Genomic DNA, 115,343 nt, shown 5'->3' on the forward strand with positions numbered 1-115,343 from the left:
CCCGAAGACTATAAACCAGAGGATTTAGTTGTACCAAATGTACCATTCTCATTTAGTGGAACGGTAGAAAAGAGCCACCTCCGTAAAGAGGCGGCAGAAGCACTGGAAAAGTTATTTGATTTAGCAAAGCAGGAGGGGATTCAGTTAAATGCTGTTTCGGGATTTCGTTCCTATGACTATCAACAACGACTGTATGCGAACAATGTGAAAAGAAAAGGACAAGAGCATACGGATCGCTTCTCGGCAAAACCAGGACATAGCGAACATCAAACAGGGTTAACAATGGATGTTTCTTCTAAAAGTGCGAACAATGAATTAGAGCTATCTTTTGCTAATACGAAGGAAGGAAAATGGCTGAAAGAAAACGCGCATCGTGCAGGGTTTATCATTCGTTATCCTAAGGGGAAGGAAAGTATTACAGGTTATGCATATGAACCTTGGCATATTCGCTATGTAGGAGATATTGCTGAAAATATATATGAACAAAAGCAGACTTTAGAAGAATACATGAATCTATGAAAATAGAATTGAAGAATTAAACGGGCTATCAATAGACGTGAGATTGTAAAAGGCAGGGGATATAAATTAAGGTGTTTTTTAATTTTTTTAGTGAAGAGGGAAGGTATCCCTCTTCTTTTTTCATTCCTTGTAAAATTTGAGGATGTCTTAGGGGAGTGAAAAGATGGATTGTGTAGGTGTATTAATAAAGGCTACTTTCGATGGCTTCTGGAGATGTTTTTTGAGGGAATATATTCATTGCAGCAATTGACTATATTATAGGAGCATTCACGTTGGGATATAACAGAGAATTATAGAGTAAAGTAGGATTCAAAAGCATTGTTAACAATGTGGGTGTTATAAGTTATTTTCCTATCAAAACAATTAGTTTTTGTTCAAAATTTAAGAGTGTTATTTTATTATATCTAGTAACTATTTATATTATTTAATAATTACTTGATTTACTATTAAGGTGATTATCTTACAAAATTGTAAGGTTATTTTAATTGACACTCGTATGTATAAGTAACTATACTAGTTACACAATGTTGGTGAGTATATTTAATAATCTTTATCTATAAGTGTATGTCCGAGGATTATTTTTGGAGCAATAATTCGATTTTAAATTTATTATCTGATATATATTAATATAAACAACTTAATCTATTCTTTATTCAAGGTCGTATTATTTAAAGATTAATTATAAATGATATATTTACCAAATTGTAATAATTTGATAGAGGTGTTACATTTTGAAATACAAATTAATTGCTACAGGAATTCTTGCTGGAAGTCTATTAACCTACTCATCTAATACATTTGCAAATACTCATAAGTTCCCAGATGTTCCTGCATGGGCGGACAAATCCGTTAATTATTTAGTTGATAAACAGGTATTGAATGGCTATCCAGACGGAACGTTCGGTTCAAATGACTCATTAGACAGAGCTTCGGCTACAAAAATTATGACAAAAGTTTTAGGTATACAAATTGACTCTAATGCAAAACCATCATTTACAGATTCACAAAACCACTGGGCTACTCCGTATATTGCTGCTGCTGAAAAAGCTGGTATTGTTAAAGGTGAGGGAAATGGAATCTTCAATCCATCCGGAAAAGTAACTCGTGCTGCTATGGCTACGATGCTAGTAAATGCATATAAACTACAAAGCGCAGCAAATCATAATGAGCAGGTTAAATTTGAAGATTTAAAAGGGCATTGGGGAGAAAAATATGCCAATATTTTAATCGGTTTGAAAATTTCCAATGGTACTGAGAACGGTTGGCAACCAAATAGATTTATAACACGTGCTGAAGCTGCTCAACTTACTGCAAAAACAGATATGATGCAACATCGTCCCCAAAACCCATTAGAAAGCAAAACAATCATTATTGATCCTGGACATGGTGGCGAAGATCCTGGGAAATCCACAAAGGGATTACCTGAAAGTAAGATTGTACTAGACACTTCTTTACGTCTACAACAATTACTTGAAAAGCATACACCATTTACAGTTTTATTAACTCGTCAATCTGATAATAGACCGGGGCATGATCAAAAAAGTTCTTTACAGGAACGTGTTAAATTTGCTAAGAAAAATCAGGGTGATATCTTTATAAGCGTACATGCAAATGCTTTTAATGGTAATGCAAAAGGGACAGAAACATATTACTATAAATCTTCTAAATCCGAAAAAACAAATCCTCATGTGGAAGAAAGTCGTGTTTTAGCAGAAAAAATTCAAACACGTTTAGTAGAGGCACTTCAAACACGAGACAGAGGAGTTAAACATGGAGACCTTCATGTAATAAGGGAAAATGACATGCCAGCTGTGTTGACGGAACTGGCGTTTATAGATAATGGTATTGATTACAGTAAATTATCTACGGAAGATGGCAGACAAATTGCAGCAGAAGCCATTTATGAAGGAATTTTAGATTATTATGAATGGAAAGGAAATAATGTATCTGAATATAGGCTGTAATAAGTAATTGAAAATATAGTAATTCTCGAAATGAAGAATTCTATAATTTTTTTGTATTTTTTTAAACAATAATTTTAAATTTGTATTTAAAATTATTGTTTAAATTTTTATTTTATGTTTTAATATTATTGATAATAGTTATCAATAATAGTGAGAGGAAGATTAGTGAAACATGTGTTTTTAGTTAGTGTCATAAAAGTTAATGAATTTCTATATTGTATGGCTATGAATCTATCTCTATTTTTGCGAACTAGAAATAATATATTTATATCTTTTAAATGTTTAAGAAGGAGTGGCTGTCTGTATGAAAAAAGCAAAAGAAATAGCTAAATGTGTTGCGGTAGCGTCCGTTATTATGTCTGGATCATTTAGTTTACAAGCAACATCTGCATTTGCAGATTCTAAAGGAACTGTAGAAAATCTTCAAAATGGTGGGAAGGTCTATAATAGTTTTAAAACTACTTATGACATGAAGCAGAATATCAAAAATTCGATAAAGGTTTCTTTTATTGAGGATCCTTACGCAGATAAAAAGATTGCAATTGTGACCACTGATGGTAGTAATATTGATGCTAAATATACAGTTAATAGTGGATACTATAACGCAGGCTTAAAATGGCCATCAGCTTATCATACTGAAGCAGAAATAACAAGTGGTGATAGTGCTCAGTTCCATAAAGCTGCCCCAGTTAATACAATGACTTCAGCAAAGGTCACTTCTGAGGTAGGGTATACACTTGGTGGAAGTGTTAAAGTAGGAGTAAATGATAAAGGGCCAAATGCCGATGCAAGTATCACAGGTAGCTTTGCTTGGAAAGAAAGTGTATCTTATGATCAAGTAGATTATAAAACGGTATTAGAGACTCACACAGATAAGAAATTAAATTGGAAAGTAGGATTCCAATCATTTAATTTCCCAGAGTGGGGAATTTATAATCGTGATTCATTCAATACTTTCTATGGTAATCAACTATTTATGAAATCACGTAGTTATAATGAAGGGACGAATAATTTTGTTTCAAAAGATACAGTACCAGCTTTAACAGGATATGGTTTTTCTCCAAACGTAGTAGCGGTTATTACTGCTGATAAAACAGAAACTACATCAGATTTAAAAATAACAAATCGTAGAATTTCAGATCAGTACAATATTGAGTGGGTAAGTTCAAAATGGTGGGGAACAAATAATAAAGATACATATAATGAATTCTTTACGAACCACTATAAATTAGACTGGAAAAACCATCAAGTTACTCTTGATAACCAAAAATTCCTTGAAGAACAAATGAATAGTATCAACAGCGTGAATGATAAACTTAACAAAGGAAAAGGGAAGTTATCTCTTTCAATGAATGGAAATCAACTCAAAGCTACGTCTAGCAATGCTGGTTATGGTATCAGTTATGAAGATAAGAATTGGGGTATCTTTGTAAATGGTGAAAAGGTCTATACTTTTAATGAAAAATCAACTGTAGGCAATATATCTAATGATATTAACAAATTAAACATTAAAGGACCTTATATCGAGATTAAACAGATCTAGTCAGAAAATGATGGACGATTGATGGATAATTCTCTCATCAAGCTACGAGTATACTAGTTTATCCCGCTATTTGTGGGCAGTAAGACCCCTCACCTCAAAATTCAGCGGAAGCAAAGAAGTTAGGTGGGGGCCCTGCTGCACCTAAAAGCCTGATTGGTGAGGGCTGATTAAAGTTTCATTTTATTTTAAATCTGTATAATGTAACGAAAGGACCAAAGTTTATCTATAAAATGGATAAACTTTGGTCCTTATTATGTTTTTATTCGCACACGAAATTAAGATAAAATTAGATGTTTTTTGTCTATTCTTTTACTCAATTAGAAAAGAGCGTAAAGTATTTGAAAACTATTGATGCTACGCAAGGGGATATTGTTTAAAGTAATCAGAACTTCATCGGTTGTTAAGTTACCACTTTAAATATATAATTAAATTTCATTAAAAAGATACTCTATTCAAAGTCCTTATTGGGTTTTTGAAGTGAAATATATACTATTTGAGGTGTGTGAAATGGGGAAATCTCGAGAGCAGACGATGGAAAATATCTTAAAGGCTGCTAAGAAAAAATTTGGAGAGCGTGGCTACGAAGGTACGAGCATACAAGAAATCGCAAAAGAAGCGAAAGTGAATGTTGCTATGGCCTCTTACTATTTTAATGGGAAAGAAAACCTATATTATGAGGTGTTTAAGAAATATGGTCTTGCTAATGAGCTGCCCAATTTTCTTGAGAAGAATCAATTTAAACCTATCGATGCCCTTAGAGAATATTTAACGGTTTTTACTAAACATATAAAAGAGAACCCTGAAATTGGATCATTGGCATATGAGGAGATTATTAAGGAAAGTGCACGATTAGAAAAGATTAAACCGTATTTCATAGGTAATTTTGAACAGTTAAAAGAAATATTACAGGAGGGTGAAAAGCAAGGAGTTTTTCATTTCTTCTCCATAAATCATACGATACATTGGATCACTTCTATTGTTTTATTTCCAAAGTTTAAAAAGTTTATTGATTCTTTAGGGCCAAATGAAACGAACGATACAAATCATGAATGGATGCCAGAAGACTTAGTGGACAGGATTGTTACTGCATTAACAGATAAACCTAACGTGTAAATTATTCAGTATTTATGAATTCTGTTATTACTATTTAAAGCCTAATTTCTCAATGTATTGTAGAGAAATTAGGCTTTTTTCAACACGTCATTAAGGTTTTTATAGTTCAAGGACTCAAGTTAATGATTATATTTTCAAGTATTCGTTTTGAGCTACATAGATATAGTTTTTGTTGCAACTGTTTGTTGAAATGCTTTATCATGCTCAACAATAACCATTGTGGGATTAAATTGTTGAATAAGTTCTTCAATCTGCATACGGGAATAGATATCTATAAAATTTAGTGGTTCGTCCCATATATATATATGGGCTTTTTCACATAAACTTTTAGCGATAAGCAGTTTTTTCTTTTGTCCACCAGAATAATGAGATATATCTTTCTCGAATTGAATTCGATCAAAGTCCATCTTACTTAGAATGGATTTAAATAAGGTTTCATCAATCTTGTGCTCTTCAATGAAGTCTGATAGCGACCCCTTCAAATGAGAAGTATCTTGTTGGACATAGGAAATGATGAGTCCTGTACCTAAAGTAACTAAGCCTGTATGCTGTATCGGATGTCCTAGAAGTAGTTTTAGGATACTACTTTTTCCGCTCCCATTCGTTCCATCAAGTACAATTCGGTCACCTTGTTCAACTATGAAGCTAATCGGCTCATTCACAATTTGGTCATTGTACTTAACGGACACGTCAACCAAAGTAACCAATTCATTTGATTTAAATTGCAATTGTTCCAATTTTAATGACTCAGTTTTTTCCACATTTTTTAGTAATTTTGACTTTTCCTCAATAGCTTTTTGTTGCCTTGATTCAAGGTTTTTTGCTCTTTTCATCATCTTGGCTGCTTTATGTCCTACAAACCCCTTATCCAACTTAGAGCCTGAATTCCTCGTTCCATTTTTTGAAGCTTCCACGTCATGAGACCAACTTGCTGATCGTTTGGAAGACTGTTTTAATCTCCCTATGTCTTTTTGTAGACGCTCATTTGTAGCCTTCTCGTGCTCTTGCTGTCTATCAAAATTTAACTTCCAAGAAGAATAGTTACCACTTTGAATTTCAATATTTGCTCTATTAATAGATAGGATATGGTCAACGCACCCATCTAAAAAGATTCTGTCATGTGAAATTAAAATAAATCCTTTTTTCTTTCTTAGATAATTAGAGACTATCTTTCGTGCATCTGTATCTAAGTGATTTGTTGGTTCATCAATTAATAGGAATTGACCCGCATTTAAAAACAGTGCAGCAAGCAACACCTTTGTTTGTTCCCCATTTGATAATGTTTTAAATGGTCTGTACATGACCTCAGCATCAACATTTAAATAGGATATCTCACGTAGAAATTCCCAATCTGCGGCTTGGGGACAAATTTCTTCAAGGATTTCATGAGTGAATTTGTTCCTATCTGAAACAGAGTAGGGGAAGTAATTGAATTCTACCGAAGCAAGGATTTTCCCGCTATACTCATAATTCCCTAACAATAAATTAAAGAATGTCGTTTTACCTCGTCCGTTTCTACCAATAAATCCTAGCTTCCAATCCGTATCTATTTGGAAGTTTACACTTTCAAAAATATTATCAAAGCTACCTGGGTATGAAAAAGTTAAGTCTTGGACCTTTATCATTGACATAATAATTCCTCCTTTATATATCGAAACGTTTCATATAAAGTCGGAACATCCATCCATTTTTTAATTCCTCTATATAAGTTTGATGGATATTAACGACTTATATAGAGCATTACATGTGTAACAATAGTGTCTGAAGTACTCATTTTTCTCGCTCCTTTATTTGTGAAGTACATTTAACAATTAGTAAGTTTCAACTAAGCTAAACGGGAATAAAAAAATCCCCCAATTTGTAATCGGAAGGATTAGTCTTTCGTCTATACTTAATAAGTACTTATTAATCATTTGAATCATGACAAATAAAGTATGAACTGAATTTTAAAAATGGATAGACTAACCCTATATTTTGTAGTTTGAAGTTATAAAATTCAACTTAAAATATAAATTAGTTAATCATTATTCATCCATCATTCCTTTCATAATTCTATTTTTAGAGTAACATTCTTTTTAGGGAGATGCAATATTAGCTTCAATTTCATCTAATCCTAGATCATTTATAATTCTTTGAGTAAGGAGATAAAATTTTACCTCTCTTTTTATAAACATCAAATTTTTGTTCAATAGGTCATGTCTTTTGTCCGTTAAAAAGGGAGGATATGAAATTGACATCAACCTTTGTTGTAACTATAATAGTTACAGTATATTCCGTAAACTAATTCGAATTGCTATGTTAATGATAGTATATTTTCATTCCTTTTTAAGTGTGACAGGTAGCAACTAACTATAATCCAATAGAGGATTAGATTCTATCTCATATTTAAAGGGTAGATAAGTTGTACCCGCCAAATTTACGATGCGCAAATACTTAAAAAACTACATTTTTCAGCTTATCCTTTTTGGAATCCTCGGTATTGATAATTGTAAACATCTACAAAAAGTTAGCAAGACTGTTGTATGTAGAAAGAAATCTTTTAAAAAGGTCATAATATGGATAATAGGTAACACACATTTAAATTTAGTAGGAGTTGTGCCACTATCAAGAAATTTTTTTAATAAAAGTATAGAAAAAACTCAAGAAGGTGAGTCCATTGCGTAAACATGCATATGTGCAATTTTATGTATTGATATTGGCTTTAATAGCTTATATAAGCTTTTGCTTTATATTTATATTTGTTTTTCCAAGTCTTTATTTCGTATCAGATTTTAATATCCGACTATCATCTTTAGTTGTTGAAACTACTGTATTTATCTCACTACTGTATTCTATATTATCCAGAAAAATTAAGTTAGGAGTATTCTGGGTGTGCATTATTATTGCGATAGGTTGTTTCTTGATAGGGAATTTTATATCTGCTTTTCAAGTACTTAATGTAGAATTACCAATAAAAAATTTTAATATCTCTGATGTATTTTTGTTGCTTTTCTTATTCTTCTTTCTCTTTGCGTTCTTTTATAAAATCATGATGGAATGTAATAAATGGGAGAAAGCATATTTGCTTTGTGATTTATGCATTGTTGTTACTGCTATTTTTACATTAGAGTGGTATTTATTTAATAAACCTTCTGCAAATATCTTATTCTTATCAATTGGAGATGTTTTTCTCTCATTTATTTTTCCGATTATAGATTTATTACTTCTATTACTTGGAGTTACACTAATCTTTCGACCTGCTATTTTCAATGCAAAAAGCAAATTGTATATTTTTATCCTAGTATTAACTGGATTAGCTATTACGGACTATTTGTATTTTTACTTACAAGGTGATTTGTCAGAGCGTTCAGTTATATTTTTAAGGTGTTTGTATAGAGTTTTCCTATTATTTATTGCTATTGCTGCTACAATTCCAAAGGATGCTTCTTCTAAAAGAAATTATTTTATTATTAATCCGACATTTGGAGAGAAACTTCTTGGCATATTCCCTTATCTTGCAGTTGCAGTCTTAATTGGCTTTACTTTGAAAGAGCAAACGTCTTCAGCTACATTGATTACGGGAAATTGTATTGCTTTTGTATTTGTACTGATTCGTCATACAATCGTACGAATGCAAAACAAAGATTTAACTGAAACATTAAAAGTGTTTAATAATCAATTAGAACAAACAGTATCTCAAAGAACAAGGGATTTAATAAACAAATCTAATGATTTGGTAAAAAATCAAGAAAGATTTAAGTCATTATATGAGTATCATCCGGATCCTATTTTAACGATTGATTCAACTGGTATCGTATTAAATATAAACCAGGCTGGAAGTATGTTATTAGGAAAAGACAGTGCTGTATTAATAGGGAAAGAGTGCTTCTCTATTTTTTTAGATGAAGATAAATCTGAATTGGAAGCGGCTATAAAGAAAGGGAGACGATGTAGTTCATCTTCACTACAGTTGCGTGTGAAAAATAACAATGAGAAGGACATGCTGTTTTGGTATGTCACTATAGTTCCTATTATGATAGAAGGTCAAACTTTTGGGAGTTATGTAATGGTAAAAGACATAACGAGGATGAAACAACAACAGGATGAGATAAACTACCTTGCATTCCATGATACGGTGACGGAGATTGGAAATCGTATATTCTTCCAACAAGAATTAGATAGATCCATTAAGCGTGTGCAAAAAACACAGGATAAATTTGGGCTCCTGTATATTGATTTAAACCGCTTTAAGACTATTAATGATACACTGGGCCATTCCATTGGTGACAGGGTTTTAAAAGAAGTTGCCAAACGTTTTAGGACATGTCTTTCACCGACAATTCCTCTAGCAAGAATAGGTGGTGATGAGTTTGCAATCATTGTCCATAACCAAACAGAGCAACAGCTATTGAATTTGTGTAAAACTCTATTTCTTATAACTGAAGAACCATTCGTAGTAAATCAGCATAGTTTTTACTTATCTCTTAGTATAGGAATAGCAGTGTATCCATTTGGAGGAATAAATACTACTACACTTTTACAACACGCTGATATCGCTATGTATAGCGCAAAGGAAAAAGGTAACAATGCTGTTTGTATGTATGACGAGACATTATCTCAAAAAGTAACCCGTCGATTACGATTAGAACAGGATTTACCAAATGCAATTGAAAATAATGAGTTGTTTTTATTGTATCAACCACAAATTGACAGTAAGGAAGGTAAGGTTATTGGTGCAGAGGCTTTAATACGTTGGCAACATCCAGAACTTGGGCTGATTTCTCCGTTTGAGTTTATACCTATCGCAGAAGAAACGGCGCAGATTATTTCAATTGGAAAGTGGACGTTACAGAAAGCGTGTCGACAACTGAAAGAATGGCATTCTGCGGGCTTTTCAAATCTAAAGATGGGGATAAATTTATCAGCTATAGAGTTTGAACAGAAAGATTTTGTTCAAACCATTATATATACCATAGAAGAGATAGGAGTACCTGCTAATTCGATTAATTTGGAATTAACAGAGCGAATCGCCATGGTAGATGAAAAAGAAACTTTATCAAAGTTAAAAGCATTAAAATCATTTGGTGTACATTTATCAATTGATGATTTTGGTACAGGTTATTCTTCATTAGCGTATTTACCTCTTTATCCAATTGATACTTTGAAAATTCCAAGAGAATTTGTTAATAGGATTGGAACTTCTACTGATGGAGGTGAAATTATACAGACCATTATTTCACTTGCTCATACTTTAAACATGAAAGTCATAGCAGAAGGGGTAGAAACGAAAGAACAATTAACAGTGTTACAACGTAATGCATGTTATCTAATTCAGGGCTATTACTACAGTAAACCTGTAAATGATGATGAATTTATTGTTTTTTTAAGTACAATACAAAATGAATAAATGAAAAATCAGTATATGTATGAAATAAAGTGAAAAGAGGTTCTATCCATATGGATTTGAACCTCTTTTCACTTTATTTTCAGGAGTTATGCAGCAAGGTTTCAGCCTTTGAAAGTAAAATAAGTATCTATATTTCTTGTATTTTGGGTTAATGGGATATGAGGTGAAAGTTGCTTCTTGTGAAAAAGAATTAGAGCCAGCTTGTATATTCTTAAAGCAATTTGAAAAAGGATTAGCAGTTTGTATGGAATTAGGAAATGAAGAGTATGTATATCATTTCAATATTTTACGTTCTCTTAATGAAGATGAAGCAATTAAACTCTTAGAAGAAGTGAAAAAAGTATTTCTTACTTCGAAAAGCAAGGTTTATGGGATTTCGTAGAAGAATATGCAGATCTAAAAAAGGAAGAAATTATACAATAATCACATGCTATCATTTTTAATAGCTAATTAACAAAGGGACTCCAATTATGGAGTCCCTTTGTTAATGGGGTAATGCTTTGGTTTATCTAATTATAGCAATATTTGTAAAAAGTGTAAAGGGGTCCTAGTTTGGAGGGGGAATTATTTAATCTTTTTTATTTAATAAAAGGGATAATATTTAGTTATCTGCGCTTCTTAATTATGTTTTCTATCACAATTTGAAGTGAATTTCAGTTAATCTTATTTATTTTATGGGAATTATAAGGTATACTAAAAGTAGGTGCAAAATGTACCATTTGAAAAAGAGTGAATTGCAAAAAGGAATCCGTAAAGGATTCCTTTTTTGTTTCTTTGAAAATGAAGCAATGTTCTAATTATCTCATTCATTTTTATGAATACGCTGCGATCTTATAAACTAAAAAGGCTTTTATGGAAATTTGCCATATTCCTGTAACAAAACAAAGGTATGTTATGTGTGTTAAATATAAAGAGAAAGAAGGAAAAGTTGTGAAAAAAATTTTGCCAATTGTTGCGTTATTAGGCATGATGAGTTTTGGAGTACAGGAAATGAATGTAAGAGCTGATACATACCACAAGGGCGATTCGAAAATTAGTTTTTGGGATTCGAAAAGAAAGGGTACTAATTTCATGAATAGTACGTCATTACCTGAAAACTATAAAAGTGCAAAAGAAGCTAATATTGAATATGTACGTTTAGCACCTGATAAATGGGCAAAAGATAAAGATTTTCTATTTGAGGATAAACCAGATACTTCTGGAAAGGATTTTCTGATAGGTAATGCAGATAACTATCAGGGATTAGTAAAGGAGGATTTAGAAAAATTAAAGGCGGATTTAGATGCCGCACAATCACAAGGAATGAAAGTTGTTCTTACAATGTTATCTTTACCTGGTGATCGATGGCGCCAATTTAATAATAACAAGAATGACGACAGAATATGGGAAGAAGAGAGGTATCAAGAACAAGCAAGTCAATTTTGGAAGGACCTTGCTCTGGAATTAAAAGATTATCCTGCGGTGGTGGGTTATAATATTATAAATGAACCACATCCAGAAACAGCTAAAAATAATAGATATAATGATTTTTGGACAGAAGATTACGAGAAATGGTATGCAAAAGTGAAGGGAACGACAGCGGATTTAAACAGATTGTATCAAAAAGTAATCAATTCCATTCGTGAAGTAGACCAAGAAACACCAATTATTTTAGATTCAGGTTTATATGCTACTCCATGGGCTTTTAAATATTTAAAACCAGTAAAGGATAAAAAAACGCTTTACGCATTTCATATGTATGAACCATATGAATTAACGAGTCAAGGTGAAAAGAAAAATAAAGAATATCAATATCCAGGATTAGTAAAAGTAGGAGACTTAGAGAAACCTGTAATGTGGAATAAGCAGGGATTAGAGAAATTTTTGAAGCCAATCCAACAATGGTCTAAGAAAAATCATGTATCATCTAATCGAATTATTGCAGAGGAGTTTGGAATTAACCGTACTGTTCCGGGAGCTACCCAATACATGCAAGATCTTATTTCTATCTTCAACCAAAAAGGTTGGCATAAATCATTCTATGCATTCCGTGAAGACACATGGACAGGGATGAATTATGAATTGGGAACAGGAAAAATAAAATGGGATGAAGAGGGTAAACCGGTGCCTCAAGATAATTCACTCTGGGAAGTAATAAAAAAAGATTTACAACCACATAAATAGTTTAGAATATTTGTCCTAAGGACTAAATGTAAGCATCTAATTCAAGTAGAATTAGATGCTTTTTTTCAAAAAAGGTGGAAGTTTAAACAAATATAGTTGCAATTGAATTGACCTTTAAACTGAAAAATTTTTATGAATTTTTTGTGAGATTCCAACCCTTAAATGTTGAAAATTATTTACTGATTTCTCCAATTGGATATATTTCTCCAATCGGATGGAAGTTTAGAATACAGAATCAAAACATAATAAGCTGTTATCGATGAGTTTATCGTAAAGTTGTTATTTAATGTGTCATCAAATAACATTTATATACAATAATAAATAAAGAAAAGGAGATGTTTATGAAAAAATATAGAGTAATAGATACAACTTAAATAGTATGAATAGTTTAGATTGTAAAAACATGAAGAAGAAAACAAAAAATCCTTAAGAGTACTAAGGAAAAATGAAGGAGATAATATGGGGAATAATTCAAAATATAAAACTAGAAAAATACTTGCAGCTACTGCTACAGTAACTATGCTTGCGACTGGAATGATTTCTTCATCAGATGTCTTTGCGGAGCAAAAGGAGCAGCAAAAAAATTTATCGACATCACTGCAAAGTGAAAAATCAGTTAAATCAGAAAATAGAACATTTACAGTCCCAGGAAAAGGGGATGTTGAGCTAATAAAACAACAGGAAAGAAAAAGTATGGCATTTAGTCCATATGAACCAACTGGTTTATATGCAAAACCAAATGAACAAATAACGATTAATGTAGAAGGTAATCAAGATATTCAGGTATATATTGGAACGTATTCATATGATGCTTCTTGGAGAGAAGATTCTAAGATAAAATCATTTACATTAAAACCAGGTATAAACACAATCCAATCTCCAAATGGGGGGATGATTTATTTTTATAATAAACAACAAGGTGGTACCATTCGAACAACAATTACAACAGGTGGAACGACTACGCCTTTCTTTGAACTAGGAAAGCATACGAAACAAGATTTAATTAACATGCTGGACCAATATCCAAATGCACATGCAGTGGAGTTAAAAGGAGAACGTGTATTAATTACGGCCAGTCCTGCACGTATTAAGAAATATTTGTTGGGTTCTAATACAGATCCTGTACAACTCTTAAAAAAGATGGATGAAGCTACTCGAATTCAAGACAAAGTAGCTGGATTATCTGAAGAACAAGTAGATAAACATTATGTTCATTACGTAGAAGAAAATCATTCTCCCGATTATTATATGTATGCGACTTCTTATCGAACTGCATATGTAGGAGATGCAATTCAATATGTATTAGATATTAATAAATTTATAAAAGATGGTTGGGGTCCATGGCATGAGGCAGGGCATTTGAGACAGCAATCACCTTGGAAATTTTATAATATGACAGAAGTACAAAATAATATATACAGCCTTTCTGTAGAAAAAGCATTTACATCTAATCAACCTTTTAGATTGCAACAAGAGGGTGCTTATACTAAGGCATTTCAATACTTAGAACAACCTAATAAAAATTATGACGAAGTTAGTGATGTTTTTGTTAAGCTTGTTATGCTTTGGCAACTACAGCTAGCATATGGAGAGGATTTCTATCCTAAATTGCATCAATTGTATAGAGACATGCCTTCAAGTGAACTTCCACAAACTGATGAAAATAAAAAACAATTATTTATGATTTCAGCATCAAAAGTAGCCAAACAAAATTTGATTCCTTTCTTTGAGAAGTGGGGATTACGTCCAAATAACGATACTATTCAAAAAGTAGCTGCATTAGGATATCCAATTTTAACAGCAGAGATTTGGAAGAGTACGGATTCTAATCCAATTAAACCAGATATGCCTAATGAAAATAATATTTTAGAAGGAAACCAGTTTGCATGGTCACTAAAAGGAATTAGTGATTTCGAGTTTGCAAAAGTCAATTTTAATAAGTCGACAGAAGAGATGCAAATTGATTTAAAAGCAGGCGTACCACATCATTATTTTAATGAAACATATGCGAGTATTAAAGTACAAAATGCATCAGGAAAAGTAGTATACAATAAAGATATTTATGGGAACAAACAACAAAATGCTGAATCGCAAAAAGTTCCAGTTAAAATAGGGGATTATGTTGAGCTGACACATCTAGAAGGTGTGCATAGAGCTACTTTAATAAATGTAGGTAACAGTAAACAAGAAAGTTTTGGAAAAAAAGGCATGTACGAAGTTACAAAAGAAGGCTTGAAGAAAGTAGAAAAAATGCCAGAAACAACGGTTTTAGATGGAAATCATTTTGGGTGGTCTTTAAAAGGATATAGTGATAGAGAAATCGCAAAAGTAGATTATAATAGGACAACAGAGAAAATGCAGGTGAATTTAGAAGCAGGCGTACCACATTCTTACTTTAATAATACGTATGCAAGTATTACAGTAAAGAATTCAAATGGTGGTGTTGTGTACAATAAGGAAATAGTAGGGAATAGACAACAAACTGCTGAAAGCCAAACCGTGCCCGTAAAAGTGGGAGATTACATTGAGTTTACCCATATAGAAGGGGAAGCAGTAAAGGAAAAAACACGCGCTACACTTATTAATCTTGAGAATAATAAACAAGAATATATGGGCAAAAAAAGAACCTATCAAGTTACTTCAACGGGATTAAACAAAATAGATTAACATGAAAAACATTCTAAGTATTAGTTGGATGCAAATAGTCGTTCATTATGAACGGCTATTTGGCTTTTATTTAAAGAAAGGTGAAATGAAAATACTCTCTCTTTTGTATATACTTTCATTTCCAAAAATTTCTACGTTTTTTTATCAGGGGGAAAATAATTTAAAAAATGTGCTTGAGAATTGATACATGTTTAATTGCTATAGATTTGAGAAAAAAGAAACAGAATAGTAAGGTATTTGTTGATAAATCCTCTCAAGTGTTACAAAATTTTACATATTCGGTATGATATATATGAGTTCTATGTATATTAAGGGAGGAATGGGAATGAAAAGGTTCATAACACGTGCAAGTGGTAATACAATCTCAAAAAGGTTAGTTTTAATGGTGTTGTCGATGGTTTTAATGATAGTGATGATTACACCATCGAATGATGTATCGGCAGCCAATCTATCAAAAGCAGGTTCACTAAAAGGCGTGAATTTATTTAATGGAAGTTGGACAGTTGCTATACAGGCAGCAAATTTACAATATGTTTCGGCTGAGCCTTCGGGAAATATAATAGCAAATCGTAATGCAGTTAATGAATGGGAGAAATTTGAATTAATTTCGACTGGGGAATTATATACGTACGCTTTAAAAGCTAAAAGTAATGGGAAGTATGTTTCGTTTGAGCCAAATGGTAGAGTAGTAGCAGATCGTACATCAATTGGTGCATGGGAAAAGTTTATCTTATATAATGGTGGAGACAATAGGATATATGTATTACAAGCACTAAGTAATGGTAGATATATATCAGCAAATGGTGGTAGAGAATTAACAGCTACTAGTTATGTAGCTGGAAGCTGGGAAAGATTTGTTATTGTATACTTCTAAACTTTGAAGTGTTATATATCTAAATGATAATAGCATGTTTAGTTTGTATAAATACCTAATACAATAAATTGTTAAGTATGTAATACAAGTGTATATTAACGTGTAAAAGGGCTGCAAATAATTAGCGGGCCTTTTTGCATGTTAAATAAGCACTTACTGAGGTTATAATGAAAAGAAAAAGAACCCTATAGGGTTCTTTTTCAAGGCATATTAACAGTAAGGAGAATCATGAAATGCTACTTCAAATCTTTATTAGGGGAAAGATTTTGAATAAGCTTAACATACATCTATTTTTACATAAATGTAATATATAGTAAATTGATAATGTTTATACTTACTATTACTAATATTCAATTAAGATAGTTAGCACTATTTGTATAGTGTTAATGAAGTGCATATTTAGAAAACTAATAATGGCCACAAGTTGGTTATATATGTCTAATATTATATTTTATTTACTAAAAGAGCTTATAGATATATTATTTTAAAAATTAATTAACATTTAAACAATTTTAACTGAAATTGGGTGTGTATTAACTAAAAGTAAATAAAATAAACAAAGACCCTGTAATGAATACAGGGTCAAATACAGGGTTAAGGGAACGCATAGTTTCTCAAAATCATAATAGCATATATTCTTTGTATAGCTACATGAGGATTTTGACAGAATTAAGAAAAAGACAGAAATCTGTAAGAAAGCAAATATATTGCTGGAAATTTGATTTGAAATTAAACTATAAGGCATATTGAAATAGATGGAAACTCTTGAGTACCGTGATTAAATATGAGGTTTAGATTAGAGGGATAATTGGATCTTACTGAAAAGGCAAAATGTTTTTTAGATTAAAAGAAGAAAAGGCACTTTTGGGTGCCTTTTCTTTAGGTAAACAGTTTACATATTGCTGAATTATACACTAAACCATAATTCGACTATGAAGTAAATCTTAATATAATTCTAAATAGAAAAATATGTAATATTATATTTGAGTTTTTAATTATTTTATCGAATATAGAGTAGCAATGTAAATAAAAGGGCATGCATTCGTATCTGCAGCCCTTTTTAGGAGGAATTCAAGATACCAATAGGACACGTATTGGTAAACAGGTTCAAAAATAGTATATGTGAAAAGAAAAAGTCCTATACCAAAAGTAGACAGGACCTTATTTTTTACAATTTCAAAAATGACATTCTGTCCTTTTTGAAATTAGTACAACACACACTTGGTTTGTAATAAAGTTAGAAAAAGTATACATGAAAATGGCAGACAACTATTTTGTTGCCTGCCGGTGCTAGTGGGTTGAATGAGTTAGTCAATTCAATAAATTGCTACCCCATTACCAGAAGAGTGAAGCCGCTAGTTCAAACGGCTTATACATAGTTTTCCTAATAAAGAAAAAATTATGAGTAAAGATTTTGTTTGCTCTATATGAAAAGATAAATAGATATTCATCAGACAAGGATAATTTAGCATACCTTGAATAGGGTGAAGGAACGAATTAAATAAAAGGATTTTTGTTTAGGAAGGGACTGACTCAGGAATGGGACTTTCGGACAGGGTTTGGGAGGCGATGATTGCCTTTGGCATTGCGACTAATATCGTTGCTTGTATGATGGCAGTATACATTCAAAAATATGAGCTAATGATAAATCATCTTACAAATATTTTATTTTTAATAATTATCTCTTTAACGTTTATTAAGATGAAAATTAACAGATGGGTGGCTTTAGGATTTACATTTGTTGTAATAGAGAAAGGTATTAAGGCGGGATATGACTTCTACACACATGATTATTATGGTGTCAGTTGGAGTTTAGCTATCATTGTCTATTGCATATACGAGATGAAAAAGTATCATATTGAAATAAATGAATAGTCTCAACAATAAGATGTTAGTAGGTGTAATTTTTTAAATAATAAAAAAAAGACACTACAAGAGTGTCTTTTTTTTGAAAATACTCTATAATTAACTTTGGGGAAGGTAATGTTAGAGTATTCGTTTAGCATTATCTTTATATTTGATAAACCATGAAATCGAAGGATTTTGTGGTTTATTTTTTGAACAATAGATATTACAGTATTGGCAGTGAGCTAGTGATCATTTTAAGCATTAGGAGAGAATGGATTAAAAGTCTAACATCGAATAACGGTTCCGGAATATAGTGTTGCGAAATGATCTCCCATATCCCAAACGGTACTTGCCTGTATATAGCCCTTAAAGCCTTCTGAAGAATAATACATCTCTTTTGGTATACTTTCTTTAGTTTGGAAATGTGCTTTAGAGTACTTTACATAATGGTTTTTAACAACTTTTGCATCTGGAACAATAGTGTTTTTTTGTTCCAATGTTGGCCTAGCACTAGAAGGTGATATAAATTTTACAGTGTCTTGGTAATTAGGATCTAAGGTGTCAGCTTGTACACTGTGTGACGAAACAATTGTGCTTAAACTACTTCCCGCGATTAAAGTTGCAAATACTAACTTTGAGAATTTTGTTAATCTACTCATTCTATAATCTCCTTTTTATTATTTTGTAAGGTATCTCCTTACACCTCACAGTCTATATCCACTACAAAAGGGTGTACATACATATTGATAGACAAAATTCTACAAAATACCTCATGTTTTTGGGGACGTGTATAATAATCCAATGTTTAATAACTTATCAGAAGTAAAAAAGTAAGTCTTATATAAAAGAAAAAGAATAATTTATGCAGGTAATGTATATAAAATTATTGTTTGAATATTCTAAAATGAGTTGATAAAGATGTGGGATTGTTTTTTAGAAAATAAATGATTCCAAAGATTAAATTTAGAAGTTTAATTCTCTTTGTAAGTTTATTTTTATAATACTATTCACAGGTGTAGATTATTAAGATTTAAATATAAAATGTCTAAAGATTTTTGTACAACCAAACAGTTAAAATATAAAAAAGTGAGAAAAATGATAAACATTCTTCTCACTTTCATCAATTAGGGTGGCATATACATAAATATGCGTTTGGGTAGATTTTTGAATGAAAAATCCACATGCATAGTATAACAAAAAAAATAGGGCTTTTCACATGTAATATTGCATATGAAATATAGTAAAGTTTTAAATTTTAATATTACAAACTTGTATATACGTGTTACAATGTAATTCTCTAATTTATTTTATTCAGCTATTTAGAATTTATGTTTTAGTTAATTTATTATGGTAAGGATTTCATCTGATTGGATTAGCGCTAAACTAGATTTTTATCCAAACAAATCCAATAATTATTTTTAAAATGAAGTATATGTTGTATCCAATTTATTTGGAATAATTCGTAGTCTAATAATTGCTGAATCTAGAAAAAAACATATTCGAAAGGAGGACAGATAAAACTCTGCCTGTGAAATTTAAATCGCTAAATGGTAAAGTGCGGATGATAGGATGTAATTGTGATTTCATTTCGAATGGTACCATAAATGAATATGGGAAAATATAGGATAAAATTTAAATAAACTATATAAGTAGTAAAAATGAAAAGGAGAAGTATCTAGTGTTTAATATAAAAGAAAGATTGGGACAAATAAAGCTTAAAACGAAGTTGTCTATGGCATTTATAGCAATATTAATTATACCAAGCCTTATCGTAGGAGTATCATCTTATAATAAAGCAAAAACAGATCTTAATGAAACAATTCTACAATCAGCAAAAGATAATATAAGTATTTTAGACAAGATTGTTGATGATGAATTAGAAAATAAGCATACAGATGTCACTCATTTTGCAAAGGTACTCACACAAGGGGATTATAATCCTGAACAATCGCAAAATGTACAGAGTAAATTTGATCAATATATACAGTTACATCCAGAGATAGAAACGATTTATACGGCATCCAGTAACAATCAATTTATTCATGCACCTGTTGGTAAAATACCAGAAGGGTTTAATCCGTTAGAAAGTAGTTGGTATAAGGATGCAGTAAAAGCAAATGGAGAGATTATTGTTTCATCTCCCTATAAATCAAAGTCTACAGGAAATATGGTAATTGCAATTGCAAAGCAAAATGCAGATAAAAGTGGTGTCATTGGCGTAGATTTGAATATTACAGATATCGTAAAAACATCCAAAATGATAAAAATTGGAAAGCAAGGATTTGTATCTATAGTTAGTCAAGATAAAACTATAGTTGTTCATCCATCACTAAAGCCTGGAGAGAAATTAGAGAAAACTTTAGCGGATGAATTGTACAAGACAGAAGATGGAGTAATTACTTATAGCCTCAATGGCGAAGATCGAAACATAAGCTTTAAGACAAATAAAAAAACAGGTTGGAAAATAGCTGGCGTAATGCCTACGAAAGAAATTGAAGAAGCTACTAATCCTATTTTTTATAAAACGTTCACTATAATAGGGGCTTCATTATTGTTAGGTGGAATTGTAATTCTATTCATACTCAGATCTATAATTACTCCACTAAGACAATTAGTCATTTCAGCTCAAAGAATTAGTCAAGGAGATTTAACCGAGAAAATAGATATTCGTTCAAAGGATGAACTTGGTCAATTAGGTGGTAGTTTCAATACAATGGCAGAGTCGTTACGTAATATTATTTCTCAAATTAACACATCTGCAGGACATGTAGCTGCGTCTTCTGAGGAACTAACTGCTAGTGTAGAGCAAGCAAGTGTTGCGACAGAACAAATTACAAAAGAGATGGAAGAAATCTCGAACAGTGCAGAAGTTCAAAATAATGAAGTTGAGTCTGGAGCTGAATTAATTGGTGAGGTAACACGAAATATTCAATATGTAGCTGAGAATGCATCTGAAGTATCGGCTTCATCCATATACACAAAACAAAAAGCCAATGAAGGTGAACAATTAGTAGAACAAACTGTAGCACAAATGCAGTCTATCCATCACTCTGTTTCTCAATCCGATAATGTAATAAAATTATTAGATAAGAAATCGCAACAAATTGGAAGTATATTAGAAGCGATTCAAAATATTGCGGAACAAACAAATTTATTAGCATTGAATGCAGCAATTGAAGCAGCTAGAGCAGGAGAACAGGGTCGAGGGTTTGCAATTGTTGCGGATGAAGTTAGGAAGCTAGCAGAGCAATCATCCGAATCTTCGATGGAAATTGGAAGCTTAATTAAGGAAATACAAGCAGACGTACATGAGACTGTAAAAGCTATGAATGAAGTGGGAGTAGAGGTACAGTCGGGAATTAAAGTTGCGAACGATACAAAGCAAAGTTTTTATGAGATTTCAAAATCTGCAAATGATATTGTGTCAAAAGTGCATGGTATGGTGGAACTATCTAATACAATGACTACTGATGCAATGAAAGTCGATACATCGATTGATCAAATAGCTATGGCTGTAAAAGAGAATTCTTCAAGTATGCAAACGATTGCTGGTTCATCTGAGGAACAACATGCTTCTATGGAAGAGATAAATTCTTCAGCAATACAATTAGCACAGATGGCAGAAGAACTTCAAGAGTTAATTGGTGGATTTAAGATTTAAGTTGAGATTCTAGGAGAGAATGCTAGAATCTTGTTACAGAGTGGAAATGCATAGTAAATAAGTATAATATATACTCTCTATGCGCGTATTGAACAGGCAGAAAACCCATTTAAAAACCCTCCATTTGGAGGGTTTTTAAATACATTTACATTAAATTTGTGGGGGTGCACCACCATAATCGCCAACACTATATGAAGGAGCAGGATAATGCCCATGAGTAGCAAGCTGATCTGTTTTAGAAAACTGAAAAATTCCCACCGTTAATACCCCAATAAAAGCAATGCCTGATAATAATAAGCTAATTTTTTTCATTATTTTAACACTCCTTTTGCAATTGATTTTTGTCTTGCTTGATAACAAATATGGAAATAGTCACTTACTTTTTGGTGGTTCTCTAATTGTCTACATTTTGTGGCAAATAATTCAGCGTATTCGACAACATATTCCCATAATTCTTCTTCCTTAAAGTATAAGATTCCTTCTTGAATGATTTTTTCTAATTCTTCCAATGGAATATTTTCGTTTAATCTTTTTAAAATAGAGAAGTGGTGTGTGTATTCTTCGTTATGAATTTTTCTGCAAATCTGTAATCCCTTATCAATGAGTTGGCTGGCCGTTGATTGTTCTCCTAATTTATAATGTTCCTTAGCTTGTAGGAAGATGGCCTTGAAGTGTGTAGGGATTTTCTCTGTTACTTCTGAAAGGTGACGAATAGCTAAAGTAGACATACTTTGATCAGAATACAGCCACCCCATAGTATTTTTTACATATAACAAGGAATCTTCTTCCCTATTTTTTTGTAGTAAATCAATTGCACAATGTAGATATTCTTCTGCTTGTTCGTACTGTTTTAAATAGATGCAGCAACCACCTAGTAAACTATTACAAAAGGCTGTTTTTACCTCATAACCTTCATACTTTGAAAAGATTGCTCTCGATTTATTTGCGTATTCGATAGAAGCGAGATTGTTATAGGTATGGTGATAGAAAGTAGCAATTCTATAGTAAAATTCAGCATGTTCAATTTCATCTGGTATAGCTACCAATATTTTTTCTGCTAGTTTATAATGTTCTTCTGCCTCAGTATAATTTGATATAAAAGTGGAATGAATGGATTTGAAAAAGTGATAATAGAATCGTAGAAATTGATCTGTAGGCATATCATAATCGCTAATAGTATCAAAACTATTTTGTTGAATACCAAGGCTATCTGTTAAGACCTTGTAACGAAATTCGAGTAGTGAATAGTATAGTAACAAATTTTGATCCTGATGTTCTTGATCCGGTTCAATGCTTAACTTATTAATTTTTTCATCAATTTTCTTTTTTAGATTAGTAGCTTTTATAACTTGTTGAGATAGCATTGCTCGATACCAGTCGTTCAATAGAGAGGTTAATTGCTCATTTCCCTTTACTGAAACACTCATAATATACGCCCCCATTTTCTAAAAAAATCCTAATCCAATTTAATTATAAACATCATAACAAAATAGAAGAAAAAATGGAGTGATATTACAATATTTTTCAAGAAAATTCAGAAAAAATAATCAATTTATGTCGAATATACTCATAATAAAACAGCCGAAAATTATCAAAAGATAATATGAGTCTTTATACGTTCTATCAGGTGAACTTAGAAACTGTGATTGAAGATTTATGAAATTTTCTTTTCTTAAAACGGATCAATTACGTATTAATTTTTAAATTATTTTATCGGATACATATAGTATGTATCACCACCAAATGTATAAATCTTGCGTATGTAAATAAGAAAAGAATAAAGAAAACAAAAGAAGAACTTGTAAGAATTTCTACAAGTTCTTCTTTTGGATAATGTAAAAAGGTGAAACAGACTATCTCATTATTTGTAATAGTGAAATTATCTTACTTATGGTTTTGTTTTATAGAAGATGTACTATTATATTGGAAGATTTGTTCTAAATGTTGATTAAAGGAAAATTAAAGACTGGTAGGGGAGAAGTGCATAAAAGAGAAAGCCTTCTTTACTTATTCTGAAAAGATAATTCAAAAAGCAATTTGTGTATAGAATAAGCAATGCATGAATTCATCGACATTGGTGATAATAAATAAGAGAATCATAAGCATGAACTTTAGTGGAATAGCTACAAGAAGGGGATAATTATAAAATTGTTAAAGCTCAGTATAATTCTATAATAGTAGATATAATTATTGGAATTTTCAACTTAGTTACTTTTCGGGTAGGGTAAGTAGAAGAAAATAGGAAGTTTTTCTTTGAAGAAAGCTCTTTTGACAGGAATAGATTTTCTCATAACTAGAACAAATAAATTAATAATCGCATATACTGTATTGTCGTTAAAGCAAGACAGTATTTTCTCATAACAAGGGAATCACTAGAAAAATATGTGATTCCTTTATTCTTCAGTATAATGTCAATAGTTGATTTGAAATAATCGAAGAAATAAAATCTTTGTTAATGGACAATCACATCATTTTAGGTATAGTAGGTTTATAATTTAGACTATAAAAATTAATGTGTCTTTTATTATTTTAACCAAGAAGACTCCCTCCATAAGGAACTCACAGCAAGTATGAGTAAGTGGGAGTAGTTCAAAGCATGCAATATTGTTTGATTTGGCTAATACATAGATTTATCATCTCAGAACTGGTGTAAGAATTATAATGTTTATACCATTCTATTGTATTTTCTAAAGTCTGTTGTAGGGACCATTTTGGTTGCCAATCAAGATTGAATTTTGCTTTGCTAATGTCAAGATTTAGTAAATTTGCTTCATGAAAATTTATTGCGCCTATATTTTCTGCTGTCCAATCCCCACAGCCCCAAATATCTAGTAAACTTGTCACTAATTTTTCTACTGGAACAATATTGCTTAAGGATGGCCCGAAGTTCCATGCTCCTGAATAAAGGATACCATTATTTATAATTTTTTCTGTAAGGAGTAAATACCCGCTTAAGGGTTCTAGTACATGTTGCCAGGGTCTAATAGCAGTAGGGTTTCTAATAATAATCTTTTTGTTTGATTCTAATGCTCGTATACAATCAGGAATAATTCTATCTATTGACCAATCACCACCACCAATTACATTACCAGCTCGAACGCTTGCAATTATTTTCTTGTGGTGAGAAAAGTTTTCTTCTGAAAAGTAAGAATTTCGATAGGAAGAAATTAAAAGTTCGCAGCATCCTTTGCTTGAGCTATATATGTCATGGCCACCCATAGGATCAATTTCACGATAACCCCAAGGCCATTCTTTATTTTCATAGCACTTGTCACTTGTCACCATAATTCCTATTTTAGCTGATTCATGTAATCGAATTGCCTCTAGTACATTCATAGTTCCTACAACGTTTACCTCGTATGTTTCTCTAGGATATTCATATGAATACTTAACTAGAGGTTGGGCAGCTAAATGGAATACAATTTCAGGTTTATAATCTGTAAAAACCTTATTTAATTTATTAAAATCCCTAATGTCTCCACGAATATCAATTATATTGTTTTGAAGGTTAGTAATGTTAAAGTTATCATTTTTATTTTTAGGATCCAATGAATATCCGATTACAGTAGCACCTAATTCATTCAACCATAGGGATAACCAAGAACCTTTAAAACCAGTATGTCCAGTAATTAAAATTGTCTTTCCGTAAAAAGCATTATTAAAGTTTTGATTTAACAATTAGTCCACCTCCTTTAGTACCCTATTTTTAGGGGATTAGGTATAAATGTTTATTATTTTTATACCAATTAACAGTTTTTATAATTCCTTCTTCAATATTAATTCTAGGTTCCCAGGAAAGAGAGTTTTTTATTTTTTGCACATCTGCTTCAGGAACCCATCTTTCATTCGTTCTAGATGGAATTGCACCGTAATTTGGTCTGGAATTGGTTTTCAAATGTTTGAATAATAATTCTACATAATGTTTCAAGGGGTAAATAGTGCCACTCCCAATATTAAAGATTTCATTTTGTACAGTAGTATTCTCTACTGCTAGGATACAGGCATCTATTATATTTTCTATATAACAATAATCTCTTAATTGATTACAGAAAGTTAAATTTACATCTTTGTTTTGTAATACTTGCAAGATTATATAGCTAAAAATTTTATGTGGCTCCTCGCTTTCTCCGAATATGCCAAAAGGTCTTAATGTTATAAGATTAATGCTGTTTTCGCTAGCAATTTGATGGGCGAGTATAGTAGCAGCAGCTTTGGTACTTCCGTAGATATCCACAGGAGTTAGTAACATATTTTCATGAATAGGTTCCATCTTGTTACCGTATTCAGAACTACTCCCAAAATTGATAATTTTTTTACAATTCACCAATTTTGCTGCTTGAATAATGTTACATGTCCCTATAATATTTGTTTCTATAGCATGCATGTAATCTGTATGGGCAGAATTTACACCATAGGCTGCCAGGTGAAAGATATAATCCGGATTAACTTTCTTTATTGCATCCTGTACTTGTTTTCTATCTCGTATATCTATTTCATAGGTTTCAATATTTTTTATAATATCCTTTAGTCTCCAAAAATTTGATGGTGTTCTTATGAAAAGAACAATTCGTGCTTGTAAATTTAAAAGTCTTCGTGCCAAGTGAGAACCAATAAAACCGTATCCACCAGTAATAAGGAAAGTTTTATTTTTAAATGAAGTAATCATAGTGAAAATCTATCCTTTATTAAGATTTATTTTTAAATAAGGAGAGTATCAGTCTTAATTGTAATGAGGGGAGGAGTATTTAAAATAATTTTTTATTGTCGTTGTATCAATTTGGTCAGCAAATAAAGAGGAGGGGGATTTTTGAAAAGTATTATGAAGGGTAAGACATGTCTTGTTCAATTGTTCAATATAAGGAATGTATATATAATCTAAAACTTCTGGAGGTAATTCTAAAGTTTCTTGTTTCCATAAATCGAACTCATTTGGATTAATAATTTGCATACTTCCAAAATGAAAAGCTATTAATTCATCTTGATCAATAAAAACTTTTTTATCTGTTTTTGATATAGAACTGCTATTTAAAATGACATTCCAAGGTGCTGCATCAATACCTTTATGAGTCATGATTTTTATATTAGAAAAGATGTTAGGAATGTGATTTAAATATTTTTGGTCACCCCATCTATTCATTTCAACATCATAATGATTATTGCAATATTCTAGGCATTTATCTTTCCACCATGTTAAAATTTCTTTGCTATTTTGATCGTTTTTGAAGCCTACTAAACCAGCTTGATATATACCGTGTATGTTTTCAATTTCAGTAGAGCTTCTTTGAGGGCAAAGGAATACAGAGTATTTCCACCATTCATCAAGAATGATATTAGGTGCTGTAAAGAAATACATATCAGCATCACAATATATAATGTGATCAACTTCCGGATAAAGACTAAGGACATGTAGACATAGGGGCGCTTTTAATGTCCAACAATATTCTTGTAAACTTCTATCATTTTTTATACTGAGGAGTTCATGATTTTCAATATCTTTTACTGGAATTAGTATGGCGTGCTTTAATTTTAATGTCTCTAATATTTGATAAGTTAAATCATCCATACAACAAATCCATACAGTAAATTTAGCGTTGAAATTTTCTAAGGAATAATAAGAGGTCAATCCTTGAATTAATCGTTCTTTACTTATAATCATGGAAAAGTTCATAAAATGATTGGATTGATTCATTTTTCTTCTTAATTGTGAATCTTTATATAAGGTTTGAGCTTTATTTATATCTTTTTTACTTAAAAATTGTTTAGTATCTTTATTGAATTTATTTTTTAATTGATTTAAAACAAATTGAACTCTCTCTAAATACGGAGTGTAAATATGGTTTAATATATTATTGGGTATTGAAATTGCTCCTAAAGACCAAAGATCAAAATCATTTTCATTAAAGATAGTAATACATGCAAAATGGTAAACAACTAGTTTGTCGTTTTCAATAAATACATCGTTTTTAGTCTTGTCAATTTTATAATCGTTATTATATATACAGTTCCAAGGCGCAGCATTTATACCTAAGTTATTTGAAATTTTTACTTTTGGAAAATATATAGGGATATAATCTAAATACTTTTGGTCTCCAAATTTCCCCTCCTCAGCCTCGGCACTGCACCAATCTAGACATTTATTTTTCCACCATCTTACACTTTTTAGTCCATAGAGATCATTCTTAAATCCAATTAGCCCAGCCTGATATTTTCCATACATTTTTTCTACCCAATCACGATCTCTTTGGGGGGTAAGGAAAATAGAGTATTCACCCCATTCCTCAAAAATAATATTAGGATCAGAGAAAAAGCATAAATCACCATCACAATATAAAATAGATGGTAAATCATAATTGACCAATAAATATTCTATCAAGACAGATTTTAAAGTCCAACAATATTCATTTACTTTTCTTTTTCTTTTAATTGCTTTTAGTTCACTATCTTCTAATTCTTCAACTTGTAAAAGGTTTACATTAATTAAATTCATTTCTTTTAATAGTGAATATGCAAAAGGGTCTATACAACAAATCCACAATGTGAATTTTTCTGAGTACTGCATTAATGATTGCTGTAAAGCAATGATTTTCAAGACATATTCATTACCTACAATGACACAGAAATGATTATTTAGATCATGTTGTTGATTATAGAATTGGGGATTCATTCTTTTTTGAGTATTTTTTTTGGAGAGATTTGAAGCTTTAATTCCTGTTGAAAGCGGGTTAACTATTTTCTCATTAGAGGGGATATACAATCGAGGTAAACTTATTTTTTTATCATTAGAGTTCAATGTTTATTCAGTCCTCTCCACTAAAATTTATTAGGATTCCAACTTTCATCTACAGTTTTTAAATCTTTAGGTGTATCGACACTAGCCCAAAAGTCATTGTGTTCATAGACTGCGAGCTCATTGTCTTTTATTAAATTGCGAAGAGGATCTTCTTCTAGAACACAATCATCACTATCACCTAAATAATCGAATATTTCTTTGTTAAATACAAAAAAACCGCCATTAATTACTTCATCAAGTAATGGTTTTTCTTTAAAATCAATAGCAATTCCATTTTCGACCGTCAATAGGCCATATTGACTATTTTTTTTAATTCCAGTTAATGTAGCAATTTTTCCTTTTTCTTTATGGAATGCTATTAGTTGATCAATATCTATATTTGCTAATCCATCGCCATAAGTTAATAAAAAGGTTTCATCCTGTACAAAGGGTTCAAGTTTTTTTAGCCTTGCCCCGGTCATTGTATCAATTCCTGTATTTATAAAGTGTATATTCCAATTTTCTAATTCCTGAAGTAGCGTATATTGATTGGTTTTAAAATTCAAACTAAAGTCATTCTCTTTCCAGCTAAAGTCCATAAAATATTCTTTAATTTTCTCACCTTTATATCCTAGGGGCAAAATGAAATCAGAATGTCCATATTTTCTATACCAATTCATTATATGCAAGAGGAGAGGCTTTCCTTGAACTCGAACTAATGGTTTGGGAATGTCCTCTAAAATTCCTTGCATCCGAAGCCCTTTTCCGCCACACAAAATTATGACTTTCATAAATTTCTTTCCTTCCTCTCTATATATTTTACTAATTTAAACTATGTAGTTTGTTTGATAAATGTATACACGGTTGTACCATAATGACAATCAACTAAAAAATATATGTTAGATTTATAATTCAAATGCTGATTAAACGTGAAGAATATGCACTGTAGTTTATTCTCAATCTTATGTAAATTAGGTTATTCTAAAATCAATGCTTTATTTTATTTAATACTAATGAAAGAAATTACTTGTTTGTAAGATAAAAGAAGGGGAGGGGAATCAAGGGAATTAAAGAAGCTTATAATGAAAAATCTAAGAAGGAAATTAACTATTTAAAGGAAGAGTGAACAAATATTACATTGTAGATTTTACAAATTTAAAAAAGAGCACCGTATAAAGGTGCTCTAGTGATGGAATCAATTTTGTAAAGAACCATTTATTCAATAAAGAAGGACTTATGAGTTATTATATGAACGGTTTATTAATTAAGTGTGTATCAATTAGATGGGAATTTTATTTCTCTACACCTATTTTAATTTACTGGAAAAATCATGTTAAAAGTAAGAAGAAAAGTATTAAGTTAATGTTATTTTATTTAAAATATAATTCCAATCGGAATCATCACCTTCCCATCTATCCTGATAACGTGGGAGTTCAATTGAACAAACCCTCGATATTCCCCAATTTTGTTCAACGATATTAGATATATCCTCCTTAAAATTGACAATAAGAATATTAAAATCTTTATTTGTAATTTCGGATAATACGTTTTTTAATTCAACCGCTTCATCTCGATTTCCCCAAATCCTAATGAATAAAATTGATTCACTACTATTTATTTTTTCAAGGAATCGATTAATTCTAGTGTCTAATTTAGCTTTAAAAGAAGGATAGGTTGATTTCCAATCCTTTTCTGAGTCAATAGGAAAGTCATGCATTGAAAAACAATTATAATAAGTGTCCTTTATACAATAGGTAATTCGTTCTGCCCATTTAGTTTGATTATCAAATTCTGATTCAATAAGACCGTAACTTTCTGAACCTTCTATGACCATATTTTCCAACTTCATAAATTTTTCAAATCGATTTTGAAGTAATCTGTTTACATCTGAAAGTGATGGATAATAAAACCAATCTAAAGGTCCAGAAAATGTTCTTAAATGGTGCCTTTTGATTTGGTTAGTGACTTGACACAAGCCTCCTAAACTTACAATTACGCCATAGGATTTTTGTATATCATCTAGGTTCATCCTCATCATCCTTTTTAAAAGTAATTTAAATTATCTATTCAGTATATGATGCAATAACATATTGATGTGGACATATATATCAAAGTACATAGAGCTAAGACATTGGTATAAATTTGAAAAGTCAAAATCCCTAAGTTAAGGGGTTATATCTTTAATGTTATATCATTGAGTTGCTATTGGGATGAAAGCTGGTAGGGATTATACTCTCCAGTAACTTAAATTAGAAACCAGTTCTTGATTACTACAGTAAAATTGTTGTGCCTTTAAAAGAATCCTTAGATAAAAAAGAAAAATCTATTGGTTAGCATTTAACCAGTAGATTTTTCTTTGAGTTATTATCTTTTACATAATAATTATAGAAGATGGAAAATTCTACTTAGAAATAATTTTAAGCAGAAGAATAGACTAGTCTAATTTCTAATGGTTCCAGTATCTTTTATTTTGACGTGTGTCTTTACATTTATTTTAGCCTCTGCTAACGCTTGCAACCAATTTCCTTTTACTTTTTTCCACTCTTTATATTGAAATGCTCTAGCATATTGGGATAATCCGATTGGATCAATTTTATTCTGCTGTATTTCATATAACATATTTTGTAAATTATTATTAATTTCTTTTTGAATAGCACTTTTTAAATTATTTATATTTTTTTTATTATCATAGTGCCCTTTAATTGAATTCGGATTGGTTTTTTCTATTAAAGCTACATTAGCGTAAATATCGAGATTAAATACAAACTTTCCGTTTTGAAAATTAACAACTACCTTCCTTGTCGCGTTCTGTACGAATATAGAAGTGTTTGTTTTTTTGTTGGACTTTTTAGGAGGAAGCGCAAGGTGTAGTATCATTCGCCCGCTACTTTTTTGCTTATTTATAAGATTGAAAAATTTAACATCTTTTTTAGGGATATGAGTTAAATATTTCCCTTTTCGATTTAAAAATGCAATTCCTACTGTATCGATTTCATTCTTTGTTTTTTTGATAATTGGAACAGTTTGCGTCATTCCTTCTTCATTTTGTTCTCTCATTAATTGTTGAATTGTAGAAGAGACGGATTGGTTATTTTGAATTGACGATTCGATTACACCATTTATATAAGATGAAAGTGATGGTTTACTAGGCTTATGAATTGTAAAAATTTGTTCTGCAGGTCCATCTACAAGTACTACTTTAGCATTAATGGTAGCGTAAGGGTCACGGTAAGAAGAATCAAGCTCCTGCAGCCAATTTGCTTCTTGCGCTAATTTTTTTCCAATTAAAATGATTTCAGCTTTGGAAGCTGTCATAAAGCCCGTTAACTTCGTATCTATCTTACTGAATCCAGTATATACAGTTGATGCTTGTGTCCAATGTTCTATAGTACTTTTTTGCTGTTTATGATGAAAGAGTGGTATGCTTGTTCCAACTTTTATGTCTCCATTAGGGGTTCTATCCAAGCCAATTAACAGGATTAATGAAACCTTCTCAAGAGGAATTCTCTGACTACAACCAATTATATATACACAACAAATTACAATCCATATCCATTTTCGAATCAAAGTTGTTTCCTCCTAGTAATCCAAGTAAAAAGAATACTGTAAGCGAAAAATAAGATTGGTAATAGAATAAAGAAAACGACATTTAAGATATCCATAAGAGAATATATAAACAAATATTGATCCACATCGGGATTTAGGAAAATAAATAGGCCAACTATAAATAACATAAAAGCAAGCAGCGCCCAATTGCGGGCGTTTTTTTGAAGTGAAATGGCCACAGATTCAAAACTGAAAAATAAATACGGATATATCGTAGTGGAAAATACAATTAAATAGTAAGCGATATATATAATTTCTAATCGTTCCATGAAAGAAAAACGAACCCCTTTTAACAGATGAAATACTGGCCAGATTACGTCTTTTATCCCCTCTGGACTAAAGTATATATAAGAAAGAATAGTAACATATAGATAGAAAAACATGGTTCCAGTATTCGCTATTAGTAGTCCTTTTATGGCTTTTTGCTTTTTTTGTAAGAATGGATATATATAATATGCAATTTCTAGGCCAGCATAAGGAGTAATGGTTTCTTTTGTTGCCTTTACAATAGGGTATAATCCTTCTTTAAATATAGGTAGTAGGTGTAAAGGATTGTAGTTAGTCTTTAGTGAAAAAAGAAGAAATAGTGGCATCCAAGTAGTGAAGAAGAAAACAAGCATAGAATAACTAGTAAGAGCCCTTAACCCACTCAGGGTTAAAATAATAAAAGGTAATAGTAATAATATGGTGATTTGATAAGCAGGAGTGGAAGGGAATATCCACACTTTTACAATATCGGTTGCCTTTAATAAAGTATTAAATCCAGCAAAAAATAGATAAAAGGCATATGCAAGAAAAAGAATTGTCCCTATCCATTTACCAAAGTATGTTTTTAAGATTTGTGAGAAATTTTTGTTAGGATTTTTTTGTAACATTAATATAATAAATACCCCGATTATAGAAGTAACTATCCATCCGAGAATGATCGAAATCCAGCCATCTGTGCCAGCATTAGTAGCAAGGGGGCTTGGCATAATTAACATACCAGATGCAAGTTGAAGCGAATGAATGAAAATAATAAATTCGAATAAAGTTACTTTTTGGAACTTAAGATTTCCCATGTTAACCACCTTCTTTTTTCTTTCTTTGTTTCGGCTGTCCTGTACTCGAGCGGGTGGTAATCATCGAAATAGGAAATCTTACAAAAGAATCTTTTAACTCTTGGAGACGAAATGGTGCGATTGGCATTCCATATGGTGAACCATAGGAAGTTAGTGAAACAAAATGAGCAAATAAAAGCATTAATCCACTAACAATACCTACAATCCCATAAAAGTAAGCCAATAACATCATTGGAAAACGGATAAGGCGTATAGAACTTGATAAATCATAATTAGAAACAATAAATGAAGCAATGGCTGTAATAGATACGATAATAACCATAACGTTACTAACAAGACCAGCTTGAACAGCCGCCTGTCCAATTACAATCCCTCCAACGATTCCAATAGTTTGTCCAATTGGTTGTGGTAAGCGAATGCCAGCTTCACGTAGCATTTCTAGTGTAATTTCCATTATAAAAGCTTCCAATAAGGGGGAGAAAGGGACTTTGACTCTTGATGTTGCAATAGAAGTGTATAAGTCTATAGGAATAATTTCAAAGTGAAAAGAGACTATAGCAATATAAAATGCGGGTAAAAAAATAGCTATAATAAATCCTGCAAATCGTAATAAGCGAAAAAATGATGCGATGAGCCAATGAATATTATAGTCATCTGGGGTTTGAAAAAATCCAATCAAATTCATAGGAACAACCATTGCACCAGGTGATCTATCCATTAACACTGCTACTTTCCCATCAAGTATATGATTTGAAATGGCGTCTGGGCGTTCGCTTAAATAAGCCTGTGGAAAAGGAGTCCAATTTTGATCTTTTGTATAATTAGATAGCTCTCCAATACTTAATACCGCATCTGTTTTGATTTTACAGATTCTAGTTTCTATTTCTTGGACTACATCTGCGTTTGCTACATCACCTAAGTAAATTAAATAGACTATAGAAGTGGCTCGTTCTCCAATCGTCAGCTTTTTGATCTTTAACTCTGTAGAAGGAATATATCGACGAATAAGACCTATATTTTTTGTGGCATTTTCAATAAATCCATCATGGGATCCTTTAATAGTAACTTCTGAAATTGGCTCTTGAATCGCCCTTTCTGCCCAGCCTTTTGTGTTTATTAGAAGTGACCGCTTTTCTCCCTCCATAAACAGTACACATTGCCCCTCAAGTAACCCTTCTTTAATTTCATTCCATGTATATACTATTTTGGTATGAGTAGCAATAATATTAGAATTAAATATTTGACTGTCTTCATTTACTTCTTGTAATAATGGTGTAACAACATTGTTTTTTAATGCAACACCATCTGTAAGGCCTTCAAAATAATATAGTAAAATATTCGTGTTTGTTTTTAATTGCAAAGGATGTTCAATTAAATCTGCACTAATATCAAAGATATTATCTAGTGTATTTTTAAGTTGTTTTAAGTTACTTGTTTGAATCTTTTCAATGGTTTTATCTGTCTTAGTTTCTAAGGTCTCTTCATTTAAGGACAAAATTGACACCTCTTTAATATATAACGATTAGTTGTATTTATTATTTTTATATGATTGAATTTTATTCACTAATTTAAACTAATTGGAGATAAGAATTAATAAATTTGATGTGCTATATTATTAATTCAATAATTGAGAGCAAAAAGCAGATGTAATTTGTGTGGAAATTTAAGTATTAAGATAGAATTGAAATTTGAATGATTATAATAAAAAGAACCCTTGATAGGTTCTTTTTTAGTTGGTAAATATGTTGTCAACAATAGATGGCGATAAAGGTAGTAATTTAGATGTCTTTATGTTAATCAGCTAAATTTTGTAGGAAGAATTCATTTTTCATTTATTTGGGTGTTCTAGTGTATTTGAATTTTGCGCACTAACAAATTTTGTTTAGGGACAAAATGCATTTTCTTAATTATCAGAAAAAATAGCGCAACAAAATTCCTATTAATTATTTTGGTAGGTATCAAATATTTCTTTGGCCTTATTTTCTTGATATTACCGTACGTTTATATGTTTCTAAGGGAAAGAAATACTTTCATGTTACCATCTATTGTTTGATTAAGATGGTAACATGAAAGTGAAACGTTTACAACCAGAAAATAAAGAAAAAATATTAAAATGCGACTTTTTTCGACAATTATTCTATGTTTATATTTAATTTTATTATAGGAAAAGGCGGAGGGAAGCGGACCTTTTCCTATAAACTGTTTTGTTGGAATTAGAAATAACTAAAAAAGTAATAATAGCTTAAAATTAAAATGAAATTCAATGATAAAGTTATTATTGAATTTTTGAACCTCAGGTGTCTTGAAAGTATGGTCAAATTTTAATCCACTTTGCATTTCTTCCTTTTGTAACTAGCTTAATATGGCCAAACAGTTGCAAGGAATTTAAAGCCTTACTGATTGTACTCTCTGCAATGTCTGGATAAGTGTTACGAATACTTTCTTTAGTAAAGGGTTGTTTTTGTTTAAGTATAAAATCCTGAATTCTCTCAACTTTAGTATGTTTACATATAGAATCTAGAACTGTGTTATGAAGATCTTTGTAAGCCTCTAATATAATGGTTAAAAACGTTTTTAACCAAAAGCTATTATTATGTTCCTCGCAGTACCAATTCACCGAAGATTTATAAATCGAATTGTAATAATCAGATTCATGTTTCTTAATATATTTATCCAAACATACATATTTTACAAATGTATGTCCACTCTTAATTAACAGCAATTGCATTAACATAAATGCCAACCTGTTATTACCTTGATTGAAAGGGACTATGCAATAAAAATTTAATATAAAACGAGCTATTAATAAAAGTGAATGAAGCCCCTTACTAGTATTTAATGAGTTGTATTGATCACATAATTGCTCCATAAACTGTGGAATAAGTTCATGTGGAAGAATGCGGTAACTATTCAAGTGCATTCCATGTTCTGGAATTCCTGGAATAATAAAAGGTTTTTCACGCCATTTGGCACTGTCAGAGGTAATGTAATGTATTAGTTGAAAATGTAATTCCTGTATAGTTGCTGGATTGATTAATAAAGTACAGGAGTTTTTATGTACAAAAGAAAGTGTTTGATAATAGCAAAAAATAGCATCTTCCGAAATATTTTGAGGTACGATATCATCTAAAATAAGTTCTTTTAATCTTTTATTAGGAACTTTTATATCCTCGTAAATAGTTGTGAAATTTTTTATGTAATGTAGTGGTATAGTTTTTTCTAAGCTATTAAATATGTCCTTGTTTTGTTCCTGATAAGCAGCTAATTTTCCTTTGAATTCGCTAATTTCACTTATTAAATTTATTAACCTCCTTTTCAATTCAATATTTTTATACTTATCATCAAAAAAGTCTCTCATTTTTGTTCCCCCTGTAACCCCTTAACACGTTGTTGCATATATCTTTCCATTCTAAAGGTATTCCACGACATCATTGTAAAATAACGACATTTTCGTTCTGATTTTAAATATATATCAGAATCTATATTTTTATTTAACAATTAAAACATGGAGATTATAAAGAAGAATCGTTAGGATTCAATTTTAATAGGCATAATCCTAACATCAAATGTACAAATGTACAATAAAAAATATAAAACTATCGACTCTTTTGAAAGATTATTTAAAAGGGTTTTAAGAAATTGTAGGTATAGAGTGCTTTAGTTTAGCAGTAAATATTGAAGTGGTAATAAAGTTTTCATAGGTAATCATAAAGTAGATAAACTATTAATTTGTGACAATTATGTGTCTAATCTATTATATACTTTTATGAGAATTCTAAAATTAAATCCTAAAGAGCTGGATTTTCTATATTTATCATAAAGATCAGAAGAGGTGTGTTGATGAAATGTATCATTTTATATAAAAATATGTAACGTTTAATACTCGTATTGTAAAATATTTTGACATACGTTAATTTAAATATTAGGTACAGGAACATTTAATAAAAACTCAGTACTAAAATACCCTTTAAACGTTTCACCCTAAAATCGTTCTCAAGCACACTGAAGTTCATCCTTTGTTTCTGTGCCTTATTAGCTAAAAATAACATAATAAATTGTTAAAATGTGATAATTAAAAATGGGATTTTAAATCTTTTCTCTTTTCTTAAACGTTAACAATCTCTTGATAATTTGTTTAAAGTAAGGAAATACAGGATAGAAAATAGCTATTAATAAAGAAAATACAGTTAAGCTAGATACCTTAAGCTATTTTATGAGTAATTAAGCGTTAGTTTGAATTAGTAGGGGTATTATATGTGTTTTAACCTCAAGTGTAAATGTTTAAGGTTAAAGGATTTGTGAGTGGTATAAAAGCAAAAAAGTCTGGAAGAAACGGATATAATCGGTTTCTTCCAGACTTTTTTGCTTTTTGTAATATAAAAAATTTATTTTTCCTATATGAGGAATTTTTTTGTTTTAATATTTGAATTTTTTGTGAAATTAAACGGAGTTTTTATTCTTCTTTTAATACATAATGTTACAAAATTGCGTAATTGTATTTACTTTATTTTTATAGGAGATTAAAAATAATAATAAATGCACCAATTTATGAGAGATATTAATATATTAATTGATGATTTGTTCGTTTATCCTTATATTGCTATTATATTAGCGAAAGCAATATATTGGGGGGACAAAAATGAAATTGAAATTAACATCTAAATTGGAAAGATTAAGAACAAGTAAAAAGGGGATTGGTGCTTGTGTTTTGGCTGCAGGCATGACGGCAATCACAATGGCTCCTCAAAGTGCGTATGCACATGGGTTTGTTGAAAAGCCGAGTAGTCGTGCTGCTTTATGTAGTCAGAATTATGGGGTATTAAATTTAAATTGTGGAAATGTAATGTACGAACCTCAAAGTCTAGAAGCACCTAAAGGATTTCCAGATAGTGGACCGATTGATGGGAAAATCGCTTCGGCAGGAGGGTTGTTTGGAGGTATTCTTGACCAACAAACATCAAATCGTTGGTTCAAAAACACAATTAAAGGTGGAGTAAATACATTTACATGGAAATATACAGCAGCACATTCTACAAGTAAATGGCATTATTACATTACAAAAAAGGGATGGGATCCTAACAAACCATTAACACGTGCTGAATTAGAACCAATCGGAACTGTGAAACATGACGGTTCGGCTGCATCAAATAATTTAACACATACAATTAATGTACCAACTGATCGTAATGGTTATCATGTTATTTTAGCTGTATGGGATGTAGCAGATACGTCAAATGCTTTTTATAATGTAGTTGATGTAAATTTAGTAAATAATGAAACTCCTGATACAGTAGCTCCAAGTCAACCAACTGAATTAAATGCCTCTAAAGTTTCTGCCAATAGTGTTGAAATAACATGGAAGGCTTCCACTGATAATATAGGTGTAAAAGAATATCAAGTGTTACGTAATGGAGAAGTAATTGATACGGTACCAGGTACAACTTTTATTGATAAAAAATTAAAAGCAGATACGGAATATACTTATACAATAAAGGCATTAGACTCTGCTGGAAACATATCAAAAGAAAGTGAAAAACTGAAGGTTAAGACAACACATACAATCCCCGATATAGAGGCTCCAACTCAACCAAAAGGATTACATAGTATGGGTACAACATCGACAACTGTTGATTTAATGTGGAGTCCGTCAGAAGATAATGTAGGTGTTGACCATTATATTGTATATAGAGAAAGCGCTGGGGTTATGAATAAAATTGGAACAGCGGCTAATACATCCTTTATGGATAAAGATTTGAAGGCTAATACATCGTATAATTATGTAGTGACGGCGGTTGATTTAGCTGGAAATGAATCTAGTAGAAGTGATGTTTTGAATGTAACAACAAAGTCAGAGAATTCCGCATATGAAAAATGGGATGCAAGAAAAGCATATACTAAAGGTGATAGAGTAGTACATGAGGGGAAAGTGTACGAAGCGGTTCAAAATCATCAAGGAAATGGCGACTCAAATTGGATTTTTGCTTTATCGCTTTGGAAGCCAGTTTTGAATAAATGATAAGCTGAAAAAGATAGTTTACAATTTTGGATTGCTCTTTAAAAATTAAGGGCTGTTCCAAATATAATTATCTAATGGATTAAATGATATGTTAATAAAGTGAAACTGTAATCAGTGGAGGTTTTGTTCATCCCCGACTGATTATCAGCCCTCACCAATCGGGCTTTTACGGGCGCCCGTTAACGCGGGATAAAATTTAATCGCTATCCTAATGTTTACGAAATGAAATTAAAAAAAGAATCCCAATGGAATTCCATTGGGATTCTTTTTTTCTAATTTGTAATAGCGTAAATTTTCACTGTGAATTTGCTAGTGGCACCAATTGGACTTGCAATATAATATTTAGTATTTGTGTAAGCTTCAGTCTTAGATTCATGTGAAATATTCTTCCAACGAGTGGAATCTATTCCCAGGGAAACATCAATCATTACATTGAAAGAAATAGTAGAAGGATAATCTTTTTCTGAAGGCTCAATAACCCATTTTAATTCTTTTGTACCTACAGGTAAACTATCAATTTTAAAGTTTTGGCTGGATCGATTTTGTTGCCCTGATAAAGGACTAGATTCAGATGCTATTTGCGAAATTAATATTTCTTTTTCATTTGAATGTATACCATTTAATTTAATGATACTATCAATTAAACCTGGACCAGGAAAATCAGCTGCGATGATACCAGAATGTTTAATTGCGCCTTGTTGTAAGAGTTCGGTCCCAAGTATATTCATCCCCCCATAGTATACTTGTCCGTTTCTATCGCGAGGGAAATCACTCCACGCATTAGTGGAATTCGTTTGAATCAATTTAGGACTACTGTCAGTATTTCTGCCTTCTTTTCCGCTTGCAACAAACCAAGGATATACATTATTTAAAAATGCGGCTGCGCCCCCCGTACCACTAAAATGGTTGAGGTGAATTTTTCCATTATTAAAGTTAGTATTTGTATTTTGTAGATGGTTTTTTATCGCAATCCATTTTGTGTATATTTCGTTTGGTCCGCTTCCAATTTCAAATTTATCTTGTATATTCAAACCTTCGTAATCAATCCCGTACAATTGAGTGGATGTAAAGTTTTGTAAGATTACAATTTTCCCGCGGGTATCTCCTAAAGTAGGATTATTTCTATCTGAAGTTTGTACGGAATTAGGATCCCAAAAATATGAAGCATTAACGTTTTTGTATTTTAAAAATATCTCCTCAAATGATAGAGATCCATTTTCAGGAGTAGTTTCTTCTTTTAAGCGCATTAATATTGTTTCTGTTGGATGAGCTTTTAAAAATTGAATGGTCTCTTTCAATACATCTTCAAACACAGCTTTTTGATTTACAACACCATGATACATTGCAAAAGAATCTTTTACACGTTTAACACGCATATCTACATATCGAATTCCGGAATTTAATTGTTGGGATAAACTCATAGTTTGATTTCTTGTCAAATTTTCATCAATAAAACTTGCTCCATGTAAAGCCATTGTACCGTGAGTCCCTGGAATAGATATTTCACTTATTTTTGTTGAATCTTCTATTTTCGCCATCCACGATGGATTTTGATACCCTATATTGGATTCATAGGAGTAACCTGGATGACTATTAGCTAAAATAGTAGATGGTGTACTTAAACTTGCTAGTGTAATACAAGTAAGGATACTAATTTTAAAGAAATTTCTCATTTTTATTTTGTTCATTTTTTCTCTCCTGACCTTTAAACAATTGTTAGATAATTTTTTACTATATTTATTGTTTTTCATTCTTAAGATAATAAATTTTTGTATTTGAAAATAATTAACAATAGGGGGAGTAAGTTATTTGAGACTTTAATAATTTGTTATTATAAATTGTCTCTAATAGCCAAATGGATTATTGAAAAATCGAAGTATAGCCTCCCAAAAAAACAACTGTTTATTGCATTGAATACAAACAAAACAGAAGTCCTAAAAAAGACTTCCATTTTGTGACATATAATGAATAATAAGGTGGTAAACAAATCAAGATAATGTGATTGAGTGGTAAAAATTTATTAATAGCTGTTTTAGAATCTCTTATAACAAGGCTGATTACAAAAAGCGGATCTCTACACTGCTAATAAAAATTGAAAAATTCTACTCATTAAAACTTAGACTAACTACAGTTGCAATTGATTGGGCTGCATGTTCCCAGCTTCCATCTATAACTTTACCAATTTGCTGACCAAGTGTATTTAAATCATTTGGATTAACTGGAATTCCATTATACGCAGCAAGAATTGATAAAAGTGGAGCGGCAAATGGTGTCCAACCACCTCTATCAATATTAAATACAGGTTTATCTAGTACCTTTCCATCTTGTACTGTAAACTCATAATAAAATTGATCATCTGGACGAAAACTTAAATGATGAGAAATTTGCCCCTTAACATATTTTTTTCCTGCACCTAGGTTTACTACTTCTATTTCTTTTACATTAAATTCATGTTCAAATACTTTAATTTTTTTGACTTCTGGACCATTTAAGGCAGCTTGAACGGCTGTTTCCAAATTATTTTGTGCCAAAGGTTGAATACTCGATTGTGCCTCTTTGTGTTGAATAGGAGCCTCTTTTTCTGCAGCAAACACCGAGGTAGTAGGTAGTGCACCTGTAGCTAACGTAGCGGCAAGTGCTGTTGTCATAATGATTTTTCTTTTCATCTTCATAGTTTTTCTTCCTCTCTTAAAGTTATGATATATAATCTTTTAAAGACTGACACGGTGCAATTTTTTTCATAATGCACGTAAAAAATTAGTTTAAGAATTATGTGAAATCTTGTCAGAAAATTAAAGTTAATTATATATGTATTTAAGATGATATCTATCTACACATATTTTTTCAATTTTTAGATAAATGAAATAGTAATGACTTCTTAAGAATTAATTTAGCACCTTGTTTATCTAGAAAAGTCCTATAAACACATTTAATTCATAGTAAAAGTAATATATTTGATATTAAATGTCTTGCATAATGCGATAAAAATTCACAATTTTTTTATCATTATATACAGAAAAAGGTAACGAAACTTAAGCGATATGTAATACTTGTCATAGTTGTGAATTATGTAAATCTATTTAGTGTAACAGCTAAGATGTTAGATCTTGTTTTTCTTAAAAACATTACTTATTCGGATTCATGAAAAGGATTTTAATGGATTAGTTTGATTTGATATAAAAAGAGGACGCATTTTTATTTGCGTCCTCTTTTTATGATAATTTATTTTACAAGTTAAGAAGAATCTTTGATCATCTAAATAAATTCTATCACCCTATTAGGAGATGCTAGTAGAACAATATGGACTTTTATTTAGTTCATTTTCTAACAGTTCGTTTAATTCAATACTATAGGCAAGCATAGTACTTAGTTCAGAACCTTCTTCTATTGTTTTATTGATAATACTCTTTCTTGGTACTATTCTAAGTATTTTTCAGCTAGGTAAGAGGGGTATGTTGAAATAGGAGGGCCCATCTTAAAGTAGGATAAATTGGTCTTTGAAATCGGTATACAGTTCTTTAATAAATATAGTTTTTGCAATATATCTTTATCTATGGGATGAAGCATATAATCTGTCATGATGAAATAATTGTGATGGTAGATAAATACTTTTCCTTCTGGTAAAACCGCGTGACGAGATAAATTTGGATAAATAGGTGGTCCATCTGAAAATTGATTTAAACTACGTTGTGAAACTTTAATAATTTCTTGAACTGAAAATTTAAATTTGCGAAATGCAATGGTGTCAATAAATGGACGTTTTTGATTATTTTCTATATAAAATAACTCTCCTTTTTCACTTTGCACAACCCGTAGATTTGGAATTGACTCTGTAAGGGTTATGGGGGGCCCTTCTGTATATTTGTAGATAAATGGATCGGGAATTAAGACAATTTCATTTTGATTATATTTGAAGTAAGAAAGCATATCTTTCGAAATAAGCCTGCGTTTAAAGTTATCAATTAAAAATACTTTACCTTGTGAATTACTAAATAAAATACCATTTAAATCTTTTGAAGGGAGGTTAGCATATAGGTTTTGGAAAGAGAATGGTGTTTTAAAAGTAATATCGAGCACTTTGTTAATGGGATAAAAAGGTTGAAATGTATTTAGGCGTTTCCAAAACATTGCATCTCCAGCAAACCAATATAAAGGATTTGTATCCCAATATCCACAGTACTTTTCATAGACTTTTAATAATATTCTTCTAGTATGCATAATTGAACAATGATCTACAACATTAGCAGCTGTATATAAAATTTCCGAAGCTTCTCTCACAAATTCATTTGTAGGTTGTAGGTTATAATCAACATATTTTACGTATTGGGAAGAGTAGACTACATCAATTTCAGGATGTTTTTCTAAGAAAGACAACATTTCAGCTAATCTGTTTGGAAGGTATATAGTATCATCTGTTAAATAGCAAATATAATCCCCACAAGTTAATGGTAGTGCCTCATTGATAAGTGTTGCATATCTTGTAGTTTTATATCGTTCATCATCTTGTATAAAACTATTCGTATAAGTAATTCGAGGATCCTCTAGATAATTTTTTATGACATTTATAGTTTCTGGACAGGAGTTATCATCCATAATAAAAAGTTCCCATTCTTTATAAGTTTGCATTAGAACACTTTCAATAACTTGATTAATTAATGATGGCTTATTATAACTAGTAAGGATAATTGATATTTGGGGTTGCAAAGTCTTCACCTCTATTGAGAATATTGAATGTGTTTTTCTAGTGAAATCTAATAATTAAAGCTTTATCGACACTTTCTTTTTTATACTTAAATAATTTATGACTTTTTCATAGATATGGTATGGACTATAGTGGAGAAAAAAGAGACATGGGTGAATATAAATACTGCTATTAATTTTTTATAGATAAAGAAACCTTTTTTAAAATTATCGGAACGGTTTGTCCTTTCTATTTATATAATAACGTAACTGTTTTTGTATTTATTGATAAGGAGGAGAGAGAGATTTGCCTAAAATTTCAGTTATAATGACAAGTTACAATAAGCCTGCGTTTGTTGAAAAATCTATATTAAGTGTATTAAACCAAACCTTTCAAGATTTCGAGCTTTTTATAATGGATGATGATTCAGATGAAATGACCCAGAAGGTGATTCAACCATTCATAAATAATGAAAATGTACATTTTTATAAAAGTAATGTAGCTCATATTTCTGAAAGGACAAAAAAAGTAAGATATGCCGCTTTAATTAATGAGGCACTTAAGCATGCTAAAGGAGAATATATAACTTATATTACAGATGATAATCAATATGAAGAAGAACGTCTTAAAAAGATGTCTAGTTATCTTGATGAGAATAAAGATGTTCAAATTATTTATTCTGCATCAAAAACGATTCATATAGATGAAACAGAGATGCCTATTAAAACGGTTGAGAGACCTGCAAAAAAAATTACGAATAATGCTCCATGTACAATTGATCATTGTTCTATTATGCATAGAGCATCTGTTTTACCAATTCTTGAAAAAAGGTGGAATTCTTATTGGGATGAAGATCCTCAGTTTTACCGGATAGGAGATGCACGCTTCTTTTGGAGATTAAATCACTATTGGGATTTTTATCCCTTAGATGAAATTTTAGATATCAATTATATTACTCCCCATTCAATACATGCGCAGTTATTTGCAGAAGAAAAAAATGAATTTGTGCAATTATTACCACCACAAAGAACATGCAAAGAATTAAGGGAAGACTTAAGAAGAAAAAGAGGGTGAAAAATTGAGTGACATTTATTTGAAAAATTACTGGCTATTAAATTTAGAGTATATAAATATTTTTTCAAGGTTAAAGCATTATAATATTCCTTTACCATTACTGAGTAATTTTTATCAATATTTAGATGAAGATATAAAAAATAAAATGAAAGATAATAATTTTTACAAGCAATTGTCAATTGAGCCAATAGCAGAAACACAGTTACAGTTAGAGTTTGAAAAAATAATGTCTGTATTTCAATCAAAAATAAAAAGAAAAAACCAAAATGGAGCAATCCTCCTAAATTCAGATTATCTCCGTTTTTCAGTAAGTAACTTTACTCACTTTAATCCAAATCAAACAAAGATATTAACTAGATCAAAAAAGACCGAACTCTATGGTCTTCCTACAGTTTGTGCACCAGATTATATAAATAAATCTGCTAATACCGCACATGTTTTTATAGAAAAAGCTAAAGAAATCTTTTTAAAGTTTAATAAGCACCCACTATTTTCAAACCTCTTTTTTCAAAAAAAATTACTAAGCGACCTTCCTATCATGATTGAGAAACTTAATATGGCTCATTTTATTTTTAAAGAACAAGATATTTCTGGTGTGATTGTCGGTACTACGGAAGATATAACAAGTAGAGCTCTTACTTTTCTTTCTAGTAGTGAGGGTATACCGAGTTATTGTCTGCAGCATGGTGCAGTAATGGGGGAAGAAGCATACTTTCCGGTTTTCGCAACAAAACAGGTCGTATATGGGAAATATGAAGAAGATTGGTACCTTCAAAAAGGGGTCAGTGAATCTCAAATCGAAATACTAGGGCACCCCAGATATGATGAGATCTTTGATAGAGTATATATGGATAAAAAGAATCTTTTTAATAAATTAAAAATAGACCCCTCTACAAAAGTGGTTTTTATTGCAACCCAGCCATTTAAAACTTCATTTTATACTGAATTGACAGAAAAGTTAGTGGAAGACAAAAATATTACGGTTATTATAAAACCACATCCTTGGGAAAAAGGGCGTAATTTAGTGGGAGAATATATTAAGTTAAGTAACTTATATCCTAATGTTAAATATATAACAAATGAAATAAACATATATGATGTTATTTTACATGCAAATCTTGTGGTTATCTCAAATTCAACAGTGGGATTAGAGGCAATGTTATTAGATATACCTGTAGTTGTTTATAAATCTTTATTAGAGGAAAGGGATTATAAATATTACGATACATTAGATTGGCTTGTAAATCATTCTATGGAGGATATGACTAGCACGATTAAAAAGGTTCTAAATAATCCTTTACAATCAAATTTAGCAAAAGAATTAAGAAGAAAATTTATTAATGAAAACTATCCGCAAGAAGCATGCACAAAAAGATTAATAAATTTAATTCAAATTGAAAAAGATTAAAATCGTCACCATTTATAAATATTTGAAGTAAAAGATTATATCCTCAGTTTTCAATGATTAATATGTATTTTAAACTTGCAATAGAAACGTATGTTTCTATATCCGGCAAACTAGTTTATCTCTCAACAAATGGATTGCCTATGGAATTACAAACAAGTTGAAGAGAGTTTTTTTGCTAAAATTATTTTTTAATATGAGGAGGTATATATTTTCATGTTTTTTAAAGATAAAAATGTTTTAATTATTGGTGGAACAGGAACAATTGGAAAAAGCATTCTTTTTAATGTTCTACAGGAAAAGCCAAAAGTGGTAAGAGTTTTTAGTAGAAGTGAATACAATCAATTTTTATTACAAGAAGAATTTAGGGATAAAAATCGAAATATTCGTTATTTAATTGGGGATATTCGTAATTATGATCGAGTATTTAGTGCGATGGAAAATATTGATTATGTATTTCATGTGGCCGCGATGAAGCATGTTTCGTTTTGTGAATATAATCCGTTTGAAGCAGTTTTGACCAATATTTTTGGAACACAAAATGTAATAAAAGCGGCAATTGCTCAGAAAGTAAAAAAGGTAGTTTTTACAAGTTCTGATAAAGCGATTTCACCAACAAATAATTACGGTGCAACAAAATTGACTGCTGAAAGATTGATTACGTCAGCGGAATATTCAAAAGGTTCAAGTGAAACGACATTTACAAGTGTTCGCTTCGGAAATGTGATGGGATCAAGAGGCTCTGTCATTCCTTTATTTGAAAATCAAATTAAAGAAAACCAAAAAATAACTGTAACGGATCTTAGTATGAGTAGATTTATGATGACACTGAACCAAGCAACTATGTTAACAATTGAAGCAATGAAAATAGCAAAGGGTGGTGAAACTTTTATATTAAAAATGCCAGTTATTTTATTAAAAGATTTAAGTGAAGTGATGATAGAAGAAGTTACAAAGTTATATGGGTTGCCCAAGGAGAATATAAAAATTGAAGAAATTGGGTTAAAACCTGGTGAAAAAATGTATGAAGAACTTATGACGCATGATGAATCTTTACAGGCTTTTGAATTACCAGATATGTTTATCATTCCTAGCCCCTTAAAAAAGGGAACTCAATATGAAAATGCAAAAAGGGCGAAGGTTGGGTTTTACCGTTCTGATCATCAAAATGCGATTTCAAAAGAAGAGCTTAGAAATTTAATATTAAACCAGCAACTATTAACAGGAGGGGAGAAACTATGAAAATATTAGTAACTGGTGGTGCAGGTTTTATTGGTAGGTGGGTTGTAAAGAGATTATTGCAGGATAAGCATGAAGTATGGATATTAGACAACTTAGCAAATTCAACTACTGCAAATATCACCGAGTTTGCACACGATCTAAATTTAAAGCAATGCATTCAAGGAGATATTAAAGATAAAAAATTAGTTGCTGAATTATTTAAAAATAATTCATTTGATCTTTGTTATCATTTAGCAGCGAGTATCAATGTTCAAGATAGTATAGATGATGCTAGATCAACTTTTGAAAATGATACAATAGGTACTTTTAATTTGTTAGAACAATGTCTTAAGTATGACGTCAAAATGGTCTTTATGAGTACTTGTATGGTATATGATAAAGCTACTAATATACAAGGAATATCAGAATTAGACCCGATTAAACCAGCTTCTCCATATGCTGGATCAAAAATTGCTGCTGAAAACATGGTTTTATCTTACTATTATGCTTATAAGCTACCTGTAGTGGTTATTCGTCCATTTAATACGTATGGTCCATTCCAGAAAACAGGTGGGGAAGGTGGGGTTGTTGCCATTTTTATAAATAATAAATTAGATAATGTACCATTGAATATATATGGGGATGGAAAACAAACGAGAGACCTTTTATACGTTGAAGATTGTGCAGATTTTGTTGTGGCAGCAGGATACTCTGTAAAAGCAAATGGTCATATTATCAACGCTGGAACAGGACAAGATATATCCATTAATAAATTAGCAGAATTGATTTCGGGAAATAAAGTAAGTATTCAACATGTAACTCATATCCATCCGCAAAGTGAAATCCAAAAATTATTATGTAACTATGAAAAAGCAAAAACAATATTAAACTGGGAACCGAAAGTTTCTTTAGAAGATGGAGTTATTAAAACAGAAGAGTGGATTAAATCTTTAAAAATTAACCCTAAGGAGAAAGAGTAATGGTAAGGGGGATTCTCGGTATTCATGGAGGAAAGCCTGTTAGAAAAACTTATTTACCATATGGTCAGCAACAAATTGATGAATATGACATTCAGGCTGTTGTAGACGTATTAAAAGGGGATTTTTTAACAACAGGACCTATGGTTCAACAATTTGAGGAGGCTATAGCGAAATATGTGGGAGCAAAATACGCTGTTTCCTTTTCAAATGGTACAGCTGCATTGCATGCTGCCTGCTATGCAGCTGGCATAACTGAGGGAGATGAAGTAATTACAACTCCAATGACATTTGTAGCAAGTGCAAATTGTATCTTATACCAGGGTGCAAAGCCGGTATTCGCCGATATTGACAATGAAACATATAACATTAGTCCTAAATCTATAGAGGAAAAGATTACAAACAAAACAAAAGCCATTATTCCCGTACACTTTACTGGACAGCCTGTAGAGTTAGAAGCAATACAAAAAATAGCAAAAAAAAATAATTTGATTATCATTGAAGATGCAGCCCACGCATTAGGAGCCACTTATAAAAATAAAAAGATTGGTTCAATTGGTGATATGACAATGTTTAGCTTTCATCCGGTGAAACATATTACTACCGGAGAGGGCGGAGTAATTACCACAAATAATCCTCTTTTTTATGAAAAACTTGTTCAATTCCGTACACATGGAATTGAAAGGAACCCCAAAAAACTTCTTGAAAATCATGGACCTTGGTATTATGAAATGCAATTCTTAGGTTACAACTATAGAATTACGGATATACAAGCTGCTCTTGGTTTATCACAGTTAAGTAAATTAGACTCTTTTATTAAGATTCGAAAGAAATATGTAGACATCTATAGTAAAGAATTTAGTTGTTTATCTGAAATCATCATACCAAAGCAATTGCCTCAAACCAGTTCGAGCTGGCACCTTTATATTATTCGTTTAAATACTAAGTTATTAAAATGTAATCGAAAAGAATTTTACGAAGCGTTACAAAGAGAAAATATCGGTGTGAATGTGCACTATATACCCGTACATTTACAACCGTTTTATCAAAAATTAGGTTATGAAAAAGGTATTTGTCCGCAAGCAGAAAACGTATATGAGGAAATTATTACGCTGCCTCTATTTCCTAAAATGACAGAAGCTGATGTGTGGGATGTAATACAAGCTGTGAGAAAAGTTCTTTTGTTTTATAGTGTTGCTAAAAATTAAATGAAAGGGGGGTTAATAAAATTGCAAAATCAGAAATTGTTAAGAGCAGTTACAAAAGTTGACATTAAAAAAGGAGAGATTATTACAGCTAATAAAGTAACAATGGAGTTAAATGTTGTAGAAAATGCGCTGAACAAGCTTGAAGCAGAGGAATTATTACCTCAGGTAGCTGTATATAATTTGTCTGCAGGTACCCCATTAACAAAAGAGGTTATTGAACCTCCTAAGGTAGTAATAATTGTACTTTGCCGCTTAAAATCTACTAGGTTACCTTTAAAAGCCATATTGCCAATACACGGAGTTTCTTCCATTGAACGATGTCTTATAAATACATTAGCTATTCCAGGAAAACATCAGGTCATACTTGCTACTTCAGATATTGCACAAGATGACCCTTTGGAAAAATTTAATTTAGATGGAAAGGTTAAGATTTTTAGAGGTGATCCAGAAAATACCGCTGATCGCATGTTCCAAGCTGCAAAACAAGAAAATGCAAACATTGTCATGCGGATTACAGGAGATTGCCCAGCTGTGTCACCAGAAATTAATAATTTTTTACTAGATGAACATTTGAAAAGTGGTGCAGATTATACACAGGCAGAGTTAAGTACGTTACCTGTCGGAACAGCAGGCGATATTTTTACATTAGAGGCAATTGAACGACTACTACAAACCCCAAAACCTTTAACCTATGCAGAATACCTTCCATTTTATTTTATTAATAATCCACATTTATTTCGTATCAATATAGTGAAACTTCCTCAACCATTTTGTTACCCTACTTGGAGGTTAACATTAGATGAACAACCGGATTTAGATATGTTCAATGAACTTTATAAAGGTCTGAATGTAAAATCTAAACCTTTATTCTTTCATCAAATAAAAGATTACATCCTTCGAAACCCTGAACTTATTGAAATTAATAGTCATGTAAAATTGAAATGGGCAAATCAACAATCATTAGTAGATGAGTTAAATAGAGAAACGATATTATAAATTAATAAATTGTAGTGCTTTTAGTGAGGAGGGAGTATCTTGCTTGAGAAAAAAATTGCCTTTCGCGCCGACGCATCTATTGAAATAGGTACCGGTCATATTATGCGTTGTTTAACACTGGCCCACGAGTTACGGAATAAAGGTGCTCAAGTATATTTCATTTGTCGTAAGCTAGAAGGTGATTTACATCAATATATTTTAAATAAGGGATTTTGTGTGTTTGTATTAGATGGAGATGGTGAAAATACAAATTTCTTAAGTTCAGAACACGGGAGTTATTTAAATTGGCTCAAATATCATTGGTTTGTTGATGCACAGCAGACCAATGATATTTTGTCGCAACTTCCCAAGTGTGATTGGTTAATCGTTGATCATTATGGATTAGATAATAGGTGGGAGTCTGCTTTAAGAAAAACTGTAAGGAAAATCATGGTAATCGATGATCTTGCAAATCGAATGCACGACTGTGATTTGTTACTAGACCAAAATTTATACGATAACCCTAATGATCGCTATAAAGATTTAATACCAGAGCACTCATTAGTAAAATTGGGGCCTAAATATGCTATATTACGGCCAGAGTTTCATGCTGCTAAGAAATTTTCACGAAAAAGAACAGGAGAAATTGAGAGGATTTTTATTTTTTTTGGTGGGCATGATGTAACAAATGAAACATTAAAAACATTAAGAGCCTTACAAAATATAAATCAAGATAACTTAAAAATAGATGTTGTGGTAGGAAGCCAAAATCCGCATAAAGAGGAGATTCAAACTTATTGTAAGAGTGTTTCTAACGCTTCATATTATTGTCAAATAGAAAATATGGAAGAGCTTCTCGTACGAGCGGATTTAGGGATAGGAGCTGGAGGAACAACCACATGGGAACGCTGCTTTCTTGGATTACCTTCTATTACAATTACAACTGCACAAAATCAAATTGAAGTAACCAAGGCTGTAGCAAAGGTTGGAGCTACATGGAATATTGGTACAGCTGAAAGTGTTTCGGATAAAGCAATTATGGAATGTCTAAACAAACTTTTATCAAATTCTAAAATAGTGAAAGAAATGTCTAATAAAGCTCTTTCTATACAGTGTGCCAGTAATTCAAATGAAATAGCAAAAAATATTTTAGGAGGATAGTATGTTAGATATTGAGGATTTTCAATTGGAAAGGTTAGAAAAGAAAGATTTAGAACTTATTTTAAATTGGCGGAATGCAAAAGAAATACGTTCAGTTATGTATGAAGATCATCAAATAACAATAGACGAACATTTAAAGTGGTATGAAAAACTCGTAATGGATGAAACAAAGGTTGCAAGAATATTAATATATAAAGAAAAACCAATTGGATTTGTTAATTTTACAAAAATAGATGAAATGAATCGAACTTGTTATTGGGGATTTTATATAGGTGAAAAACAAAGTGTAAGACGTGCCGGAACTGTATTAGGTTTATTAGCATTAAATTTTATTTTTGAAATTAAAGACATACACAAAGTATATGCAGAAATAATAGAATCAAACTGTATTAGTTTAAATTTTCATCAGAAACTTGGTTTCCAAGAAGATGGAAGATATGAAGATTATATTTATAGGGACAATGATTATATAGATGTCATTACAATGACCTTGTCCCGTGAACAATGGGAGGAAAGAAAAGAAGCTATAAAAATAGAACTTGAAGGTGAAAAAAATGAGTAATGTATATATCGGAGGTAGAGAGATTGGCAATAGTTTGCCACCATTTATTATTGCAGAAATGTCAGGAAATCATAATCAATCATTAGATAGAGCGTTGAAAATTGTAGAGGCAGCTGCGGAGGCCGGGGCACAAGGATTTAAAATTCAAACATATACACCAGATACAATGACTTTAAATATAGAAAATGGTGATTTTTCAATTCACGATACGAAAAGTTTATGGAAAGGCAAATCACTTTATCATTTATACAAAGAAGCATATACACCATGGGAGTGGCATAAACCAATTTTTGATCGCTGTATAGAGTTAGGGATGATACCATTTAGTACGCCTTTTGATGAAACAGCTGTAGACTTTCTAGAGACATTAAATGTTTCATGTTATAAAATTGCATCTTTTGAAAATACTGATATCCCCCTCATACGTAAAGTAGCCGCAACAGGAAAACCAATAATTATTTCGACAGGTATGGCTTCAATTGCCGAACTAGATGAAACAGTAAGGGCTGCGAGAGAAGAAGGGTGTAAAGAACTAATTCTATTAAAATGTACGAGTACGTATCCTGCGTCTCCAAAATCTACAAATATAGTTACCATACCTCATATGAAAGAGTTATTTAAATGTCAGGTGGGTTTATCTGATCATACACTGGGTGTAGGAGTATCTGTAGCGAGTGTTGCCTTTGGGGCCACAGTAATTGAGAAACATTTAACGCTCTCGAGGTTGGATGGAGGAGTTGACGCTAAATTTTCAATGGAACCAGCTGAATTTAAATTATTAGTAAGCGAAACTGAAAAAGCATGGGAATCTTTGGGGAATGTATATTATGGACCGACTGATATAGAAAAAGATTCTTTAAAATTTAGAAGATCATTATATGTAGTAGAAAACATAAAAGCGGGAGAATTCTTTACAAATAAAAATGTTAAAGCTATTAGACCAGGGAATGGCTTATTACCAAAACACATATCCAAAATTATTGGGAAAAAAGCGAATAAGGATATCGAAAAAGGGACGCCTGTTTCATGGGATTTAATTTGATATCGAGGAAATGAGAGTGTTTATAGAAAGATTTATAACAAAAATACTATTTAAGTAGAGAATAAATTTTAAAGGCCCTGTTTAAAAACAGGGCCTTTAAAAAGGGCATAATATTTAACAACTGAAGGTACCTTCATATTACCATTATTGGAATATCGATACCATATGTTAGGTGTTGAGAAATAAAAAGTTCATTCGGTACAACAAAGTGGCCAGCGAAGCTAGCTAAACACTTGTTGCACAAAAGAAAATTAGGCCCTGAAAGTAATAGATATGTAACCTAAAGTTACATTTATAGTGTTAACAAGCTTGCATATATTATACGAAAAGGTATCTAGTAAAAAATTTATTTTGTAGAAATAAAAAAGAAATTGTCACCGGATCACCTTTTGATAAAACAGCGTACTTTCAAACATAATATATTCAAATCCTTATGATATATGTAAATAAAAGAGCAGCTAGTGAAAGCTAGCTGCTTAATAAAGAAAAGAGAAGAACTACAGGGACGTTTAAATGAGTTCTGGCTTTCGCCTATCTTTAGTATTGACGGAATGTTTAGTTTTATGCTGAAAAACTTAAGAAGAGCATCTATAAAAAGACCTCTTTAAGGAAGAAATGAGATATTGAAAAGTGAATTAGGTTTTTAAAATTCAAGAAAATATATGACTATTTCATTATAATGTGACGATGAAACATAAAATAGTAGTTAACAAACTGGCCAGTATGGAAGCACAAACTTTGCATTTCAGCAAGGTAGGAACTATTTAATTGGTTTTGTACTGTTAATATTAGTTGCAAGTATTGAGTGGGATCAATGGCAAAATTTATCTTGTCCAATGTATATTATTGGATTTGCATCAATTGTTATATTAAAAATACTACCAGAATCAACATTTACTCCCGTTAAATTGGGAGCAAAAAGATGGTTTCAATTTCCTGTTATTGTTCAAATTCAACCATCGGAGTTTTTCAAAATTGCACTAATTATATTTGTCGCAAATTTAGTAATGAATCATAACGCTAAATATATGATTCGGACATATAAAACTGATTTCCTGTTGGTTGGAAAAATTATGTTAGTCTCAATTCCTCCTATTGCTCTGGTATATAGCCAGCCAGATACAGGGATGGTGTTCTTATACGCAGCATCTATTGTATTTATTCATATCAGGGATTCAAAAGAAATTAATTGCATTTTGTACATTCATTCCGGTAACTCTACTATCTACATTAATATTTACATACGTAAGATATCCAGATTTTTTCTTTAAAGAATTAGTTACTAGGTTAAAACCTCACCAACAATCACGCATTATAGGTTGGCTGAATCCAGCTGAAAATACAGATCAAGGGTATCAAACGCAACAATCTCTTTTAGCTGTTGGAAGTGGCGAATTACATGGAAAAGGATTTGGTCAAGGAAGTGTATATATTCCTGAAAAGCATACTGATTTTATTTTTGCTACCATCGCTGAAGAAGGTGGATTTATAATAGCGGCTCTCGTTGTATTGGTCTTGTTACTTCTTATATATCGAGTAACTATAATTGCATATTCAGCAGAGAATCTGTTTGGTACATTACTATGTGCGGGGCAATTAGTGTTCTAACACTTCGAATCTTCGAAAATATTGGTATAATGCCAGTAAAAGGAATTGCACTTCCTTTTTTATCATATGGAGGAAGTTCACTGTTTTCAAATATGATAATGATCGGGCTTATCTTATCGGTGCATAAAAATTATAAAAAATACATGTTTCAAGTGAAATAAAAGTTAAGAATATGTTATAGATTAATTTGAAGAAATCCCCTTGTGCATCTATATGCACAAGGGGATTTCTATTTTAATAAAGCTGTGACTGTAAAATAGTTGTTATAAAGTGGATTCTCTTATGAAAAGTATGCTGTGTTATCACTTTTGTATGAATTTTTTCAACCATTAATCTTTTTGAAATCGTGTCATCCAAATAAAGAGATACTTTATTTAAACAGTCTTCAAAGCTGTTATAGGATATAATTTCATCTTTATTGAAGAACGATAAAAGATCAGACTTTTCTTCAATAATTTGAAAGCCTTGGCAAGCGGCAATATCAAACGTACGATTATTAATAGTATTATTTTTTACTTTATTTTTATTTTTATTTTGTGGAAATAGATGACTACGATGAGGATTTAAAATAAGACTAGCGTTGTTATAATAGAGCGCAACTTCTTGAGGTGGAATCCATTCTTCTATAATTTTAATTCTTCGGTGATTTTTCCATTTTTTTAATAACTTATTTCTCCAATGTCGGCCAATAATAGTATAGTGATAGGGGGTATTTTCTAAAAGGAAATGTATTAATTTTACTCGGTTTGGATAAGGATAGCCAATGAATAATACTTCACTTTTATATTTTATATTTTTTAGACTAGGTTTAAATACGTCTATATTAGTTGCTAATGGTAAGTGATATACATTGGTATATCCTAAAGCTGTGTAATATTTAAGTGCTTCGCTATCAATAGTAAATATAAAATCAAAGTTATTTAATAGAAGAAGAGAAGTATCTATATAAAATGGATCCTCAGTTAACCAGACAGCTAATTTAATGTTCCATTTTTTAAAATATTGAATTGCTTTTTGTGGTAGATGATTACCTAATAAGGTGAATACAATATCGGGATGAAAAGTTGTTGTAATGAAATCCAATTGTTGTATTAATTCACTCGGTTGTATCGCTAACCATTCGAAATTTTGATCTATAAGTGTTCCTTGTATGCTTTGATCTAGATATTGATAAATTTTTGAGTAACCAGAAGTAATGTATAAGAGTTTCATATTTCAACCCCTGCTTTAGGTTTAAAATATATTATGAGATAAACGTAACACTTTCTATTTCTTTACAACTAATTTTAGTAATACTTGTAGTAGGAGGAGTAACTGAATTTTCCTCTTCTAATGTGACGATACAAGTATTAGGGTTAAAATTTGTAAAAATAGCAGGTCCAATAATATTCCCAGATTTACCAGTCACAGTAACGACTTCGCCTGGCTGTAAATTTTTAAAAATACTACATACTCCACCTGAACAACCAAATAAATTGCATAAGAACAAATTTATTCCTCCTTTAAACAATATACTATATCATATGAAGTTTTGTAGAACGATGTGTAGACAAGTAACCTTTAGAAGAGAAAAAATTTAAATTAAAGCAATTTATTGAAATAATAGGTCAATAGAATGTTACATCTCAGGGGATACTGATTAGATTTTTCATGAAAAAAGACATTCATTAGAATGTCTTAAATATGGATTAAGCTAGAAAAATATGAATCATTTTAAAGAGTGGTTAAAGTAACACTTTCTATATCTTCACAACTTATGAATGTAGTATTGGTAGATGAAGGGGTTATCACATCTTCTTCTTCCAATACTACTGCACATATATTCGGAAAGAACAGTGAAAAAGTAGCAGGTCCAATAATTTGACCTGATCTAGTAGTAATTGTAACAACTGTTCCCGTTGGCCACGAAGAGAATAGAAAACAAGCTAAACCTGTACAATCTGCCATAATAAATCCTCCTAACTTTAAATTTTAATTGAAGTAATAAAGTCCAAACATTTTATAGTGTATGTGGGAGTAACATGAAGTGCTTGGACTAATAGAAATCACTTTCTGGTTTTATCTCTTTATGATCAATGAGATAACTATTAAATCCTACAATACAAAGGTTTAATAAATACAATATGGTCAGAAGGTTTAATGAAAAAGATATTCTATGATATAGTAATTAGCTATTCCAAGGTCAAAATACTGTGAATAGGAATTATAAAGTGAGGAATTTTTCAGAGTAACAAATGGAAGTTTTAATAATGTAACAAAAATTGAACATAATCTTCATTAAAAAAAGAACACAAATCAGTGCTCTTAGAAAGTAGACTATAGGGCTTTCGGATTAGTATATACTATCATATGCTCGTTTTTTTTAAGGGTGTAAACAAAATTAAATAAAAATAATACATATGAGGTTTTTAAAAGAGTAATAGCTCAACAGGATGGATTTGCATACATATAAACTAAATAACCATAATTTCATTTGTAAATTTATATAAACAAAAATATTTGAAAACAAACTTTTCGCGTTGCTAAATTGAATATTCCGGTTCTTATAAGTGACAAAGGATACTTTGAGAGAGTATTGAGACAAGGATAAACTGTAAGGAAAAATTATATAAGTGATTAATTAATATAAAACCATCCTATTATTGTATATGTGGACACTGGATGTTTCTATGTAGTTTGTTTCAAGTGACTTATAATCCAATGTCTATTGGCATGTGATGTAATTAAATGTAGCTAGAATACAGTATAATATTGAAAAATATAAAGTTTGTAGTGTTTGAAACAAATTAAAGAAGTAACATAAGGAATTTACGCATAAAGTAATGTTGATGGTAAAATTAACAGAATTTTCATTTTAATAAGATAAAAATGTGATGTTTTTAACGTATAATAATTTTACTACGATGAAAATACGGCCACAAATTAGTTAATTTAAAAATTAAATTTAGATAGGAAGAGGATAATGAAGACCAGAGATAGTTATAAAATTATTGTCGTTGGTGCTGGGACTGCAGGACTATCTTCTACTGCACATTTATTAAGAAATATCCCCCTATTGAAAGAAAGTATAGCGATTATTGATCCGTCAAAAAAACATTATTTTCAGCCACTATGGAGTTTAGTGGGGGGAGGAATTGTTTCAAAGGAAAGTACAATGCGTGATCAAGAATCGCTTATTCCAAAAGGGGCAACGTGGATCCCTAAAAGTGTTGTTAAGTTATTTCCGGATGAAAATAAGATACTGTTAGATGACGGACTGCTGCTTGAGTATGAAATTCTTATTGTAGCAGCTGGTATACAAATAAATTGGGAAGGTATTAAGGGCTTAAAAGAATCTATTGGGACTAATGGGGTATGTAGCAATTATTCTTATACATATGTTGATTCTACTTGGAGAGAAATCGAAAAATTTAAAGGAGGAAATGCGCTTTTTACCCACCCTAATACTCCTATTAAATGCGGTGGTGCTCCACAAAAAATTATGTATTTAGCAGAGGAGTATTTTTGTAATAGTGGTGTAAGAAACAGAAGTGAAGTAATGTTTTATTCTGCAAACACTGACATATTTCAGGTTCCACGATATGCAAATACTTTAGAACAAGTACTAGAAAGAAAGCAAATTATAACGAATTATAATAAAAACTTAGTAGAAATTATCGCCGAAAAGAGAGAAGCAATTTTTGAAGATACGCAAACGCTGAAAAGAGAAACCATACCATATAGTATGATACATGTTGTTCCACCAATGGGGCCACCAAATTTTATTAAAGAGAGTGAAATAAGTGATTATCAGGGATGGGTAGATATAAACCCTTATACTTTGCAGCATGTAAAGTATAAAAATATTTTCGGACTTGGAGATTGTACTAATTTACCTACTTCTAAAACTGGAGCGGCAATTCGAAAACAAATACCTGTCTTAAAACAAAATATTATGGACGTACTTAGTGGAAGAGATTTGCAGGCTAAATATGATGGGTATACATCTTGTCCAATTATTACAGGATATAAAAGTCTTATACTCGCTGAATTTAACTATAAACATGAGCCTCAAGAAACGTTTCCGTTTAATCAAGCGAAAGAAAGGTATAGTATGTTTTTACTTAAAAGATTTATGTTGCCATATATGTATTGGAATTTTATGTTGAAAGGGATCCTATAGGGGAAGATAGAAAGTGGTTATAAAAATTGAAAAGCAATTTGAAATACCTATTTGGAGGGAATAGCTATGCTTTTAAAATATTTTTATGATGAAAAATTAGCACATGCTTCCTATTTAGTCGGTTGTCAGAAGGAAGGCGTAGCAATTGTAATTGATCCAGGTCGCTATATAGAACAATATATAGAATTTGCTAAGAAAGAGGGAATGGAAGTAATTGCTGCGGCTGAGACTCATATTCATGCTGATTTTCTTTCTGGGTCTAGAGAACTTTCCAATCTTTATCATGCAAATTTATATGTATCTGATGAAGGAGATTGTGATTGGAAATATCAATATCTTAATGAAGGTCGATACAAATTGGTTAGAGAGGGCACAGAGTTTAAAGTAGGTCATATAAAATTTAATGTAATTCACACCCCAGGGCATACGCCTGAAAGTATTTCTTTTTTAGTGACTGATACAAGTCAAAATAATTATACGAATGATAAACCGATAGGGATATTCACAGGTGATTTTATATTTGTAGGAGATATAGGAAGACCGGATTTATTAGAAACTGCAGTCGGTATGAAAGATACTGCAAAAATAGGAGCGAAACAATTATTTGATTCTATACAAAAAATAAAAATACTTCCTGATTATTTGCAAATATGGCCATCACATGGTGCGGGAAGCGCATGTGGAAAAGCGTTAGGAGCAATTCCAACTTCTACATTAGGTTATGAAAAGATGTTCAATTGGGCATTTCAGTGTAATGAAGAAAGTGATTTTATATCAACTTTATTGACGGGACAGCCAGAGCCTCCAAAGTATTTTTCATTAATGAAGAATTTAAATAAGTATGGTCCGCCAATTCGTAAGAAGAGAAAAAGTAATGCTATTAATACAGTAGAAGAACTTCAAGAAATTTTGAAGAGCGTTCATCAAATAGTTGATATAAGGGATGTAGAGAGTTTTGCTGCAGGTCATATCGAGAAGTCAATTAACATACCTTATAACAATTCTTTCACAACTTGGTGTGGATGGTTATTAGATTATAAAACAGAAACGTTAATAATTCTAGATGAGGAAAAGATTAAAGTGGAGGCAATTATTAGAGAATTTGAATCTATTGGGTTAGATAATATTATTGCTTTTGCACCCTTAAAAGTAATACAAAGACTTGATAGATTTGAAAGTTACAAAGAAAAAACATCGATTGAATTATATCCGCATATAAAAGGTGGAAGCGTTAAGGTTATCGATGTGCGTAGTAAAAAAGAGTGGGAGGAAGGACACCTTCATGATGCAATACATATCACTTTAGGTAATCTATTTGAACAACTAGATTATATACCGAAAGATTGTCCAATAGTTTTGCAATGTCGAACCGGATTACGTTCCGCTATAGCAGCTAGTATTTTACAAAGAGCTGGTATAAAGGAAGTAGTGAATTTAAAGGGAGGATTTCTTGCATGGAAAAAAGAAAGGCTTCCTTATACAACAAGCAATCTCAATGTGTAGGAAAATATTATTACAATAGTAAAGAAGGTCGCCATTCACGGCGACCTTCTTTACTATGCGTTATACCCAAATAATTTTAAATCTTCTCCAGACCCTGAAATAATCTTCTCAAATCGTAATCCTACTTTTTCTAAAAGCTTTCCTGAGGCGATGTTATCTATAGAAGTAATTGCTACAATTCGATTCATGCCGAGCTTTTGTACACCGTATTCGATTATTGCAGAAGCTGACTCGTAGCCATATCCTTTTGAACGGAATGTTTCTAAAAAGGCAAATCCGATATCAACGTCTTCTAATGAATCTCTTTTAATAAGGCCACACATACCAAGTGGAGTGAGATCTTCTTTTCGTTCTACTAAGTAAAGGCCAAATCCGAGTTTGTTATACATATCGATGGGACCGTTTACAATATAATTTTTTGCATCTTCTAAGTTTCTAACTCCTTTGTCACCGATAAACTGAATCCATGCAGGATCGTTTACTAACTCAAGAATAAAAGGAGCGTCTTTTATATCAAACCAACGAAGGTTAAGACGTTCTGTTTTAAGAACTATCAATGATTACACCACCTTTAAAAAGTTATAACAATTAGTATGGATTGTGTAAAACAAAAGTGCAACATATTTTAATGGGGCTTTGTTTGTTCACATAAAGTTCGTTTGTTTTGTATAGAGAGATATTTTATAATTAGGATTGATTGTAAAGAGTGAGGTGCTTATACAATGACTCCTAGGTGACTAGGAGTTTTTACTATATAACTATCATTATTACTAAATATGACACACTACACATTCTACTCAAGGAGGTACATAATGAAGAAATTATATAATGCATCGTTTACGTATTTGATTATCGGTTTATTATCAGGGATTTTCGCTAGGGAGTATGGTAAGTATAAAGGGATTTTAGGATCTACTTTGTTAAATCTTTTGCATACACATACACTTGTACTTGGCTTTTTCTTCTTTTTAATTGCTTTAGGATTAGCAAAAGTATTCGCGTTTCATGAAGTGCAAGGGTTTAATAAGTGGTTTGTTTTACATAACATTGCATTAACATTAATGTTAGGTTCGCTAGCAGCGAGAGGGCTTCTTCAGTTAAATGGAGCTGACTTTAAAGGGTTAACTTATATTGTAGGATTTTCTCATTCGTTGATGGCAGTTACTTTAATTTGGTTTATGTTGTTAATAAAGAAATCGTTTAAAATGTAGTGAAAAAGAACTTGTAGCGTGTGCTGCAGGTTCTTTTTTGTATGTTCAGGTTTAATAATCTTATTTTTCTAATTATTTTGTATAAAGATGGTATACTTGTTTTAAAATTAAAAAGGAGAGTTGATTATGGAAATAACAATTGAACATGTAGTAAATGAATTAAAAGGCATACTTCCTGAAGATCGAGTAGTAATAAATATGACAGTACGAGAGTTACATAGTAAAGATGAATCTTATCATACTAGTAGTTTACCTGATGTAGTTGTTTTTCCAAAAACGACCGAAGAAGTTAGCGCGATAATGAAAATAGCGATTCAGCACGGAACAGCTGTCGTTCCATTTGGAGTAGGGTCCAGTTTAGAGGGACATGTAATTCCTTACGAAAAAGGAATTACAATGGACTTTTCTCTTATGAACAAAATACTTGAAATAAGAGAAAAGGATTTTCTTGTGAGAGTACAGCCAGGGGTGACGCGCTCTCAGCTTAATAAAGAATTGAAAAAGTATGGATTATTTTTTAGTGTAGACCCAGGAGCTGATGCAACGTTAGGAGGAATGGCTGCTACAAACGCGAGCGGAACGACAGCAGTAAAGTATGGTGTAATGCGTGATCAAGTTCGAGATTTAGAAGTCGTTCTTGCGGATGGAGGGGTAATACATACCGGGAATTTAGCGGCGAAGTCATCATCAGGTTATCATTTAAATGGTATTTTCGTAGGATCAGAAGGAACACTTGGATGTTTCACGGAGTTAACTTTAAAAGTATACGGTATACCAGAACATGTTATGGCTGCGAGGGCATCGTTTCCAACTATAAATGATGCAGTAGAAGCTGTAATTAACATATTACAAGCAGGTATTCCAATCGCGAGAATTGAACTCGTTGATGAATTATCTATGAAACAAGTAAATCATTACAATGAAACAAGTTACAGAGAAGAACCGACACTATTTTTAGAGTTTCACGGCAATGAAGCAGGGTTAAAGCAAGATATTGAATTTACGAAAGAAATCGTTCTTGATCATAAATGTAAAGAAATTGCGTTTGAGACGGAAACAGCAGCAAGAAATAAACTGTGGGATGCAAGGCATAACTTAGCGTACTCTTACGTGCATAGTTATCCTGGTAAAAAGCTAATGAGTACAGACGTATGTGTGCCAATTTCGGAATTAGCTGGCGCGATTCAACATGCGAAAGAGGTATTAGATAAAGTAGGGCTTATTGGCGGTATTCTAGGTCATGTTGGAGATGGGAATTTCCATGTACTCTTAATGATTGACACAAATGATAAAGAGGAAGTAAAGAAGGCAGACGAAATAAACGAAAGTATCGTTCTGTATGCTCTTAAACGAGGAGGAACATGTACAGGAGAACATGGCGTTGGAATCGGAAAACGAAAGTATCAAGAAGAAGAACATGGGGCGGCATTATGTGTAATGGAGAAAATAAAGAAAGCTCTTGATCTGCAAAATATTTTGAATCCGAATAAGGTGTTTCAATTAAAAGATAGGGGCTGATCGGGTGAAAGTACTAGAAGCGATAAGTAATATAGCTGGAAAGTATTTTGCATTTTGGGTTATTTGTATTGCAGCTATTGCATATTTCATTCCCGCGCCATTTCTCGGGTTAACTAGTTACATAACGATTTTACTTGGGGTTGTCATGTTTGGGATGGGATTAACATTGAAGGCTGTTGATTTCAAAATCATAGCTACAAAACCATTAGCAGTTATTATCGGTGTATGTGCTCAGTTTATTATTATGCCACTTGTCGCATACGTACTAGCCTACGTTATGAATCTGCCAGCGGAATTAGCAGCTGGGTTAGTGTTGCTCGGTTCAGTACCGGGTGGCACTGCATCAAATGTTATGGTTTATTTAGCAAAAGGGAACTTAGCGTTGTCTATTGCAATGACTTCAGTATCAACGTTACTAGCACCAATTGCTACACCGCTCATTCTACTATTACTTGCAGGGCAATGGATGCCAGTAAATGCTATGTCCATGTTTCTTTCTATCGTACAAGTCATTATTGTGCCTATTATTTTAGGACTAGTAGTGAAAAAGTTTTTCCCTCATATCGTTAATAAAGGAATGACTGTTATTCCTTTAATATCAGTTGTAGCAATTATCATAATTGTTTCTGCAGTTGTTTCAGCAAATGTAAGTAGCGTTACTTCTTCAGGACTTCTTATCTTTATTGCGGTGATGCTCCATAATGCTTTCGGTTTTTTGCTCGGATATATAACTGCGTTCGTACTTGGACTAGACGAAGGGACAAGAAGGGCTATTTCAATAGAAGTAGGAATGCAAAATTCAGGTTTAGGTGTTGCACTGGCGACAGCGCATTTTGGACCGGCGGCTGCACTCCCAAGTGTATTAGCAGCAGTATGGCATAACATTGCAGGGCCAATATTAGCAACCATCTGGTCAAAAAATGCAAAAAATGAAAAGAATACTTTTAGCGATGAAAATGTATTAATAAATATAGAAAAATAGGAATGATAAATAATGCAAAAACGTATTGTACATTTTGAAGGAATGGTTGTATTTTTAGCCGCGATTTATATGTATTCGATATATGAGTTTAGTTGGATTATATTTTTTGTATTCCTTTTAGCGCCGGATCTATCAATGTTAGCATATGGGATTAATAATCACGTTGGTGCGAAAATATATAATGTATGTCACACATATATCATATCCATATTAATTGTTCTAATAGGTGTCTATTTTAAGATAGATACCGTTATAATGATTGGCTTAATATGGACAGCACATATTGGAATGGATCGAATGTTTGGATATGGATTGAAATATGAGACGGATTTTAAGGATACTCATATTCAGAGGTTATAAGAAAAAGTATTCATATTTACAGCGGGTCTATTAAAATATTGAACAAAATTCAGTGAATGAATTTTGTTCAATTGTTGAGAAATATATATATAGATAGATACAAATAATCGAATTATGTTATTTTTATGATAATTAAAAGAAGGAGAGTGGATTTGATGAATATACAAATCACTGGCAATGAATTAATTAATAAGATGCTGAATGATTGGTATCGAGATATTAGAGCTCAACGTATAAGTGAAGCAAAAAAATTAAAAGAAGAGATCGATAAAAAGCTTTATATTATCGAATCAGATGTAAAGGTTTCATTTCACTATTATCTGTTAGAATTTCGATATAAAGTGCTAATAGATGGTTTAGGTAATTTGAAAAAAGCTTTTGATAAAATAGATGCATTGCCTAAACCGAATGATGAATATTCTAATTATTATTATTATTTATTCAAAGCCATTCATTATACAATTCTTACTAATTATAGTGAAGCTAGCAACTATTTTGAAAAAGCTGAAGGGTTATTAGAGCATATTTCAGATGAAATTGAATATGCAGAGTTTAATTATAGAGTTGCTATATTAAAATACCACTTGCATTACGCATATTCAGCTATTGAATACGCTTCAAAGGCAAGAGATATCTTTGTTAAACAAGCAGGGTATGAAGTGAACATAGCGCTGTGCGAAAATATATTAGGATTATCTTTTTCGGAATTAAAGCAGCATGATAAAGGTGAGGAATATATTGCGTCAGCAATAAACATTTTACAAAAAAATGATGCTGAAATGTTAGTATTAAGAATCAGACATAATTTAGGTTTATTGTATGCGAGTCAAAATCTTTCAGTTTTAGCAATTAGACACTTATCTGAGGTTTCTAAAAAAATGCCTACTCATTATAAGGCAATCTTTTTAGAGGCAAGAGAATATTATAAATTAGGTGAAATAGAAAAAGCGAAGGAATTAATTGAAAGTGGATTGAAGGTTTGTGAGGAATTAAAAAATGATGAATATAGATATCACTTTTTAATTCTAAAGGGATTTTGTCAGCATTTAGAGGTAGAAAAAATAGAAAAAATTATTCTTGAAGGTTTTTCTTACTTTGAAAGAAAAAATTTATCGGAGTATATTCACGAATATACCGAAAGTCTGGCATTAGAGTTTCATAAGGTAGGTAATATAGAAAAAGCAGAAAAGTATTTTTTTATGAGTTATGAAATAAAAAAGAGAATATTTGAAAAAGAAGCATTAAAATAAAGAAAAAACTTGGATTATCTATAATGGGAATAGCAGCTGGAGTTATGGGGTTTTATGGTAGAAGGTCTTTGCAATAAATTAGCTCACAGTGGATATGGTAGAACGTTTATAATTATAAAACCTAATGAAAATCCATATGCTGTCTCTGAAGATACAACGATGCCTGCAAAACAAATCTTCTATTGAACGTGGGTAATTAAACAAGTCACAAATTATAATTTGTGACTTGTTTAAGGTTGGATACTAAATGTGTTGCTTTCAATATTGAAAGCAACTTTTAAGTTTGTGATTAATAGTTAACTTAATAAATTTTGGGTTAAAATAAAAACAAATTTTTAATCAAGTCCCACAAAAAGTACGATAAGGGCGATTCGTCGGTGCAGGCGGAATGCAGTATTCTTCTTGATCTGTAGAATACGCATAAGGGTTTGATAAAGCTTCAAGAAGTTTCTCCATTACGCTATAGTCGTCATTTGTAACAGCTGCTTCTAGTGCTTCTTCTACACGGTGGTTCCTTGGGATGATTGATGGGTTATTATTTTTCATCATTTCGTAGGCGTTTTCTTTCGATTGTTCTTGTCTTTTTAATCGAGATTGCCACAGTTTGTACCAATCTTTATATTCAGGACTTTCAAATAGAGCTGTATTTTCAATAGCATCAAGAGTTAATGAACGGAATGTATTTGTATAATCTGCTTTATATTTCTCCATCATTTTTAAAAGTTGCTCAATAAGTGGTTGATCTTGTTCTTCGGTACTAAATAGTCCTAATTTCTTTTTCATTCCAAGGAACCAATGGTTTTCATACTGTACGCTAAATTTCGAAATTTCGTCTTGGGCGATCTTTAATGCTTCTTCTTCATCTTCGTGCAGAATTGGTATTAAAGATTCTGCTAATCGAGCGAGGTCCCATGCGGCCATATATGGTTGATTTCCATATGCATAACGACCTTGTGTGTCAATAGAGCTAAATACGGTTCCTTGATTGTAATTGTCCATAAATGCACAAGGACCGTAATCAATTGTTTCGCCACTAATCGTTATATTGTCAGTGTTCATTACACCGTGGATAAATCCAACAAGTTGCCATTTTGCGATAAGACTGGCTTGTCTTTTAATGACTTCTTGTAGTAATGCAGTATATCGGTTTTCATGAGCTTCAATTTCTGGGTAATGCCTTTTTATCGTATAGTCAGCTAGTGATTTCAGGTCCTCTATTGAACCACGAGCTGCAGCATATTGAAATGTACCGACGCGTATATGGCTACTAGCTACTCTAGTTAAAATTGCTCCAGGTAACTTTGTTTCACGATATGTTGCTTCACCAGTTGTGACAACTGCTAAACTGCGAGTAGTCGGAATATCAAGTGCATACATTGCCTCACTAATGATATATTCACGTAGCATCGGACCGAGTGCAGCACGGCCATCTCCTCGGCGTGAATAGGGAGTAGGGCCAGAACCTTTCAGTTGAATATCGAAACGCTCACCTGAAGGAGTAATTTGTTCGCCAATTAAAAGAGCACGACCGTCGCCTAACATATTAAAATGTCCGAATTGATGGCCAGCATATGCTTGAGCTAATGGATGAGCTCCTTCTGGGAGTGCATTACCAGCGAAAATAGCAATTTCAGCTTCCTTTTTCAGTTCTTCAGGGGTCAAGCCAAGAGATATCGCTAATGAATGGTTTAGTTTAACTAACTCCGGTGAACTTACGGGAGTAGGGGGGATTTCTGTATAAAATGATTGTGGTAAAGTCGTATAACTATTATCTAAATTCCAACCTGTTTCATTATTTTTAGTCATTGTATCTCCTCCTTTTTGTATTTTAAGTTATGTATTTGTACGTATGTATTCTTTGTAAAGTTAACTAAAAGTATAATATAATATTTCCCCTTGCAATCTATTGTAAGGACTTCATTGCACTATGTCTATTTAACAGCAAATTTAAAACCTCCATTTTAAGAAAATGGAGGTTTTATTATTATTTAATTTTTACAATTATTTTTCCTTTTGCTCTTCCAGACTCTGAATATTCCATTGCTTTTTGCGCATCTTCAAAAGGGAAGACTCGATCGATTACCGGTTTGATTTTTCCGGCTTCAATATAGTTTGCAATAGTACGTAATTGATCCCCGCTTGGCTTCATAAATAAAAATGAATATTGAGCATTATGCTTTTTTTCAAGTGCAGTAAGTTTTTTGCTGGCTAATGAAAATAAGAGAGTTTTAAAGAATCCTGAACCAAATTCTTTACCGAAGCGTGCATTCGGCATACCTGAAACGGAAACAATGTTTCCTCTGCTTTTTATAATATTGAATGATTTTTCAAGCGTTGCACCGCCGATTGTATCAAATACCGCATCATAATTTTTTAGTATATCTTCAAATTTTTCTGTTTTGTAATTAATAATTTCATCTGCGCCAAGAGACGTTACTAAATTTGCACCAGCTTCACTAGCAGTCGTTGTAACAGTAGCACCCATTATTTTTGCTAACTGAATTGCGAAAGTACCAACACCACCGGATCCAGCGTGAATTAAAATCTTTTGTCCTTTTTGTAATTGCATGATGTCATGTAATGCTTGATATGATGTTAAGCCAACAAGTGGAATCGAAGCAGCTTCCTCAAAACTTAAATTTTTCGGCTTTAAAGCTATATCATCTTCATGAATGGCTATATACTCCGCGAAAGTACCAATCTTATTTTTTCTTGGACGAGCATATATTGCATCACCAACTTTAAAACGAGTTACTTTTGATCCAACCTTCGTGATGACACCGGCAAAGTCATTACCAAGGATTAGGGGCATTTCATATTTCAGTAACATTTTTACTTTTCCGTCGCGTATTTTAAAATCAATTGGGTTAATACTAGCTGCATGAATTTCTGCGAGCACCTCATACTCTTTTATTTCAGGAGTAGGTACCTCTGCCATACGCATTGGGACTTTTCCATATCTATCAATTATCATTGCTTTCATTTCTTATACCTCCAAGTTTTAATAAAAGTTTTGCAATAGCTTCTCAATATCTAATACAAGATTTTTTAATAAACCTAATTTTGTACGTATATCAATATAATAAAAATTCTTTGTACCTTCTTTTCTCATTAAAATAATGCCAGCTTCTCGTAAAATCTTAAGGTGATGTGATACTGCTGGACGGGAAAGGTGTGTTTGCTTCGTGATTTCTCCTACACGTAATCCTGTTTGACATTCCGTTTCCATTAGCACTAATAAAATAGCTTGACGTGTTTCATCACCAATTGCCAATAATACTTTTTGAGAATCAATAAAATCTTTTTTTATAATATTTAATTGTTCTTGTTTATTCATTTCAATCACTTTGCCTCCTGCTAATTAGTCGAAAGGTTTAAGATAACGAACCATTACTTCGATACGGTAATGCTACATGATTGTTGTATGAGGTGCAATATTGGGAAAGAAAATCGAGACGAATGAATTTTTTATTTTTGAAAATTATAGGGAGATAGAAAAGGGATTGGAAGGACTACATAACACAATAGATGAAGTTTTAAAAACAAAAAATGATGTAACAATAAAATAAGCGGTCGTAACCTTGTATAATCCATAAGGTTACGACCGTTTATAATGTTTTTATTATTTTTGATTTTTACGATAGAACATAGTTCAACGTAAAGTACGTTCTTTTGTTTTACACTTTCATACAGATATAATTCAGGTGGATTATATCTGTATGAAAAGGTAAAAGGGATTTTGGGGCGTAATCTATCTATATGATAATTCAAAATGAAATATAAGTCTATATTTTAATGTTTTTTTTGATTATATTTATGTCACTGAGCTCAGAACAATGATGTGGAGGGTAAATATATGAAATCGAATTATGTACCAGTTTTAATTGTTGGAGGGGGATTATCTGGGTTAGCGTCTGCGTTATTTCTTGCAAAACATAACATTGAGTACTTACTTATTGAAAGGCATCCGTCTACTGCCATTCATCCGAAAGCAGGCGGTCTTACTTTACGTACAATGGAGTTATTTCGAGAATTAGGCTTGGAACAAAGAATTAAATTGGCAGGTAAAGCATTAGAGAACTGCCGAGGAAGAATAGCGGTTCATACAATAGCTGAGGCGAATAAAGAAGAATTGGAACAAATGAGAGCGACGCAATACAGAAACGATGAAGAGTTACTTCAAAAAATAGAAAAGATTAGTCCATCAAAACAAACTGCATGTTATCAAATTATTTTAGAAGAGATGATGTTACAAGAAGCAAAAACGCTAGGCGGGCAACTATCTTTTTATCATGAATTAGTTTCATTTGAACAAAATGAAAACGGGGCAAAAGCAAAGATTCGAAATCGTGAAACAGAAAAAGAAAGTGTCATACATTGTGACTATGTAATTGCAGCGGATGGAGCGAAAAGTAAAATACGTGAGCAGTTAGGGATTAAAACTGAGGGGCGTGGAACCATTGGTGGCTATTATATGAATATTTATTTTGAAGCTGATTTAAGAGAGTTTATACAAGGAGACGCATTCGGTTTTTCGATGGTACTTCATCCGGAGGTTCTTGGTGCACTTATCCCAGTTGATAACGTAAAAAAATGGATTTATCATGTAGCCTACGATCCATTAAAAGGAGAGGGGCTAGAGGACTTCACTATAGAACGTTGTAAACAAATTATTCAAATAGCAATTGGAAGTACAAATGTTGAATCAAAAATATTAAGTGTTTTACCGTGGGAAGCGGCCGAAAGTACAGCGGTGAAATTTCAAGGAAATCGAACCTTTTTAGTTGGAGATTCAGCACATATTATGCCGCCAACAGGAGGATTTGGTTCAAATACAGGAATACAAGATGCGCATAACTTAGCTTGGAAATTAGCGGCTGTTATAAAAGGGAAGGCAAAACCAAAATTGCTAGAAACATATCATGAAGAGAGACACTCTGTTGCAAAATTAACGACAGCTTATGCAAGTAGTTTACTGTTTCGTGCTGCGAATAGAGAGGAAGGCAGTTTGAATAATATGGATGTTTTAGCTGTTACAGTTGGATATCAGTATTGTTCAGAGGCAATTATAGATAATTCAGTCACTCCACATAGAATGGATAGCATAGAGTTGAACGGGAGACCTGGAACACGAGCACCGCATTTATGGGGAACTTATGAAGGAAAGAAAGTTTCTACATTAGACTTATTCGGTAACAGTTTTGTATTACTTACAGGAGTAGAAAATAGTTCTTGGGCTGAGGCAGCACATGCTGTTTCAGCTAAATTAGGAATAAATATAAAAGGGTATCGTGTTGGCTTAAGTGGAGACTTTGTTGTTCCAGAAGATATTTTTAGCAAATTATATGGTATAGAGAATGGAGGTGCTGTATTAATTAGACCAGATGGCTTTATCGGATGGCGTTCGGAAAAAACGGTAGTAAATCCAGATATAGTATTGGAAGAGGTAATGAGAAATTTATTATGTGATTTTTAAGTAACTACAGAAATATTGTTTTATGTGCTTCACTGTACTGAAAAAAATATTCACAAATTTCAATAGGTTTGGTATGATTAAATTCGACAAGTTAATAGAGGCCGGAGATATTTGAGAAAAGCCATAAATTTATTTAGGGATACAGGAGTGTATTCTAAATAATTTATGGCTTTTTTTATTGAATGAATCGTACAAAATAGAGAGTTACATATGAAAAGGAGGACTATAGGAATTAAATAGGATAATACTAGTTTTCTATATTAATAATATAGATAAAGTATATTTGTAAGATTGGAATTTTAATATAGGTCTATAAAAATAATGAAAGTGTGTCTTCTATTTCGTGTAAATCTCATTAGCTTGTTGAAATTTGCAACGTAGGAAGGGTTAGAAGGATGAGAAAGATTATTAGCGTTTTAGTTATTTTCTTTATGACGGGAAGTATCTTTGTTGGGGGAGCTGTTCATGCGAAAGCAGAAGGGAAGCATGAATGGAATACGAATAAGTTTTTAAATATTGCACATCGCGGAGCAAGTGGACATGCACCTGAGCATACTTTTGCTTCTTATGATTTAGTGAAAAAAATGAAAGCGGATTATTTAGAGTTAGATATTCAATTAACAAAGGATGGCCAATTAATTGCAATGCATGATACAGCAGTTGATCGCACTACAAATGGAACAGGCGAAGTACGTGATAAAACGTTAAGCGAAATAAAGAGTTTAGATGCAGGAACGTGGTTTAATAAAGCGTATCCAGAAAAGGCTAAGCAAGAGTATGTTGGGCAAAAAGTTCCGACTCTTGAAGAAATCTTCCAAAAGTATGGAAGAAGCATGAAGTATTACATTGAAACAAAATCACCAGATGTGTATCCAGGAATGGAAGAGAAATTGTTAGCATTGTTAAATAAATATAATTTAGTAGGTCAAAACATGTCATCTAGCCGTGTTATGATTCAATCATTTAGTAAAGATAGTTTGAAAAAGATTCATAGTATGAATGAAAATATTCCGTTAGTTCAATTGCTTTGGTATTATCCAAATGAAAACAATGAAATTGTTGAATGGTCTGGCATTACACATGAACCGAAAAGTGTAACGAATGATGATTTTCAAGAAATTAAAAAGTATGCAGCTGGTATTGGACCAAACTTACGTAATGATAACGGAGAACTAATTATTGATGAATCATATATGAAAATAGCTAGGAAAAATGGACTGTTAATTCATCCTTATACAATTAATGAGAAACCAGATATGAGACTGTTAATCAAATGGGGTGCTACAGGAATGTTTACAAATTATCCGGATCGATTACATAGTGTATTGAAGGGGAAATAAGTGAAAAAGGGTATACCAGTGTTTTAGGTACACCCTTTTTAATTTAACTCCCCGATAAACAGAATCTCTTTTTCGTAGCATTCATCTTCATCATAAATAATTTCTTGAAAGCGAAGCGTTTCGAAGGAATGACAAACTGGAATTTCTAATTTCTCCCAAAAATCAATTTCATTTGAAAGAAGAATCCATTTTTGAAATTCACTATTTCTATTAAAAAAATTATGAAAGTAGTCCTCATTTTTAAATATAATGATTTGCGAACCCCACAAATTATTTATAGAAATTAAAACAACAACTCGATATGTATGTGTATCGCTCGGTTTCATATTTATTAAATGATTTGCTTGATTTAATAAGGTTTGAATACATAATCGCTTTACTTTTCTAGGTGTTTTACGAGAGTCGATAAAAGTTTGCGAAACTGGCAATAGCATATTCCAATATTCATCGTTATAGAAAATAGAAGGGAACGTTTTTGTATGTTCCTCAATTCGCTTTATTAAAGTGTTTGTTTTTCGTTTCATACCACGTATTTTCTTTTCACGCATTGTGAGTCATCTCCATAAATTTTTGTAATGCAGCAGAGTGATATATATCTTTTCTAGTAATAAAAGTAGTAGGAACTTTTTTGAAGCTATTTGGTAAAGGGTTGAATGATATGTCATGTTTATGATCATTTAAAATAGACTTCATCATAATTGCTATGCCCATACCTGATTTTACACATGCGAGTATCGCCTCAATTGTTCCGAACTCTAATACTCGCTTAGGTGAAATTCCTTCTTCTTGAAGCCAATCTTCTAATAAATTTCTATAATAGCACCCGCGACTAAATGCAAGTAAATTCATGTCTCCGATGTCTTTAAAGGAAGATAAAGGATTTTTGCTAATGAGAACTAATTCTTCTTCACGAAATATATTTGTATGAAGTTCAGTATGCTGAGTAGAGCCAGCTATAAACGCTCCGTCCAGTTTTCGTTCTAATACAAGCCTAATCAATTGTTCCGTCGTATTTGATTCTAAAATCAATTCGACTTTTGGGTATTTCTCATAATAGGCTGTTAATATAGATGGAAGTCTTACAGCGGTTGTAGATTCTGTACATCCAATTTTTAAAGTGCCTCTTGGTTCGATCCCATTACTTTGAACTGCTTTAACAGATTGATCTATTAAGTGGATAATTTGTTTGGCGTATGTTAATAAAATCTCACCGTTAGAAGTTAAAGTTACACCTTTTCCGTTTCGGTAAAATAAAGGCACACCTAATTCGTTTTCTAGTTGTTTCATACGCATTGTTACGCCAGACTGTACATAGTTTAAATTTTTCGCTGCGTGAGATATGTTTTTTTCTTTCGCAACTTCGTAAAATACAGTTAAATCTTTTATATCCAAGTATCATCCCTCCATAAAAGGTATCATTTTTTTTGATGGATTACATAATAAATCTTTATTTTATATGATATCAGAACTTTCATACAATGAAAGGGGGATGGAGGGATTATTGTGTTAATGGAAGAAAGGGTGAATAGTACTTATAAGTGGGTTATGTTAATTTTTGCGACAGTTGCTCAAACAACAGCGACACTTATAACGTATGGTGTTGGAGCGTTTGCATTATTTTGGAAAGAAGAATATGCACTTACGAATACGGAGAGTGGATTGCTAGTAAGTGTTGTAAATATAGGACCGCTATTTTGTATGCTTTTTGTCGGGCGGCTACTTGATCAATACAATGAAAAGTTGTTAATTTCGATAAGCTCATTTTTACTAGGAGGTTCATTTTTACTGACTAATATGGTCAATGAATTTAATGGGTTACTCTTTGTACTTTTATTAGTAGGAACGTTTTATAGTGTTTCGCAGCCAGGAGGAAGTAAGGTGATAATAAAGTGGTTCCCAAAAGAAAATCGCGGGTTAGCAATGGGGATTAGACAAGCTGGTATACCGATTGGTGGCACGTTAGCGGGAGTATTGATCCCGTTTCTTACAATAAAATATAATATGGCTTATGCGGTAAATAGTATTGCATGCATTTGTATAATTGGAGGGTTTTTATTTTTTATATTTTATAAGGAACCATATATTCAAGAGAAAGTTAAACAAGAACGTATTAAACTTTCTTTTTGGATGCAGTTAAAAGAAGTGATGTGTAAAAAAGAGTTGTATGCAATTTATATAACTGGCATTTGTATGATTTCATTGCAAATGGTGTTAGTTGCACACTTTATAAAATTTTTAGTATTGGAACAATCAATCACGCCAATTTTAGCTGGAAAAGTATTTTCCGTTATGTTCTTTTCTGGAATGGTTGGTAGGGTTATATTAGCAGCTACTAGTGATTTGTTTTATAAGGGAAATCGGCGCACCCCTTTATTTATAACTGTTTGTATTTCTATTCTCTTCATTCTAATATTAGTAATGAGCATACATACAATAACGAATGTATTGTATGGTGTAAGTGCATTGTTAGGGTTCTTTTCGATTGGATGGTTTAGTCTTTTTATAACTGAAGTTGCAGAATCAGCAAGTGAAGAATCGGTAGGGATGACAGTGAGTTTTGCACTTACATTAAATCAAATTTCCATTATTGTTGCACCTGCTTTATTTGGTTATATTGTAGATAAGAAGGGATATACGTATGCGTGGTTATGCATAGTTGTATTACTAACTATTTCAGCGGTTAGCTTATATAGGAATTATAGAAAATAAAGGAATGTTAGCAATGTAAATTTTTTGTGAAGAAAGTCTAAAGAAATGTTGAATGAGCGACATTTCTTTTTTTATTTGTTGTATAATCAAAATGTAAATGAGATTCGTTTTCAATTTCGTTCATTACCTCTTTTGAAATTACCTGTAATTTTAGCCATAATTAGCTGTTTTTCTTTATCGTTATTTGCATGATTTATTTTATTTAAAAATTTTTCAGCATCATTTCCTTTTAATATTATAATTTGTTTTCCGTAATATTCAATTAATACCATGTTGTTTTTTGTTATCCGATAATGAAACATCTTATCATCTAAACGGTTGCGTTTATCGGTGTTTTTCATATTACATCTCCATTCTTTTTAGTATGTAACAAATGTTACAAAAGAATTTGAAATTATAGTGTAATGCATCCGATTGTATGTTGGAAATTTTGCTAGAAAGAAATACAATAGAGAGTAGTCAAAATTGAAAATGAGAAAAAGGAATCTAGTTTTAACATAGTGAATATTAAATAATATTATAATATACTTGATAATTAAAAGATATAAAATAGAATGGATGTACGTTAAGTGAAACTAGATAAAAGAGGGTTCCTAGTATGTTAAAGAAATGGTTAATCGTTTTCTTTATTTTTGCTGTTTTTTGTGGAAGTGTTGTTACACTAATACATGCAAATAAAGGAAAAAAATATGATGTAAAGGCATTTTTAAATGTAAATAGTAAGCAAAAAGATGTTAAGCAGGAAGTTGATGCGAATGCGAAAAAGCGTTATGAAATTGCAGCTGGAAAACTAGATCAGTACTTAAAAGATAAAGGATTTAATGGGAGTGTTCTTGTAGCAAGTAAAGATCATGTCATTTTACGAAAAGGGTACGGTTATGCGAATGTGAAAGATCAAGTATTAACAACTCCAAGAACGAAATATCGCATTGGGTCTATTACGAAAACAGTTGTTGCAATATCTATTATGCAACTAAAAGAAAAAGGGAAGTTGAACATTGAAGACAATGTAAATAAATATATCCCATCGTTTCCGGCAGATAAAAACATTACGTTACGAAATTTGTTAACACATACGTCTGGATTACCAGAACAGGGACAAGGTAGTGTTGACGCAGCATCACGGTTAAAATTAGTAACGTGGATTGGGGCACAAACGTTACAATTTCCAGCAGGGACAGGATGGAAATATACAGATTATAATTATATGGTGCTTGCATATATTGTAGAAAAAATATCGAATAAACCACTTGCTGAATATGTGAAAGAAAATATTTTGACTCCTGTTGAAATGCATGAATCTGGAATGGGCGCAACACTTCCAGAGGATATTTTCTTAGCAGAAGGGTATACGAAAAAAGATAATAAGTTAATAGCCACGCCTCGCTTAAAAATGAACTGGCTGTATGGTTGTGGTGAAATGTATACGACTGTTGAAGATATGAAAAAGTTAGATGAAGCTATTATGGATGGTAAACTACTTTCTAAACAAAGTGTATCAGATATGTTTTCTGCATCACCTGCAAGAAAATATGGATTTAGTTTCTATATTTACCCAGATTATTATCATAACCACGGTGTATTAGCTGGCTGGAACACTTTTAATAATTTTAACTGGGATAAACGAACGTTTGTCATATTATTTTCTAACGTCCAAAATGGTATGAATGATGCATTTAATCAAGAATTTAGGAAAATGGCGAATGATTTAATAGAAGGAAAATAATTATAAAAAATCGGTATTGATATGTAATTATCAATACCGATTTTTTTATTTTGTAAAGTTTTACTTACTGCCCACAAATAGCGGGATAAATAGGTAAGAAAGGTGATTGGCATTTGAATAAACCAAAATAGGTAGTTAAATGCTAAGTAATGTAAAGAATAATTGGTAATTTTTACATTGATAAAAAAGCTTGAGCTTCACACTATGTGAAGCTTTACATTATTGGAGACAAGAACAGGAGGTTGAAAAAATGAAAAAAGTAATAAAGTTTTGTTTAATAGCTACATTATCTACAACGATTATTAGTGGATGCTCTTTTGAGGGTAACAATGAAAATGTTAAAGGGAAAGAAGGAGAAAAAGTAGAGGTACAGAAAAATGCTGGGAAATATACGATGCCAGATGAAAAAGATAAACATGAAGGTACATGGCTGCAATGGCCACATGAATACACATATGGTGAAGAGTATAAGCAGGAAGTTGAACCTATTTGGGTTAAGATGGCAAGTGCTTTAACTGAGGGAGAGAAAGTCCACATTGTTGCATATGACCAGGAAGAAAAGAAGAGAATCAATAAGCTTTTAACAGATGAAGGGTTAAATATGGAGAAGATTGATTTCTTTATCGCGCCTACTGATGATGTATGGGCAAGAGATAGTGGACCGATTTTTGTTTATGACAATAATAAAAATTTAAAAATATTAGACCCGGCATTTAATGGATGGGGAAAGAAAACGCCTTACAAAAATGATGCTCGAATACGAGAGAATGTCAGTAAACAATCAGGAATTGAAAGAATTGATTGGGGGAAATTTGTCCTTGAAGGTGGTGCAATTGAGTTAGACAGCAATGGAACTGCTTTATTAACTCGAAGTGCAGTAACGAATAAAAATAGAAATCCTAATTTATCAGAAAAGGAAATTGAAAAATATATAAGTGACCTTGGGGTATCAAACTTTATTTGGTTAGACGGAGTACCTAATTTAGATATTACGGACTTTCATATTGATGGATTTGCTAAATTCCATAATAACTCTACCATTGTAACGATGAAAGAAGATGACCTAGCCGAATGGGGTTTATCTAATAAAGATATGAATACATTGTTAGATGCCAAAAATGCTTCAGGACAGAAATATAAGTATGAATACTTGCCGCTTAGTAAAGAAAAAGTTGCTTTAGAAAATGGAAAAACTCTCGATTATAAGGGATCGTATATCAATTATTATATTGGGAATACAGTTGTATTAGTGCCTAATTATAATGATCCGAATGATAAAATCGCAAACGATACGATTCAGAAGTTATACCCGGATCGTAAAGTAGTTGGCATTGATGTGAGAGAGCTTTATAAAAATGGTGGCATGATTCATTGTGTGACACAACAACAACCAATTGCATTGAAGTAATTAATTGTAATTTCGTTGTGCTGCTATATAGACAAAATAGGTGAAATCTTATCTTTACCTATTTTGTCGTTCCTTATTATTTGTAAAAATAAAAATTAAATATAATGATAATTGAATTGTAGTGTATGTTCGCTTTTCGTTTTATATGGTAAAGGAGAAAAATGTTTGTGTTAAAGAATTTTAAAATAGTGTTTTCGTATTTCCCTATCGTTTTACAGTACATTTTAAATGTAGCTTTAATTTGCTTAGGGGTTGTTCTAAGTGTATTTCTTATGAAAGAAGTCATTCAGTTTATACAAGAACTGAAATTGGATGGTAATGAATCTAGTTATCATTTAATTGATAGTATTGTCGTATTCTTTTTGTACTTTGAATTCATCGTAATGATTATAAAGTATTTTCAAATGAATTTTCATTTTCCATTACGATATTTTATATATATAGGTATAACAGCTATTGTGCGTCTCATCATTATAGATCACGATAGTCCGTTAGATTTATTGTTATATGCCTGTGCAATCTTTGTATTAATTAGTGCGTTGTTCATTGCGAATTCTAAAATGATGCGTCGGGATTTAGAATAGTGAACATTTGTTGTTGAATTAAATAAGATATTTTATCTTTTTGCAAAAAAGGAGTAACGGTATTGAAAGAAATAATCTTAACCAGCCTCATAATGATAGGGTTTATGATTCTATTATTTAATTGTATACTTTCGTGATTTAAAAGAATAAAAGGTTAATAGAGAAAGAGGTTTTTGTAAATATGGTTCATTACAATAATCAAAATAGTTTACATTTATAAGTTTTGCATTCATAGGTATTGAAGCAATAGGGGTTGAAATTGAAGATCCCTTTGGTCAGGATCCAAATGATCTTCCGCTAGAAGGAATTTGTATAGGAGTAGAAGCGCATTTAGTGAATTTATATAATCAAAACGATCTATTAGAAGTAATGGGTTTGAATCGTGATAAAAAAATCATTTAATCATTTATTGTTGTTTTAAAATAGGTTATTTAAAAAACTTGTCAAGAGTCAATTTAAGGCTTAACGTCAGCTTTATATTTTTTATATAAATATATAATATTTCTCCATGCTATAATCCATTCATGAAATATACGCGGTTCATGAGTTGTAATGAAAAGAGAAATGAATTGAGGAATAGTTGGCTTTGTGAAATCAGTTATGTAACTACTATTAAAAAGCGAGGTAAATAATATGGAACAAAAACATAATGGGATTATTTTTACTGCAATACCAGACGAATCGAATGAATATTATCAACCATTTTATGAAGACTTGATTTACTTTAATGAATGTTTAAATGAAAAGAAATCAATGGCAGATCAACTTATATCTTTATCTGTTGAAGAACAAGACTTTCATACGAGCTGTTTTGAGTATGATGATATTTGGCTAAGAGATGTTGCACCGGTTGCCACAAATCATCTAGTTAAATTTAAATATCGACCAAATTATTTGCCAGATGATCAAGGGCGATATTTAGATCAACAATTTAATAAATGGTTGAAAAAGAATGACTTTGAATATGTAAAATCTCCATTAATATTAGATGGTGGTAATCTTATTTGGAATAAAAAAGATACTGTAATATTAACAGAACGCATATTTGATGATAACGATGATTGGACAGAAGAGGAAATTATTGAGCAGTTAGAATGGGATTTAGATGTGAGCCGAGTTATTATTATTCCTGCTGAAGAAGGGGATGTACTAGCACACGCAGACGGAATGGTTAAATTTATTGATGAACATACAATGTTTATTAGTGATTTTTTAGGGGATCATGAATTTAGATATAGTGTTCAAGAGATTATTCAAGAACAAATGCCAGAAGCTGCATTTATAGTTGTTCCTTCATCGTATACAGAGAAAGGACAATATGATCAAGAGATAGCATCGGCAAAAGGATTGTATATAAATATGTTAGAATCATGTGATGCTCTGTATGTTCCTAAGTTTGGACTAGCTAAAGACGAGGAAGTTTTACGATATATTCAACAGTATACGGAGAAACAAGTTATTCAAATTCATGTAGGAGAAATATCAACAATGGGAGGCGCGATGAATTGTTTAACGTGGTATTGTCCAAGTCATTTGTTACCTTCGAAAATAAGAAGATTGAAAAATCAGAATGAAGATTTTTCAATGAAGAAGATTTTTGATTGGTTTTAATAAATAAGTAATGAAAAGAAAATGTATTCAAGGAGTATTGATATGTATACCATCGCTGAGTTTTCTCGGATTTGTAAAATGAGTACGCGGATGTTAAGACATTATGACAAAGAGGAGATATTAAAACCGGCATATGTGAATCCGGTTAATGGGTATAGGTATTATGAACAAGGACAGCTGGAAGTAGCGTTGAAAATCAAAAAGCTAAGGGAGTATAAATTTCCTCTTCCAAAAATTAAAATTGTTTTGCAGTCATCGGATCAAGATTCGTTTGTTCAACATATACAATCACAAATTATCGAGTTGTCTCAGGAAGTGAAGCAAAATTTACAGGTTATTTCAGAAATGAATGAAATGGTAAAGGTGAATAGTAGTCTAAATACTGCTCGTCATAGAAATTACGATATATTAATGGGAATGAGGAATGAAGTAACGATAATTATTCAAAGAGTAAAAATAGATATGGATGATATGGATGATTATTTTTATGACTTATATGAAGAGGTACAAAAAAATAATTTTCAAATAGTCGGTTCACCATCTGCAGTCTTTTATGATGAAGAATATATTCCAAGTAACAGTGATATTGAATTAAGAATCCCGGTTATGCAGGGGAATGATGAAGACGTAGCACAAGAGTATGAAATGAAAAAACTAAGTCCACATCAAATCGTTACTACTATGCATTATGGAAGTTACGACTATATTGGTTACGCTTATATAGCGTTAGAAGAATGGGTTGAAAAAAATGGGTGTGTAATAGTTAATTCGCCATATGAGGTTTATATAAAGGGGCCTGAATGTGATTGTTTAGCAGAAGAGTATGTGACACAAATTTGTTTTTTAGTTACGAAAATAGAATGAGAATAAGGATTGACATTAACATTATGTCAATCCTTATTCTATGTACGAAAGCAATTTATCATAATAAAAAGGCGAAATAAAGAGTCACCTTATAAAGTTGCTACAAGTAAATGAAGATATTCCTGTTGACCTTAACACGATGTCAAAGTATAGACTGTACGTACATTCATATAAGGGGTGAACACGTATGAGAAATATAGAAAATAGTTTGTTTTATATGCCTGCGGAATGGGAGAAACATGAAGGTACATGGCTGCAATGGCCTCATGATAAAGCTAATAGAGGTGAAGGTTACAGAGCTAAGCTAGATGATATTTGGGTAACGATGGCAAAGGAGCTTCATTACGGAGAAATTGTCCATATTGTTGTATATGATGAGGAAGAAAAAGTACATGTCCAATCGAAGTTAATGGAAGCGAAAGTGGATATGGATAAAATTGATTTCTTAGTTCAAGAGACGGATGATGTGTGGATAAGAGATAATGGACCGATCTTTGTAAAAGATAAGGAAGGCAATCTCTGCTTAACACACTGGGTTTTTAATGGTTGGGGAGATAAATATCCGTATGAAAATGATGCTGTTATTCCGGCAAAAATAAGTGAGATGTATAGTATTCCAAAAGTTAAATCTAGTGTCTGTCTAGAAGGTGGAGGAATAGAGATAAACGGAAATGGAACCTTAATGGCGGCAAAAACTTCTATTATAAATGAAAATCGAAACCCTACACTAAGTCAGGAAGAGATTGAAATGGAGTTAACGAAGTATTTGGGGGTAACGAATTTTATATGGATAACTGGTATTCGTGGTGAGGATAATTATGATGAAGATACGGATTACCATATTGATGGCGCAGCACGTTTTGTAAATGAAAATACAATTCTTTATGAATATGATCCTTTCGGGGAGAGTGAATCCTACCTTTTGGAGGCGTACGAAAAGCATTATCAAGAATTGAGACAAGCAAGAAATATAGATGGAAAACCATTTCAGCTTATACCAGTACCGGTGACAAGAAAAGCTGTAAAAGAAGCAGATTGTAAGGGCTCATATTTAAACTTTTATATTGGAAATGAGGTTGTATTGGTTCCTATATATGGCGATGAGCATGACAAGTTGGCGCTTCAAATTATTGAAGGGCAGTTTCCGGGAAGAAGAATTGTCGGCATTTATGTAAATGAGCTGTTTGCGTATGGTGGCATGATTCACTGTGTGACGCAGCAACATTTAGCATAAAGTAACCGAAATGAAAAAAGCATGCAGAGTATATACTCTGCATGCTTTTTATAATGCTGAAAACTCCTCAACAAGTTGAGTGAATTGTTTCAATGCACTTTCAATCGGTTCTGGCGTAGTTAAATCAACACCAGCTTTTTTCAATAAGTTTAGTGGATAGTCAGAACTTCCGCCTTTAAGGAATTCAATATAATGTTTTTGAGCATTTGGATCGCCGCTTAATAGTTTATCAGCGATTTGAATGGCAGATGCGAATCCAGTTGCATATTTGTATACGTAAAACGGGCGATAGAAATGAGGGATTCTAGCCCATCCGTATTTTACTTCTTCATCAAATACAAGTGAATCACCGTTATATTCTTTAAATAGCTTTTCATAAATTTCACTGAAGACTTGGGCATTTAATGGTTTACCTTGCTCAGCCATTTCATGTGTGATTTTTTCAAATTCTGCAAACATGATTTGTGTAAAGAAAGTACCTTTAAATTTCTCAATAAAATGGTTAACTAAATGGTTACGCACGTTCGTTTCTTTTGCTTCTTTTAATAAATAGTGAATTAATAACACTTCATTTACTGTAGAAGCGACTTCTGCCACAAAGATAGAATAATGTGCAGAAATTCTTGGTTGGTATCCATGTGAATAGTGCGTATGCATACCGTGCCCGCATTCATGAGTAAGAGTGAACAGGCTATTTAAATCATCGTGATGATTTAAAAGAATGAAAGGATGAACACCGTATACACCAAAGTTATAAGCACCAGAACGTTTTCCTGGTGTTTCTCTTACGTCTATATATCGTTTATCTTTAAAACTTTTTAATGTCTCAATATATTCTTCTCCTAAAGGAGCTAGTGATGCAATCATAATGTCAAATGCTTCACTATATGGGATGTCTTGTTTTGCACCTTCTACTAAATCGATGCCTAAGTCGTATTGTCTTAGTTCATCTACGTTTAATTTTTCTTTTCGAATTTCATTGTATGTATGTAATGTTTGAATGTTTTTTTTCGTTGTATCAATAAGGTTTTCATATACTTCTTTCGGAACCATATCGCCAAATAATGATTTCTCTAGCGCTGATGGATAGTTTCTTAGCTTCGAAACGGTAACATTATTTTTAATAGCAGCGGATAAAGTAGATGCGATGGAATTCTTTAACTGAACATATGGTTTGTAATATGCTTTATAAGCTTCTTTACGCTTTTCACGATTCGTATCTTCTATTAACTTTGCATACATTCCGCGTGTTAAGTTCACTTTTTCTCCATCGTCAGTCGTCACTTCACCAAATAATATATCTGCATTGTTTAACATACCAAATGTGTGCTGTGGAGAAGAAAGAGCTTCACCCATCTGTGATAAAATTGCTTCTTGGTCCTTATTCAATACGTGTTTTTTATAACGATATAATTCAAATAAGTCTTCTTTATAATATTGTAAGCCTTCTGTTTCTTCTATGTAAGAATGTAATGTGCTTTCGTCTATGCTAAGTAAGAAGGGGGAAAAGAAAGATTTAGCTGCACTTACTTTCACGTGTAATTGTGATACTTTATCGACAAGAGATTGCGCGTCAGTATCGCGTGTATCAAGGTCAGATTGTAATCGTGCATAAGCGAACATTAAAGATATTATGCTAGAAATTTCTTCACTCTTCGTTAAATAAGCTAATAAACTATTGCCATCGTGAATATTGCCATTAAACTCGTGTAATTCCTTCGTTAATACTTCAATTTTATGAAAATCACTTTCCCAATCTTCAATTGTATGGTAAATGTCTGTTAAATCCCATTTTTCTATATCAGCTACTTGTAATCGATCTTTAAGTTCTGTCATAATCATTTCCTTTCTAAACATGTAGTTATATTTCTATATAACTATGAAATACAACAAATTGCAAAAAATCCCTGCTGAAAATTGAAAAGCCTTGCTAAAATAACAAGGCTTACATACTTATAGTGTAATTCCAAATTTTGAATGTAAAAGGTTTGTAAATTGCATGTCTGTAACGGTTTCTTTCGTTTTTTTACCATTTTTCGCTACTGTAAGGCTATCTTTCGTTAAAGAGGCATGCCCATCTTCAGTTAGTTTTACAATAAGAGGTAGTTTATTAAAGGGTGATCCTTCATGTTCAACGATAATTTTTTGTGCTGTATTTGCTTTTTCTTCATCCACTTCTTCTATATAAAATGCATAGCCTAACGTCCAATCATCAGCAGAAGATTGATCCAAGAACTCATTGTTTTTCCGCATCTCTAAAATGTAGTTTCCCTTTTCGGTCATTTCTTTACGAATACGATAATCTCCTGTAACAGAGTGAATGACTTCACCTGAGAAAGGGACAGGGGCAAGAGGTAAGTATGATCCGAATCCTACTTCAATTAAATAAAGTTCATTATGATGTGTTAAAACGGTTGCAATATGGCCAGAATCAACAGCCCATATGGAGTTTGTAGCGTTATAAACTGTTCCTGAAACGAGATGAACATCGAATCCAGAATCTTTCAAGAAGTAATACATAGTAGGATTGAGTTCATAACAAAGACCGCCACGGTTATTTACTAAAATTTTCTCTTTCAAATTTTCTTTTGATATTTCTTTAAAATTCTTTTCGAGAATATTTAAGTTTTCAAAAGGAACAGTTTGTGCCATTGCGTACATAATGTTAGATAAATCTTCAAATGAAACTGTGTCTTTTTCTTCTATATATAATCGTACGAAAAATTGTTTTTGAAAGTCTGTCATAGAAATCCCTCCGTTATGTTTTTATAGGTAAATTGTAAACAATCTTGAATAGGATGTGAAATTAAAACTACGTTGAATATTTGAAGTGAGATTAAAAATAATGTGGGAGAGTGAGAGATTGCTACTTTACTAACGGTGGAACGAATATTATAATAATTCTGATAAACTATGCAAACGCTTTCTTAGAAGGGGATGGTGTACAGATGTTTAAAAGAGTAACAATAGTCGGATTGTCAGTTGTTATGTTTTTACCTAGTATATATGAGGGGAGTAAAGCATATGCAGATACAGTTAACAATGGAACGTTAATGCAGTATTTTGAGTGGTATGCTCCGAATGATGGGGATCATTGGAATCGTTTGCGTACTGATGCTGAAAATTTAGCGCAAAAAGGAATTACATCTGTTTGGATACCACCTGCATATAAAGGAACTACGCAAAATGACGTAGGATATGGAGCATATGATTTATATGATTTGGGGGAATTCAATCAAAAGGGAACAGTGCGGACGAAATATGGGACGAAAGCACAATTGAAGTCTGCAATTGACGCTTTACATAAGAAAAACATCGATGTATACGGTGATGTAGTTATGAATCATAAAGGTGGGGCTGATTATACAGAAACTGTCACAGCAGTTGAGGTAGACCCAAGCAATCGAAATGTTGAAGTATCAGGTGATTATGAAATTAGTGCTTGGACAGGATTTAACTTTCCAGGGCGTGGAGATTCTTATTCTAATTTCAAATGGAAATGGTATCATTTTGACGGAACAGATTGGGATGAAGGAAAGAAATTAAACCGAATTTATAAATTTAGGGGCATAGGTAAAACGTGGGACTGGGAAGTGTCTAGCGAGAATGGGAATTATGATTATTTGATGTACGCGGATCTTGATTTTGATCATCCAGATGTTGCGAATGAAATGAAAAAATGGGGAACGTGGTATGCGAAGGAATTAAATTTAGATGGCTTTCGTTTAGATGCTGTTAAACATATTGATCATGAATATTTGCGCGATTGGGTAAATCATGTTAGACAGCAAACGGGGAAAGAAATGTTTACAGTAGCTGAATATTGGCAAAATGATATCCAGACTTTAAATAATTATTTAGCGAAGGTCAATTATAATCAATCTGTGTTCGATGCACCACTGCATTATAATTTTCATTATGCTTCAACAGGAAATGGGAATTATGATATGAGAAATATTTTAAAAGGAACGGTAGTTGCGAATCATCCTACACTTGCGGTTACTCTAGTTGAAAATCATGATTCACAGCCTGGTCAGTCATTGGAATCTGTAGTGAGCCCTTGGTTCAAACCGTTGGCATATGCATTTATTTTAACGCGTGCAGAGGGATATCCTTCTGTTTTCTATGGTGATTACTATGGTACAAAAGGAAATAGTAACTATGAAATTCCAGCGTTAAAGGAAAAAATTGATCCGATTTTGACGGCACGAAAAAACTTTGCATATGGTACGCAGCGGGATTATTTTGATCATCCAGATGTAATTGGCTGGACAAGAGAAGGTGATAGTGTACATGCTAATTCTGGTTTAGCAACGTTAATCTCTGATGGACCAGGAGGGTCAAAGTGGATGGATGTTGGGAAGAATAACGCAGGGGAAGTATGGTACGATATTACGGGTAATCAAACAAATACTGTAACAATTAATAAGGACGGGTGGGGGCAGTTCCAAGTAAGTGGAGGATCAGTTTCCATATATGTTCAGCAGTAATTTTGTGATGAAAAAGGAGAGGTAGACTGAAATATAAGTTTTCCTCTCCTTTTTATATGGTGCATATTTATTTTTCCTGAATCTTTATTGTAATAAAAGAACTAGTCGACCTTTATAACAACAAGAGATGCATTGGAATAAATAATGTCACCCGTGGCTTCTCTTATTCGTAATCGAAGAACATCTCCTTGGTTTAAAGGTAATAGATCAGTTCTGGCGGATGTGGCTCTTACCCCAGAAGCACCACCAACTCGTGTTTCAATTGCGAATTGAATGGAATCGTTTATTGTAAGATTTAATATGCTAGACGAAATAGCTTGTATTACAAATACGATTGAAAAGGATACAGAGTATACACCAGTGGTATCAATTGTAATGGAGTTGTCTACTGGATTTAGAGTAGTTCCACTAACAGGTCCTGGAATGGTAAAGTTGACATTTGTATTAACTACTGCTGAAAAACCGATTCCTACTTCAGAAGTTATTGTTCCAAATACGGGAAGAATCCCTAAACCAGTTGCGCCAGTGGGACCAGTTATTCCAATTCCGGTAGGGCCTGTAACCCCAGTGGGACCAGTTATTCCGATACCGGCAGGACCTGTAACCCCAGTGGGGCCAGTTATTCCGATTCCGGTAGGACCTGTAACCCCGGTGGGACCAGTTATTCCGATTCCAGTAAAACCTGTCGCACCGGTAGGGCCTGTGATTCCAGTAGGTCCAGTAGGGAAAGTAAATGGTGGAATTGATGGTAGTGTGGGACCGATTAAATTTGGTTCCAGAGCAGGTCCATGTAAAGTATTATATTCTTCATTCATATAGTAAACCTCCTATCATTGCTTGTCATAATTATTAAATGTATTAGAGGAAGTAAATGACATTCGCAATAGCGGAGCCGCTTCTATAATTTTTCCTCAGCAAATATAGGTCTAGTTTAAGTGATATTGAAGCGTACAGTTACGTACTACTTAAGTATGACACCTTTACTTCTCACGTAACATATAGTATGATGATTTCAATAAATTAGATTTCAATGACTATAATATAAATTAATGAGAGGTGCTTTTTGTGAGTGCGGTAGGTACTAAATAGGAAAAATTTAATGAAATAAGTCAGATAAGAACAGGGGATTTTTATGTATACCATACCCCTAACTTTGTCATGGATTTATTTCGATACCTATGAAGATACCTACAATACTTTATAAAGCGTGTAATAAGGGACTGCCATCTATTTTTTTATGGCTTATTTCCTCATATGTTATTACACATGCCTTGTAAATGTAAAAGCTGCGGTATCCCCGCAGCTTTTTTGTATATATTTTTAATGTATAAAAATGGTAATTGAATAATGTAGAACTCATTGGAATCTAATGAGTAGGTATCTTCATTTATGATAAAAATCAATCATAGTGAGGAGAAACAAAATGAATACGATGACTTTTGAAAAGTTACAATATAACGAATTAAAGGATATAGTGAAATCTTATTGTGTAAGTGGATTAGGTAAGGAATTATTAAACAAATTAGAGCCGAGTACGAGTCTAAAAGTAGTGAGAAATCGCTTGAATGAAACGACAGAAGCACGAGCTATATTAGATGCAGAGGGGCATGTTCCTTTCTTCGGCATTTCTAATATTGCTAGTACAATTCAAAAATTAGAAAAAGGGATGATTTTAGATCCAGAAGAATTAGTAAGTGTTTCAGACTTTTTACGTGGATGTAGAAAGATTAAAAAGTTTATGTTAGATAAAGAATTTTTTGCACCAGTATTAGCTTCTTATGCAAATTCAATGACTGAATATAAAAGTATTGAAGAGGAAATTAACTTTTCAATTAAAGGAAATAGTATTGATGTAGCTGCAAGTAAAGAGTTAAAGCGAATTCGAAATAATATTGATTCTGTAGATGGGAAAATAAAAGAACGTTTAATGAAATTTTTAAATAGTAGTGCAAATAAGAAATTCATTCAGGAATTCTTTATTAGTAAAAAGGATGACCGTTATACGATTCCAATTAAATCTTCCTATAAAAATCAAGTTGCTGGAAGTATTATTGAAGCCTCGGCAAAAGGCTCTACTGTATTTATAGAACCGCATACGGTTACGAAATTGAATGCAGAATTAGCAGGTTTGAAAGCAGAAGAAGCGGTTGAAGAGTATCAGATTTTAGCGACTTTATCAGGAATGGTGTTAGAAAACATTTATAGTATAAAGATTAACATGGAGCTAATTAGTCAGTATGATATGGTATTTGCGAAGGCAAAGTTTAGTAAATCGATTGATGGAATAGAGCCGAAGTTAAATGATCATGGCTACATTCATTTAGTGAATTGTAAGCATCCGCTTTTAACAGGGCAAGTTGTACCGTTACATTTTAAAATTGGTCAAGAGTATCGTAGTTTAATTATTACAGGGCCGAATGCGGGCGGAAAGACAATTGTGTTAAAAACGATTGGATTGTTAACATTAGCTACAATGTCAGGCCTTCATATTGCAGGAGATAGAGGTACAGAAATCGCTATTTTCGAAAATGTATTCGTAGATATTGGTGATAATCAAAGTATTGAAAATGCATTAAGTACATTTTCGTCTCATATGAAAAATCTTTCTGAGATTATGAGGATGTCAAATAATAATACGTTGCTATTATTTGATGAAATAGGGAGCGGTACAGAACCGAATGAAGGTGCAGCACTTGCAATTTCTATTTTAGAAGAATTGTACCTTGCGGGATGTATTACCGTTGCGAGTACGCATTACGGAGAAATTAAACGCTTCTCAGAAATGCACGATGACTTTATGAATGCAGCGATGCAATTTAATAGTGAAACGTTAGAGCCGCTTTATAAATTAGTTATCGGAAAATCAGGGGAAAGTAATGCACTTTGGATTGCGAATAAAATGAGCGTAAAAGAACATGTACTGAAAAGAGCGAAAGAGTACATGGGAAATAAAGAGTACGCTTTAGAAAAAGTGAATGAAAGTAAAATTAGAAAACCGAAATTTGTACAAGAAAAAAGAGAATCTCATTATGAGTACAAAATCGGCGATCGTGTGAATTTATTGGATTATGATGATTTTGGTATCATCTATAAGGAAAAAGATAATTTTTATAACGTTGTTGTATATTATAACGGTGAATTCGTTGAAGTAAATGTAAAACGTATTACTTTAGAAGTAGCAGCGAAGGAGTTATATCCAGAAGGGTACGATTTAAATACACTATTTGTTGATTATAAAGAAAGAAAAATGCAACACGATATTGAGCGCGGATCGAAAAAAGCACTGCGTAAAATTCAAAAAGAAATAAGAAAGAATAGAGGATAAGTTAAAATGGTAACGATTAGACAAGAACAAAAAAATGATTATAGAAAAACAGAAGAAGTCGTAAAAGAAGCATTTTTACTTGAAGAATTTAGTGATAAAACAGAACATGAACTTGTAAAACGTATTAGAGAATGTGACGCGTTTGTTCCGGAGTTATCAATTGTTGCGGTAGATGAAGATATAGTTGGTCACATTATGTTATCAAAAATTACAATAGAACAAGATAGAACTTCTGTAGAATCGTTAGCACTTGCGCCAGTTTCAGTTGCTAGGGGCCATCAGAAGAAAGGAATTGGCGGAAAACTGATTACGGCTGCTTTAGAAAAAGCGAAAGAACTTGGATACGGATCAGTTGTAGTATTAGGACATCCAGAGTACTACCCGAAATTTGGTTTTAAGAAAGCAAGTGAGTGGAATGTAAAAGCACCGTTTGAAGTGCCTGAAGAAGTGTTTATGGCGATGGAGCTAAGAGAGAACGCTCTCCAAGGTGTAGAAGGAGTTGTTCAGTATTCGAGTGCTTTTGCTGAGTAGGAGTAACGGTTAAGAAATGTAATCATAAAAGATGCTATCTTTTTGTATGGATATACAGAAAGATAGCTTTTTTTATTAAGCGGATCTACTGACGTATATTTTGCTCAATGAATAATTGAGGTGGTAAAATTGAGATAGAAACGTAAAGGGAGAGAATAGAATGAATAAGCGAGAAACAGATAGCAATGAGAATGCAGTTACGTTATATGTTACAAGACACGGTAAAACAATATTAAATACGAATCATCGCGCGCAAGGTTGGGCTGATTCTCCATTAGTAGAAAAAGGTGTTGAAGTTGCCACAAATTTAGGAACAGGATTAAAAGATATTCATTTTATGAATGCGTATAGTAGTGATAGTGGCCGAGCGATTGAAACTGCTAATTTAGTATTAAAATATAGTGAGCAATCAAAATTAAAACTTGAGCAAAGAAAAGATTTGCGAGAATTAAATTTCGGTATTTTTGAAGGTGAAAAACTTGAGAATATGTGGGATGTGGTTGGAAAAGCTGCAGGCGTTCCATCACCAGAAGAACTTATGAAGTTTTCTATTCAAGAAGTGATTAATCTTATTAGAGTAGCAGATCCTACAAAACAGGCGGAAGATTGGGAATTATTTTCTACTCGTATAAAAGCTGAGATAGATAAAATTAGTGAAGAAGCTGCTGGAAATGGTGGCGGTAACGTTTTAGTTGTCGTTCATGGGCTTTTGATTACTACCTTAATAGAAATGTTAGACAGTAGCAAAACAAAACTTGGGGTGGAAAATGCTAGTGTGACGAAGATTGTATACCAAGATGGAACATATACAGTCGAGTCGGTTGGAGATATGAGTTATGTTGCAAAAGGGAAAGAAAGTGTGGAAATATAATTAAATCTCCAAGAGATATAAGAAAAGGAAGGTAGAGAAATCTAGCTTCCTTTTCTTATTGGAACGATTATGGAATTAATAAAATCTTCCCTGTACTTTTTCTGCTCTCTAATAATTTATGTGCAAGAGCACCATCTTGTAAGGAGAATGTAGTAGGGCACTCAATGTTTAATTTGCCAGTTGCGATCCAATCGAATAATTGAGTAGATCGTTTTTTACGTTCTTCATAAGTGGTAAGAACGTTCCAAAGGTCTCCGCCAGTTAAAGTTTTTGAAGTATCCATAAGCATACGTGGATCAACTGGCGCAGGATTACCACCAGCCATTCCGTAAAATACGACAGTACCGCCAATTTTAGTAGCGTTAAAACTGTCCTCTAATGTAGAACCTACTGATTCATATACAACATTTACTCCAGTTCCATTAGTCATTTCAAGTACTTTCGTATGCCATTCTTCGTTATATAAAAATACGTGATCGGCACCAGCTAATGTAGCTATCTTTGCTTTCTCTTTTGATGACGTTAAACCAATTACTTTTCCGCCATATAGTTTAATCATTTGAACAAGAAGTTGACCGACGCCACCAGCTGCAGCGTGTACTAAAGCTATATCACTTTGTTTTAGTTGATAGCTATCTTGCGTTAAATAATGTGCAGTTAATCCTTGTAATAAGACAGAAGCAGCTGTTTCAAAAGAAATAGAATCTGGTAGTGGGATTACTTTTTCAGATGGAACGGCAACTAGTTCTGCATTTGCAAATGGGACGTCCGCAAATGCAATACGGTCTCCTAGGTTGATAGTAGTAACGTCAGCTCCTACTTTTTCAACAATTCCAGCTCCTTCATAACCTAATACATAAGGCGGATTGCCAGCAAGATGATAATCGCCGCGGCGTCTATAAATATCAGCGAAGTTTAATCCGATTGCTTTCGTGCGGACTAGAATTTCATTTGGATTTATGATTGGATCATGTATTTCTTTATATTGTAGTACATCTGGATTTCCAAACTGTTCGAAACAAAGTGCTTTCATATGGAATCCCTCCATTTGTATTGTTTGTCGATGCTCTTTATCATACAATACAAATATCAATAGGCAAAGAGGATTATTTTGATGAAATCAATCGGAAATATCGATTGAAAAGAGGGATGATAAATGGAGATAAAACAATTAATTACATTTAAAGTAGCAGCAGACACTTTGAATTTTACACAAACTGCAAAGAAATTAAATTTTGCCCAATCAAGCGTAACGGCACAAATTAAAACGTTAGAAGCTGAGCTTGGTACACCGTTATTTGAAAGATTAGGAAAACGCCTTTTCTTAACTGAAGCAGGAAGAAAGTTTCAACTATATGCGGACAAGATAATCGCACTTAGTAAAGAAGCAAAGACGGCCGTGAAAGATGATGAGGAAATAGCAGGTACGTTAATAATTGGTGCACAAGAAAGTCAATGTACATACAGACTGCCTTCTATATTAAAGAGGTTTAAAGCACAATTTCCTCAAATAAAACTTATATTTAAACCAGCACATTCCAATAAAGATGCAAAGGAACAATTGATGGAGGGGAAAGTAGATCTTGCATTTATTTTGGACGAATGTAAAACAGAAGATGTTTTACATGTGGAACCACTTATGAAAGAAGAATTAAAAGTAGTAGCTGCTCCTACGCATCGTTTACTTGAACAACCTTCAGTTTCTATAAAAGATTTAGAGAGTGAAACACTTCTACTAACAGAATTAGGCTGCTCGTATCGGACTTTATTTGAAGAACTATTTCGTACAGAAGATGTGTATCCAGCAAATAAAATTGAGTTCGTTAGTGTCGAGGCAATTAAACAATGTGTTATTGCAGATTTAGGTATAGCTGTTCTACCAGCGATAGTAGTAGAAAAAGATATAAGAGAAGGGACAATAAAAGAGTTACATTTAGAAAATGCAATTTCATCGATTTATACACAAATTGCTTGGCATAAAGATAAATGGATGACAGCACCACTGCAGCAATTTATTGATGTAACAAGGGAGTTTTTTACAACGGATTAAGTGGAGAAATATTTATTTTATATAAAAGAAAAAATGGCAATTTTGTATAAAGAACCGATGCTTGAATATAACAAGTATCGGTTCTTTTATGTTTTAAATATAGAATGCTATAAAATGTGTATTTCTCAACTTTTTTTCTTACAAGGATAAGTAAAATTCTTCGTATATTCCAATAATCATCAGGGAATTTACAACGTTTATTCGTTTCTGTAAGATGCCTCTAGGAAGAGTGAAAGGAGGGCTTACATAGCAGTATAGCTTGTCTTTAGTATACGTACTTATTGTGAGGGGGAATTTAAAATGTTTAAAAAGTTAATGAAAGTATGTGTGTTAAGTGCGGCAAGTATAGGTGTATTATTTAGTTTTCAAGGAAGTACATTTGCAGCTACTGATTTAAGTAGTTATTATGACGGGAAAAATCCAGCAACAACGAAAGTATACGGGGGAAGTACAACATGTGATGCAGATGGATTTAATGCAAAGTCTACAGCAGTTTATGAAGGTAGTAAAAAAGTGGGGACAGTGTATTTACGTTACAGTAATAAATGTCATGCAGCATGGGCTAAGTTTGTGTTAGATCAACCAGCACCAGCTGTTTCGGGAGGAGTGTACGCGTACGCTGTTGTAAATAAATACAAAAATGATGTATTCCAAAAATCAGTTACTTCTAATCAGGGGAACGGCACAATAAAAACAGGTCAAACGAGCACTTATACAGGAATGGTATTTGATTTAACTGCTGATTTCGGATACACAGCAGATGCTGAAGCAGTTACGTTTAATAACGGTTACGGGAAAACAGCACGTTACTAATAAAGGAGTGAAATTATATGAAACTTTTAAAAAAGACGAGTGCATGTTTATTGCTATCTTTACTCGTTGTAACTAGTATGTTTAGCACGATTAATAGCGATAAAGCATATGCAGAAGATCATTCATATGATGGGAAAAGTCCTTATTATAATAGTTGTGATCAATCCGCAGTAACGAAAGAGAAGAAATGGATAGATTCAAATTCTTATGTAGAATTAAAATTTAGCACGACGTGTAAGACGGCTTGGGCGAAAGTTACTGTAACTCGTCCAGCAGTTTATAATAACGAAGCTGATGCAAGGGTTGTTAGAAAAACAGATGGAAAGGCATATACTTGCGGAAGTGCTGGAGGAAATGGTGTTGTAAATAAAGGACAAACATCATGCTATACGCCAATGGTATATGACTTGGATCCAAGAAAAGCGCAAGCACAGGGGAAACATGCCATTCCGAATAGCGATGCTTATAATTATGCGGAGACTATTTGGTATTGATGGAATTATAAAAAATTTAAGATAGCATATTTTAAGAGCATGTTTTGACTGGTTTTCAAAGCATGCTCTTTTTGTTCGTTTATTCAGTGGTAACGAATAGCAAGACTCTAACTTCGAGCTTTGATTGAAGTGAAGCGGATAGCGGGATATTTCGTAAAGGTCTAATTCAGTATGGATATTTCTTTCGGGTATTGGGATAATTTAACATAACTTATTTTCATCCTTCGAAATTTATGCTCTAATTAAAACAAAGGAGGCAAGTAGATGAGTAATGATATTAAACGATATGTAATTTGTACTTTTATAGGTACATGGACACTTTGGGGGTTATTAATTAGCTTGATAAGATTAAACATTACGACATTTGGTACGCCGTTTGCAATGATATTATTTGTTTTCGGTGGGATCATGCCGGCAATCATTGCGATTAGTTTAAAGAAAAAATATGGATCACAAGAGGAGTTTAGAAGTTTCATTAAAAATATTGTAAATCCTAAACATCACTTTGCATGGTATATTCTAATCATTATTCTAGCTTTTATAAGCTGTTATCTTCCAACGATATTTGGTGGAGCAACAGTGCAAAAACCATTATACGTGGCATTAATGAGTTTTCCGATAATGATCATTGGTGGAGGTCTTGAAGAAATTGGATGGAGAGGAATCTTACAACCTGCTCTTCAGAAAAGGTTTTCAGAATTTTTTAGTACGATTATTGTGAGCATTATATGGGCTATTTGGCACTGGCCGTTATGGTTTATTCCGGGCACGAATCAAACTCAAAGGGATTTTCTAGCCTTTATAATTACGACAATTGCCGTATCTTTCTTATTAACTACAATTATTAACGCAACTAAAAGTATTTTTATGTGTCTAATTTTTCATGCGCTTCTTAATTCTTTTTGGAGTGTGTACGTGCCAAATGATAAAGTGTTACCAGCGTTTTCAACTTTTATTTTCGGAATTTTCGTGTTTATTTTGTGTACATTCATAATAAAAAGAAAAAACCTCTTATTGATTAGGTAACTGAAATTATAAAAGGAAACATATTAATATATTTTTTTATGGATATGAAACTAGTTAGTAAGAACACGACACAAACATAATTAAAATATATTACAAGTTTGTGTCGCAAAAAAATTGCAGAACTATAAATAACATCAAAAAGAATGAAGAGCCTTTTCATATATAAACAATGCTAACGACAGTTATAGTAGTTGAGTTGTTAGAATTAACTAAGATCTGTATCAGGAGGATTGTATCCAAGGTGACGAGCCATTGATACAATTTGTCCTTTATGATGAAACTCATGTGTCTCTGTATGAGTTAAAAGCCATAACGGTGTTGTACTCCAAGGTTCTTTTTGCCATTTCACTTCATTTGCTATATTTTCGAGCCAACGGTCATTGTATTCATCTAAAAAACGTTGTACAGTCTCATCTACTAACTTAAATCTAGCACGGACTTTCGTGATATCTGCATGCTCAATTTCATAATCACTAGCAAATGAAAAATCTGCTCGTTTTTGTTTAAATGCGAATGATCCAAGCCAGTATCGATAGCAATCGGCTACATGAATATGAGTCTTTATAATGCTACCGCTTCCGAAATTAGGAACTGTGCTATGTAATGTTTCTACGGGGATTTCTTCCAAAAACGAAAATAGAGTTTCTCTTGTAGAGCTAATAAGATTATATTGTTGTTTTAAAATATGTAACATGCAAGTACACTCCTCTTTTATTTACATAGTAAGTAATTCTATATTTACGAGGAGTGAACCTTTTTATTATTTTTAATAAGCATATTAGATGTATTTCTTATTTGTTTCTGATAGATTAAACAAGGTGAAACGTTAATAAGTTGAACATTCTTAGTTCATAATAAATTGTACATCAAGAAGGGGAACGATAAAATGAATAGACTAGTGGGTTTAAAACAATTTGAAATAACGCGCGGGGCGTTACTTAAATTTATGGAAACGTTAGATGATAAAACTGCGGATACGCAGCCAGAGGGTTTTAACAATACAATTCGTTGGCATATCGGTCACGTGTTAACAGCAGCAGAAGTTTTCATGTTTGGAAAAGAATTCAAACAATTACCAACTGAATACCCAGGTATGTTTGGGTATGGATCACGACCATCTAAATGGAAAACAGAAGGACCATCGTTAGAAGTGTTAACGGCTCAATTAAAAGAACAAGCAAAACGTATTAACGAAATTCCAGCAGAAGCATTTGAAAATAAACTGCCAGAGCCATTCCTAGGATTGGAAACAGTAGGGGAGCTTTACGGTATGATGCTTTATCATGAAGCTGATCATATTGGGCAAATGAAAGCGATGGAACGTATTATTAAAGCTCTTTAGTCTTAATTGCATATAACAAGCAATACAGTTGTAATGTTAAATAATATATATACAAAAAAGGTAGATAAATTATTATCTACCTTTTTTGTATAACTTCTTGAAGGATTAGGGATTATCATCGTGGTGCTGATGAAGAAGGATAAGAGAATTTTATAATTTTTATGGTGTGATTATTAATTGTAGTATTCCTAAATATGGAATATACGTATAATAATAGAGAAGAACTAGAAATAGGGGTGAATACTATGATTACATTAGAGCAAAAGTTGGAGCAATATAAACATACATATGTACAGTTAAAGGGAGAACTAAAATGGAAAACGAGTGATTCTCGAACAGGAATGATGATTGCTGCTATGTATGCAGGTAGTGATAAATTGTTTAATCTCGAACGTTTTTTAGAAATTAGTAGTTATATTAAGAATCAGGTAGGGATGTTTTCATACTTAAAGTCTTATCATCGTTTTGTAGTGGCCGCAACATTAGATATTCACTTTACAGATTACAAGAAAGCTTTTCGGACGTTTTTAGATTTATATGAACAATTGGTCACTAGTGGCTTTAGCCGGAGTATATTTACTTATCTCGCAGCAGCTGTGCTTTTAACAGAAGAAAATGAACAGCATGGCGCGCACATTCAGCGTTCGATGCAAGTATATAAACGCATGAAAAAGGATCACCTCTTTCTTACAAGTACAAATGATTATCCGCTCGCGGTTTTATTAGCAGGACAATCAGAGAATGTAGAAACACTTATGGATCGTGTAGAACGTCTGTATCAGAAACTAGCGAAAGCTGGTTTGCGTAAAGGGAATGATCTTCAGTTTTTAAGTCATATTCTTTCACTAAAGAAGGATGTCCGTGAAGAAATGTTAGTTGCAACATGTACAAACATATGGAATTTGTTAAAACAAGAAAAGGTAAAAGTGAAACAGATGCATTATCCAGCAATCGGGCTACTAGCGTTACTTGAAGATGGAGAAAAAGAGATTTATGCTATTAAAGCGTTGATTGAAAAACTGCAGGGGGAGAAATTATTCCGTTGGCATGCAGATGCGAATATTCTTATTGCTATTCAACTGTTCGTAAGTCAGAAAGGTGAGGAAAGTAAAGCTACCAACACAGGTTTACAAACTATGATAGAAGTCCTCATACAAGCACAACAAGCAGCTATGATGGCAACGATTGCCGCTTCATCTGCAGCAACATCTTCTGCTAGTAGTAGCTCATAATATGTAACTACTTTAATAAGGAAGGTAAAAAAGCCCATCACTTTCTAATGAGTGATGGGCTAACTATTTTTACATAATCAGCATTATTTTTTCGACTCTTTCAAATGTTTGAGTTGTGTAACAATCATAATGCTAATAACAACGAGTAAAAACCATGAACTAATTTTGCTTAAGTGAACGAGATTCCACGCTTCCCGTTGATTTGGATATTGCCATGCTCCGAAAAATGTTGCGATGTTCTCTGCAATCCAAATGAAAAATCCGATAAGGAAAAAGGAGAGAACGAGTGGCATTTTATATGTAACGCCTTGTAATGAAAATTGTACAAATGTGCGAGAGAAAACAATGAATAGTAGTAAAGTTAATATCCATCTAAAATCGTATGTAAAGTGGTGTGTGAAAAAATTGAAGTAAATCATAGCTCCTAACGGCACGGCAAAAATAGCTTTCGGCCAATGATGCATTTTTAAATGCAACCTTCTCCACGCTTGACATATGTAACTCGCGACACTCGCATACATAAAACCGCTGTATAGCGGAACTCCAAAAACCTTCGAATATGCCTCTTCGGGATAACTCCATGAACCGAAATGTACTTTATATATTTCTAGTAAAAGGCCGATGAGGTGGAAGATGGTAATTACTTTTAGTTCGTCTTTTGTTTCAAGACCCGTCTTGTACATAATCCACTGCATAAGAAGGCATACGATGAGTATGAAATCATAGCGGTATAACCCTGGGATTGAAACAATTTTTGAAAGGGCTAGTGTTAAGAAAATAACAACCGGGAACAAACAGGATAATGCTTGTTCATAAGTGAAATTGAGTAGCTGTTTTATATAAAACATGTTTTCACCTTCTATAATTTTTCGTTTTAATTGAATAATCTGAAGAATAATTAAGTATACTATAGTTCTAAATGATAGAAAACTATAATTAGTTTGTTTGAAAAAACAAAAAATGTAAAATGAAGTTAATTCAATGTAGAGGAGATGTGCCAATGTCAGCGCTTATTGTAAGTATCCCGTTTATAAAGCAGTTTATGGAACTAGGGGATAAATGGGCTGAAACAATTATCCCCATTATGTAATAAAGGGGGATTTTGAAATGACAATGAATCTTTTTCGAAATAAAACGATTAAATTATCAGTTATGAGAGAAAAAGATGTTGAATTGATGGCTATGTGGCAAGAGGATAGTGAGTATTTAAGAAATGTAGATACAGATGTAGCATTCCCGCAATCTTTAAATGAAATAGCAAGTGATGAGTTATTAAAAGGACGGAGATCGAATAGTGTTTCTTTCATGGTAAGGACAGTTCAAGAAGATCGCTTAATTGGTTTTGTGGCGATTCATGGTATAGAGTGGAATAACAGAACAGGTTTATTAGCCATTGGTATAGGAGATGCGAATGATAGAGGAAAAGGATATGGGAAAGAAGCAATACATCTTATTCTAAAGTATGCTTTCTATGAATTGAATTTACACCGCATCGGTCTCGATGTTATTTCGTATAATAAACCTGCCATTGCATTGTATAAAAAGATGGTTTTTCAAATGGAAGGCTGTATGAGAGAAGCGGTTCAAAGAGATGGGAAGTGTTTTGACCGTCTGATTATGGGGATATTGCGGGATGAATGGATAGAGCTGCAAGGTTAGAAAGTACATTCGAAATTATATATGTAGTATGCAGGAGATATAATGGTAATTGGCGAAAATTTACAGTGTGTTGATTGAATTTATAAGGAGTCATGCAAAATGAATTTAGAAAAGGCAAAACCAGTAAATGAAGAGGTCGCCGAATTAAAAGAACTTATTAAAGAGTTACACGGAAGTGTGCACCAACTTCAAAGTGAAGTGCAGCAACTAAGGCACGAAAGACCAGTTGTTGAAGTGAGAAAAGGTGTTCAATTATCACCAACAATTGTCGGACAAATTGGTGGTATGATTTTAGGTGGTTTAGCAATTATCGGTATATTTTGGTGCTGCAAACCTTTTGTATTTGACGATATAATTTCATGCAATACAACTTTTACATTAAATAACGTAAATATATATAAGCATGTGATAACAAGAGTGCAACAATAGTTAATGGTAAACCAATTTTTAAGAAGTCCATATAAGAGAAGCCATGTCCTTCACGTTTTGCAATACCAGCAACGACTACGTTTGCAGATGCTCCGATTAGTGTTCCATTTCCTCCTAAGCAAGCTCCAAGAGATAACGCCCACCATAGTACTTCGATTTGCGGAGAATCGACAGATAGTCCGAGGTCCTGTAGCTAAGTCTTGAATAAGAGGAATCATCGTTGCGACAAATGGGATGTTGTCGATTGTCGCAGATGCGATGCCAGATACCCATAAAATAAGTATAGCTGCGAATCCGATGTCACCGTTTGTTACATCGATTACTTCTCTTGCAAGTGAAGAGATAAGTCCGATATCAATTAACCCGCCAACGAGAACAAATAATCCGGCGAAGAAGAAAATGGTGACCCATTCAACGTGGGCAAATACATCTTCAATATCATGTTCTTTCACGCCGATTAACATAAGAAGTGTAGCGCCTGTCATCGCGATAACAGCAGCGTCTACATGAATAATCGAATGAAGTACGAAGCCTAAAATTGTTAGTCCTAAAATCGAAATAGATTTTAAAAGGAGGCTTTGATCTTTAATGTAATCTTTTTCGTTTAATGCCATTAGTTTTTCGATTTGTTCAGGTGTTGTTTTTAGTTTGTTACGATACATGAAGTAAATAATGCCAAGTGTCACGATAGAAATAATAATTACGATTGGAGCTAAGTTAAGTAAAAAGGCGTTAAAGTCTAAATGCTTGTTTGCTGATCCAATCATAATATTAGGTGGATCACCGATTAATGTTGCTGTTCCGCCTATATTTGAAAACAGCACTTCTGAAATCAAATAAGGCACAGGATTTACTTTTAAAATACGTGTAATGGATAATGTAACAGGAACGATTAATAAAACAGTCGTTACATTGTCCAAAAATGCTGATCCGACAGCAGTTAATAGGGATAGTAATAATAAAATGCGAATCGGTTTTCCGCCAGCTGCTTTTGCCGCTTTAATGGCCACAAATTCAAAGACGCCTGATTGACTCGTAATATGTACGAGAATCATCATCCCAATTAAAAGGGTAATCGTTTCCCATTGAATATGTGATGTGAAAGCAGTATGTAAATCTACAACTCCAAAAATAATCATAATAGCAGCACCGAATAGTGCGATTACAGCACGATTCAATTTCTCAGAAATAATAAATCCGTACGTGATTAAAAATACGGCAATTGCAAAATAATATTGCCAATTTGCTACTTCATGTGCTGACTGTTCCAATCATGTCACCTTCTTTAAATTATGTATTCAATTGTCGAAATGTATCTCGCTGCAATAATACGGGATAAAATATATTGTAGCAAATTCAAAAAAGAAAGAAAACTATTTAACAAAGTGAAGGAAAAAATGTATTTTTTACATATCATATAAAAAATATAAAAAACACAGTGCAAATTATTAGGAAAAGTGAGCGTTGTCCTCTAATATAGAGATAGCAATTTACATTATTTTTGCGTAAAATGGTTTAAAGAGGTGAATTCCGATGGAAATAGTAAAAGATAGTTCTCTTATTCAAAATGAAATTGAACGTTTTGTAAATAAAGATGTATATATTCATTTAGAAACGACAAACGGAGCGTATGCATCACACATAAATGAAAAGATGATGACAGTTGGTGCTTTCATTCGAAATGCGATTATCCGTTTTGAACGCGGGAAGATAACTGGAACAAATCCATACCGAGTTGGTCTGAAAATGGATCACGGTTGGGTATATGCTGAAGGTATTACGCACTGGGAAGTAGACGATCAAGAGCGTTTATTATTAGCTGGACATGATAATTTAGGTCGTCTAGCAGTTGCACTTGAGTTAAGCTTAACACCATTTAAGTAAGAAGGAGGGAAACTTATGGAGAGACATGTACTTGTTGTATTTCCGCATCCAGATGATGAAGCATATGCTGCGGGAGGAACAATTCGCTTATTAACAGATCAAGGAGTACCTGTAACATATGCATGTGGTACTCTAGGACAAATGGGACGTAACATGGGTAAGAACGTATTCGCTAACCGTGAAACGATTCCACATATCCGTAAGAAAGAATTGAAAGATGCTTGTGAAGCGATGGGTATTAAAGATTTAAGAATGCTTGGCTTCCATGATAAAACGTTAGAATTTGAAGATGTTGATTTCGTTGCTGACAAAATTGAAGCAATCATTCAAGAAGTAAATCCATCTCGAATTATTACATTTTATCCAGAGCACGGTGTACATCCAGATCATAATGCATTTGGCCGCGCTGTCGTTCGCGCTGTATCACGTATGCCAAAAGAAGAGCGCCCAGTTATTCATGCTGTTGCGATTACGAAAAATCGTGAAGCAGTATTAGGAGAACCGGATGTTGTAAATAACATTAGTGAAGTATTTGATCATAAATTAACTGCATTAGGTGCGCACCGTTCACAAACAGAAGCAATGCTTGAAGACACGCATGCAAAAATAAAAAACAAAGATGCAGCAACATTAAAATGGCTGCAACTTGAACAGTTTTGGACTTATAAATGGGAGTAGGCTAGAAGGATACCTTCTAGTTGCTCTTATATAGAAAAGCGCCGTCACTTTGATGTGCACCCCAATTGTTAGACACAATTAACAATTGGAGGTGTATTTTTTTATGGGAAAGTTTTCTCCTAAAGAAAAGATACAGATAGTAAAACAATATTTTAATGGAATAGATGGTGGAAAAAGGCTTGCTAAATCTCTAGGGATTCATTCTAGTGTAATTTATCAGTGGATCAAACAATATGAGGCATTTGGAGAAAAAGCTTTTGAAAAACGCTATACAACTTATTCGCTTCAGTATAAACTAGATGTGCTTAAATATATGGATACGCAAGGGACATCTATTAGAGAAACAGCGGCAATTTTTAATATTTCCTCTCCTGAAATAATTCGTAGATGGAAAGTAGCTTATGATTCAAATGGTGTGGATGCCCTACGTTCAAAGCGGAAGGGACGTCCAGCTATGAAAAATAAGAAGGTTAAGGTGCAACCCAAAAAAGATACAGTGCTAGTTGAGGGGTCTATAGAAGCACTACAAGCAGAAAATGAACTTTTACGTATGGAAAATGATTATTTAAAAAAGTTAAATGCCTTAGTTCAGAAAAAGAACAAATCATAGATCAAGACAGAGCACAGGTAATTTATGAATTAAGGCACGAATACAAAATCATCGATCTTGTGAAAATCGCTGGTATTGCCCGCAGTACGTACTATTACTGGATTAAACAAATGGAACGTCCAGATAAATATAAGAACATTAAAGAATTAATCCAAGAGATTTTTGAAGAGAATTATGGTAGATACGGTTATCGTCGTATCACATTAGAATTACGTAACCGTGGATATATATTAAACCATAAAACAGTTCGTCGTTTAATGAATATTATTGGATTAAAATGCATGGTTCGTATAAAAAAATACCGTTCATATAAGGGAGAAGTAGGGAAATTCGCAAAGAATATTTTGAAGCGTGAATTTAATGCATCTAAGCCTAATGAAAAGTGGGTAACAGATGTCACTGAATTTCATCTCCATGGTAAAAAACTATATTTATCTCCTGTTTTAGACTTATATAACGGGGAGATTATAGCTTACAATATAGAAAATAAACCTGTGTATTCACTTGTATCAAAAATGCTTAATAAAGCCTTTACACGCTTAAATGATGGAGAAACTCCTATTCTTCATTCAGATCAAGGATGGCATTATCAGATGAAGATATATCAACAATCACTAAAAAAACATAAGGTTATCCAAAGTATGTCCCGTAAGGGAAACTGTTTGGACAATGCAGTCATAGAAAACTTCTTTGGCTTATTAAAATCTGAATTATTCTATCTTAAAGATTTTGAAAGTATGGAGCATTTTAAGATAGAATTAGAGAATTATATTCATTATTATAATCACAAAAGAATTAAAGTGAAGTTAAATGGAATGAGTCCAGTACAATACCGGACTCACATCCAATCAGTCGCTTAACTTCTTTGTCTAACTTTTTGGGGTCAGTTCACTTGTGATGGCGCTTTTTTTATTGAAGACTATATATTTCTTAGGGGGCTTCAAAATTTTTAAATTAACATGCAGTATAGCCTCCATCAACAAGAAGTGTTGTACCGTTAACAAAACTAGCATCATCACTTGCTAAAAATAAGACAGCTTTAGCGACTTCTTCTGGTGTTCCAAGTCTGCCTTGTGGATGAAGTGAAGCTAAATATTCTTTCTGTTCAGGATTAACACTACCAAGTAAAGGGGTGTCAATATAACCGGGGCACACCGCATTAATACGTATTCCGTATTTAGCGTAGGCAGTACATAAATTTTGAGTTAATAGTTTCACACCACCTTTTGCAGAGGAGTATGCTGTTGGGGTAGGTAATGAAACAAAACTATGAATCGAACCAGCGTTAACGATGACACCACCTGTACCTTGTTTAAGAAATTGTTCAATCGAATATTTATCAGAAAGGAATACCCCAGATAAATTAATATCAATAGTTTTTTTCCATTTTTCATAGGATAATTCGTTTGCTGGTGCATCATCAGCAACGCCGGCATTGGCATACATAATATCTAATTTACCGTATGTACTTACAGTCTCATGAATTAGCTGTTTAATATCTGCTTCTTTTGTTACATCGGTTTTAATAAATAACGTATTATATCCATGTGCATTCAATTCATCTGATAGGTCTTTTCCACGTTCAGAAAAGTCAGCAATAACTACTTTTGCACCTTCTTCGATAAAAAGACGAACGGTAGATTCGCCAATTCCACTTGCACCACCAGTTATGATTGCTACTTTGTCTTTTAATTTCATATAAACCTCTCCATTCATCAATGAATTTAAGTCGAATTTTTAAATTTTGTTATTAAACTATCAACCTTAAATAGTAAGTAGATAGAAGAAAAAGCTCGCGTTTACTTAATCGTAAAAGCCCGATTGGTGAGGGCTGATAATCAGTGAGGGATGAACAAAACCCCCACTGATTAAAGTTTTACTTTATTGTACTTTTTGATACAGTAATGGACGAAAATATTAATTTGGTCAATTTTATCATTAGATTGAATATTTGGTAAAGAGCTCTCGAAAAGAGCGAGTGCCGATGCTGAAAAATTAAAATAAACATTCAGTATTATTTGTAGGGTAAGGAACAAAGGGGAGAGATGCATAACGAAAAATACTATGCTAGTTAAATAGGAAAAAGCCTTGCAGGGGGGCAAGGCTTTAAACAGGGTATTAAAAATTATTGATTTATTAAGAATAACTTCTTCTTGTGAATAAACTAATTTTAGCATGATAACTCATATATATGTGTTACGAATTTGTGAATAAAAACTCAATGATAAAAGTATGAGTGAAAGGAAATAATGTATTTGAAATATGCATTATTACACAAAGTTCAGTTGAAATAGGGAGGGAAATAAAAAAGCGCAATGAGCAAAATAATTAAGAGACGAATTATACCAAAGATTAGTGGAACGCCTAATACTAAATTTCTTTTTGCATTTAATTCTTTAGAATTGATTTTTAATAATGTATGTAAGAAGCGTATATTTTGAATTATTTAATAGAATAATATATATTTATATTGATTTAATGATTTTAGTTTTTTAAAAATGGGGAAATGGATATGAAGGTTAAATTTGCCGTAATAAAAGATGAGAACTTTGATTGTAGTTTATTGGAAACAAAATTATTGAAAACTTTTAAAGAAGTAGATTGTGAAGCAGATATTGTAAAGGTTGAGGATGAAATTTTTGAAAACAATGATATACAAATGCATTTGTCAGAAATAACCATTAATGTTACTGGGAAAAATATCGGATTTAGATCCGTTTCAGCCAGTATATTTATTGTTCTAGAGAGTTTATCAATACAGCTATTTCGTATTCATATTAGTATACTTTAAGCAGTTCAAAAAGTGGATTCTTCAGAAAATCATACTGATTATATTGAGTTGTAAATATGAAAATAATAGAAATTATCGTAGGTGCTCCCGAATGTTGGATTGCACATTGTTTGTTGTTAAATAAGCAAGGGATACTTTTTCTAATTTGAACGTATCTTAACGCTAATTTATAAATAGAAGAATGGAAACATGTGAGTAATTCAATTAAAATGTACAAATAATTTGGTACGCGGATATACGGAATGTATTCACAGGTAAGAGGGTTGTCTCATAATATATATAGATTTTTCTATTAAGATGAACAGAGGGTGTGAATATATGGAAGATGTTTACGCTAAAATTGACAGTCTCAAGGCGGAGCAAAAAGAAATTATGCGAGACATTCGAAATTTAGAAACGCGTACCACTATTAATGAGAAAGACATAGCAACAATCAATAAGCAATTAGAAAAAATAAGTACAAACACAACTTGGATTTTGCGAATTATTATTAGTACGATAATAATGTCAGTTTTAGGATTGATATTAAAAGGAATGATTTAGTCTTGTGAAATAGAACAATATAAAAGAAAGAGGGGAGCTCCCTCTTTCTTTTATATAAATGAGAAGCTATAAATTTTCCGTTTCCTTTTCATCTGCATATTTTTCCTCTAAAGAAATTAATAGAGGAATGGATACAGTTACTAGAATGATTAAAGTAGTTATAAAAGATTTAGAAAGAGAAAAAGAACCTTCAATGAAAGGTGATAAAAACTTGAATGAAAGTATACTTGTTATTAAGGAAATTACTAAAAAGCTAAAAAGAGATATATTTTTATTCTTTATAGATGTCTCTATAAAGTCTTTAACACAGGTTATTACGACAAATATAGTTAATATGACAAGAGAAACAAAATAATGTGTTAAATTCGTCATACTAATAGTAGGGTCTTCTATTATGTAAGCAAGTAACTTAGATACTAATATTCCTCCAAACAATAAAATAATAAAAGCAAGTAATCCTTCTGATATATAAGTGCTGAAATTCTCTTTCTTGTTAAAGAGTTTATAGTTTAGAGTAGATTGGATTATTTGAATTAGGAATAGGGTAATAATCCATACATAATATACAAATGGTAATTCTCCTGAGAATAGAGAAATTAGAAAGTTTACTACTGTCCTTAAAATTTCAATCATTACGAAAGTCCTCCTACTTGTTCAGCGTTATGATATTAGGAATATATCGGTCTATCATTTTATAATTAGGTTTATAAATTCAAACTATTTCTAATTATTCCATAATAAGGTGGTTATATCAAGTTGTTATCTTCTATGGGGTGTATTAGTTGTTCACTAATATAAAAAGAACATTTGAACGTTAATACTAGAAAAATAAAAGTAATATGTAATATAATAGAAAAAGTATGTTTTAAAATCAATGTTAATATTACCCTCCTATAAGTATTAACATACGTAATTGAGGTGTTTTCTTTGTTGTTTTATGACCGGATTTCTATAATGGCCCCTCCTGTTCCATAGCTTAGGAAAGTCTTTTTACTTCTGAGATTTTCAAAGTTATAGGAGGGTATGAAAAATGAAAAAAGTCTCGGTACCATCACTTTTGTTAATGATTGTTCTTGTCGCATTTCCGCAAATTAGTGAAACGATTTACACACCATCTTTACCAGACATTTCAAAGGCATTACAGGTAAGTAATAATGAGGTGCAGTTAACACTTAGTGTGTATTTTGCTGGATTTGCGTTAGGTGTATTTTTTATTGGCTGGTTATCAGATATAATTGGTCGTCGCCGGGCGATGTTACTTGGAATTGTCGTATATGGCGTTGGGAGTTTCTTGTGCTTTATTGCAAATTCCATTGAAGTTTTATTGCTAAGTCGTTTTATTCAAGCGTTTGGAGCAAGTGCAGGATCCGTGGTTACACAAACGATTCTTCGGGAAAGTGTAGATGGGCATAAACGCCATGTTATGTTTGCTCAAATTTCGGCAGTCATTGCTTTTACACCAGCGATAGGCCCGCTAGTTGGGGGCTTTCTTGATCAAATGTTTGGATTTAAAATAGTATTTTTAAGTTTAGTTGTTATGAGTGTCGGGATTTTTCTGTATACGTTTGTTTCTCTTCCAGAAACAAAAACAGACTCAGTGACAAATAAAATAAATGTCTTTTCAGTATTGAAAAGATTAATTACAAATCCGAAAGTAGTAACATATGGGCTATTAATTGGAGGAGCAAATGGTGTTTTATTTAGCTATTATGCAGAAGCACCGTTTATCTTTATCGAATACTTTCAGTTATCACCCAGTACGTATGGATTTTTAGGAATTGTTGTTGCGTCTGCTTCTATTGTTGGAGCGAAAGTTTCAAAACGTTTACTGGTTACTTATAAGCCAGAGAAAATTATATATATCGGTTGTCTTGTAATGACAGGTGGAGCAGTCGTTTTATCTATTATTACTTCAGTTGGATCAAATCCAAATATAATATATATGATTGGATTTTTAGTAGCGATGTTTATATTGCTATTAGGAATTGGAGTAGCGTTACCTAATTGTTTAAGTTTAGCATTAGTAGATTTTCAAGATGTTATTGGTACAGCTGGTGCATTGTTTAGCTTAGGGTACTATATAATTGTAACGGTGACAATTTTGGGAATGAGTCAGCTGCATACAGGCTCGTTACTGGTGATGCCACTTTATTTTCTGGTTATTGTAGTTATTATGATGGTGTATACTAAAGTGTTTATTTTAGGTAAACAAACTTCAAAAGCAATTTAAATATGAAATGGTAAAAGGGTCTCATTAAAAATGAGACTCTTTTATATTTTATGCCTCAAAATTGGACTGGACTAAAGAAGTTAGTAATTTATTAATATATTAAATTTCTGATTGGTATATGAATCTAACGTTTGGGAAATCACGTTATCAACTATGAAGATTGAAGTACATGAGATGTGAAACCGAGGAAGAAATGCCATCCTTGGTTATTTATATTGTAATAATATTCATACCGGAATCATATTGAATAGATGTATTTTATTGTTAATTTAGTTAAAAATTAAGCAGGCTTATGTATAATAATTTATTGAAAAAATAATTGAATTTTTCAGATTAATGAATTAATATAAGGTAAGTAATTTTAAGATTTATAGAATATTGGAAGATGAAGGTTTTGAGAATTTTATTAGGAGCACAAAACGATTTTAGGATAGCTTTAAAGCTAGTGTAAAATGACGTTTGCTTCATCATTTTCAGGGCCGAAAGGAATTAGGGGAAAGCATCTTGTTTTAAAATGCGGCTATGAATCATCTAAGAGGGGGAAGTGAAGTGGCAAACAAAGAATTGAAAAGAGGTTTAGAAGCACGTCATATTCAAATGATTGCTTTAGGCGGAACGATTGGTGTTGGTTTGTTTATGGGGTCAGCCAGCACAATTAAATGGACAGGTCCGTCAGTAATGCTTGCTTATGCAATTGCAGGTATTTTTATCTTCTTCATTATGCGTGCCATGGGAGAAATGTTGTATATGGAGCCAAGTACAGGCTCATTTGCGACATTCGGTCATAAGTATATTCATCCGCTAGCTGGTTATATGACAGCGTGGAGTAACTGGTTCCAGTGGGTTATCGTTGGGATGTCAGAAATTATCGCGGTTGGAGCGTATATGCAATATTGGTTCCCGGATTTACCAGCTTGGATACCAGGTATAATTGCCATGGTCATTCTTGGTGCAGCTAACTTAATTTCTGTTAAGTCATTTGGTGAATTTGAATTTTGGTTCGCGATGATTAAAATTGTTACGATTCTATTAATGATTATTGCGGGATTTGGTCTTATTTTCTTCGGAATTGGTAACGGTGGAGAAGCGATTGGTATATCTAATCTTTGGTCAAATGGCGGTTTCTTTACAGGTGGTTTTTCAGGATTCTTCTTTGCATTATCACTTGTAGTTGGAGCATATCAAGGTGTGGAATTAATCGGGATTACTGCTGGTGAAGCGAAAAATCCGAAGAAGACACTTACAAGAGCAATTCAAAGTACAATTTGGCGTATTTTAATATTCTATATTGGTGCTATTTTCGTTATTGTAACTGTGTATCCGTGGGATCAATTAAGTACAATTGGTAGCCCGTTCGTAGCGACTTTTGCGAAAGTTGGTATTACGGCAGCAGCTGGACTTATTAACTTCGTTGTAATTACAGCGGCAATGTCTGGTTGTAATAGTGGTATTTATAGTGCTGGACGTATGCTTTATACGTTAGGGATAAATGGACAAGCACCAAAATATTTCACAAAACTTTCTGGAAATGGTGTACCTTTATTTGGTACAGTTGGCGTAATTATCGGTTTAGCGGTTGGTGTTGTATTAAGCTATATTGCACCGAAAAACTTATTCGTATATGTATATAGTGCGAGCGTACTTCCTGGTATGGTACCATGGTTCGTCATTTTAATTAGTCAAATTCGTTTTAGAAAAGAAAAGGGAGCAGAGATGAAAGATCATCCGTTCAAAATGCCATTTGCTCCTGTAACAAACTATTTAACGATTGCCTTTTTAATTATGGTATTAATCGGAATGTGGTTTAACGATGATACTCGTATTTCACTAGTTGTAGGTATTATTTTCTTAGCTATCGTTACAATTAGTTTCTATGCTTTTGGAATAGGGAAGCGAGCTCCGTTAGACGTTCAAAACAATAAAGAGATTTCAAGTAAATAAAGAAAAGGCTGTTCATCTGGAACAGCCTTTTCTTATTGTTGATATAATTTGATTTGTGATAGATATATTTGAAAAATCGTTGATATATTGTACGTTATGATAGATATATTTGAAAAATCGTTGATATATTGTACGTTATGATAGATATATTTGAAAAATCGTTGATATATTGTACGTTATGATAGATATATTTGAAAAATCGTTGATATATTGTACGTTATGATAGATATGTTCGAAAAATCGTTAATATAATTTCACATACTATCTGTCACTATCATGATTAAAATTTCTCTAATACGATTTTCCCGATGGTACGTCCACTTTCAAGTAGTGCATGTGCCTTCTTTAAGTTTTCAGCGTTAATAGGTGTTAATGTTTCATTTAAGGTAGTCTTTAAAATGCCTTCATCTAGTAGTTCGCTTACTTTATTTAATAGTTCGTGCTGCGTAATCATATCGCCAGTTTCATACATTGCTTTTGTAAACATAAACTCCCAAACGAGTGTAGCACTTTTACTTTTTAAAATACCCATTTCAAGAGGGTGTTCATTTTCTACGATAGAGCAAATTTTGCCTTGTGGTTTAATAAGGTCACATATTGCTTGCCAATGTTGATCTGTATTGTTTAAGCAGAAAATATAATCTACATCGCTGAATCCAAGGCTTTGTAATTGCTCTTTTAAAGGGGCATGATGGTCAATTGTATGGTCAGCTCCAAGCTTTTTAACCCAGTCTATCGTTTCGCCGCGGGAAGCAGTTGCAATTACATTTAGTCCAGCCCATTTCGCCAGTTGAATTGCAATTGAACCGACACCACCAGCTCCGCCGATAATTAAAATGTTTTTAAATGAGTTCGTATCTTTTTTAGTATGATCAATGCCTAAACGTTCAAATAAACCTTCCCAAGCTGTAATCGCTGTTAAAGGAATTGCGGCAGATTCAGCATCATTTAACGTTTTTGGTTTCTTACCAACGATTCTTTCATCAACTAAATGATATTCACTATATGTACCTTGTCTCGTAATGCTTCCAGCGTAAAACACTTCGTCGCCTTCTTTAAATAACGTACAACCTTCGCCCGTTTGTACGACAATACCACTCGCATCCCAGCCGAGTATTTTTGCTATATCTTCTTTTTTATCTTTCGGAGAGCGAACTTTTGTATCAACTGGATTAACGGAAATTGCGTTAATTTTAACGAGTATATCTCTTCCTGTAGCAACAGGTCTTTCAACTTCAATATTAATTAAACTGTTTTCTTCTTCAATAGGTAAGTATTCATGTAAACCAATTGCTTTCATTTCTATTCCCTCCATTAAAGTAAGAGTCATTTACTCTTTTATTATAGATGGTGAAATGCCATTATGTAAAAAAGTACACTCTTTTTTATTTATGCTGGTATGAAAGTGTGGAAGGAGTTTATTTCTAAAAAGCAGAATTTTTTATTGTGTTACTTTATCTTAAATTAAATGTAAAGGTGGATACATAATGACAGTAAAAAAGCTTTATTTCATCCCAGCAGGTCGTTGTATGTTAGACCATTCTTCTGTTAATAGTACGCTCACACCGGGAAATTTATTGAACTTACCTGTATGGTGTTATCTTTTGGAGACGGAAGAAGGGCCTATTTTAGTAGATACAGGTATGCCAGAAATTGCGGTTAATAATGAAGGTCTTTTTAACGGTACATTTGTTGAAGGACAGATTTTACCGAAAATGACTGAAGAAGATAGAATCATAACTATTTTAAAGCGTGCAGGGTATGAGCCAGATGATCTCCTATATATTATTAGTTCACATTTGCATTTTGATCATGCGGGAGGAAATGGTGCTTTTTCGAATACGCCAATCATTATACAGCGTGCTGAATATGAGGCGGCGCAATATAGAGAAGAATATTTGAAAGAGTGTATATTGCCGCATTTGAACTACAAAATTATTGAAGGGGATTATGAAGTGGTACCTGGTGTTCGGTTATTGTATACACCAGGACATTCGCCAGGGCATCAGTCACTGTTAATTGAGACAGAAAAATCCGGTCCGATATTATTAACGATTGATGCATCTTATACGAAAGAGAATTTTGAAGATGAAGTGCCGTTTGCAGGATTTGATTCAGAATTAGCTTTATCTTCAATTAAACGTTTAAAAGAAGTTGTGGCGAAAGAGAAACCAATTATTTTCTTTGGTCATGATATAGAGCAGGAAAAGGGATGTAAAGTGTTCCCGGAGTATATATAGTGCAAAAAGTCATGAGCTCGCGTGCTCATGACTTTTTCGTTTAAATAATTTTTTTAAATAAATTATAAACTTTTTTTGAACTATCTTCGTTTAACTGATAGTACGTAAGGTTTACATCATCAGGAGTATCTTGCTGAGCAATCATCACTTCGCTGTTGTGATGATCAACTACCCATATGAAATATTTTTTATAAGTTCCATCTTCGAAAGTAATCCACATATCACAATCTATTAAATCTGATCCTTCCTCATCCAATGTTAATTTGCCTTTTTTTGCGGTATTCATACTGTTAATAAACGTTTTTAACTCATCTGTTTTTGTGAGAAAGATATCCTTTTTTGTTTTAATTGATTCGACATGTATATCTTTTATTTCCTGTTTTCCTAAAAAAACAGGAGGCTCATTTGGATCTCGGGAGCTTGAAATAATAGTAGCTTTCTTTTTCGGCTTATTTGCAGTATACAGATCTTGAATAGATTTTCCCGAGTTTACAAACCATACAATTCCAGAAATAATTAATACGCTACCTAACAATAAAATAATTTTTTTAATAGGATTTTCTCCTCTCTATTACTTTGTGTGAAGAGCTTTTCTATTAATATATGATAGGTAAGCGTAAAGTATTATAGTTGAACTTGGTTATGCTTCACAGTTTTTATCGGGCGATCTATGAGTAAATTGTAAGTGAGCCCAATTAATACGAAAATGCCACCGATAACTTTACCGATAGAGAGTTCATTTGTCAGGAAGAAATCAATAATAGTCCCCGCAAATAATTGTCCGATAAAGATGAGTAATGTTAAATAAAAGGCTGATATTTTAGGAGTAATATAGTTGGATAATGAAATAACGATAACGCCTACTAATCCGCCTAAGTACACGGCGATAGGAATAGATTGCAACGTATGAATAGGGATATACAATGAATCTGAACTGAAAATTAAAAATAACATAGAGAAAAATAATCCAGTAATATAATTGAAAAACGTGCCTTCCCAGTTTCCAATTTCCTTTGCTAAATTCGCGTTAATAATTCTAGCAACGACGATAGAAACACCAGCTAAAATAGCGATCGTAATATATAACATATTTTTGCCCCCATTAATAAATTGTCATGATAA

Annotated in this window: 96 protein-coding genes and 4 pseudogenes (2 of these 100 cut by a window edge); 61 read left to right on the forward strand and 39 right to left on the reverse strand. The window is 32.4% G+C overall.

Features of this window, described 5'->3' with window-relative positions:
• The 4 genes from MHI28_RS29675 to hlyIIR all read left to right on the forward strand — a co-directional run.
• Positions 1 to 519, forward strand: partial view of a M15 family metallopeptidase gene (locus MHI28_RS29675; protein ID WP_001237444.1) — the 3' portion only. 225 nt of this gene lie to the left of the window's left edge; 519 of the gene's 744 nt are visible here — the last part of the coding sequence; the start codon falls outside the window, past its left edge; it ends in the stop codon at positions 517 to 519.
• A 731-nt stretch (positions 520 to 1,250) separates the two neighbouring features.
• Positions 1,251 to 2,483 (forward strand): N-acetylmuramoyl-L-alanine amidase, encoded by a 1,233-nt coding sequence (locus MHI28_RS29680; RefSeq protein WP_000875666.1) that lies wholly within the window; start codon positions 1,251 to 1,253, stop codon positions 2,481 to 2,483.
• A gap of 304 nt (positions 2,484 to 2,787) precedes the next feature.
• A complete protein-coding gene (gene hlyII, locus MHI28_RS29685) occupies positions 2,788 to 4,026 on the forward strand; it encodes a hemolysin II HlyII (protein ID WP_000709372.1) in 1,239 nt (412 codons plus the stop codon).
• Between the two features lie 507 nt (positions 4,027 to 4,533).
• On the forward strand, positions 4,534 to 5,139 hold the full coding sequence (gene hlyIIR, locus MHI28_RS29690) for a hemolysin II regulator HlyIIR (protein WP_000520485.1): 606 nt from the start codon (positions 4,534 to 4,536) through the stop codon (positions 5,137 to 5,139).
• Between the two features lie 152 nt (positions 5,140 to 5,291).
• Here the strand turns inward: hlyIIR and MHI28_RS29695 are convergent, their stop codons facing one another.
• Positions 5,292 to 6,770 carry an Lsa family ABC-F type ribosomal protection protein gene (locus MHI28_RS29695; RefSeq protein ID WP_000061802.1) on the reverse strand — a complete coding sequence of 493 codons (1,479 nt, stop codon included), beginning with the start codon at positions 6,768 to 6,770 and terminating at the stop codon, positions 5,292 to 5,294.
• 1,025 nt (positions 6,771 to 7,795) lie between these two features.
• Between MHI28_RS29695 and MHI28_RS29700 the strand changes: the two genes are divergently transcribed.
• From MHI28_RS29700 to MHI28_RS29725, 6 genes are all read left to right on the forward strand, one after another.
• Positions 7,796 to 10,525 (forward strand): sensor domain-containing protein, encoded by a 2,730-nt coding sequence (locus tag MHI28_RS29700; RefSeq protein WP_002162673.1) that lies wholly within the window; start codon positions 7,796 to 7,798, stop codon positions 10,523 to 10,525.
• A gap of 151 nt (positions 10,526 to 10,676) precedes the next feature.
• Entirely contained in the window at positions 10,677 to 10,907 is a 231-nt protein-coding gene (locus MHI28_RS29705) for a hypothetical protein (protein ID WP_002162674.1), read from the forward strand.
• A gap of 512 nt (positions 10,908 to 11,419) precedes the next feature.
• Positions 11,420 to 12,688 (forward strand): glycoside hydrolase family 5 protein, encoded by a 1,269-nt coding sequence (locus MHI28_RS29710; RefSeq protein ID WP_025989072.1) that lies wholly within the window; start codon positions 11,420 to 11,422, stop codon positions 12,686 to 12,688.
• A 459-nt stretch (positions 12,689 to 13,147) separates the two neighbouring features.
• The gene (locus MHI28_RS29715; RefSeq protein ID WP_016077401.1) at positions 13,148 to 15,355 is read left to right on the forward strand and encodes a M60 family metallopeptidase; all 2,208 of its coding nucleotides are present in this window, start codon (positions 13,148 to 13,150) and stop codon (positions 15,353 to 15,355) included.
• A gap of 325 nt (positions 15,356 to 15,680) precedes the next feature.
• Positions 15,681 to 16,229 (forward strand): fascin domain-containing protein, encoded by a 549-nt coding sequence (locus MHI28_RS29720; RefSeq protein WP_000819434.1) that lies wholly within the window; start codon positions 15,681 to 15,683, stop codon positions 16,227 to 16,229.
• Between the two features lie 1,539 nt (positions 16,230 to 17,768).
• On the forward strand, positions 17,769 to 18,104 hold the full coding sequence (locus MHI28_RS29725) for a hypothetical protein (protein ID WP_000524424.1): 336 nt from the start codon (positions 17,769 to 17,771) through the stop codon (positions 18,102 to 18,104).
• A gap of 257 nt (positions 18,105 to 18,361) precedes the next feature.
• On the opposite strand, the gene MHI28_RS29730 is transcribed toward MHI28_RS29725, so the two are convergent.
• Positions 18,362 to 18,736, reverse strand: a complete 375-nt coding sequence (locus MHI28_RS29730; protein WP_000088965.1) for a hypothetical protein — start codon at positions 18,734 to 18,736, stop codon at positions 18,362 to 18,364.
• A gap of 1,019 nt (positions 18,737 to 19,755) precedes the next feature.
• On the opposite strand from MHI28_RS29730, the gene MHI28_RS29735 reads away from it, so the two are divergent.
• Positions 19,756 to 21,738 carry a methyl-accepting chemotaxis protein gene (locus tag MHI28_RS29735; protein ID WP_000481863.1) on the forward strand — a complete coding sequence of 661 codons (1,983 nt, stop codon included), beginning with the start codon at positions 19,756 to 19,758 and terminating at the stop codon, positions 21,736 to 21,738.
• Positions 21,739 to 21,888: 150 nt separating this feature from the next.
• Here the strand turns inward: MHI28_RS29735 and MHI28_RS29740 are convergent, their stop codons facing one another.
• The 11 genes from MHI28_RS29740 to MHI28_RS29790 all read right to left on the reverse strand — a co-directional run bounded on the left by MHI28_RS29740 (position 21,889) and on the right by MHI28_RS29790 (position 36,532).
• Entirely contained in the window at positions 21,889 to 22,050 is a 162-nt protein-coding gene (locus MHI28_RS29740) for a hypothetical protein (protein ID WP_000724107.1), read from the reverse strand.
• Positions 22,050 to 23,165, reverse strand: a complete 1,116-nt coding sequence (locus tag MHI28_RS29745; protein WP_000116956.1) for a Rap family tetratricopeptide repeat protein — start codon at positions 23,163 to 23,165, stop codon at positions 22,050 to 22,052. The genes MHI28_RS29740 and MHI28_RS29745 overlap by 1 nt, the downstream gene beginning before the upstream one ends.
• Positions 23,166 to 24,327: 1,162 nt before the next feature.
• Positions 24,328 to 25,416: a CDP-glucose 4,6-dehydratase gene (gene rfbG, locus MHI28_RS29750; RefSeq protein ID WP_000934343.1), complete on the reverse strand. Its 1,089-nt coding sequence runs from the start codon at positions 25,414 to 25,416 to the stop codon at positions 24,328 to 24,330.
• Between the two features lie 28 nt (positions 25,417 to 25,444).
• The gene (locus tag MHI28_RS29755) at positions 25,445 to 26,404 is read right to left on the reverse strand and encodes an NAD-dependent epimerase/dehydratase family protein (protein WP_000633065.1); all 960 of its coding nucleotides are present in this window, start codon (positions 26,402 to 26,404) and stop codon (positions 25,445 to 25,447) included.
• 54 nt (positions 26,405 to 26,458) lie between these two features.
• On the reverse strand, positions 26,459 to 28,528 hold the full coding sequence (locus tag MHI28_RS29760; protein ID WP_001087537.1) for a hypothetical protein: 2,070 nt from the start codon (positions 28,526 to 28,528) through the stop codon (positions 26,459 to 26,461).
• Between the two features lie 20 nt (positions 28,529 to 28,548).
• On the reverse strand, positions 28,549 to 29,298 hold the full coding sequence (locus MHI28_RS29765) for a sugar phosphate nucleotidyltransferase (protein WP_000864426.1): 750 nt from the start codon (positions 29,296 to 29,298) through the stop codon (positions 28,549 to 28,551).
• Positions 29,299 to 29,861: 563 nt separating this feature from the next.
• The gene (locus tag MHI28_RS29770; RefSeq protein WP_001046794.1) at positions 29,862 to 30,536 is read right to left on the reverse strand and encodes a papain-like cysteine peptidase; all 675 of its coding nucleotides are present in this window, start codon (positions 30,534 to 30,536) and stop codon (positions 29,862 to 29,864) included.
• 410 nt (positions 30,537 to 30,946) lie between these two features.
• Positions 30,947 to 32,074 (reverse strand): Ger(x)C family spore germination protein, encoded by a 1,128-nt coding sequence (locus tag MHI28_RS29775; protein ID WP_000619984.1) that lies wholly within the window; start codon positions 32,072 to 32,074, stop codon positions 30,947 to 30,949.
• On the reverse strand, positions 32,071 to 33,174 hold the full coding sequence (locus tag MHI28_RS29780; RefSeq protein WP_000527367.1) for a GerAB/ArcD/ProY family transporter: 1,104 nt from the start codon (positions 33,172 to 33,174) through the stop codon (positions 32,071 to 32,073). The genes MHI28_RS29775 and MHI28_RS29780 overlap by 4 nt, the downstream gene beginning before the upstream one ends.
• 1 nt (position 33,175) lies before the next feature.
• Entirely contained in the window at positions 33,176 to 34,669 is a 1,494-nt protein-coding gene (locus MHI28_RS29785; RefSeq protein ID WP_340828417.1) for a spore germination protein, read from the reverse strand.
• 819 nt (positions 34,670 to 35,488) lie between these two features.
• Positions 35,489 to 36,532, reverse strand: a complete 1,044-nt coding sequence (locus MHI28_RS29790; protein ID WP_001204206.1) for a Fic family protein — start codon at positions 36,530 to 36,532, stop codon at positions 35,489 to 35,491.
• 1,281 nt (positions 36,533 to 37,813) lie between these two features.
• Between MHI28_RS29790 and MHI28_RS29795 the strand changes: the two genes are divergently transcribed.
• Complete coding sequence (locus tag MHI28_RS29795; RefSeq protein WP_000769023.1) at positions 37,814 to 39,190, forward strand: lytic polysaccharide monooxygenase; 1,377 nt, start codon at positions 37,814 to 37,816, stop codon at positions 39,188 to 39,190.
• A 272-nt stretch (positions 39,191 to 39,462) separates the two neighbouring features.
• On the opposite strand, the gene MHI28_RS29800 is transcribed toward MHI28_RS29795, so the two are convergent.
• From MHI28_RS29800 to MHI28_RS29810, 3 genes are all read right to left on the reverse strand, one after another.
• The gene (locus MHI28_RS29800; protein WP_001033595.1) at positions 39,463 to 40,878 is read right to left on the reverse strand and encodes a phosphatidylinositol-specific phospholipase C; all 1,416 of its coding nucleotides are present in this window, start codon (positions 40,876 to 40,878) and stop codon (positions 39,463 to 39,465) included.
• A gap of 414 nt (positions 40,879 to 41,292) precedes the next feature.
• Positions 41,293 to 41,862, reverse strand: coding sequence for a hypothetical protein (locus MHI28_RS29805; RefSeq protein ID WP_000782791.1), 570 nt, complete (start codon positions 41,860 to 41,862; stop codon positions 41,293 to 41,295).
• 745 nt (positions 41,863 to 42,607) lie between these two features.
• A complete protein-coding gene (locus tag MHI28_RS29810; RefSeq protein WP_001183018.1) occupies positions 42,608 to 43,894 on the reverse strand; it encodes a glycosyltransferase family 2 protein in 1,287 nt (428 codons plus the stop codon).
• A gap of 283 nt (positions 43,895 to 44,177) precedes the next feature.
• Between MHI28_RS29810 and MHI28_RS29815 the strand changes: the two genes are divergently transcribed.
• The 10 genes and pseudogenes from MHI28_RS29815 to MHI28_RS29860 form a co-directional block, all read left to right on the forward strand.
• Positions 44,178 to 44,945 (forward strand): glycosyltransferase family 2 protein, encoded by a 768-nt coding sequence (locus tag MHI28_RS29815; protein WP_001124407.1) that lies wholly within the window; start codon positions 44,178 to 44,180, stop codon positions 44,943 to 44,945.
• A gap of 4 nt (positions 44,946 to 44,949) precedes the next feature.
• Positions 44,950 to 46,353 (forward strand): CDP-glycerol glycerophosphotransferase family protein, encoded by a 1,404-nt coding sequence (locus MHI28_RS29820; RefSeq protein ID WP_001280558.1) that lies wholly within the window; start codon positions 44,950 to 44,952, stop codon positions 46,351 to 46,353.
• A gap of 213 nt (positions 46,354 to 46,566) precedes the next feature.
• Positions 46,567 to 47,592, forward strand: a complete 1,026-nt coding sequence (locus tag MHI28_RS29825; protein WP_340828418.1) for an SDR family NAD(P)-dependent oxidoreductase — start codon at positions 46,567 to 46,569, stop codon at positions 47,590 to 47,592.
• Positions 47,589 to 48,551: a dTDP-glucose 4,6-dehydratase gene (locus MHI28_RS29830; protein WP_000699375.1), complete on the forward strand. Its 963-nt coding sequence runs from the start codon at positions 47,589 to 47,591 to the stop codon at positions 48,549 to 48,551. The genes MHI28_RS29825 and MHI28_RS29830 overlap by 4 nt, the downstream gene beginning before the upstream one ends.
• Entirely contained in the window at positions 48,551 to 49,756 is a 1,206-nt protein-coding gene (pseC, locus tag MHI28_RS29835; protein ID WP_000251478.1) for a UDP-4-amino-4,6-dideoxy-N-acetyl-beta-L-altrosamine transaminase, read from the forward strand. Before MHI28_RS29830 ends, pseC begins: the two co-directional genes overlap by 1 nt.
• Positions 49,757 to 50,752: a cytidylyltransferase domain-containing protein gene (locus tag MHI28_RS29840; protein WP_043311326.1), complete on the forward strand. Its 996-nt coding sequence runs from the start codon at positions 49,757 to 49,759 to the stop codon at positions 50,750 to 50,752.
• Positions 50,753 to 50,791: 39 nt separating this feature from the next.
• The gene (gene pseG, locus MHI28_RS29845; RefSeq protein WP_000890380.1) at positions 50,792 to 51,892 is read left to right on the forward strand and encodes a UDP-2,4-diacetamido-2,4,6-trideoxy-beta-L-altropyranose hydrolase; all 1,101 of its coding nucleotides are present in this window, start codon (positions 50,792 to 50,794) and stop codon (positions 51,890 to 51,892) included.
• A gap of 1 nt (position 51,893) precedes the next feature.
• A complete protein-coding gene (gene pseH, locus MHI28_RS29850; protein WP_000884084.1) occupies positions 51,894 to 52,454 on the forward strand; it encodes a UDP-4-amino-4,6-dideoxy-N-acetyl-beta-L-altrosamine N-acetyltransferase in 561 nt (186 codons plus the stop codon).
• A complete protein-coding gene (gene pseI, locus MHI28_RS29855) occupies positions 52,447 to 53,496 on the forward strand; it encodes a pseudaminic acid synthase (RefSeq protein WP_000073382.1) in 1,050 nt (349 codons plus the stop codon). The genes pseH and pseI overlap by 8 nt, the downstream gene beginning before the upstream one ends.
• A gap of 710 nt (positions 53,497 to 54,206) precedes the next feature.
• A pseudogene (locus MHI28_RS29860) lies at positions 54,207 to 55,265 on the forward strand (FtsW/RodA/SpoVE family cell cycle protein); the annotation flags it as partial.
• Positions 55,266 to 55,338: 73 nt separating this feature from the next.
• Here MHI28_RS29860 and MHI28_RS29865 read toward each other — a convergent pair.
• The 3 genes from MHI28_RS29865 to MHI28_RS29875 all read right to left on the reverse strand — a co-directional run bounded on the left by MHI28_RS29865 (position 55,339) and on the right by MHI28_RS29875 (position 57,051).
• Positions 55,339 to 56,316 (reverse strand): CgeB family protein, encoded by a 978-nt coding sequence (locus MHI28_RS29865; protein ID WP_000772272.1) that lies wholly within the window; start codon positions 56,314 to 56,316, stop codon positions 55,339 to 55,341.
• Between the two features lie 31 nt (positions 56,317 to 56,347).
• Positions 56,348 to 56,593, reverse strand: a complete 246-nt coding sequence (locus tag MHI28_RS29870) for a hypothetical protein (protein WP_000477970.1) — start codon at positions 56,591 to 56,593, stop codon at positions 56,348 to 56,350.
• Positions 56,594 to 56,817: 224 nt separating this feature from the next.
• Entirely contained in the window at positions 56,818 to 57,051 is a 234-nt protein-coding gene (locus MHI28_RS29875; protein WP_000752669.1) for a hypothetical protein, read from the reverse strand.
• 1,015 nt (positions 57,052 to 58,066) lie between these two features.
• On the opposite strand from MHI28_RS29875, the gene MHI28_RS29880 reads away from it, so the two are divergent.
• Together MHI28_RS29880 and MHI28_RS29885 are read left to right on the forward strand one after the other, a co-directional pair.
• Positions 58,067 to 59,266, forward strand: coding sequence for an FAD/NAD(P)-binding oxidoreductase (locus tag MHI28_RS29880; protein ID WP_000857326.1), 1,200 nt, complete (start codon positions 58,067 to 58,069; stop codon positions 59,264 to 59,266).
• A gap of 66 nt (positions 59,267 to 59,332) precedes the next feature.
• The gene (locus MHI28_RS29885; RefSeq protein ID WP_000925300.1) at positions 59,333 to 60,769 is read left to right on the forward strand and encodes an MBL fold metallo-hydrolase; all 1,437 of its coding nucleotides are present in this window, start codon (positions 59,333 to 59,335) and stop codon (positions 60,767 to 60,769) included.
• Positions 60,770 to 60,822: 53 nt separating this feature from the next.
• Here the strand turns inward: MHI28_RS29885 and MHI28_RS29890 are convergent, their stop codons facing one another.
• Positions 60,823 to 61,326, reverse strand: coding sequence for a GNAT family N-acetyltransferase (locus MHI28_RS29890; protein ID WP_000636433.1), 504 nt, complete (start codon positions 61,324 to 61,326; stop codon positions 60,823 to 60,825).
• A gap of 255 nt (positions 61,327 to 61,581) precedes the next feature.
• Here MHI28_RS29890 and MHI28_RS29895 point away from each other — a divergent pair, with 255 nt between their 5' ends.
• From MHI28_RS29895 to MHI28_RS29920, 6 genes are all read left to right on the forward strand, one after another.
• Entirely contained in the window at positions 61,582 to 61,980 is a 399-nt protein-coding gene (locus MHI28_RS29895) for a DUF2871 family protein (RefSeq protein ID WP_000737896.1), read from the forward strand.
• Positions 61,981 to 62,106: 126 nt separating this feature from the next.
• On the forward strand, positions 62,107 to 63,498 hold the full coding sequence (locus MHI28_RS29900; protein WP_000406575.1) for an FAD-binding oxidoreductase: 1,392 nt from the start codon (positions 62,107 to 62,109) through the stop codon (positions 63,496 to 63,498).
• Between the two features lie 4 nt (positions 63,499 to 63,502).
• Complete coding sequence (locus MHI28_RS29905) at positions 63,503 to 64,480, forward strand: bile acid:sodium symporter family protein (protein ID WP_000865817.1); 978 nt, start codon at positions 63,503 to 63,505, stop codon at positions 64,478 to 64,480.
• Between the two features lie 12 nt (positions 64,481 to 64,492).
• On the forward strand, positions 64,493 to 64,840 hold the full coding sequence (locus MHI28_RS29910) for a DUF4260 domain-containing protein (RefSeq protein ID WP_001172057.1): 348 nt from the start codon (positions 64,493 to 64,495) through the stop codon (positions 64,838 to 64,840).
• A 155-nt stretch (positions 64,841 to 64,995) separates the two neighbouring features.
• A complete protein-coding gene (locus MHI28_RS29915) occupies positions 64,996 to 66,090 on the forward strand; it encodes a response regulator aspartate phosphatase (protein WP_001025501.1) in 1,095 nt (364 codons plus the stop codon).
• Positions 66,091 to 66,144: 54 nt separating this feature from the next.
• Positions 66,145 to 66,276 (forward strand): hypothetical protein, encoded by a 132-nt coding sequence (locus tag MHI28_RS29920; RefSeq protein ID WP_000229166.1) that lies wholly within the window; start codon positions 66,145 to 66,147, stop codon positions 66,274 to 66,276.
• Between the two features lie 153 nt (positions 66,277 to 66,429).
• On the opposite strand, the gene MHI28_RS29925 is transcribed toward MHI28_RS29920, so the two are convergent.
• The 3 genes from MHI28_RS29925 to MHI28_RS29935 form a co-directional block, all read right to left on the reverse strand.
• Complete coding sequence (locus MHI28_RS29925) at positions 66,430 to 67,896, reverse strand: protein adenylyltransferase SelO (RefSeq protein ID WP_000164912.1); 1,467 nt, start codon at positions 67,894 to 67,896, stop codon at positions 66,430 to 66,432.
• Between the two features lie 178 nt (positions 67,897 to 68,074).
• Positions 68,075 to 69,073, reverse strand: a complete 999-nt coding sequence (locus MHI28_RS29930) for an NADP-dependent oxidoreductase (protein ID WP_000646432.1) — start codon at positions 69,071 to 69,073, stop codon at positions 68,075 to 68,077.
• Positions 69,074 to 69,091: 18 nt separating this feature from the next.
• Positions 69,092 to 69,436, reverse strand: coding sequence for an ArsR/SmtB family transcription factor (locus MHI28_RS29935; protein WP_000571870.1), 345 nt, complete (start codon positions 69,434 to 69,436; stop codon positions 69,092 to 69,094).
• 91 nt (positions 69,437 to 69,527) lie between these two features.
• Here MHI28_RS29935 and MHI28_RS29940 point away from each other — a divergent pair, with 91 nt between their 5' ends.
• The 3 genes from MHI28_RS29940 to MHI28_RS29950 all read left to right on the forward strand — a co-directional run bounded on the left by MHI28_RS29940 (position 69,528) and on the right by MHI28_RS29950 (position 72,906).
• Positions 69,528 to 69,659, forward strand: coding sequence for a hypothetical protein (locus MHI28_RS29940; RefSeq protein WP_000516656.1), 132 nt, complete (start codon positions 69,528 to 69,530; stop codon positions 69,657 to 69,659).
• A 287-nt stretch (positions 69,660 to 69,946) separates the two neighbouring features.
• Entirely contained in the window at positions 69,947 to 71,566 is a 1,620-nt protein-coding gene (locus tag MHI28_RS29945) for an FAD-dependent oxidoreductase (RefSeq protein ID WP_000841683.1), read from the forward strand.
• Between the two features lie 395 nt (positions 71,567 to 71,961).
• Positions 71,962 to 72,906 (forward strand): glycerophosphodiester phosphodiesterase, encoded by a 945-nt coding sequence (locus MHI28_RS29950; protein WP_001226361.1) that lies wholly within the window; start codon positions 71,962 to 71,964, stop codon positions 72,904 to 72,906.
• Positions 72,907 to 72,944: 38 nt separating this feature from the next.
• On the opposite strand, the gene MHI28_RS29955 is transcribed toward MHI28_RS29950, so the two are convergent.
• Both MHI28_RS29955 and MHI28_RS29960 read right to left on the reverse strand, forming a co-directional pair.
• Complete coding sequence (locus MHI28_RS29955) at positions 72,945 to 73,454, reverse strand: DUF3916 domain-containing protein (protein ID WP_001208325.1); 510 nt, start codon at positions 73,452 to 73,454, stop codon at positions 72,945 to 72,947.
• On the reverse strand, positions 73,447 to 74,298 hold the full coding sequence (locus tag MHI28_RS29960) for a LysR family transcriptional regulator (protein WP_000351677.1): 852 nt from the start codon (positions 74,296 to 74,298) through the stop codon (positions 73,447 to 73,449). The genes MHI28_RS29955 and MHI28_RS29960 overlap by 8 nt, the downstream gene beginning before the upstream one ends.
• Positions 74,299 to 74,415: 117 nt before the next feature.
• Between MHI28_RS29960 and MHI28_RS29965 the strand changes: the two genes are divergently transcribed.
• Complete coding sequence (locus MHI28_RS29965) at positions 74,416 to 75,615, forward strand: MFS transporter (protein ID WP_015945864.1); 1,200 nt, start codon at positions 74,416 to 74,418, stop codon at positions 75,613 to 75,615.
• 110 nt (positions 75,616 to 75,725) lie between these two features.
• On the opposite strand, the gene MHI28_RS29970 is transcribed toward MHI28_RS29965, so the two are convergent.
• Positions 75,726 to 75,956 carry a hypothetical protein gene (locus tag MHI28_RS29970; RefSeq protein ID WP_000798792.1) on the reverse strand — a complete coding sequence of 77 codons (231 nt, stop codon included), beginning with the start codon at positions 75,954 to 75,956 and terminating at the stop codon, positions 75,726 to 75,728.
• 257 nt (positions 75,957 to 76,213) lie between these two features.
• Between MHI28_RS29970 and MHI28_RS29975 the strand changes: the two genes are divergently transcribed.
• The 7 genes and pseudogenes from MHI28_RS29975 (at position 76,214) to MHI28_RS30005 (ending at position 83,042) form a co-directional block, all read left to right on the forward strand.
• Positions 76,214 to 77,341 carry a serine hydrolase domain-containing protein gene (locus MHI28_RS29975; RefSeq protein WP_000915206.1) on the forward strand — a complete coding sequence of 376 codons (1,128 nt, stop codon included), beginning with the start codon at positions 76,214 to 76,216 and terminating at the stop codon, positions 77,339 to 77,341.
• Between the two features lie 250 nt (positions 77,342 to 77,591).
• Positions 77,592 to 78,749 (forward strand): agmatine deiminase family protein, encoded by a 1,158-nt coding sequence (locus MHI28_RS29980; protein ID WP_000755771.1) that lies wholly within the window; start codon positions 77,592 to 77,594, stop codon positions 78,747 to 78,749.
• 167 nt (positions 78,750 to 78,916) lie between these two features.
• A complete protein-coding gene (gene psiE, locus MHI28_RS29985; protein ID WP_000916570.1) occupies positions 78,917 to 79,333 on the forward strand; it encodes a phosphate-starvation-inducible protein PsiE in 417 nt (138 codons plus the stop codon).
• Between the two features lie 210 nt (positions 79,334 to 79,543).
• Positions 79,544 to 79,735: pseudogene (locus MHI28_RS29990) on the forward strand (bestrophin family protein); the annotation flags it as partial.
• Positions 79,736 to 79,966: 231 nt separating this feature from the next.
• Positions 79,967 to 80,944 (forward strand): agmatine deiminase family protein, encoded by a 978-nt coding sequence (locus MHI28_RS29995; RefSeq protein WP_000435525.1) that lies wholly within the window; start codon positions 79,967 to 79,969, stop codon positions 80,942 to 80,944.
• Between the two features lie 42 nt (positions 80,945 to 80,986).
• Entirely contained in the window at positions 80,987 to 81,808 is an 822-nt protein-coding gene (locus MHI28_RS30000; RefSeq protein ID WP_000287988.1) for a MerR family transcriptional regulator, read from the forward strand.
• A gap of 187 nt (positions 81,809 to 81,995) precedes the next feature.
• A complete protein-coding gene (locus MHI28_RS30005; RefSeq protein WP_001244192.1) occupies positions 81,996 to 83,042 on the forward strand; it encodes an agmatine deiminase family protein in 1,047 nt (348 codons plus the stop codon).
• A gap of 48 nt (positions 83,043 to 83,090) precedes the next feature.
• Here MHI28_RS30005 and pepF read toward each other — a convergent pair whose 3' ends face one another.
• Both pepF and MHI28_RS30015 read right to left on the reverse strand, forming a co-directional pair.
• Positions 83,091 to 84,878 carry an oligoendopeptidase F gene (gene pepF, locus MHI28_RS30010; protein WP_000137532.1) on the reverse strand — a complete coding sequence of 596 codons (1,788 nt, stop codon included), beginning with the start codon at positions 84,876 to 84,878 and terminating at the stop codon, positions 83,091 to 83,093.
• A 117-nt stretch (positions 84,879 to 84,995) separates the two neighbouring features.
• Complete coding sequence (locus MHI28_RS30015; protein WP_000129232.1) at positions 84,996 to 85,787, reverse strand: arylamine N-acetyltransferase family protein; 792 nt, start codon at positions 85,785 to 85,787, stop codon at positions 84,996 to 84,998.
• A 203-nt stretch (positions 85,788 to 85,990) separates the two neighbouring features.
• Between MHI28_RS30015 and amyS the strand changes: the two genes are divergently transcribed.
• Positions 85,991 to 87,532, forward strand: a complete 1,542-nt coding sequence (amyS, locus tag MHI28_RS30020) for an alpha-amylase (RefSeq protein WP_086412956.1) — start codon at positions 85,991 to 85,993, stop codon at positions 87,530 to 87,532.
• A gap of 101 nt (positions 87,533 to 87,633) precedes the next feature.
• On the opposite strand, the gene MHI28_RS30025 is transcribed toward amyS, so the two are convergent.
• Positions 87,634 to 88,347 (reverse strand): exosporium leader peptide-containing protein, encoded by a 714-nt coding sequence (locus MHI28_RS30025; protein WP_001001586.1) that lies wholly within the window; start codon positions 88,345 to 88,347, stop codon positions 87,634 to 87,636.
• 608 nt (positions 88,348 to 88,955) lie between these two features.
• Here MHI28_RS30025 and MHI28_RS30030 point away from each other — a divergent pair.
• The 3 genes from MHI28_RS30030 to MHI28_RS30040 all read left to right on the forward strand — a co-directional run bounded on the left by MHI28_RS30030 (position 88,956) and on the right by MHI28_RS30040 (position 92,259).
• Positions 88,956 to 90,857, forward strand: a complete 1,902-nt coding sequence (locus tag MHI28_RS30030; RefSeq protein ID WP_001095201.1) for an endonuclease MutS2 — start codon at positions 88,956 to 88,958, stop codon at positions 90,855 to 90,857.
• A gap of 6 nt (positions 90,858 to 90,863) precedes the next feature.
• Positions 90,864 to 91,388: a GNAT family N-acetyltransferase gene (locus MHI28_RS30035; RefSeq protein ID WP_000256475.1), complete on the forward strand. Its 525-nt coding sequence runs from the start codon at positions 90,864 to 90,866 to the stop codon at positions 91,386 to 91,388.
• Positions 91,389 to 91,548: 160 nt separating this feature from the next.
• The gene (locus MHI28_RS30040) at positions 91,549 to 92,259 is read left to right on the forward strand and encodes a histidine phosphatase family protein (RefSeq protein ID WP_001042048.1); all 711 of its coding nucleotides are present in this window, start codon (positions 91,549 to 91,551) and stop codon (positions 92,257 to 92,259) included.
• 67 nt (positions 92,260 to 92,326) lie between these two features.
• Here the strand turns inward: MHI28_RS30040 and MHI28_RS30045 are convergent, their stop codons facing one another.
• Positions 92,327 to 93,292, reverse strand: coding sequence for a quinone oxidoreductase family protein (locus MHI28_RS30045; protein WP_000645236.1), 966 nt, complete (start codon positions 93,290 to 93,292; stop codon positions 92,327 to 92,329).
• A gap of 123 nt (positions 93,293 to 93,415) precedes the next feature.
• On the opposite strand from MHI28_RS30045, the gene MHI28_RS30050 reads away from it, so the two are divergent.
• The 4 genes from MHI28_RS30050 (at position 93,416) to MHI28_RS30065 (ending at position 96,642) form a co-directional block, all read left to right on the forward strand.
• Complete coding sequence (locus tag MHI28_RS30050) at positions 93,416 to 94,309, forward strand: LysR family transcriptional regulator (protein WP_000403874.1); 894 nt, start codon at positions 93,416 to 93,418, stop codon at positions 94,307 to 94,309.
• Positions 94,310 to 94,609: 300 nt separating this feature from the next.
• The gene (locus MHI28_RS30055) at positions 94,610 to 95,122 is read left to right on the forward strand and encodes a YjfA family protein (protein WP_000473731.1); all 513 of its coding nucleotides are present in this window, start codon (positions 94,610 to 94,612) and stop codon (positions 95,120 to 95,122) included.
• 17 nt (positions 95,123 to 95,139) lie between these two features.
• Positions 95,140 to 95,616, forward strand: a complete 477-nt coding sequence (locus tag MHI28_RS30060) for a DUF2690 domain-containing protein (RefSeq protein WP_000771161.1) — start codon at positions 95,140 to 95,142, stop codon at positions 95,614 to 95,616.
• Positions 95,617 to 95,880: 264 nt separating this feature from the next.
• Positions 95,881 to 96,642: a CPBP family intramembrane glutamic endopeptidase gene (locus tag MHI28_RS30065; protein WP_000063848.1), complete on the forward strand. Its 762-nt coding sequence runs from the start codon at positions 95,881 to 95,883 to the stop codon at positions 96,640 to 96,642.
• Between the two features lie 205 nt (positions 96,643 to 96,847).
• On the opposite strand, the gene MHI28_RS30070 is transcribed toward MHI28_RS30065, so the two are convergent.
• On the reverse strand, positions 96,848 to 97,336 hold the full coding sequence (locus tag MHI28_RS30070) for a DinB family protein (protein WP_000902412.1): 489 nt from the start codon (positions 97,334 to 97,336) through the stop codon (positions 96,848 to 96,850).
• A gap of 192 nt (positions 97,337 to 97,528) precedes the next feature.
• Between MHI28_RS30070 and MHI28_RS30075 the strand changes: the two genes are divergently transcribed.
• The gene (locus MHI28_RS30075; RefSeq protein WP_001081119.1) at positions 97,529 to 97,984 is read left to right on the forward strand and encodes a DinB family protein; all 456 of its coding nucleotides are present in this window, start codon (positions 97,529 to 97,531) and stop codon (positions 97,982 to 97,984) included.
• Between the two features lie 194 nt (positions 97,985 to 98,178).
• Positions 98,179 to 99,216, forward strand: coding sequence for a DUF4003 domain-containing protein (locus MHI28_RS30080; RefSeq protein ID WP_002162676.1), 1,038 nt, complete (start codon positions 98,179 to 98,181; stop codon positions 99,214 to 99,216).
• An 83-nt stretch (positions 99,217 to 99,299) separates the two neighbouring features.
• On the opposite strand, the gene MHI28_RS30085 is transcribed toward MHI28_RS30080, so the two are convergent.
• Positions 99,300 to 100,064 carry a DUF817 domain-containing protein gene (locus MHI28_RS30085; RefSeq protein ID WP_000499395.1) on the reverse strand — a complete coding sequence of 255 codons (765 nt, stop codon included), beginning with the start codon at positions 100,062 to 100,064 and terminating at the stop codon, positions 99,300 to 99,302.
• A 259-nt stretch (positions 100,065 to 100,323) separates the two neighbouring features.
• On the opposite strand from MHI28_RS30085, the gene MHI28_RS30090 reads away from it, so the two are divergent.
• Positions 100,324 to 100,875 carry a GNAT family N-acetyltransferase gene (locus MHI28_RS30090; protein ID WP_000178512.1) on the forward strand — a complete coding sequence of 184 codons (552 nt, stop codon included), beginning with the start codon at positions 100,324 to 100,326 and terminating at the stop codon, positions 100,873 to 100,875.
• A gap of 99 nt (positions 100,876 to 100,974) precedes the next feature.
• Positions 100,975 to 101,199: pseudogene (locus MHI28_RS30095) on the forward strand (hypothetical protein); the annotation flags it as partial.
• A 49-nt stretch (positions 101,200 to 101,248) separates the two neighbouring features.
• Here the strand turns inward: MHI28_RS30095 and MHI28_RS30100 are convergent.
• Positions 101,249 to 102,575: pseudogene (locus MHI28_RS30100) on the reverse strand (ArsB/NhaD family transporter).
• A 262-nt stretch (positions 102,576 to 102,837) separates the two neighbouring features.
• On the opposite strand from MHI28_RS30100, the gene MHI28_RS30105 reads away from it, so the two are divergent.
• The 3 genes from MHI28_RS30105 to MHI28_RS30115 all read left to right on the forward strand — a co-directional run bounded on the left by MHI28_RS30105 (position 102,838) and on the right by MHI28_RS30115 (position 105,336).
• Positions 102,838 to 103,188 carry a YojF family protein gene (locus MHI28_RS30105; protein WP_000407045.1) on the forward strand — a complete coding sequence of 117 codons (351 nt, stop codon included), beginning with the start codon at positions 102,838 to 102,840 and terminating at the stop codon, positions 103,186 to 103,188.
• A 15-nt stretch (positions 103,189 to 103,203) separates the two neighbouring features.
• Positions 103,204 to 103,866, forward strand: coding sequence for a bacillithiol biosynthesis deacetylase BshB2 (bshB2, locus tag MHI28_RS30110; protein WP_000439483.1), 663 nt, complete (start codon positions 103,204 to 103,206; stop codon positions 103,864 to 103,866).
• Between the two features lie 103 nt (positions 103,867 to 103,969).
• A protein-coding gene (locus MHI28_RS30115) for an IS3 family transposase (RefSeq protein WP_327947199.1) occupies positions 103,970 to 105,336 on the forward strand; the annotation gives its coding sequence in 2 pieces (ribosomal slippage) (positions 103,970 to 104,432 and positions 104,432 to 105,336; 1,368 coding nt in all).
• A gap of 94 nt (positions 105,337 to 105,430) precedes the next feature.
• Here the strand turns inward: MHI28_RS30115 and MHI28_RS30120 are convergent.
• Entirely contained in the window at positions 105,431 to 106,174 is a 744-nt protein-coding gene (locus MHI28_RS30120) for an SDR family NAD(P)-dependent oxidoreductase (protein ID WP_000768007.1), read from the reverse strand.
• A gap of 814 nt (positions 106,175 to 106,988) precedes the next feature.
• On the opposite strand from MHI28_RS30120, the gene MHI28_RS30125 reads away from it, so the two are divergent.
• Together MHI28_RS30125 and MHI28_RS30130 are read left to right on the forward strand one after the other, a co-directional pair.
• Positions 106,989 to 107,267 (forward strand): hypothetical protein, encoded by a 279-nt coding sequence (locus MHI28_RS30125; protein ID WP_000865002.1) that lies wholly within the window; start codon positions 106,989 to 106,991, stop codon positions 107,265 to 107,267.
• Positions 107,268 to 107,585: 318 nt separating this feature from the next.
• Positions 107,586 to 107,810, forward strand: coding sequence for a hemolysin XhlA family protein (locus MHI28_RS30130; protein WP_000390464.1), 225 nt, complete (start codon positions 107,586 to 107,588; stop codon positions 107,808 to 107,810).
• Positions 107,811 to 107,876: 66 nt separating this feature from the next.
• Here the strand turns inward: MHI28_RS30130 and MHI28_RS30135 are convergent, their stop codons facing one another.
• Positions 107,877 to 108,443: a DUF5823 family protein gene (locus MHI28_RS30135; RefSeq protein ID WP_000570035.1), complete on the reverse strand. Its 567-nt coding sequence runs from the start codon at positions 108,441 to 108,443 to the stop codon at positions 107,877 to 107,879.
• Between the two features lie 397 nt (positions 108,444 to 108,840).
• Between MHI28_RS30135 and MHI28_RS30140 the strand changes: the two genes are divergently transcribed.
• Together MHI28_RS30140 and MHI28_RS30145 are read left to right on the forward strand one after the other, a co-directional pair.
• Positions 108,841 to 110,040: a multidrug effflux MFS transporter gene (locus MHI28_RS30140; protein ID WP_000758020.1), complete on the forward strand. Its 1,200-nt coding sequence runs from the start codon at positions 108,841 to 108,843 to the stop codon at positions 110,038 to 110,040.
• Positions 110,041 to 110,589: 549 nt separating this feature from the next.
• Positions 110,590 to 111,981, forward strand: coding sequence for an amino acid permease (locus MHI28_RS30145; RefSeq protein WP_001284408.1), 1,392 nt, complete (start codon positions 110,590 to 110,592; stop codon positions 111,979 to 111,981).
• A gap of 280 nt (positions 111,982 to 112,261) precedes the next feature.
• Here the strand turns inward: MHI28_RS30145 and MHI28_RS30150 are convergent, their stop codons facing one another.
• Positions 112,262 to 113,281, reverse strand: a complete 1,020-nt coding sequence (locus MHI28_RS30150; protein ID WP_000643781.1) for a zinc-binding alcohol dehydrogenase family protein — start codon at positions 113,279 to 113,281, stop codon at positions 112,262 to 112,264.
• 187 nt (positions 113,282 to 113,468) lie between these two features.
• On the opposite strand from MHI28_RS30150, the gene aiiA reads away from it, so the two are divergent.
• Positions 113,469 to 114,221: a quorum-quenching N-acyl homoserine lactonase AiiA gene (gene aiiA, locus MHI28_RS30155; protein ID WP_000216598.1), complete on the forward strand. Its 753-nt coding sequence runs from the start codon at positions 113,469 to 113,471 to the stop codon at positions 114,219 to 114,221.
• 40 nt (positions 114,222 to 114,261) lie between these two features.
• Here the strand turns inward: aiiA and MHI28_RS30160 are convergent, their stop codons facing one another.
• From MHI28_RS30160 to MHI28_RS30170, 3 genes are all read right to left on the reverse strand, one after another.
• Entirely contained in the window at positions 114,262 to 114,756 is a 495-nt protein-coding gene (locus MHI28_RS30160) for a hypothetical protein (protein WP_000901705.1), read from the reverse strand.
• A gap of 89 nt (positions 114,757 to 114,845) precedes the next feature.
• Positions 114,846 to 115,310, reverse strand: a complete 465-nt coding sequence (locus MHI28_RS30165; protein ID WP_000965812.1) for a DMT family transporter — start codon at positions 115,308 to 115,310, stop codon at positions 114,846 to 114,848.
• Positions 115,311 to 115,323: 13 nt separating this feature from the next.
• Positions 115,324 to 115,343: the 3' end of a DMT family transporter gene (locus tag MHI28_RS30170; protein WP_002082423.1), read on the reverse strand. 427 nt of this gene lie beyond the right edge of the window; 20 of the gene's 447 nt are visible here — the last part of the coding sequence; its start codon lies beyond the right edge, outside the window; its stop codon occupies positions 115,324 to 115,326.

The sequence above is a fragment of the Bacillus sp. FSL K6-0268 genome (assembly GCF_038005425.1).
Taxonomy (GTDB): domain Bacteria; phylum Bacillota; class Bacilli; order Bacillales; family Bacillaceae_G; genus Bacillus_A; species Bacillus_A thuringiensis_S.

Bases quoted from the DNA above. Each gene is read 5' to 3' on its own strand.
- hlyII (WP_000709372.1), top strand. From the start codon at position 2,788: ATGAAAAAAGCAAAAGAAATAGCTAAATGTGTTGCGGTAGCGTCCGTT.
- hlyIIR (WP_000520485.1), top strand. From the start codon at position 4,534: ATGGGGAAATCTCGAGAGCAGACGATGGAAAATATCTTAAAGGCTGCT.
- MHI28_RS29695 (WP_000061802.1), bottom strand. From the start codon at position 6,770: ATGTCAATGATAAAGGTCCAAGACTTAACTTTTTCATACCCAGGTAGC.
- MHI28_RS29705 (WP_002162674.1), top strand. From the start codon at position 10,677: ATGGGATATGAGGTGAAAGTTGCTTCTTGTGAAAAAGAATTAGAGCCA.
- MHI28_RS29710 (WP_025989072.1), top strand. From the start codon at position 11,420: ATGTGTGTTAAATATAAAGAGAAAGAAGGAAAAGTTGTGAAAAAAATT.
- MHI28_RS29715 (WP_016077401.1), top strand. From the start codon at position 13,148: ATGGGGAATAATTCAAAATATAAAACTAGAAAAATACTTGCAGCTACT.
- MHI28_RS29720 (WP_000819434.1), top strand. From the start codon at position 15,681: ATGAAAAGGTTCATAACACGTGCAAGTGGTAATACAATCTCAAAAAGG.
- MHI28_RS29725 (WP_000524424.1), top strand. From the start codon at position 17,769: ATGGGACTTTCGGACAGGGTTTGGGAGGCGATGATTGCCTTTGGCATT.
- MHI28_RS29730 (WP_000088965.1), bottom strand. From the start codon at position 18,736: ATGAGTAGATTAACAAAATTCTCAAAGTTAGTATTTGCAACTTTAATC.
- MHI28_RS29740 (WP_000724107.1), bottom strand. From the start codon at position 22,050: ATGAAAAAAATTAGCTTATTATTATCAGGCATTGCTTTTATTGGGGTA.
- MHI28_RS29745 (WP_000116956.1), bottom strand. From the start codon at position 23,165: ATGAGTGTTTCAGTAAAGGGAAATGAGCAATTAACCTCTCTATTGAAC.
- MHI28_RS29755 (WP_000633065.1), bottom strand. From the start codon at position 26,404: ATGATTACTTCATTTAAAAATAAAACTTTCCTTATTACTGGTGGATAC.
- MHI28_RS29765 (WP_000864426.1), bottom strand. From the start codon at position 29,298: ATGAAAGTCATAATTTTGTGTGGCGGAAAAGGGCTTCGGATGCAAGGA.
- MHI28_RS29770 (WP_001046794.1), bottom strand. From the start codon at position 30,536: ATGAACCTAGATGATATACAAAAATCCTATGGCGTAATTGTAAGTTTA.
- MHI28_RS29780 (WP_000527367.1), bottom strand. From the start codon at position 33,174: ATGGGAAATCTTAAGTTCCAAAAAGTAACTTTATTCGAATTTATTATT.
- MHI28_RS29790 (WP_001204206.1), bottom strand. From the start codon at position 36,532: ATGAGAGACTTTTTTGATGATAAGTATAAAAATATTGAATTGAAAAGG.
- MHI28_RS29795 (WP_000769023.1), top strand. From the start codon at position 37,814: ATGAAATTGAAATTAACATCTAAATTGGAAAGATTAAGAACAAGTAAA.
- MHI28_RS29800 (WP_001033595.1), bottom strand. From the start codon at position 40,878: ATGAACAAAATAAAAATGAGAAATTTCTTTAAAATTAGTATCCTTACT.
- MHI28_RS29805 (WP_000782791.1), bottom strand. From the start codon at position 41,862: ATGAAGATGAAAAGAAAAATCATTATGACAACAGCACTTGCCGCTACG.
- MHI28_RS29825 (WP_340828418.1), top strand. From the start codon at position 46,567: ATGTTTTTTAAAGATAAAAATGTTTTAATTATTGGTGGAACAGGAACA.
- MHI28_RS29830 (WP_000699375.1), top strand. From the start codon at position 47,589: ATGAAAATATTAGTAACTGGTGGTGCAGGTTTTATTGGTAGGTGGGTT.
- pseC (WP_000251478.1), top strand. From the start codon at position 48,551: ATGGTAAGGGGGATTCTCGGTATTCATGGAGGAAAGCCTGTTAGAAAA.
- MHI28_RS29840 (WP_043311326.1), top strand. From the start codon at position 49,757: ATGAAAGGGGGGTTAATAAAATTGCAAAATCAGAAATTGTTAAGAGCA.
- pseH (WP_000884084.1), top strand. From the start codon at position 51,894: ATGTTAGATATTGAGGATTTTCAATTGGAAAGGTTAGAAAAGAAAGAT.
- pseI (WP_000073382.1), top strand. From the start codon at position 52,447: ATGAGTAATGTATATATCGGAGGTAGAGAGATTGGCAATAGTTTGCCA.
- MHI28_RS29865 (WP_000772272.1), bottom strand. From the start codon at position 56,316: ATGAAACTCTTATACATTACTTCTGGTTACTCAAAAATTTATCAATAT.
- MHI28_RS29875 (WP_000752669.1), bottom strand. From the start codon at position 57,051: ATGGCAGATTGTACAGGTTTAGCTTGTTTTCTATTCTCTTCGTGGCCA.
- MHI28_RS29880 (WP_000857326.1), top strand. From the start codon at position 58,067: ATGAAGACCAGAGATAGTTATAAAATTATTGTCGTTGGTGCTGGGACT.
- MHI28_RS29885 (WP_000925300.1), top strand. From the start codon at position 59,333: ATGCTTTTAAAATATTTTTATGATGAAAAATTAGCACATGCTTCCTAT.
- MHI28_RS29895 (WP_000737896.1), top strand. From the start codon at position 61,582: ATGAAGAAATTATATAATGCATCGTTTACGTATTTGATTATCGGTTTA.
- MHI28_RS29900 (WP_000406575.1), top strand. From the start codon at position 62,107: ATGGAAATAACAATTGAACATGTAGTAAATGAATTAAAAGGCATACTT.
- MHI28_RS29910 (WP_001172057.1), top strand. From the start codon at position 64,493: ATGCAAAAACGTATTGTACATTTTGAAGGAATGGTTGTATTTTTAGCC.
- MHI28_RS29915 (WP_001025501.1), top strand. From the start codon at position 64,996: ATGAATATACAAATCACTGGCAATGAATTAATTAATAAGATGCTGAAT.
- MHI28_RS29920 (WP_000229166.1), top strand. From the start codon at position 66,145: ATGGTAGAAGGTCTTTGCAATAAATTAGCTCACAGTGGATATGGTAGA.
- MHI28_RS29925 (WP_000164912.1), bottom strand. From the start codon at position 67,896: ATGACTAAAAATAATGAAACAGGTTGGAATTTAGATAATAGTTATACG.
- MHI28_RS29930 (WP_000646432.1), bottom strand. From the start codon at position 69,073: ATGAAAGCAATGATAATTGATAGATATGGAAAAGTCCCAATGCGTATG.
- MHI28_RS29945 (WP_000841683.1), top strand. From the start codon at position 69,947: ATGAAATCGAATTATGTACCAGTTTTAATTGTTGGAGGGGGATTATCT.
- MHI28_RS29950 (WP_001226361.1), top strand. From the start codon at position 71,962: ATGAGAAAGATTATTAGCGTTTTAGTTATTTTCTTTATGACGGGAAGT.
- MHI28_RS29955 (WP_001208325.1), bottom strand. From the start codon at position 73,454: ATGCGTGAAAAGAAAATACGTGGTATGAAACGAAAAACAAACACTTTA.
- MHI28_RS29965 (WP_015945864.1), top strand. From the start codon at position 74,416: ATGGAAGAAAGGGTGAATAGTACTTATAAGTGGGTTATGTTAATTTTT.
- MHI28_RS29970 (WP_000798792.1), bottom strand. From the start codon at position 75,956: ATGAAAAACACCGATAAACGCAACCGTTTAGATGATAAGATGTTTCAT.
- MHI28_RS29975 (WP_000915206.1), top strand. From the start codon at position 76,214: ATGTTAAAGAAATGGTTAATCGTTTTCTTTATTTTTGCTGTTTTTTGT.
- MHI28_RS29980 (WP_000755771.1), top strand. From the start codon at position 77,592: ATGAAAAAAGTAATAAAGTTTTGTTTAATAGCTACATTATCTACAACG.
- MHI28_RS29995 (WP_000435525.1), top strand. From the start codon at position 79,967: ATGGAACAAAAACATAATGGGATTATTTTTACTGCAATACCAGACGAA.
- MHI28_RS30000 (WP_000287988.1), top strand. From the start codon at position 80,987: ATGTATACCATCGCTGAGTTTTCTCGGATTTGTAAAATGAGTACGCGG.
- MHI28_RS30005 (WP_001244192.1), top strand. From the start codon at position 81,996: ATGAGAAATATAGAAAATAGTTTGTTTTATATGCCTGCGGAATGGGAG.
- pepF (WP_000137532.1), bottom strand. From the start codon at position 84,878: ATGACAGAACTTAAAGATCGATTACAAGTAGCTGATATAGAAAAATGG.
- MHI28_RS30015 (WP_000129232.1), bottom strand. From the start codon at position 85,787: ATGACAGACTTTCAAAAACAATTTTTCGTACGATTATATATAGAAGAA.
- amyS (WP_086412956.1), top strand. From the start codon at position 85,991: ATGTTTAAAAGAGTAACAATAGTCGGATTGTCAGTTGTTATGTTTTTA.
- MHI28_RS30025 (WP_001001586.1), bottom strand. From the start codon at position 88,347: ATGAATGAAGAATATAATACTTTACATGGACCTGCTCTGGAACCAAAT.
- MHI28_RS30030 (WP_001095201.1), top strand. From the start codon at position 88,956: ATGAATACGATGACTTTTGAAAAGTTACAATATAACGAATTAAAGGAT.
- MHI28_RS30035 (WP_000256475.1), top strand. From the start codon at position 90,864: ATGGTAACGATTAGACAAGAACAAAAAAATGATTATAGAAAAACAGAA.
- MHI28_RS30040 (WP_001042048.1), top strand. From the start codon at position 91,549: ATGAATAAGCGAGAAACAGATAGCAATGAGAATGCAGTTACGTTATAT.
- MHI28_RS30045 (WP_000645236.1), bottom strand. From the start codon at position 93,292: ATGAAAGCACTTTGTTTCGAACAGTTTGGAAATCCAGATGTACTACAA.
- MHI28_RS30050 (WP_000403874.1), top strand. From the start codon at position 93,416: ATGGAGATAAAACAATTAATTACATTTAAAGTAGCAGCAGACACTTTG.
- MHI28_RS30055 (WP_000473731.1), top strand. From the start codon at position 94,610: ATGTTTAAAAAGTTAATGAAAGTATGTGTGTTAAGTGCGGCAAGTATA.
- MHI28_RS30060 (WP_000771161.1), top strand. From the start codon at position 95,140: ATGAAACTTTTAAAAAAGACGAGTGCATGTTTATTGCTATCTTTACTC.
- MHI28_RS30065 (WP_000063848.1), top strand. From the start codon at position 95,881: ATGAGTAATGATATTAAACGATATGTAATTTGTACTTTTATAGGTACA.
- MHI28_RS30070 (WP_000902412.1), bottom strand. From the start codon at position 97,336: ATGTTACATATTTTAAAACAACAATATAATCTTATTAGCTCTACAAGA.
- MHI28_RS30075 (WP_001081119.1), top strand. From the start codon at position 97,529: ATGAATAGACTAGTGGGTTTAAAACAATTTGAAATAACGCGCGGGGCG.
- MHI28_RS30080 (WP_002162676.1), top strand. From the start codon at position 98,179: ATGGAATATACGTATAATAATAGAGAAGAACTAGAAATAGGGGTGAAT.
- MHI28_RS30085 (WP_000499395.1), bottom strand. From the start codon at position 100,064: ATGTTTTATATAAAACAGCTACTCAATTTCACTTATGAACAAGCATTA.
- MHI28_RS30090 (WP_000178512.1), top strand. From the start codon at position 100,324: ATGACAATGAATCTTTTTCGAAATAAAACGATTAAATTATCAGTTATG.
- MHI28_RS30105 (WP_000407045.1), top strand. From the start codon at position 102,838: ATGGAAATAGTAAAAGATAGTTCTCTTATTCAAAATGAAATTGAACGT.
- bshB2 (WP_000439483.1), top strand. From the start codon at position 103,204: ATGGAGAGACATGTACTTGTTGTATTTCCGCATCCAGATGATGAAGCA.
- MHI28_RS30120 (WP_000768007.1), bottom strand. From the start codon at position 106,174: ATGAAATTAAAAGACAAAGTAGCAATCATAACTGGTGGTGCAAGTGGA.
- MHI28_RS30125 (WP_000865002.1), top strand. From the start codon at position 106,989: ATGAAGGTTAAATTTGCCGTAATAAAAGATGAGAACTTTGATTGTAGT.
- MHI28_RS30130 (WP_000390464.1), top strand. From the start codon at position 107,586: ATGGAAGATGTTTACGCTAAAATTGACAGTCTCAAGGCGGAGCAAAAA.
- MHI28_RS30135 (WP_000570035.1), bottom strand. From the start codon at position 108,443: ATGATTGAAATTTTAAGGACAGTAGTAAACTTTCTAATTTCTCTATTC.
- MHI28_RS30140 (WP_000758020.1), top strand. From the start codon at position 108,841: ATGAAAAAAGTCTCGGTACCATCACTTTTGTTAATGATTGTTCTTGTC.
- MHI28_RS30150 (WP_000643781.1), bottom strand. From the start codon at position 113,281: ATGAAAGCAATTGGTTTACATGAATACTTACCTATTGAAGAAGAAAAC.
- aiiA (WP_000216598.1), top strand. From the start codon at position 113,469: ATGACAGTAAAAAAGCTTTATTTCATCCCAGCAGGTCGTTGTATGTTA.
- MHI28_RS30165 (WP_000965812.1), bottom strand. From the start codon at position 115,310: ATGTTATATATTACGATCGCTATTTTAGCTGGTGTTTCTATCGTCGTT.